Genomic DNA, 115,343 nt, shown 5'->3' on the forward strand with positions numbered 1-115,343 from the left:
TGATCGCGGGGTCTTTGCCGGTGTAGTCATACCACGCCAGCGTGCCGCACACGCCGAGCCCGTCGCTCACCCAGTTTGCGCCTTCCAGCCAGATCGCACCGTGATTGTGGGTGAGACGCGGCAGTTCGTGCTCCCACAACTCCTGACTGCTCAGGCCATCGCGCGCCCACAGGTCGTGATTGCCCGCGAGGATCAACCGTGGGCACGGCAGGCGGCTGAGCAGTGCCAGCATGGCGTCGAAGCCCATCAGCCGTTCACCCACGTCCCCCGCGGCGATCACGCAGTCCGGGTTCAGCGCGGCAATTTCGGTGACGGTCTTCTCTAAGAGCGTGCGGTACTGCGGCAAATAGTGAGTGTCGGATAGAACGACCACGCGCATCGGTTGACCTTTACGAGCTAGGTGAGGTATTCACCACCATCGACATTGAGCACAACGCCGTTGAGGTACGGTTCGCGTGCCAGATACGCCACCGCCCGCGCGACATCCTCGGCGGAACCGGGCTGCTGCAGGGGGGTGTCGGCGGCCAATGCCTGCCAGCGCGCGTCCGGCATGGCGTCCGGTTTGAGCACGAGGCCGGGGATGATCGCATGGGTGCGAATCGGCGGCGCGAGGCTGACCGCGCTCAACTGCGTGAGCGCCAGCAAGCCCGCCTTGCTGATGCCGTGCGCGGCAAAGTCCGGCCACGGTTCGAGCGAACCTTTATCGCAGATATTGATGATCACGCCGCCGGGAGGGTCATTTTGCAGCATGAGCCGGGCGGCGTGCTGCGTGAGCAGGAACGGCGCGGTCAGGTTGACCGCCAGCGTCGCGTTCCAGTCGTCGAGCGTCACGTCGAGCAGGCGGCGGCGCAGGAAGTTCGACGCGCTGTTGACCAGCACATTCAGGCGCCCATAGTGCGCACGCACCGCATCGATCAGGTGGGAGGAGTTATCCGCGTGGCTGAGGTCGGCTTGAATAGGAAAGGCTTGGACGCCGAGCGCTTCAATCTCGCGGCGGGTTTGGTCAACCACCTTCGCGGGGGAACTGCCGTAGTGCAGGGCGATGTCCGTGCCGTGCCGCGCCAACTCCAACGCAATGGCTTTGCCCACGCGCTGCGCCGACCCCGTCACCAACGCCACCTTGCCCGCTAAATTATTCATGGTCAGAGAAAGAGAAAAATAAAGACTCAACGCAAAGGCGCAAAGACACAAAGGCGCAAAGCAGATTGATCTACTTCCTTTGCGTCTTCGCGCCTTCGCGCCTTTGCGTTAGGCATTTTCTTTGTTAGTAGCCCGTGATCGGGACGGAGAGCAGGAAGAGCGCCGACACCAGCGCGATCAGCAGCGGCAAAATGAGCGTGAACGCGAAAATGCGGCTGTCCTCTTTGAGGTGCATGTAGAACATCACGACCATCACGGCCTTCGCCAGCGAGAGCACGACCAGCGGGATCGTCTTGAACAGCCCTTCCGGGAAGACTTCAGCGATCACCACTTCGATAATCGTGATCACGCCGAGCGTGAAGAAGACCACGGTGTAGAGCGGGTACGGGATGACGCGCCCGAAGATGTGCGTTTCGCTGCGATTGTGCGCCGGCGCCAGCGACTCGGCGGGCGTCTGCGGCTTGGTCGCGCGATCCAGTTGATTCGCCGCGTCTTCAATCGCCTCGACGGGCTTATTCAGCACGGCTTCGACCTGCGCCTGAGCGGGATCGTCGACCGGGGTTTCGCGCAGTTCGCGCACCGACTTATCCGCCTGTTCCGCAATCGGCGCGGGCGGATTATTGGGATCAATGGGCGTGGGCTGTTCCTGCTTGATTTCGTCTGCCATTGGTTACGTTCTCCCCTTAGATCAGATAAATCAGCGTGAACAGGAAAATCCAGACCACGTCCACGAAGTGCCAGTACAAGCCGAAAATTTCCACGCCGAGGAACTTGCCGCTGTTATACGTGCCCTTCGACCCGCGCCACAGCACCCACAGCGCCCAGAGCACGCCGATGATGACGTGCGCGCCGTGCAGCGCGGTCGGCGCGTAGAAGCGCATGCCGAAGTTATCACTGTAGATGGTGATGCCTTCATGCGAGAGCGCAGTGTATTCGACGCCCTGCAGGATGACGAAGATCGTGCCGAGCAGCGCCGTCAGGCCGATCCAGCGGATCAAGCCGCGCTGATCATTACCCTGAATGGCGCGCAAGCCCATCACCATCGTCCAACTGCTGGAGAGCAGCAGGAAGGTGTTGAGCGTGACGAGCAGAATGCCCGCGGCCTCGTGAACTTCTTTCACGCGTTCCGGGAAATTCACGCGGAACAGGACGTAGCCGGCGATCATGACCGCGAACAGCACGACTTCCGAGGCGAGGAACAGCCACATCGCAAACTTCATGTTGTCGATGTGTGTGGCCTCGGCCTGCGTGTGTGTATGCACTTGAGGGGTATCGATTCTCGCTTCGCTCATGGGTTACCTCTGGAACAGAACCGGGACACGGCGCAGCAGACGAGCTAACCAGCCCGCGATGCGACCGACAGTTTGCAGGAGAAGGGTGGGCCGCACCAGCAGGAAGGCGAACAGCGCCGCATTCACCGCCGACAGCACAAAGTTGATCACGTTCAGCGCGGGCATACCGAGGATCTCGGCATTGGGCGCCACAAACGCGGGCAGCGCCAACCCGATCAGCACCACGTAGAACAGGCCGAAGAGGATCACGAAGAGCACGAGAAACGTCGCGAGATGCACCGGACGAATGCGGCGTTCGTCGGGGATGATGACCGATCCACCGTCGCCCGTCGCCAGCGCGGCATTGAGCGGCGCATTCGGCGCAACCTTGACTTCGGCAATCGAGCGCGCGAGGTAGACGAACACCCAACCGATGGCGCCTGCTACCAAGCCCAGCGACAGGATCATCACGAGGATGAAGATCGCGAAGACGACCAGTTCGCTGACGAGGATATCCCGCCCGAACAGTTCGACCGGGAAGTAACCGACCGCGACCGTCGACGCCAGCGGATCCGCCGTGGTGATCAGGTTCAGACCGCCAAACACCGCTACGAACATGATCGGCACAAGCGCGACCAAGAGGTAGGTGAAGACCGTCCACACCGAACTGCTCAAGAGCGCCGCGGGCTTAGGTGCTTCTTCTTCGTGATGCTCTTCCGCGTGTTCGCCGTGGATGCTCATCTTCGGGTCGAACGCGCCCATGCCCCAGACGAAGAAGCCCGCGCTGGTGAACGCCGAAAGGACGAAACCCGGTCCCGGCGCCCACAATGGATCAAGTTGTTGCAAGCCGCGAATGATGATCACCACCAGCGACGCCAGCAAAAAGCCGATGACCGCCATCGGGATCGCCCGGTGCAGACCAGGTTGCATAGAAAGACTTCCCTTCGTTAAAAACGAGGACTGAGGACTGAGGACTGAGAATCCGTATTTCCCTCAGTCCTCAGTCCTTTTCCCTCAGTCCTTTAAATCACATAGAGCACAACGTAAAACAAGATCCACGCCACGACGACAAAATACCACAATTTTGCTGCGCCTTCCACATCCCAGTTATCCAGCGACGTGTAAGCGCCCGCCCGGCCTTTTTTCAGCGCATTGAACATCATATAGCCGATGACCAGCGCATGCAGCGCATGATACGCGGTCATGACCCGGAAGACATCGCTGTACTGCCCGCTGATCTTGACCGTGAACCATTCGAACGCCATCACGAGGATGAACGCCCCGCCCAACACCAGCGCCATCTGCCAGCTCGCGAGGAACGTCCCGCGGTCGTCTTTGCGCAGCGCGCTCAGACCGTGCCCCGCGAAGTACGCGCTCGCCAGCAGGCCAATCGTCGCCACCGTCGGCAGAATGCGATCCATGGGTTCGACGCCCGGCGGCGGCCACGTCGGGTAGCTGCTGCGGATTTGCAGGTTCACCACGATCAGGCACACGAACACCATGATCCACGAGACTTGAAACACGGTGACGGCCGTGCGCTTGTTCGCCAGCGCCTGCCGTTCCGCCCGTGTGAGCGACTGTTCCGCAACCCGTTGATTCGCCATAACAATAAACCTCAAACCCTTAAGGACTGAGGACTGAGGTCAAAGGACTGATGAAAAGGCCAGGCCAAGTGCGGGTTTCTGTCTGTCCTCAGTCCTCACGGCTCGGCCTTCGGCGCGAGCGTCGTCACATCGGTGTCGGGCACGCCCGACGGGCCAAAGCGTTGTTCGACCGCTTGGAGATACGCGTGCGCCGCCTGCGTCCCATAGCCATACGGATTCTTGAACGGCACCGGGTCGCCGACGAAGTTGTGCGCGGGCGGCGGCGAAGTCGTCGCCCATTCCAGCGTGAGCGCGCGCCACGGGTTCGCGCCAGCGACGCGACCGTTGCGGATGCTGATGAACATGTTGATGAGCAGCACGAAGGTCGAGATGCCGAGCACGAAGGCCGCGAGGCTGACGATCACATTCAGCGTCTGGAATTCCGGCGCGTAGACCGCCACACGGCGCGGCATCCCAAGAATGCCGAGCATGTTCTGCGGGAAGAAGGTGAAGAAGAACCCGACATACGTCAGCCAGAAGTGAATCTTGCCGAGGCGTTCATTCAGCATGCGCCCGCTCATCTTCGGGAACCAGTGATACAGCCCCGCGTAGATGCCGAACACCGAACCGCCATAGAGCACGAAGTGCAGGTGGCTGACCACAAAATAAGTGTCGTGCACGTGAATGTTGAACGGCACCGCCGCCAGCATCACACCGCCGATGCCGCCGATCACGAACATCGACAGGAAGCCGAGCGCGAACAGCATGGCGCTGGTGAAGCGGATTTTGCCGCCCCAGATCGTGCCGAGCCAGCTGAACACCTTGATGCCCGTGGGCACGGCGATGATCATCGAGGTGATCATGAACGGGATGCGCAGCGCGGGCGTCAGGCTGGTGAACATGTGATGCGCCCACACCGTGAACCCGACGAGCGCAATCGCCATGCTCGACAGCGCAATGGCGCGGTAGCCGAAGATCGGCTTGCGCGAATGCACCGACAGAATTTCCGAGAGCATGCCGAACGCGGGCAGCACCATGATGTACACGGCCGGGTGACTGTAGAACCAGAAGACGTTCTGCCAGAGCAGCACATCACCGCCCTGCGCCGGGTTGAAGAACGCCGTTCCCGCCACGCGATCCAGAATGAGCAGTGTCAAACCGCCCGCGAGGAAGGGGGTCGCCATGACGACGATGATCGAGGTGGCGAGGATCGCCCACACGAACAGCGGCATCTGGAAATAGCCCATCCCTTCGGGGCGCATGTTCTTGGCGGTCACGATGAAGTTGATCGCGCCGAGGATCGACGAAATGCCGAGCAGGTGAATCGCCAGCGCCCAGAGCGTTTGCCCATCACCGCTGAACAACGTACTGAGAGGTGGATAGCTCGTCCAGCCCGCTTCCGCCTGACCAGCGAAGTAACCGAGGAAGAACAGCACGCCTGCCGGAGGAATCAGCCAGAAGGCGAAGGCATTCAGCCACGGGAACGCCATGTCTTTCGCGCCGAGCATGAGCGGCACGAGGTAGTTGCCGAAGCCCGCCATCATCGGGATGATCCACAGGAAGATCATGAAGGTGGCGTGCATCGTGAACAGTCGATTGTATTCCGTGCCATCGGGCATGAGGTCGAGCGCCGGGGTGAGCAGTTCCCAGCGGACGAGCATCGCCAGCGCGCCGCCGATGATGAAGAAGAACAGTGCAGACGTCATGTACTGAACGCCGATGATCTTATGATCGACGCTCCAGCGGAGGTATTCACTAAACTGCGGACGCGGCACGTTCAGAGGAACGGCACCGGGTAACGGACGGGTGATAGTCGCCATATAATTCTCCTACTTGGTTCCTTTACTGCTAGCCCGCTTGCTGGGTCAATAAGTACGCGACAATTGCGTTGAGATGGTCGTCGGGCATGTAGTTCGTCAGTGCCGGGTCCGGGTTGAACTGCGGCATCAGATTGCCATAACCGGGCACGACATATTCACCGGGATGACGGATGGAGTTGGCCAGATATTCTTCCGCCGTGAAGCCGCCGCGCCGGGTGGCCGCGCGGTTGCCGATATCGTCAAGGTTCGGACCGACGTTCCCCTGCCAACCGAGATCGCTCAGCACGTGGCACGAAGCGCATGGATAGCTGCCCGCGGCGAGAATCTGCCGACCGAGCGCCACCGGATCTTCGGGCGGGAAGAGCACATTCTGCGCTTCGGGGCGGTAGAATTCGCGCATGTAGGTTTCTTCATCTTCATACACGATCAACCACGCGCCGCGCAGATTGCCGTTCGCGTCGACCGTCCCGGCCATGTCACCATGACCACTGCCGCACAGTTCCGCGCACACAATGCGGTACACACCGGCTTCGATGGGCGTGAAGCGGATGTCGGTCACGCGCCCCGCCAGCAAGTCCTGCTTGATGCGCATGCCGGGGATCCAGAAGGCATGGTTCACGTCCTGCGTATGCAGTTGGACGTGCACCGGCTTGCCGACCCACGTCGCCAACTGCGGATAGTTGAAGGTCAAGGCGCCGCCGTCGACGAAGGACGCGTTCACGTCTTCGCTCAACTGCTCCCGCGCCACCCCGAGATCGCCGAGGTCGGCTTCGGTGACATCATAGGTGAACGTCCACGCGAAGCGCTGCCCGGTGACATCCACCACCTGTTCGTTCGGCTTGACCGAGGTGATATTGTTCCAGACCGAGTAGGCGTAGAGCGTCAGCACGGTCACGATGATCGCAGGGATCAGCGTCCACACGAATTCCAGCGTGGTGTTGCCCTGAATGGGCGGGCCATCGCTGTAGTCGTTCGCGCGCGCGCGGAAGCGGATGATCGAGACAGCCAGCACACCGTTCACGAGCAGGAAGATCGCCGCGCCGATGACCAGCATGAACCGGAACAATCCGTCAACCTGCTGGGCCTCGGCAGACCCTTCGACCGGCACAATGTTAGGCGTGAGGGTGCCGATGAAGAAACCGCCAGCGATGATGAGAATCCCACCAATGACGATTTGGACGAGACTGACTGAAGTTCCACTACGATTCGTATTACTTGGATTCATAGAGCATACATCCGTATCTGAAGAATGCGGGCGTATTTGACCGCAAGGCCAACGCCAAACCGTGATCCACTTGTTCCAATTTACACAAACTGCGCCCTTATTGTAACTGGTTCTCTTTAGAATCGCAAGCAAGTTCGTGGTAGAATAGCCCCGATTCCGTCGCATGGGAGGAGAAGATAGAGATGAAGGCTTATTGGTGGATTCTGATCGCCCTACTCGCGTTCACAGGGCTGATGATGGCGCTGTTCGGTGTCGTCGGCGGGCTGGTGATCGGGGTGGCGATCTTCAGCGTCGTCGGCGTGATGTACATCGTTCTGCAGGAAAAGCACGACCATGAGGAACACTACATCGTGCCGCCGCCTTCGGAGCAGAACAACCCGCAGTAATCGATCGTGACACCAACAACCAACCGCGGAGCACGCCGAGAGCGCAGAGAGTCCAACCAGAATTCCTCTGCGGTCTTTGCGTCCTCGGCGGTTTTTCTTTTTCTCCTCTTGGCGCTCACGCTCATCTTTTTCTACCCGCTGGCATTCACTGATCACATTCTGGCGCGCGGGGACACCTACGCTTATCACTATCCCTACTGGGCGGCGCGCAATGCCGCGATCCTGAACGGACATCTGCCGCTCTGGTCGCCGGATCTGTTTATGGGCGTGCCGCTGCTCGCCAACAGCCAGATCGGCACGTTCTACCCGCCGAACTGGCTGGTCGCGCCGCTCTCGCCGCCGGAAGGTCTGCGCGTGAGTGTGCTGCTGCATGTCGCGTGGACGGCTATCGGCTCCTATGCGCTGGCCCGCCGCACGCTGACCGTCGCGCGCCCGGCGGCGCTGGCCGCCGCGGCGATCTTCGCCTTTGGCGGCTACTTCGGCGCGCACATCGAGCAGATCAACCAACTGCAGGGGCTCGCGTGGCTGCCATGGCTGCTGCTCATCTTCGACTGGACGATTCGTAATCCAGCAGTTGTAGGGACGAGACATGTCTCGTCCTCAACATCTGAAAATCAAGGACGAGGCATGCCTCGTCCCTACGAAAAACCAGTTCGCGCCTCCGGCGTGCTCCTCTTGGGCGTGGCGATTGCGCTCCAGTTCTTCACCGGGCACACGCAGACCGTGTTCATGTCGCTGGTGGCGCTGGGCATCTATGCGCTGCTGACCCGCCCCATCCGCGGCTTGATCGTGCTGGCGGTGAGCGGCGTCCTCGCGCTGATCCTCAGCCTGCCGCAGCTCCTGCCCACGCTCCAGCTCATGGAACTCTCGAATCGGCGCGGCGGCTTCAACCTGAATCAGGCGACCGCCTTCTCGTTCAGCCCGTTCATCTTCGGGCGCGGACTGCTCCCCTCCTACGACGGCCTCATTTTCAGCGAATACATCGCCTACATCGGCGTGATCGGCTTCGCCCTCGCGCTCTTTGGGATAAAGAAACTGCCTAACGCAAAGACGCAAAGACACGAAGACGCAAAGAAGATTAGTCAATCACTTCGCGCCTTTGCGCCTTGGCGTCTTTGCGTTGATCTTTGGTCCTTGCTTTCTTTTCATCCTTTTCTTCTTCTCGCTGTCGTCGGGTTATTTCTGGCATTGGGCGCGTTCAACCCGCTTTACTGGCTGCTGGCGGGTTTGCCCGGCTTCAACCTGTTCCGCGTGCCCGCGCGCTGGCTGGCGCTGTTCGCGCTCGGATCGGCGCTGCTAGCTGCCCGCGGACTCCAGCGCCTGTTGGACGGTGAACGCCCGTCGCGCCGACTGTGGCTCGCCACGCTGCTTCTGATCGGCGGGCTGGCGCTCAGCACCGCGCTGACGGGTCGCCTTGACGATGGCACGCCCGCGCCACCGCCCACACTCATCAGCGTCGTCGGGTGGATCATCGCCGGGGTGGTGTTTGTTGTCCTGAGCCTCACCCCAAATCAACCTCACCCCCCGTCCCCCTCTCCCAAGGGCGAGGGGGTGACAACCACATCCCGAATTCCCCCTCTCCGCTCGGAGAGGGGGCTAGGGGGTGAGGCTAGCCCCTCAGTCCTCAGTCCTCAGTCCTATCTTCTACTCTTTGCCCTCCTGCTCGAACTCTTCCTCGCCGGGCGCGTACTGCCCGCGCAGAACCTCGTCCCGCCGGAGACCTTCGAGCAGCAGCGCTTCACCGTGAGCCAACTGCTCGCGCTCAACGAAGGGCAGAATCCGCCGGGGCGTGTATTGAGCATCAGCGACGGGCTGTTCGACCCCGGCGACCGCGCTGCGCTCGAAACCCGCTGGTTCGACCTGTCGCCGGAAGCCCTGCAAACGGCCTTCGTGACCGTCAAGCAGCGCGAACTGCTCGCGCCAAATCTGCCGCTGCTGTACGGCATCCCGAGCGTCGACGGCTTCGACGGCGGTCTGCTGCCGACCAGCTACTACACCGCGTTCACCTCGCTGATGCTGCCGGATGGCGAACTCCGCACCATCGACGGGCGCTTGCGCGAAGTGCTGGCATCAGAGGCGTGTCGCGGGGCGTGCATCCCCGATCAACGCTGGCTGACCCTGACGAATACGCGCTGGCTTGTCCTCGACAAAGTCTACGATCTGGTGCACGACGGGATTTTCTACGATAGGGCCATCCCGCAGCAGCTTGCCGCAGGAGAACAGAGTTACTACAGGGCAAATACCCTCTTCGAGGCAACAGAAGTCCGCATTGTTTATCGCTGCACAACCGCGACCTGTCTACCTCCGTATTTGGACAGCCGCACGTCCTTCCAAGCAATAGCCACTTTGGAAAACGACTATCATCTAGCGAACATTACCTTACCCGAAGTGCAAAACTTATTCGACGTGCATGTGCGCGCAAATTCGCCTATTCTCCTCGACGCAGTAACGCTGGTTGATACACGTACCGGCGACTTTCAGCAGTTAACGCCTCTTCCCTGGCGCTCAATTCTGTCCAGCGATGTGAGAATCTATGAGAACTCAGCTTGGTGGTCACGCGCATTCATGACGGATAACGTCATCTGGACGCCGGACTCCGCTGAAGGGACGGAACTGGCGCTCGATATAATGCGCGATCCCGTCTTCGATCCGCACACGACGATCGTATTGGCGGGTGAAGAGCATTCGACGCAAAGCTGAAGCTGGTCAAACCCGTGTCAGAATTGCCGACTACACCGCCGAGCGCGTGGTGATCGACGTGGAGACAGATTTTGACGGCTACCTCTTCCTGTCTGACGCCTACTACCCCGGCTGGCACGCGACCATCGACGGTGCACCGACCACCATCTACCGCGCCGATGTCATGTTCCGCGCGGTGTTCGTCCCTGCGGGCGTGCACGAAATTGTGTACACCTACGATCCCTTTGCACAATGAGTTCCACGAATTTACGAACTTCACGAAAAATACATAAATTCTCAAAGCATGCCCAACTAAGTATGGTTTAAGATTTATTCCAATCGTCATCTGATAATTTATCTTGGCCACCCGGCGATTGTGCAGGGGCGCAGGCTGCCCGCTGTGGTTTTATCGTTCCTAACGTTCAGAGAGTGCTTTAGCGTACTTATCAACGCCGGGAGGCTTTTATGACCAATCATGTGCTCGTCCTCGAAGACGACCCGCAGCTCTCCCACCTCTACACGCGGATTTTGAGCCGGGCGGGTTACCGTGTTGATATCGCGCAGTCGCTGGAAGGCGCGCAGCGGCTGATCAGCGAGAACGATTACGCCATCTTCGTGTGTGATTTGCATGTCGAAGCGGGGAGTTCCAGCAGTTTGCTGCGTTGCGCGTGGGATCGCCTCAAGCAGCACGGGACGAAGGTCTTTCTCGTCTCCGGGCAGGAGCAGTACCGGTTGGATGCCGCGGAACTGGACATTGAGTATTTCTTCTCTAAGCCCGTCACCATGCCGGATATCATCCAATACGTGAATCGGCTGGCGCGCTGCTGAGCGTGTTCAGTCTTTTATCTCACTCATCCCCATAAAGACGTCGGGGCGCACAACTGTGCGCCCCGACGAATGTTCTCTAGCTTGTCACGCCCGTCATTGTATGACCGGCACGGTTCCGAAGTCGCCGTCGATGATCTCCACGAACCCGGACGATACCCATCCAACTGTGCCGCGGAACACGACCTGATACCAATCGCCGCCGGCCGTGCGCCCGATCACCGGGAGGATTTCGCCCCACGGGATGCGTCCGGTCTGCGTGGAGTCGGTCGTTGGCGCGGCGCGCAGACGCAGCGTCGCATTCGACTGCCCGACGACATTGGTCCGGTTCGCCGGATCGCCCGCGGTCGCAAAGCCGCCCACAATCGGCGCATTGAATTCATTGCCATTGACGAACAGGTAGTAGCCCCACACCCAGCCCTGCATGCCGTACAACTGAATGAGGAACCAGCGCGCGGTTTCGTCACGCCCCACAACGGCGTAAGTCTGGCCGCGCAGCACGCGGTTGACCACCGGCGCGCCGAGGAACGGCTGACCACGCACCAGCAGCACGTTCGCGCGGATGACGGTGCCCGTCAGCGCGCCCGGCGGAATTGCCGGCAGCGCGGTCGGCGGAATGCGCGACGCGGTCACGGTGGGGCCAGCGGTCGGCTGGACGACTCCCGGAGTCACGCCGACGCCCGGCGTTGTACCCACGGCGTTCACCTGAAAATACTGGAACTGTACGGCGGCTTGATCCACCAGTTCGAGGTATTCCACGATCAGCGAGTGCGACCCCGCCGTCAGGTTGAGCTGGAAGCGGTCGGTCGTCAGCACGCGCCCGATGAAGCGATCCCATACCAGCGCGCCGTCGATGTAGACACGCACGCCGTCATCAGACGACACGACGAATTCGTAGGTGCCCTGATTGAACAACTGCGTCGAGGTGAAGCGCGCCGTGAAATTGTCAACGGGGACGGCTGCATTCGGGCTGCCCGCGCCCCAGTTCACGTTGATGCCGGTCGGAAGCGATTCGGTGTACACGGGCGAGCCTTGCAGCGTAGCATTGGCGTAATACTGCGCTGTCCAGTTCGTCCCGAATTCTTGATTCCCGCTAGCGCTGATGACGGCGACGGACAAGATGCCGAGAGCGAGCGTCAGCAGAATCAGCCAGAGTGTGCGTTTACTCATCGCGTTCCTTCCCTGTGAAAACCAATTTCTCAAAAGTATACATCTCGACCGAGCTAGGACAACCCGCCCATAGGACTATTTCACCCGTAAGGCCGCCGCATCCCCACGGGAACAACGCTTCGCTGCTCGGCCGTCCGCGTTTCTGAACGCCCGGCTCCGGGCTGCAGCGAATACGACTGGCCCGGATCGAGCACGATGGGCTGGGCGTCGGTTTCGCTGCTCACGCGGTTCGCCCAGATGCCCGCCTGCTGCTGAATCGGCGGGAACGTGTTGTAATGCATGGGCAGCACCAACCGCGGACGAATGAGCGTCACCGCGCGCACCGCATCGTCGACGCCCATCGTGAAGTAGTCGCCAATCGGCAGGAATGCGAGGTCGATGCCCTCGTCGCCGATCAGCGCCATATCGCCGAACAGCGCCGTATCGCCCGCGAAATACAGACGATAACCGCCGCCCGTGATGATGAAACCATTCGGCATGCCGCCATACGAGCCATCCGGCAGCGACGAGCTGTGGAAAGCCTGCGTGAACTTCACCGTCATGAAGCCGTAATCCGCACAGCCGCCCGTGTTCTGACCGTGCGCGTTCTTCACGCCGTGATGCCGCAGCCACCCGCTGATTTCGACGTTGCTGATCGTGGCCGCGCCCGTGCGCGCCACAATATCCACCGTATCGCCCACATGGTCGCCGTGACCGTGCGAGACCAGAATGTATTCCGGGTACAAATCATCGACGGGATACGGCGCGAGCGGATTCCCGGTGACAAAGGGGTCGATCAGAATTGAATGACCATCAATTTCAAGTGCGAACGCTGAATGAGCCAGCCAAGTGATCTTTATCGCCATCAGATTTCACCCTTTCGTAGCTTACTGTGCGAGAGGTAGTGCTAAGGTAAACGTCGTGCCCAGGTTCAAGCCGGGACTGGTGGCCCAAATCCGCCCGCCGTGGGCTTCGACCAGGGCTTTGGCGATGCTCAGCCCGATCCCCATCCCGCCCTGGCGGCGCGTCATGTGATCTTCAACCTGATAGAAACGCTCGAAGATTTTCTCCAACTGCGCGGGCTCCAGCCCGACGCCGTTGTCGTTGACGCTGATCCAGACCTCCGGACCGCGAATCTCCACGCTCAAAATGATGCGTCCGGCATCCGGCGTAAAGCGCACCGCGTTGTTGAGGATATTCGTGATCGCCATGCCCATGCGAATGCGATCGATCCGCACATGCACATTATCATCTGGAGCGTTGTATAAAAAGCGATGACGTTTTGCCTCAGCCAGCGCGAAAGCCTCCTGCGCGATCTCTTTGAGGAAGCTGGCGAGTGGAACCTCCTCAAAATTCATCTCCGCCGAGCTCTGGTCGATGAAGCGCAGATTGGTCAGGTCTTCGATGATACGCCGGAGCTGCATGGCGCTGGAAACCACTTTCGAGGCATGCGCCCGTACTTCCGGGTCTTCCGCATCCTGGATAAAACTGGCATATCCCAAAATGACGCCCAATGGGGTGCGCAGTTCGTGCGACGCGATGGAAATGAAATCGCTTTTGAGCTTGTCTAAATGGCTGAGTTCTTCGTTGGCCTGACGCAGCGCCGCGACGAGCTGCGCGCTTTCGATCGCTACGGCCGCCTGCGAGGCCAGCGTGCTCAAATAGGTCACGTCGTCCTGCGACCATGGCAAATTGCGCTTGTTGATGGCTTCCAGCACGCCGATGATGCGGCTCTTGGAATGCATCGGTACACCCAGAATGGAGCGCGTCCGGAACTCAAAGTCTTTGTCGACCTTGGCGTAGTGGCGCGGGTCATGTTCCGCGTCTTCGACGATCACCACGCGATTTTCGCGCAGCACCGTGCCCGCGATGCTGCCTTCCAGCGGCACCGACGAACCGATAATCGACTGATTGTTATTGGTGGTGGTGGTGGATGCGAAGCGCAGTTCATTGGTCTTCGTATCCCAAAGGAGGACGGACGCCGCTTCCGCGTCGGCCATTTCCGCCGCCGCTTCCATGATCAGCCCCAACAGCGGTTTGAGTTTGAGGTTGGAGTTGAGCGACGTGCTGATTTCGGTCAGCCGGCCCAGGATGGCGATTTTTTTCTCGTAAGCCTGTTTTTCTTGTTCAGTCATAGTGGGGCAAACCATTGTGATCATTGAGTCTTGTTGCATTATAGCGCAGCATAGCATTCCGCGGGGGCTTCTACTCATTGAGAATTTCCCTACGGAGTCACTAAATATATTTTTAGTCGTAGTAGTAGAGCCTGTTCAAACTGTTCATAACTTTTAGGCCGATTCCCCACCCGCGCGCTTTATCGCAAGATATATCCCATAACACCCAAATTAATCACCAGCGTTACCCAAAACTTGCGATATAGTCGCACTTGTGTTCTAAAAACTTTGAACAGGCTGCCTGTTCATAACTCGGCGACTTATGAACAGTTTCGACAGGCATCTGTCGAAAACTACCCGCTGAAACCCCGATCGCCTGCATATTGCGATCTCTATATCCCAAGCTGTCGAAAGTTTTGAACAGGTTTTGAACAGGTTGACGCGGAGATCTGTTCATAACTCCGCCGAGTTATGAACAGTTTTAGAACAGGAGTCCAAGAATGTTCAAAGTTGTGAACAGGTTAACTTAGTTCACCGGCGCTTAAAACTTCGATCTTGGGATAGACTTGGGAAACGAAGGATCAAGGCGGACGCTGACGGATCAGCCTCGCTTAAGCCTTTTACGCGCTCCCCATCTCCATCAAGCCGCAGACCGCGCCGCCTGGATCCTGAATCACGCAGAAGCGAAAGCCGCCGCCGCCGCGCACGGGCGTGATCACCTTGCCGCCGTTCTGCTCCACCGCTTTGATGCTGTCATCGAGATTGGCCACGCTGAAGTAATTGATCCACTGCGGGGGCTGCGTGGCGTTCTCGCCCAGCGCATGGCACACACCGACGATGCCATCACCGGTGGCGGGGTCGGTCATGGTGAAATCGTGGTGGTCGTCCACCTCGACATTTTCCACGCCCCAGCCGAAGACCTGCGCGTAGAAATCGCGAACTTGCGGCGCGTTGGGGATCGTGAGATCCGTCCACACAATGCGACCCATCCCTGATTGTGGCATGTGCACCCCCTGTCTGTTTAGCTCGGATGTTCTATACTATAGGGATATTCGTCTGCTTGTCAAACTGACTACAACTTCAGCCCGCGTTTCCCCGTAGAATCACATGCATATGAAATCGTCGAAAGCGCCGCTCATGCTCAGCTTCGCCCGCTTCAAACAATGGATGTATCGTGGTAACCGTCCGCACCGTCTCGCCCGGATCGCGAATCGCCTCTATGCGTGGGTCGGCTCGCTGGGCATCACGCCGAACTATATGGAAACGCTCGAAGTGATCGGGCGCAAATCCGGCAAGATCGTCTCCTTCCCGGTGGTGATCACCGTGATCGACGGCGAGCGCTACCTCGTATCGATGCTCGGCACTCAGGCGCAGTGGGTGCTCAATGTGCAGGCGGCGCACGGCAAGGCGTATCTGCGCAGCGGACGCCGCCATGAGGTGCATCTCGAAGATGTGCCCGTGGCGCAGCGCGCCTCGATTTTGCTGGCCTACATCAAACGCGCGCCGGGAGCGCGACCGCACATGCTGCCGCTCACGCCGCAGTCGCCGCTGGCCGATTTCGAACGTTCCGCCGCCGAGTACCCGGTCTTCCGCATTGTCAACGGAGGCTGACAATCCGCGCGTCCGATGTGCAGTACAGTGATGGAAGTTTAGCTGTCACTGTTGGGGAGAAAACCACATGGCGCGCATGGGCGAAGTTGATCTCGAAGAATACGGTGCATTGCGGATGCGGGTGAAGGAACTGGAAGATCAGGTCGCGTTCCTGATGCGGCATCTGAATGTGCAGTATGTGCCGCTGGGCGGTGAGTTTGAAGCGCAGGTGAAGCAGTTGGCGCTGCAGGGCAAGGTCCTGGAGGCGATCAAGCTGTACCGCGAAAAGACCGGCGCCTCGCTCGAAGAAGCGAAGAATTACCTGGGCATGTTCAGCAAGCGGTAGGTCGTGAGTGACAGAATCAAAACCGCCCCCATCATCTGACGGGGGCGGTTTACGTTGAGTGTCTTCTGGCTTAGAAGCTGGTGACGCGGTGGCAGGCCACCCAGTGACCGGGCGTGACTTCTTCCAGAACCGGATCGGGTTCTTCGTAGCAGATGCCCGCAATCGAGACGGGGCAGCGCGTATTGAAGTTGCAGCCGATCGGCGGGCGCGCCGGGCTGGGGACGTCGCCGGGCAGCAGAATGCGCTGGCGATTGCGTTCCTTCAGCGGGTCCGGCACGGGCACGGCGGAGAGCAGCGCCTGCGTGTACGGGTGCAGCGGATTGTCGTAGACATCATCCGTCGAGCCAATTTCCACAATCTTGCCGAGGTACATCACCGCGACGCGGTCGCAGATGTGGCGCACCATGCTCAGGTCGTGGGCGATGAACAGATACGTCAGCTTGAGCTCGTCCTGCAGTTCTTCGAGCAGGTTGACGACCTGCGCCTGAATCGACACGTCGAGCGCGGAGATCGGTTCGTCGGCGACGATGAACGACGGGCGCAGCGCGAGCGCGCGGGCGATGCCGATACGCTGACGCTGACCGCCAGAGAATTCGTGCGGGTAGCGGTTGATGAAGTAGGGGTTGAGACCCACGCGCACCAGCAGTTGTTCGACGTATTCCTGTAGTTCGGCCTTGTTCTGAATCACGTTGTGGATGCGCAGCGGTTCGCCGACGATGTTCCCGACCGACATACGCGGGTTCAGCGAGGCAAACGGATCCTGGAAGATCATCTGCATACGGCGGCGCATCTGGCGCAGTTCGCTGGAAGGCAGCGTCGTCAGTTCCTTGCCTTCGAAGACGACCGAGCCTTCGGTCGGCTTGTAGAGCTGGAGGACGGTACGACCGGTGGTCGACTTGCCGCAGCCGGATTCGCCGACGAGACCGAGCGTTTCGCCCTTGAACACGTCAAAGCTGACATCGTCGACGGCTTTCACTGCGCCGACCTGTCGCTGGAAGATCAAACCAGCGCTGATCGGGAAATGCTTCTTCAGGTTGCGCACCTGCAAGAGAACTTCTTTGCCGCCCTTCGCGGATGAAGGCGCGGGAGCAACTGCCTGATTATACATGTTGAGCAACTCCTTGATCGGGCAGCGGCTGACCGTTACGGACATCCACCCAGCAGGCTTTCAAGTGATCGGCTTTGGCTTCGGGTCCCGGAATCAGCGGCGGCATGACTTCGTCGCACTTCCCGGGGATGCGGTAGGTGCAGCGCGCGAAGAACGGGCAGCCCTTCGGCGGAATACGCATATCCGGCGGCGCGCCTTCGATCTGCGTGAGCTTTTCGCCGCCCGCGCGCGCATCGTGGCGCGGCAGCGACTTGAGCAGACCGAGCGTGTACGGGTGGCGCGTGTCCATGAACACTTCGGTGACCGGGCCGCGTTCGACGATTTGACCGCCGTACATGACCTGCACCGTGTCCGACAGACCCGCCACCACGCCGAGGTCGTGGCTGATCCAGATCATCGCCATGCCCAACTTTTCTTTCAGACCCTTCACCAGTTCGATGATTTGAGCCTGAATGGTCACGTCGAGCGCGGTCGTCGGTTCGTCGGCAATCAACAGCTTGGGATTGCACGACAGCGCCATCGCGATCATCACGCGCTGACGCATACCACCCGAAAACTGATGCGGGTAGGCGCCCAAGCGGCGCGACGCATCCGGAATGCCGACCATCGTCAGCAGTTCGGCGGCGCGTTCATTCGCCTGCTTGTCGTTCATACCCATATGCAGCTTCAACGCTTCGGTGATTTGCGTGCCAATGGTCAGAACGGGGTTGAGCGAGGTCATGGGGTCTTGGAAGATCATGGCGATCTCGGCACCACGCACCAGTCGCATCTGGTCGTTCGGGATTTTCAGCAAATCGCGGCCTTGAAAGATGACTTCGCCGTTTTCGATTTTGCCGGGAGGGGATGGGATCAGACGCATAATCGACAATGCATGCACGCTCTTGCCGGAACCGCTTTCCCCGACGACGCCCAACGTTTCGCCTTCATTCAGCTTATACGAAACGTTATTGACGGCGTATACCACCCCTTCTTGCGTGTAGAATCGGGTTACGAGGTTTTTGACCTCCATTAAGACACCCAACGGTAATTCCTCCTCTAAAAGCTTTTGAGTCTGGAGAATAACAGACTTTTCTGAAAGTTGTTATGCAAAGTTTGTCTGATCCCTATGGGGATGTCAAGGTATCCGACGAATACCACGTAATTACGCCGATCTTCGTTGAATGGTTCAATGAAGTGACAGCTTTCACAAGGTGCCTGATTATACCGCTCCTACAGGGGGACGCACTAGAGGAATGTCACAATCTACGGGGGCGGACGTTGGTAAGTTTCGCTCCGAGGGTGGGTTAAATAGAAATTGTAGGGACGCCCAACGGGGCGTCCGCTAGATTGGCAGTCGATGTTGGCTCCCCTCTCCTTTAGGAGAGGGGGGTGAGGTTGGATTAATCTACGCCTTCTCGACGGGGTACTGTACTTCGGTCGCGGACTCGCTGTAATCGTCCGGGTTGTGCTTGATGTAGACCTCGCGGTACGGCCCGACAATCTGATAGCCGTTGCTCTCGATCCACTGGAGAATCGCTGTGTGGAGCTGCGTGAACCCCTCAAAGTCGCCGTAATGCACGGCCGCCGCGACCTGTGTGGGCGGTAGCTCGTAGACCTGCACGCGATCCGTGCCCGGCACGGCTTGTTCAATGGGGAGCGCGGCCTCGGCGACTTCGTTGGCGAGCACCTCGGCGGGCTGGTGCCAGATCGCGAGGTTCGGGCCGGTCGGCTTAAGGTTGTGCGCGCCGACAAACTCCCACACCTCGCCGAACGCCGGGTTGAGGTACTGCGGCACTTCATCGTTGGTGGGGATGGTGACGCGCCGCGAGACGATGGTGGTGGCCGGGACGGTCTTGAGTACGACATCATACGTGGACATGCTATCCTCCAATTCTATTTGCCGCAGACGTGCCGCTATCCGCGCCAACCGCGCTTGCTCATCCGTGATCTCGCGTTCCAGCTCGGCGTGCTTGAGAGTCAGCATGCCGCGCAGTTGATCGAGTGTGAGACCGCCGTTGAGCACCTTCTCAATCTGTTCCAGCGAAAACCCGAGGTCTTTGAGCGCCAGAATCCGATTGAGCCGGGGCAGTTGACCGACCGAGTAGTAGCGGTACCCTGTGAAGTTGTCCACCTTGACGGGCTTGAGCAAGCCGATTTCGTCGTAGTGGCGCAGCGTCACAATCGATACCTGTCCGAGACGGGCGAAGTCGCCAATTCTGATCATCGTTAGTCCTCTCTGCGCAGAGATATGCTGACTCTACAGTCTCAGGTTAGCTGAGAGTCAAGCGGTGAGTTTTCGCAGCCTCGCCCCCGGCTGCTCTCCGAGCGGAGAGTGGAGAAATGCACGCGAATCAGCCCCTCGCCCTTGGGATTGACAGAGGGACAGTTTTAACAATCGAGGGGATTGTAGGGACGCCCAACGGGGCGTCCGCCGATCACGGACGCGCAGAAGCGCGTCCCTACAAAATGGCTCCATTGTTAAAAGTGTCCTGTCCGCAATCCTTGGAAGAGGGGTTTGGGGTGAGGCGCATTGATCTCGTCTCGTTGTGTAGGGGCGCACGGCCGTGCGCCCCTACGAGGGAACTAGCGAAGATTGTGGCTCTAAAACCGTCCCGTCATCGAATCGGCGTACCCGGTCAATTCAGCGTACCCGTACCCCGTGATCTCCCCTTCGAGACGCACGGTGCCTTCCCAGTACGCGATCCCGCCGCCGTGCAGTTCCTGATCCGCGATCTGCGGTGTCGCTGTGAACGTGAACGGCTCACCCTCCGGCGGCGTCACGGTGATGCGCCAGCCCGCCGGATACGTCGCGCCCGTATGCGGACTCGTCCAGGTGGCCGTCGCTTCGATGGTGAAGGCGTCCGCCGGGAGATAGATCGTCGAGCCATCCGCGTTGACCAGCAGCCCGCCGAAATACGGATCGCGTCCGCCATCGGTCTGGCGGATCTGCCCGATCATCAGTTCGCGGTCGTCGGCAAACTGCAAGCCGAACCAGTCCCAACCGCGCGCATTCCCGCCGAGCGCGCTCGTGCTGAATTCATGATCTTTCCATGTCGTGCCGCTCACGGTGAAGGTTTCGCCGTCAATCGTCAGCGTGCCCGTGCTGATTAAGTCGGTCAGCGAGTAGTAGTGGCTGGCGTTGCCCGGTTCGGCGCTTTTGGCGCTCAGACCGCGGTCGCCTTGCAGCGCGGGTGGGTTGACTTGTTCCAGCGCCAGATCGAGCGCGACGTGCTCGGTCGCCGCCGTGATGCGCGTCTGCGTGGCGTCGGCGTTCGTGCCGATCACCTGCCAGCCTTCCAGCCACACACGATAAGTCGGGTCGCTTTCCGCGCCCGCTAAGCCCGCGCTGCCCCGGCTGAAGCGTTCATCATGATAAAAGCGTTCGCCTGCGACATCGGTCACGGCGAAGTGTGCCATATACAGTTGGTTTGAGCGCCACTCGGAACCGCCCTCAGCGCTGGTCGGCGTGATCGCCCGCCGGAAGATGGTGAACTGGTAGCCGAAGCGCCGCCCGCTCGCGTCGCTCAGGTTGCCCGTGTAGTACCACCATTCCGTTTGATAGTCGGGGTGCGCGCCGAAATCCCGCGGGAACTGCCAGTCGAGCGGCTCGAAGGCGCGCGCGTAGCCGCTGGTGTCGCCGCCCGTATCGACGATGAGCGCGCTCGCGCCGATTTCCGCCCCCGCGCTGGAATCGATCAGACTGAAGCCGAAGATCACCACGCCCAAAATGATCACGCCCGCAATAAACAGCCGCCACATGCTCAACTACTTTCTGATCCGCCAGTTTGCGTATTCTTTCACAGATGCCGCTTCATCATACTGTGCCTTCATAAATATTTGGTGAAACCCGCATTGGTGAACGGCGGATTTCATGGTTTGCTTGAAATGTTAGTTCGACAATCAGCCGTGGAGTACCTATGACGCAGCCCAACATTGAACCCACTCCCGAATTCAACGCCCGCTGCATGCACATCCTCGACCGTTGGGAGAGTGGCGAATTACCTTTTTAAGGATGCGGTCGATCAGATGAACGCATTAGGGCGAACCGCGGTCGAACGCGGGCATCTGGTCGATCACGGGCGGGTAGAACTGCTGCTCGGCACGCTGCAGGGCTACCGCGCCAATCTTGATGCCAGCATTGCCCATTTCGAGCACGCGCGCACCCTGTTTGAACAGGCGGGCAACCGCCCGCGTGCCATCGGTGCGCTCCTCAGTCTGGGCGAGACCTACCGCTGGAAAGGCGATTTCAAACGGGCGCGGCAGTTGTTTCGCGCGACTTATGATGGCGCCTGTGAACTCGGCTTGCTGGATGTGCGGGTGATCAGCGCGTACAACGAGGCATTGATGCTGCTCAGCTTGGGGCACGTCGAAAGCGCCAAAGCGCAGTTCGACAAGGCGCTGCTGCTGGCCAATGAGTTACCGCCGGATCAGTTCGACAAGCGCATTGAACTCACGACCGAGATTCAAGCCGCGCTGGTGGAAGTCTATCTCAGCCTGAATGATCCGTTCGCCGCGTGGGAGCAGGGCGTCATGGCGTATCACCTTGCATGGGAGCTCAAGCAACCACTGCAAACCGCGACCGTGCACCGCGCGCTCGGGCAGGTGATTTCCACGCTGTCTGCGCTCCCGGACGACGCGCCGCAGCACCTCTCCGCCGACCCGGACGAGCATTTCCGCTTGGCGACCGAAGCCTTTCAGGAGATCAAAGCGGATGGTGAAGTCGCGCGCACGATGTACGCGCACGGCGTCAGTTTGGCGCAGCGCGGGCGCACGATGGCCGCCTCGCGCAAGCTGCAGCAGTCCATGATCATCTTCACACGCCTCGGCATGGCGGATTACGCCGCCAAAGCCGCCCAGGCGCAAACCGAGGTCTTGTCTTATGCGAATATGCCGAACCCGCAGTAATCTGAGCAAATGCGGACTATAGTAAAAGGACATTGCGCTCGTTTTGCTCTCCTCCAAAGGAAGTTCGTCATGCGCTTCAAATGGATACTGCTGCTCGTTCTCCTGTGGACGGTTCCGGTAGCGGCCGCTCCTCCGGCCCAAACGGCCTGTCTGCCCACGCAGTTTCGTGGTGATGGCATGGAAAACGCCATCGTCACGCCCGGTGATCCAAACAATGTGCGGGAGTTCCCTTCGCGGAGCGCCGCGCTCGTCGGTCAACTTGCGCCGGGCACGGTGTTCAATATCGTCTATGATGACGCGGTCTGCGCGGAGTCGTTCCTGTGGCGGCATGTCGCCGCGCTCGGGATCAATGGCTGGACAGCGGAAGCCAACGCCACCACCTACTTCATCCTTCCCTACGAGTCACCCGCGCCTGCCGTCGTCGCCACCGCCCCGGCGCAAGGGAGTCTCATCGTCGACAGCGGCGGCGTGACGTTTACCGTGCCCGCCGCTTTAGGAATTACGGCGGTCATGCAGGAAGAACAGGTCGGCATCTTCGATCTGGACATGATGGGCGGCATGCCGAGTTCGGTGCGGTATACGCTCGTATCCGGCGTTGACGCGGCGCTGAATGGCACCATCGACCTCTACCACTACCACGACTCGGAAGCGGCCTATGCTTTCTTCGACTATGATGCCGCTGATCTCGAAGCGCTGCTCGACAACAAAGTCGATCTGCTGCAGGCGGCGCAGTCGCCCGGCGGCTTAACCAACATGCCCGTGCGGGCGGCGGGGGCGATCTTCTATGGGCTCCCACAGTACCAGCCGTTCGGGAATGGCAACGGTCTGCGCTACCTGACAGTGTTCGCGCAGAACTTCGTCGTCTTCAGCGCCGCTACGCCCTACGAATACTTCTATCGCGGCCTCAGCAGCGATGATCAGTTCCTGGTCGCGGCGCATTTCCCCGTGCAGGTGCCAGCGACGATCCTCCCGCCGGAAATCGATCCGTTTGCGAATGAAGTCGACTATACGGCGTATCTCGCGCAGTTTACGCAGGTCGTGGACGCTCAAGCTGCCAGCGCCTTCACGCCGAATCTCGGGTGGTATGACGCGCTGCTCGCCTCGCTGAGCATCACGGATACCGCCGCGCTCAGCGCGTCCATTCGGTAAACGTTACCGCGTCGCGCCTCTAGGTTGAGAGGAAAGTAGGGGAGGGGCTTGCCTAAAAGGGGTAGGTTTTTCATGTTTTCCAATGGGACAAGGATTCCTTCGCCAAAGAACCTGTAGGGACGAGGCCTTCTGTCCCTCAAATCCCTCCCCGCGGTGGGCGCGCAGGGAAGGGGCAGTTCCCTCCCTGGCTCAAATCCTGTCGAAAAGAGGAGAGGTCCTGAAAGCGTCCTCAAGCCCCTCTTAGGAGAGGGGGGATGAGGTTAATCTTCCGTGATCGGCAAGTCGGCGCAGGCCTGCGCAGGCGCAGATTGTTGGTGACGGTCGCCTGACAGATCACCACTTCCGTCGGCGTGAGCGTCGGTGCGAGTGTGCGCGTGCTGAACTGGAAGCGCGTCCGCGAGGGCGTCGGCGTGCGCGACGGAGGTGACGTTTCGGTCAGCGTGGGTGTGAGCGTCGCCGTAGCGGGCTGTGTCGCCGCGGGCGCGGTGAGCGTGACCGCGCGCGGCGTCCCGGTCGTCGGGTGCGGCGACACCATGCCGAAGATGCTCTCCGCGGTTTCACCGGGGGCGGGCGTTTCGCGCCCAAAGCGGTCGGCGAAGCGGTTGATGTCGCTGTTGACCGCCAGTCGCACGATGTTCTCCATCTGGCTGAGCAGCAGCGCGCCTTGCAGCGTGCCGATCTCGCCGATGGCGATGCCTTCGCGCACCCATGACTCCATCGCCACCGCAATTTCGTCGATCACGACCTCGATATCGCCGTCATACTGCTCGACGATCTGGCGCAGCGGCGTGCCCGCTTCCAGCGCGTCGGTGATCACCTGATCTTCGACCTGAATTTCGTGGCGGATGGCGTCGCGGATGGCGTAGAACAACTGCGCCCCGCGGCTGATTTCCGCTGTCGCTTCGGCGGTCGCCTCGTCCGTCGACACGCCTTGCGCGACCTGCGTCGGCGTGGGTTGGGTAGTTTGCAGCGCGAAATACGCGGCGACGAACGGCACGAGCAAGCCCGATGCCGCGATCAGCAGGCCGCTGAACAGGCCGAGCACCCCGCGCGAACCTTTCAGCCGCTGCGGGCGGAAGACTTCGATCAGCGCCACGATCAGACTGAGCGCAGCGAGCGCCCCGCCGAGCGTCAGCGCCCAGATGTCGAGCTGTGGATCAGGGGCATCCCCCCAGTAGTTGAGCAGCACGCCCGCCGCGCTCACCAGCGTGGCGAGGAAGGCGAGCAATAGATCCCCAAAGCCGATCGGGCTGCGGCGCAGCGTCTGGAACACGTTGTTGAGAAGGAAGAGCACGGCGAACAGCGCGCCCACCACCAGCAGTAATAAGCTCACACAAGGCCTCGACTCTCTTGCATACGGTAAGTGATAACCCTAGGCAAATGCCCGGGTGACGGTTATAGTCATAGGGTCTGCATACGAATGCAGCCTCCGCTCCCACTGTCCACTGGGGGTGTTAGCATCTCAATCTAATACGTAAAAGTGTAACGGTAGGTTGTCAAATCCGGCGCAACGGTGTGTTACAATCCTGCCGCAATGTGTATTTTTTGACGGGAGAAGAAACCGTGCCCTCCGATTTACAAACGCTTGCAATCAACACCATCCGCACGCTGGCCATTGACGCCATTCAGAAAGCCAACAGCGGTCATCCCGGTTTGCCCATGGGCGCTGCGCCGATGGCGTATGCTCTGTGGCAGAATCACCTGCGCCACAATCCGCGTAATCCGCACTGGGCGAACCGCGACCGCTTCATCCTCAGCGCCGGGCACGGTTCCATGGTCCTATACGCGCTGCTGCACCTGACGGGCTATGACCTGCCGCTGGACGAGGTCAAGAACTTCCGCCAGTGGGGCAGCATCACCCCCGGCCATCCCGAATATCATGTGACGCCCGGTGTCGAAACCACGACTGGCCCGCTCGGTCAGGGCGCGGCGAACGCGGTCGGCTTCGCGCTGGCGGAAGCGTTCCTCGCCTCGACCTTCAACCGCCCCGGCCATGAGATTGTCGATCACTACACCTACGCGCTGGTCGGCGATGGTGACCTGATGGAAGGTCTGTCCGGCGAAGCGGCCTCGATTGCGGGGACGTGGGGTCTCGGCAAGCTGATCATGCTGTACGACAGCAACGATATCACGCTGGACGGCCAGGCGAGCATGACCTTCACCGAAGATGTCGCCGCCCGCTACCGTGCCTACGGTTGGCACACGCTGACCGTGGCCGACGGCAACGATGTTGCCGCCCTCGATGAAGCGCTCAGCGCGGCCAAGGCCGTCACCGACCAGCCCACGCTCATCGTCGTCAAGACGACGATTGGCTACGGCAGCCCGAACAAGGGCGGCACGAGCGAAGCGCATGGGTCGCCGTTGGGCGCGGACGAGATCAAGCTGGTCAAGGAATTCTACGGTTGGCCGCAGGAAGACTTCTACATCCCCGGCGCGGCGCTGGAACATCTGCGCGAAGCGGTTGACCGCGGCGCGCAGCAGGAACAGGCGTGGACGCAGCAGTTGGTCGCTTACCGGGCGGCCTTCCCCGAACTCGCCGAGACGTTCGAACGCGCGCTGGCCGGTCAGCTCCCCGCGGGCTGGGACGCCGATATTCCGCGCTATACCGCCGACAAGAAGGTCGCCACGCGCAACGCCAGCGGCGCGGCGCTCAACGCGATTGCCAAGCACATCCCCACGATGATCGGCGGCGATGCCGACCTCGCGGGCAGCACCAAGACGCTCATCAAGGGCGCGGCGAACACCGGCCCGAACAGCACGGCGGGGCGCAACGTGCGCTTTGGCGTGCGTGAACACGCGATGGGCGCGATCGTCAACGGGCTGGCGCTGCACGGCGGCATCATCAAGCCCTACAGCGCGACCTTCCTCACCTTCAGCGATTACATGCGCCCGACGCTCCGCCTCGGCGCGCTCATGAAGATCCCGACGCTCTACGTCTTCACGCATGACAGCATTGGCGTGGGCGAAGACGGCCCGACGCATGAACCCGTCGAGCACGTCATGTCGCTGCGCCTGATCCCCGGCCTGTATACCTACCGCCCAGCGGACGCGCACGAAACGTCGGCGGCGTGGCAGCATGCCGTGGCGTCGGATAAGCCCGCGGTGCTGATTTTCACGCGGCAGGATCTGCCCGTGCTCATGGGCGACGGCATCGGCGGTGTGGATGCGGTCTTCGCGGGTGTCGGTCGCGGCGGCTATGTGCTGGCCGACTCCGACGGCACGCCGGAAGTGATTCTGCTGTCGAGCGGCAGCGAAGTGCACATTGCGCACGACGCCTACAAGACGTTGACCGCCAGCGGCATCAAGGCGCGCCTCGTCTCGCTGCCGTGCTGGGAACTGTTCAACGAGCAGCCCGAAGACTATAAGGAAAGCGTGCTGCCGAAGTCGGTGACCGCGCGCGTCAGCATCGAAGCGGGCGTGACGACGGGCTGGCAGAAGTATGTCGGCATCGGCGGCATCGCCATCGGCGTGGATCGCTTTGGCGCGTCCGCTCCCTACCAGAAGATTTACGAGGAATACGGCCTCGTCCCGCAGACGGTCGTCGACGCGGCCAAGTCGCTGCTCGGCAAGTAACCAAAGCGTAGTGCGAAACGTAGGGGCGCAGCATGAAGGTGTTTAAAAAGCATCCCTTAAAGCCTTTCCTTCGTCAGCGGACGCAATGAATTGCGTCCCTACGAAGACATATTCGGCTTGGCAGGCGCTGTTGGCTCCCCTCCCTGAATTCGGGGAGGGGCCGGGGGTGGGGTCGGAATCTGACCTTTTTCAACACGCTCATGCTGCGCCCCTACTGTATGCTACACTCAGGCATAGACCGGAAATTAGCGAGTCAGGGAATACATCAGCATGAAAATTGCGCTGGCAAGCGATCACGCGGGCTACCCGCTCAAGCAGCATCTCGTCGACTATCTGGCCAAGCAGGGTTATGAAGTGCTGGATCTCGGCGTGGATAACCCGAATGTTTCTGCCGACTATCCCGATGCCGCCCAAGCGGTCGGCGCGGCGGTGCTGGATGGCCGGGCAGAGCGGGGAATCGTCGCCTGTGGCAGCGGTGTCGGGGCATGCATTGCCGCGAACAAGATTCAAGGCATCTACGCCGCGCTGGTGCATGATGTGTACAGCGCGCATCAGGGCGTGGAACACGATCAGATGAACGTGATTTGCGTGGGGGCGCGCATCATTGGCACGGCGCTCGCTGAGGAGATCGCGACGACCTTCCTCAAGGCGCAGTTCAGCGGGGAAGAGCGCCATGCCCGCCGCTTTAACAAAATGCTGGCGCTGGAGTCGGCGGCGCACCGCCCAACCGGCAGCTAACCGCAGTTTAGGCCTCACCCCACGAACCTGATGGTTCGTTGCCCCTCTCCCACGGGAGAGGGGGCGGTTAAGCGCAGCGCAACGGGGTGAGGCGGTTTTAGCGTTTCTTAAACCGCCGCCTTACTTGGCGCTTTCAATCCATTCGCGGGCTTTGTCGAGATCGCTGAAGATGCTCACCCGCACGCCGAGATCGAAGAACGTTTCGACGATATCCTGCATGCTGGCGCGTCCGGCAATATCCGCCGGGACGACGAGCGCCCAGAACTTCCAGCCGCCTTTCGCGGCGCGCGGACCCCAATCGGTCACCGCGAACACCACGTCTTCTTGTTGGAAAGCGGCGTTCAAGCGATCATCCGACAGCCATTTGCTGCCCTTGTGCTCGATCAGGTAATCGAGCGCGGCATTCATGATGTTCCGGAACGGCGCGCCCGTCTGGGCTTTGTGGAAGGTGTGGTAGACGTACCCGAGCTTTGGCTCATAGCGGACGGTGGCAGATTCATTTTCAAGCACAATGTCGTAGGCCATTTTGATCCCTCAGATGCCTGCACCCCAAAAGGTTGCTGCTATCAACATATAATCTATGTTATCTAAAGATAGCGTTGAAATACTTGAGATTTCACTCCATATATTAATTATTGTTTGCGATAAACGGTGACTCGACAGGCTGTAGGTCGACAATTGTCACGAACTTACAGCATAAATGCCTGTCCTCTCGTACAATTGAAAGCAATCTGGTCTGATTAGGAGTGCGATCGATGGCTAATCCGCCTGTGGAAGTTCAGCAGTACGGACAAAGTATTTGGTACGACAACATCCGCCGCAGCTTGATCCAGCGCGGTGAATTGAAACGGATGATCGACGAGGATGGCGTGCTGGGCGTCACCTCTAACCCCACGATCTTCCAGAAGGCAATCGGTGATTCGGCGGATTACGACAGCGCGCTCGAAAGCCTGCTCGACCTTGACCCCTACACCATTTTCGAATCCCTCGCCGTCGAAGACATTCAGGCGGCGCTCGACCTGTTCCGCCCGGTCTACGACTCGACCAAGGGGCGCGACGGCTACGTAAGTTTAGAAGTCTCGCCGCTCGTCGCCAACGACACGCAGTCGACGATTGATGAAGCCAAGCGCCTGCACGCGCGGGTCAACCGTCCCAACCTGATGATCAAAATTCCGGCGACCGACGCGGGTATCCCGGCCATCGAAGAAGCGATTGCGTCCGGCATCAATGTCAACGTCACGCTGATCTTCAGCGTCGAGAACTACCTCGCGGTGATCGAAGCTTATGTGCGCGGGCTGGAACGGCGCGCAGCGGCGGGCGAGGACGTGTCGCAGATCGCGTCGGTGGCCAGCTTCTTCCTCAGCCGTATCGACACCATGGTCGACCGCATCCTCGACAACAACATCCGCGCCGCCCAACTGCGCGGCGACATCGGGCGCGTCAGCCTGAATAACCGCCTCAAGGGCAAAGCCGCGATTGCCAACGCCAAGCTCGCCTATAAGCGCTTCCTCGAATTGTTCTACAACGAACGCTTCGAAGCGCTGCGCGCTAAAGGGGCGCAGGTGCAGCGCCTGCTGTGGGCGTCCACCGGGACGAAGAACGCCGCCTATCCCGATACCATGTACCTCGACCTGCTGATCGGACCGGACACGGTCAACACCGTGCCGCCGGAGACGCTCAAGGCGTTCAAGGATCATGGCACGGCGGCGCGCACACTCGATCAGAACCTCGACGAAGCCGAGCAAACGCTCGACTGGCTGGCAGAAGTCGGCATCGATCTCGACCAGATCACGCGCCAACTGCAAGTCGATGGCGTCGACTCGTTCGTCGAATCCTTCCGCAATCTGCTCGATCAGGTGGATGCCAAGCGCAACGTGCTGCGCACGGGCGTGATGAAGCGGCAGGAAGTCGCCATTGGCGTGCACACCGACCGCGTGCAGCAGGCGATTGCCACGCTGGGCAAAGAGAAGATCAACGAGCGCATCTGGGCGCGGGACGGTTCCGTTTGGAAGAGCCACCCGGAAGTCGTCGGCAAGATCGCCCAGCGCCTCGGTTGGTTGGAGACGCGCCGCACGATTGACCTCAACCGCCTCAAGGCGCTGCAAGCCGCCACGCAGGATGGCGCATTCGAGTATGTCGTGCTGCTCGGCATGGGCGGCAGCAGCCTCGCGCCGGAAGTGCTGAGCAAGAGCTTTGGGTCACGCGTCGGTTTCCCGAAACTGCTCATGCTCGACAGCACGGACCCCGCGTACATCAAGCACATCGAAGACTCGATCAACGTGAGCAAGACGCTGTTCATCGTCGCCAGCAAGTCGGGCAGCACGATTGAAACGCATTGCTTCTATAAGTACTTCTTCGCCAAAGCGGGCGGCAATGCCCAGCAGTTCATCGCCATCACCGATCCCGGCAGCGAACTCGCCGCGACTGCCGAACAGCTTGGCTTCCGTGACATCTTCCTGAATCCGGCGGATATTGGTGGGCGTTACAGCGCATTGAGCTACTTCGGCCTCGTCCCGGCCGCGCTGATCGGCCTCGACCTCGACAAGCTGTGGGCGAACGCCGACCGCATGATGACCGCGTGCGGCGAAAACATCACCCCGAAGGATCACCCCGGCCTGTGGCTCGGCGCGATTCTCGGCACGCTGGCGGAAAGCGGCCAGACGAAAGTCACCATCCGCTGCTCCCCGTCGATCACCACGCTCGGCAATTGGATCGAACAACTCGTCGCCGAATCGACAGGCAAAGAGGGCAAGGGCCTCGTCCCGGTCGTCAATTCGACGGTCGGCATGCCGCACGACTACTCGACCGATCGCCTGTTCGTCTACATCCGCGTGGCGGGTGACGACAACGACTCGACCGACAACGGCTTCAAGACACTCCAGCAGGCCGGGCATCCGTGCGTGACCTTCCACCTCGACGACGCCTACGGCATCGCGGGCGAGTTCTTCCGCTGGGAATTTGCGACCGCGGTCGCCGGGAAGATCATGAACATCAACCCGTTCGATGAGCCGAACGTCACCGAGAGCAAGAACAACACCGCGCGCTTGCTCGAACACTACCAGCAGCACGGATCGCTGCCCAAAACCGAACCGATGCTCGTCGAGGGCGGCGTGAGCCTGTACGCGGACGCGCACATGTCCCACCTCATCGGCGAACTGTGCTATCAGCACCAGTACGCGCACAACACGCTCGGCGGCATGCTGGCCTCGCTGATCAACTCCTCGCAGGCGGGCGATTACTTCGCGCTGCTGGCCTATCTCCCGGCCTTCGAGAATGTCGACGAGGCGCTGGAAAATGTGCGGCGGCGGCTGCGTCACACCACCCGCCGCGCGGTGACCATCGGCTACGGGCCGCGCTTCCTGCACAGCACCGGGCAGCTCCACAAAGGCGGCGGTGACAACGGCGTGTTCTTCCAGATCACCTACGATGACCCGGCGGATCTCGCCATTCCGGATGCGCCGTACAGCTTCGGTGTGCTCAAGTCAGCGCAGGCCGCGGGTGACCTCGAAGCGCTGCAAAGTAAAAAGCGCCGCGCGCTCCGGTTGCACCTCAACGGCGACCTGATCGGCGGGCTGCACAAGCTCCTCGACGCGGTCGAAATGGCCGCCGAACGTCGGCGCTAGCGCATGAAGCATAACGGCGGGGAGAGCCTCTCCCCGCCGTCTTATTACAGTGAATCGCCCTGCGTACCTTCCTCGCTACTGCATGAGGACTCCCGCTGAAACACCGACACTATCGGAGACAAGATTCGTCGAGAAGGTCTCGATGCCGCCGGGCAGGAAGGTGATATCCCACCGAACAGCCTGCCCATCGCCGATATAATCCATCCAGATGCTAAATTCGGTGTCCGTATGCCACCTACCCTGGCTGCCCAGCGGTCCAACCGGGCTATCTTCCATGACGAGATCGCGCCCGTTCAAGCCGATGGGCAGCGTCCAAGTCTCGCCAGTACTAGAAATGAACGTCAGGTTCGCCTGCGTTTCGTCTAAAAAGTCAAAACGCAGCGCTGCCGGAGTCGCGGCGGCTTGATGGGCATTCATTACCCCGGCTGCGGGCAAGGTGAGCGGCGTCAGCAGACCAAAGGTCTGTCCGTTGATCTGCGCGGCGATGGCGGGCAACGGAACAGCGGCGACGGTTGCCGGAGTTGTAATCTGCGCAATCTGATTCTCAAGTTGGCTTAAGGCTGCCGCATTTTCGGGGAGCGCGCCCTCGGCTGCGGTCAGCCCTGAGGCCGCGTAATTGAGCGGATAGCCGTGAATATACGCGCGCAGCGATTCAGGAATCGTCCCCGTAGCTACGATCACTAGGTCTTTCGCCGGCACAAGCACAATATATTGGCCGCCCCGCCCCAGCGCCGCGTAGGTTCCGGGAGAGATCATATTCCACCACTGATAGCTGTAAGCGGTATCCGGCCAACCGGGGTCAACCTGAGCAGTGAGCGAAGCGGCAACGTAATCCGCCGGGATGATCTGTACGCCATCCCACAGGCCGCCATTCAAATACAGATACCCGATTTTCGCCATGTCGCGCGTCGTCAGATGCAGACCAGCGGCGCCAACCGCGATTCCCTGTGGGCTGGTTTCCCAGAACGAATCCGTGATACCCAGCGGCGCAAACAACTGCTCTGCCGCGAAATCCCCGGCGGATCTACCTGTTAACTCCGTCACGATGGCGGACAGGATGTAAGTATTGGCATTGCAGTAATGGAACTCCGTGCCCGGAGTAGAACCCATCGGCAGGTCAAGCGCGAACTGTAACCAATTCTCGCTGGTGAACATGGCGTCACCAGGGTCGCCGCCGGGGAAATACATATCACAGCTCAAGCCCGATGTCATGGTCAGCAAGTGCCGGACGGTCATCGCTTCTTTATTGGCGTCCACGTTCTGGAAAGTCATATTAGGGAACAGACTCAACACGGGTGTATCCACACTTTCCAGCAGCCCGTCACGCAGTAAAATGCCGATCAGCGCGCTCATGACGCTCTTGCTAGCCGACCACATTTCGTGCTTCATAGTTTGTTCAAACGGAGGCGCGTAAGCTTCGGCGACGATCACGCCGTTCCGCAGCACCAGCAAACTGTCGAGATTAAATTCATCTTGCGAAAAAGTGACGAAAAAGTTCGCGAGTTCAGCGGAGTCCATGCCTTGGGCTTCCGGGCTGGAGACGCGCCATTCCGTAGTTGGGAAGAAAACATCTTCTTGGGCGGTCACCGACGTAAAGGGCACTGCCAGCAGTAGACAGCAAGCGGCCAGCAGCAGAGATCGGGTGAGATGCATCGAACACTCTACCTTTCTTGAACAACCAGTCCGCGAAAATAAAACAGCGCTGCCCGGCGTTGCGGGAGCGCTGTTACAAGCTGCGAGTCTGTCGGTTGTGCTTAGTATGGCTGCGATGATTTGCAGCTTTGCCCGTAAGTCAACCAGTGAATCTATTCTACGCCCCAAAATTATATCTATCTAGTGACGGATGTCACTAGCGCGTGCCAGCCTTACCTGCCTTTTCGGATAGGTGTTCGATTAAAACGGGTCAGGCTGCTTGTATCGCGCTTGCGCTTTGGCTTACAATGAGATCAGTAACGCGGCATGTTATCTCCGATTATTCAGCTATGTGGGACAAAACAAGATGGCTAACGAAATTGGCGGGGTCAAGGATGCTCTGCGGACTCAGCAGTACATCGCCACGGATGAGATCGCTACGGTGATGTTCCTCGCTGAACGTTTGGGGAAACCAGTGTTGGCCGAAGGTCCAGCCGGCGTCGGCAAAACCGAGCTGGCGAAGGCGTGGGCCAAAATCAGCGGCCGCCCGCTGATTCGTCTGCAATGCTATGAAGGGTTGGACGAAAGCAAAGCGCTCTACGAGTGGGAATACGCCAAGCAGATGCTCTACACCCAGCTCCTGCGCGACAAGCTGAGCCAACTGCTCTCCGATGCGGAAACGCTCTCGGCGGCGGCAGATCGCCTCGCCAACGAAGAGGATGTGTTCTTCTCCGAACGTTTCTTGCTGGCGCGCCCGCTGCTCAAGGCGCTCACGTCTGATGAGCCGGTCGTGCTGCTGATCGACGAAATCGACCGCGCCGATGCTGAATTCGAAGCGTTTTTACTGGAAATCCTGAGCGATTTTCAGGTCTCCGTGCCGGAACTCGGCACGATCAGCGCCAAGCACCAGCCCGTCGTGCTGCTGACCAGCAACAATACGCGTGAACTGTCCGAGGCGCTCAAACGCCGCTGCCTGTACCTGTTCATCGACTACCCGAATCAGGAAACCGAAATGAACATCGTGCAGATGCGCGTGCCGCAGTTGAAAGCGAAACTGGCGGCGCAGGTCGTCGAAGTCGTGCAGAGCCTGCGCTCGATGGATTTGAAGAAGAATCCGAGCGTATCGGAGACGATTGACTGGGCGCGCGCGCTTGTCATGCTCAACGCCGACAGCCTCGACAAGCAGACGCTCGAAAACACGCTGACCGTGCTGCTCAAGCACGAGAGTGATGTGCAGAAGGCCAAGCGCTTGCTCACGGGCGGCAAGCCGCATCCGCTGGATCGCGGCGGCAATGATCCGCGTCAGCGTGGGAACCAGCGGCGTTGGGGCGAATGGAATAACTGAGCGCGAATCAATGCGCGTCCGCTGATTCTGACCCCACCCCCATCCCCTCCCCGAATTCAGGGAGGGGAGACAACATCGTTCGCCAAACCCAAATTGTTTACGTAGGGACGCGCTTCGGCGCGTCCGCCGTTTTTAACCTCACCTCTAAGTCCCCTCTCCAACCGGAGAGGGGACTTCAACACACCTGTCCGTCTCCCCTGTCCTTTAGGAGAGGGGCCGGGGGTGAGGTTGTTTTTACCCCACGCCCCACAAGCGCACGCGGACATCGCCCGCCGAGATCAGCAGCGTTCCCGCCTCGTTGAAGGCCAGATCGCGGATCAGCGTGTCATGCGCTGACCAGCGTGCCACTTCCGCGCCTGTCGCCGCGTCCAGCAGCACCAGCGTGAACTGTTCGCTGCCCGTCAATCCGCCGCTGAAGGGCACGCCGCCCGCCACCGCGATCAGCGATCCGTCCGGGCTGTAGGCCACCGCCGACACGATCTCACCACCGCTGAACACGGGGATGCGCGTCAATTCGGTCGGCGCACCCGTAATCTCCCACACATGCACGCTGCCATCGGGATAGCCCGCCGCCAACCGCGATCCATCCGCGTTGAGCGCCAGCGGCGTGCCGATGAAGTGTTCCGCCGCGCCCGTGTTGATCGTCCCAAGCGGCGTCATCGACCCCGCATCGAACAACATGATCGCCATCGACCCCGCCTCAACCGTATCCAGCGCGAAGCGCGTCCCATTGCGGCTGAAGGTGACCTGCACCGCGCTCCCCGGCAAGGTCAACTGCGCGCGGGGTTGATTCGCCGCGACATCGTAGGCGGGTGCGCTCACGCCTGCGCCGGGACTACCTGCCAGCGGCGCGATCACCAGCAGCGCGGGATCCGTGGGGCTGAAGGCAAAGCTGGACACGCCCGCTGCCGCGCCGCTGTTGTCTGCGGGCACAGTGAGCGCGCTGCCGTCTGCGCCCGTTGCCGCGTCGGTGATCTGCACGAAGGGCGGCGCGCTGAAATCTGCCGGGAAGGTGAGCAGCGCCAGAGAAGCCCCAGACGCGCTCAGGCTGATCGGGTAATCGGCCTGTCCCGTCCCGCTGATCGTCGTTGGCGTGAGCGTTGTCCCGCTCAGGTCATAGAGGTACACCTGATCGTTTCCGCGCACCGCCAGCCGATTGCCACTCATGGCCATGCGTCCCGATCCGGTGAGCAGCGTGCCCACATCGCGGATCGCCGCCGCATTGCCCGCATTGATCGGCGTGAGCGCGGGTAGAGTCGCCTGTAAGCTGAGCACGCAGCCCGCCAGCAGCGGATCACCCGCCTGCGCCGGGCAGACGTCAAACGTATCGACGGTGCCATCAGCATCACTATCCGGGCAGCCCCCGGTCAGCGCCGCGCCTGCTTCGGCGGGGCACTGATCAAACAGATCGGGCACGGTGTCGGCGTCGCCATCGGGCGGCGCGCTCCCCGCCGGACAGCCGAGATTCTCCTCAACGCCGGGCTGCGTTGGGCAGGCGTCCGCGAAATCGGCCACGGCATCGGCGTCCGCGTCAGGCGGGCAGCCATTGACCTCCGGGCTGTATTCGCGCGGGCATTGATCCTGCGCATCGGGCAGTCCGTCCGCGTCGTAGTCGGGGATCACGCCGTCGGGGCAGCCGTTATTGGCCGCTGATCCCGCGTCACTCGGGCACGAATCGAGCGGATCGGCGATGGTATCTTGATCGAAGTCGGGGAAGGTCTCCGGCGTGCAGCCGACCAGATCGGCGCTGCCGGGGAGCTGCGGGCAAAAATCCTGACTGTCGGCGATGCCGTCGCCGTCGGTATCACTCTCCTGCGCGGCGATCACCGTCGCCATGAGCAGCATTAGCATCAGCACGAGCATGCGGGTGTAGCGCATCGGTTTTTCTCCAGTCTGCGTAAACAACCGCCGCCACTATACGCGAAATGCGCGATCGCTACAACCTTCGTCCCCTCCTCGCATGCGAAGAGGGGACGCGGTCAGCTTTACAGAATGCGGTGCAGCTTGTCGTTGACATACAGCACTTTGATGGGCGTGCCGGACACCGGGACGGGGGCTTTCTTCAGGTCATTGCGCTTGACCGTGCGCGATCCTGTGATCGTGGTGCCGAGCGGCGACCGGAACTCGTAGCGGAAGGTCACGTTGAGCGTGCGGCGGTAGTACTGCCCGGCGGCGCTCAGCAGCGTGCCATTGAGAATCTGCCCTTGGCTCGACAGGCGGCGGTTGCGCACATCCCGAAACAGGAAGCCCGCCGCCGCCAGCAGCGCGACGAGCGTCAGCGAGCCGAGGATGAGCAGGGCGTTGCGGTATTCGGTATCGTCCGCAAATTCGCCGCCCAGTTCCGAAACGCCCGGGTTCGAGGGCAGGAACACAATCGTCACAGGCGATTGCAGGAACAGCTCTTCATACAGCGCCCCGTCGATATCCTGCCCGCCGGTGTAGGTTTGCCCGGCGATGGTGTAGCGATATTCGATGCGGTAGCGCTTGGACTCAATTACATAGAAATTGCGCGAGGTTTCCTCAAAACCGTCGGTGACGATGCCGCGTGTCTGCTTGCCTTCGGTGAGCAGGGCTTGATGTTGGGAATAGCGGGTGTAGAGGAAGTACCCCGCCACCACCGCGGCGAGGATGAAGATCAAGGCGATCAGAAACATGACGAAGCTGTTGCCGATACGCTTCTTTTCGCCGGTGAGCAGTTTGGCGTTGCTGGGTTCTGCTAAAAAGACCGATGTTGCTTGCATGATGTCCCCCGATGAGAGCGATTCGTGACCATTACAGCAAGTTCGCGGGGCAAATACCTCCGTCTTACGGCGGATTCCGCCGTCGGCCTTTGGCATGATGCTGCTCACGGAGGTTCTCGAAAGAAATCCAAGAACGATTGGAGGGCGCACCTATGAGGGTATTTGAAAAAAACTCACCCCCAACCCCTCTCCCACGCAAGTGAGGAGAGGGAGACGTGCGAGCGATGTTTGCTCCCCTCCCTGAATTCGGGGAGGGGCTGGGGGTGGGGTCGGTTGTTTGCTTTGCGGACAAGCCTTTCTGGCCATCCCTACAAGGTGTTGTTTGAGGGAAGATAGTCTCGAAATGTTAATACTGTCCTGCCGTGAACCAGAGGGCGAGGGTCAAGGGCACGGCGAGTCGTGTCCCTCTCCCCACGGAGAGGGACGGCTTGCGCAGCAAGCAGGGTGAGGTTGAAGATCTTTACCAATTATGAAAACATGCTGCTCATTCACTGGCGGAGGCCGACTGGCCGTGTAGTCACTCGTCGGTGTCGTCGTCGCGTTCGTGCTGCGTGCCGCTCAGGTAGCCGGACATCCACTTCAGCGCATCGACCGCGCCGTGCGGTTCCTGTTCGCCCGTCATCAACTGGCGATCCACATCCTCGCCGCGCCGGATCAACCCGGCTTTGCTGCGATATTCCGCCATCTCGCTGATGACCGCCGCCAGTTCCTTGAAGTGATTGGCGAGGAGCTGGCGTTCGTCCAGCGGCAGATCGGCGGCGCGGTCGTCAATCTCGGCGCGGATGGTTTGCGCGTCAAAGCTGATCTGTCGCCGGGGCGACGGATCGAACGATTCGGACAGGGCTTGCAGGACGCTGTAGGCCGTGCGCACATCGTCGGCAAATTCGCTCAGTGAGCGTTTGCCGAGCATGCGCCGGAACGAGATCACCGCGCCGAGAATTTCGCGCAGATCATCCAGCGGGCGTTTCGCGCCTTCGCCTAAGTGCTCCACCAGCGCTTTATCGAGCCGACCCAGGCGGGCGGGCGGCTGTTCGCGCGTGAAATCGCGCCACCAGGCGACCACCTGCTGCCGCGCCGGGGCGCTCCACGTCAGCAGATTGAACACATCGTTGATCGCATCGATCAGTTCGTTTTCGTCTTCAATCGCTTCCAGTTCGAGCATCAGGCGGCGCAGCGTGGCGCGGGTGATGGCTTCGTCGCGGGTTTCGGCAGCACTGGCGAGCAAGCGCCACAGCGTATCCGTGCTGACTTTGATCGACTGGCGGATGAGCTTGAAGAACACATCATCGCGTTGATCGCGCAGCGCCAGCGTGAGCAGCGTCTCCAGCGCCGTCTGGTTCAGCCACGCGGGCTGCTGATCGGTCAGCGCGGTGATCACGCGGTCGGGTTGGTAGGCGGCGGGGACATTGCAGGCCACACTGCCGACGAAATATTTCCAGATCTGCTCGATCACCGAGGGCGTGAACATCTCACCGTGCTTGTGGAGCGCCGCGCGCGCCAGCACCACGACGAAGGTCTCCGGGCCGTACTGCTGCAAGACCGCCAGTGGGTCGCCTTCCGCCTCACGGAGCGTGCGTCCCAACGTGTCGGGCAGCGCCTTGAGCAGGGCTTCGTCTTTGAGCAGCATTTCGAGCGCGGCGGCATCGCGGCAGATCGAGAGCGTGATCAGCGCCTTCGCCAGATCAGGATCGCGATGCGCGCGCTCCTGCGCGGCGAGGATGCCGTTGTGCAATACTTCCATGAGGCCATAAGTGGCGGGTTCGCGGGCGATCAGCTTGAGCCAGTTGGCGACCGTTTCGGCGTCCCCATCGAGGATGGCGACGCGCAGCGAGGCCAGCGCCGCCGCTTTGAGGCGAAACCGCCAGCGATCTTCCGGTTCGGCGGCGACGCGGGCGCGGACAAACGCATACACGCCGTCCGGTTGTAAGGCGAGTTCGCGGTTGAGCCGCGTCGCGAGCTGTTCGTCCAGCACCGGGTCGATATCCATCAGCCGCGTGACCAGCAGCGCCGCTTCAACGTCCCGTTGTTCAATGGCATAGCGCAGCAATTGGTCGGCGTAGGCGCGGCGCAGATCGCCGTCCGGCGGCACATCGCGTAGTACGGTCTTGAGCGCTTCGACGGGCAGCTTATCACCCGCCGTGATGCGCGCGTCGAGTTCGTGGCGCTGCGCGGCGGCGGCCAGCGTCGCCTGTAAGCTGCGGTCGGTGACCTGCAGTTCGAAGGCGTCCATCTGGTCGATGGCGGTGATCAACGCGCCGATGTCGCCTGTCCACAGCGAGAGGAGGCGTTTGACATACGGATGATTGAAGACTTCATCGCTGGGGATCGTGCGATCCGCCCAGTCAGAGATCCAGCGCATGGTGACGATGCCGCGCTTGGCGAACACGACGCGGGCGGGCGTCGCGATTTTGTCGTGGCGGTGCGTCGAAAACGTGAGATCGGGGCGGACGCTCGTCGGTAGCAGCGCCAGCATCCCCTTGATGAAGGCGAGGCGCGCCGCGGTATCGCCAGGGTAATCGGCGATCATCAGGCCGCGGTCGTGCAGCGCTGCGCCGAGCCAGCCCATCAAACGGCGGAAATCTTCGCGCGCCGCGTCGTGAAACAGCTTGTCAAGGTACACCCGCCGATCCCGCACCGACCATTGGCTCAACTGCGGCATGCGCACGGGGGGCAGCACGTCGCGGTCGCGCGGAATGGGCACTTCAAACAGGCTGATGAGCGGCGCGAGGTTGCCCGCCAGCGCCAGCAGCATGTCGCGCGGCACATCGACGTATTCGTAGACGATGCTGCCATCCGCGCCGTAGGCACACGTCATCAGAAACTGCTCGTGCGGGAGGGCGAACAGCCCATAGGCGCGCGCGCCATTCTCGGTGGGCTGAATCGACACCGACGTGCGCCATAGTTCGGCGTCGCCGGGGGTGATGTTCGCGCTCGTGATCAGACCATCATTCGCGTAGACGAATCGCTCTAAGGCCAGCGGTAACTGCACTAGCGCACCCTTCGAATAAAATCGACACTCTTCAACCGGCGTTCCAGGAGATAGGTGATATAGCCCTGCTGCACGCGCTCGACTTCCTCGTGGAGTTCGGGCGGCACGATCAGCGCCTGCGGGTATCCGCCGCGCTGGAGGTGCCGCAGCACCTTGAGCGCGCGCATCGAGATTTGTGTGGTAGCGGTGCCGCGCACCGCGTCTTTGGGACATACGACGCCGCCCTCGGCGTTGCTGAAGTACTGATCTTCCGCCTGAATCGTCTCCCCGCCGATCACGCAGCGCGCGAGTTCCGGGCGGTAGCCGACGATATCCAGCAGATGCAGTTCGTAGTAGCGCACCACCAAACGCGGATCGGTTTCGGCGCACAGGCGGGCAAGCGTCTCATCAAACAGCTTGAACAGCCGCGCCGCGCCATCGTCTTCACCCGACGACGTGAAGCGATCCAGCATCTCGGCGCAGTAATTGGCATACGCGCCGCGCATCAGGTCTTCGCGCAGGGGCAGGTAGGCGGCGGTCATCTCGCACTGATTCACCACGTCGAGTTCGCGCCCCCGGTTGAGCAGCATGTCCGCGCGCGTGAACAGCTCGACATGCCCGGTCTTGTGGCTGGTGAGCTTGCGCGCGCCTTTGGCGACGGCTTCCAGCTTGCCGTACTGCGGCGTGAGAATCGTCAGCAGACGATCCGCTTCGCCCAAGTCAAAGCGCTTGAGGATGATCGCCGGGGTGCGATACGAGCGTTCAGGACGCGGCATGATCCAGGTGGTTCGGAGTAAAACCGAGCGGCAGAAGTTGCGCGAGCGCATCATCGAACACGACATTGCCGTCCATGTCCGCGATGATGACGCGCATTTGTGGGGCAAATTCAAACAGCATCTGGCGGCACATGCCGCACGGCGACCCGGCGTTGCGCGTGACCACGGCAATCGCGCTGAAGTCGCGCACGCCTTCGCTCACCGCTTTGACCAGCGCGACCCGTTCCGCGCAGATCGTCACCGGGAAGGAGGCGTTTTCGACGTTGCAGCCCGTATATACCGTGCCATCGGCGGCGAGCAGGGCCGCGCCGACCGGATAGTTCGAATACGGGATATAGGCGTTTTTGGTGGCCGCGCACGCTTGTTGAATAAGCTCTTGAACGTCCAAGTCTCGTTCATTTCTGGCTGATGACAAGGACTGTATTATACCAAACTTTAGCCGCGCAAGGGATGAGTCAGCGCGCAGTGTCAGACGGCTTAAAGGGTGTCTAAAAAAGCGTACAGTTATCTGGATGAGAGAGGTTTTTATAGGGACAAGGCTTGAGGCTATTTCACAATTGGTGAAAATGCTCAACCTCACCCTGCTTGCTCCGCAAGCCGTCCCTCTCCGTGGGGAGAGGGACACCACCAACCCGCCTTGCCCTTGCCCCTCGCCCTTTGGAGAGGGGCGGTTGAGCGCAGCGAAACGGGGTGAGGTTAGACAAAGTGCCGATTCTGAAATGACTTCATGCCTTGTCCGCTCTATCCTTCTCTAAAAATTGGGACGAGGCATGCCTCGTCCCTACAGGTGATACCAGCGGGCTCCAGCATGACTTGCTCCAAACAAAAACGGGAGCTCCTTGCGGAACCCCCGTTTTCAATCAGCAGGTTAGCTGGTTACGCCTGAATTACATCGCTGGGGCAACGAGGTGCCACACGCCGCCGACGCCGTCACCGGTCGTGTCGCCGCGCGCCGCGTCGTCTTTCCAGTAGTACAGCGGCATGCCGTTGTAGGTCACCTGCAGCGTGCCGTCGGTGCGTTCGGTCGTGCCGAGTTCGCCCGTCGCGCCGGGGCCAGCGATGAGCTGATCCGCGCTGTCGACGAGGAGCGGCGGCCAGTTGGTCGCGCACTGATCGTAGCAAGCGCTGACGCCGTCGGTGTCATTGTCGAAGCTGTAGACGGTCAGACCATTCGCGCCGACGAGGAACGAACCGTGTTCTTCGCTGGTGCTGCCCGCCACGCTGTACGGCGGGATCACGTACCAGACTTCGCCGACGCCCTGACCGGTGGTCATGCCCGGAGCCCAGTCACGCCACCAGTAGTACAGGGGCATGCCGTTGTAGGTCACCTGGAAGGTGCCGGTCGTGCGTTCGGTGACGCCCAGCGTTCCGGGAACGCCTTCGCCCATCGTCAGTTCGGCATCCGCCGCGCCAACGAGTAGGGGCGGCCAGGCTTCCGCGCAGCGTTCGTAGCAGTTGGAGACATCCGCGCCATCACGGGTGAACAGGTACAGGGTGAAGCCGTTCTGGCCGATCAGCACGGGGCCGAGGTCAGACTCGCCAATGCTGACGAGCGGCGGCGGGGCGTCATCTTGCGCCATGACGGGCAGGGCGAAAATAGCAACACAAAGCAGAAGGACGAGCAAACGTACTTTAGACATGATCTCTCCTGGGTCAAGCAGTTATTCAAATGTTGAAGTTGAGACATCTTTCATAACGCTGGGGATTTGCGATCAGATTTCTGGCTCATCAATCTCTCATGAAATTGGCTATTTCGACCACTGTCGGACCAACAAGGCGGGTAGGTAAGTGTGCATAATAGCGTGAACATGCTTTTTGCGACTCAGGACGAGGCATGCCTCGTCCTGCTATCGGTCTCCCCTCCCTGAATTCGGTTGAGGACAGGACACTTTTAACAATCGAGAGGATTGTAGGGACGCCCAACGGGGCGTCCGCCAGATCGTGGGCAAAACGGACGCGCCGTTGCGCGTCCCTACGAAATCTGTTTCCCCTCAAACCGTGCCTTAATGGTTCCCAATGTTAAAACTGTCCCTCCGTCAGCTGAATTCGGGGAGGGGCTGGGGGTGGGGTCGGATGCGCAGAAGCGCGTCCCTACATGTTCGCGGTGCTTTGCCCCTCTCCCTTGGGAGAGGGGTTGGGGTGAGGCGGCTTACTGCCCAATCGGCGTGGCGGTCGCTGTGACCGAGAGCACATCTTCGGCGGTGCGCGTCGCGTCGATGATAATCTGCGTGGCGGTTGCCATCAACGGGAGCAGACCTTCCGCCGTGCTCGTCATCTCACTGATGATCTGCGTGGCCGTCGCCGCCAGCGGATCGAGCGGCGGGACCGTCGGCAGCGGCGTGGAGGTGATCGGTTCGGCGCGCATCTGCGGCGGGCGGTTCGACGGCACTTCGATGATCAAGGTCGCGCCCGGCGCGGGGAGCGCACGGCCATCGCCCAGATTGTTGAGTTCAATCAGGCGCGGCAGGTCGGCAACATCCAGATCGAACTGCACGGCAATCGAGAGCAGCGTGTCGCCCGGCTGAATGATGTACGTCACCTGCGCGACGCCCGCGTCTTCGCTGTAACTGTAGATGCACTCGCCATCAGTTACCAACGCGTTCGCCTGCAGCCAACCCTGCACCCGCCATAAACCAACGCCCACTTCACCGACGACGTAGTACCAGCCTTCCGTTTCTGCCTGATACGTGTCGACAACATTGAAGGGAGTATTGAAGGGCAGTAGCCGACGACTAGTCCTTGCTGTAAGGTAGGAAGTGATCTTAGTTCCATTCCGCTCATCGAACTTGTTTCACCGGTGCACATCACGGGCATTGCAACCCCACCAATAGCCGGATAAACATCATTCGGGCGAACCTGAGGGACAGAGTCCATAAGCGTGGGCGTGGGCGGCAGTGCCGTCGCCGGGAGCGGCGTCGAGGTTGGCACGAGCGTCGGCGCGGCGGTCGGCGTCTCCGTGCTTTGGGCGGCGGGTAGAATTGCGTTGACATCGTCATCCCCGGTGGGGCGGTTTGCGAACAGGAACGTCCCCAGCAAAGTTACTACTAGCACGGCGGCGGCCGACACGAATGCCAGGTTGAAACGCTGCGCCCGTGGTTTGGGGGCGGAATTTACGTACACACTCACGGTAGTTTCCCTTCTATGACCATTCAGACTGAAGGTAGGGACAGATTCCAGCGCGTATTCGGCGTCGAGTTCGGCGAGCTGACGGGCGAGCGCCGGATCGCGTTCGGCTTCCGCGAGAATAGCTGAGACCGTGGCGAAGTCGCCGCGCGCCAGTGCGCTGCTGTAGCGGAACAAGAGTTTTTCGCGCTGGTGTTTACGCATCTGCTTTCGCCTTTCCGTAGACCGACCGCAGGCGGATGAGCGCCCGATGCAGCCGCACCCGCGCCGCGCCCGGCGTGATGCCGAGTTCGCGCGCCAGCGAATCGCCGTCCATGTCCGCGAGAATCGCCAACCGGATCACGCGCTGATCGTCCGGCGTGAGCGTGCGCACCAACTCCGCGATCTCGTCGTCATGCTCATACGGGTCTTCGGCGAGCGCGCACAGGTGATCGAAGAGTTCATCGTCGCTGGCATCATCTGCGACTAAATCGCGGATCAGCGGTTCGCGCTGTTCGCGTTTGGCGCGGTCGCTCTGGCGGCGGCGGACGAGGTTGGCAGCAATGCCGAGCAGCCACGCGCGCGGCTCCCCAGTCGTCACAAACCGATCCTCATGGGCTAACGCCTCCACAACCACGTCGTTGAGCAAATCCTGCGCCGCCGCGTCCAGCGGCAGATCGCTCAAGCCGGCGCGCGCCACATACAGGCGCAGTGTCGCCGTCAACGCGCTCGATTCTGTTTCGATGAACGCCCGCAAGCGGGTAGTGCGCTTCATCGGCTCTCCGTGTGCTTGTCCCTACACAGTCTATTCAATTTTGCGCATGTTTTTGTTACAGGGGATCAAAGATTCGGCGGAGATATTTTTACGTAGGGATGCCATGAATTACATCCCCTGTTCCAACCCCACCCCCGACATTCAGGAGGGGAGCCAACAGCGCCCGCCAAGTCGAATCCGTCTTCGTAGGGACGCAATTATGCAGTTTAAGAACGGGACCCCCCCACCCCAGCAGGGGGAGGGAGAAAGCGCTTTCCCCCGGGGGCCGGGGGTGGGGGCGGTACTCCGCCTTCATAAGTTAAATTGCATCATTGCGTCCGCTGTTCCTATTTCAGATATCCAACCCCTCGCTTAGATGAGTTCACGGCAGGACAGTTTTAACATTGGGAATCATTAAGCCGCCGGTTTGAGGGAAAACAGATTTCGTAGGGACGAGGCATGCCTCGTCCGCAGTGCTACGCGAGACTAGAGGCGCGGGGAGACAAACGGAGTTTTTAGATCCCCTCTCCTCGTTTCGGAGAGGGGATAGAGGGGTGATGTCACACCTCAATAATTCGCCGGGCAGGCGGGATCGCGCCCGATATCGTAGATCGTGCGCTCGTTGGCCGTCAGGTCGCGGAAGATGTGCGCGCAGGCGTAGGTGATCAGGTTGTGAAAATCCGTGTCCCACAGGCGCAGCGTGGCGTCGGCGGAACCAGAGAGCACGCTTTGACTATCCGGACTGAACGTCAGCCCGTAGATCGGCGCGGTATGCCCCGCCAGCGACCGAACCGTCTCGTGCGTCGCCACGTTCCACACGCGGATCGTCGACGAGGTCGTGCCGGAAGCCACCAACTGCCCATCGGGACTGAAGGCGACGCGGTTGATGCCGGATGTGTGTCCCTTGAAGGTGTAGAGCGCGCGACCCGTGTTCACGTCCCACAGGATGAGCGTGGTGTCGTACGAGCCCGAGATCGCCGTTTGCCCATCGGGACTGAAGGCGACGCTCGTCACCATGCCGGAATGCCCCTTGAAGTCGCGGATCATCTCGCCCGTTTCCAAATCCCATAGGCGCAGCGAGCCATCCCACGACGCGGAGAGCGCCGTGCGCCCATCCGGGCTGAAGGCGACTTGCAGCACAGGTTCGGTGTGCCCGGTGAACGTGCGGATTGCTTCCCCGGTCGCCATGTCCCACAGGATCATGGTTTTGTCGGTTGAACCGGAGAGCGCTTGCGTGCCATCCGGGCTGACCGCCACGCTGACCACCCGTGAGGTATGCCCGCGGAACGTGCGGATCGTCGCGCCAGTCGCGATGTCCCACAACCGCAGCGTCGTGTCATACGAGCCGGAGAGCAGCGACTGTCCATCCGGCGTAAAGGCGACGCTGGTTACCCCGCCTGTGTGCCCGTAGAACGTGCGCAGTGACTGCCCGGTGGCAACATTCCACATCCGCAGCGTGTCATCCGTCGAAGCGGAGGCGGCAGTTTGCCCATCCGCGCTGAAGGCGACGCCCATCACCCACCCAGTATGTCCGGCAAACACGCGCGCCGACCCGCCGAGCGCGCCTTCCCACAGGCGGATGGTCGAATCGCGCGACCCCGACGCGATGATGCGGCCATCGGGACTGAAGGCCACGCCCGTCACCCACGCCGTATGCCCGGCAAACACGCGGATCGCCGCGCCCGTTTCCAGATTCCACAACTGGATCGTGCCGTCATAGGAGCCGGTCAGCGCTGTCCCCGCGTCAAAGCCAAAGCTCACGCTCGACACGCCCGCCGTATGCCCTGCCAGCGTCTTGAGTAGTTCGCCCGTCGCCACATCCCACAGGCGCACGGTGTAATCGTCCGAGCCCGACAGCGCCTGCGTGCCATCCGCGTTGAAGGCGACGCTGCGCACGGTGTTGTTGTGTCCGCTCAGGGTGCGAACCACCGCGCTCGTCTCCACGTCCCACACGATGACGAGATCATCCTGCCCACCGGAGATCACCTGCGTGCCATCCGCGCTGTAGGCGACGCTCATGATTGCGCCCGTATGCCCGGCATCGAAGGTGCGCGTGAGTTCGCCCGTGCTGGTGTTCCACTGACGCACCGTGCCATCCTGCCCGCCGGAGATCACCCAGCGCCCATTCGGGCTGAAGGCGACGCTGGTAACCCCGTCGCTGTGTCCGGTCAGCACATGGATGGTGCGCCCGGTCTCGACTTCCCACAGGCGCAGCGTGGCGTCATCCGATGCCGACACGATTACGGGCGCGGACGGACTGAAGGCGACCGCTTGCACCGGCCCGGTGTGACCGGGGAAGGTGCGCAGGCGCTGACCGGTCGCCACATCCCACAGCGAGACAAAGCCATCATACGAACCAGAGATCAGCGTTTGGCTGTCCGGACTGAACGCGACCGAGGTCACGGCACGTTGATGCCCACGCATGATGCGCAGTGTGTACAGGTCATCCACGGCTTTGATGAGCGCGGCATCGGCTGAGTCGGTGTAGGCCGAATTCAGCGCATAGATGGCCAGCAGCGCGGCGGTTTCGCTGTTGCCCGCCGGGTCGTTGAGCATTTCGCCCGCCGCATTTGCCAGCCGCAGCGAGTTGATGCGCCGCTGCCCGGCCTGAATCTGCCCGCTCACGGCGGTCAGTGTCGGCGGAATGGCTGTCAAGGCCGTGCGTGCCCCGGCGACTTCCCGCTCGGCTTCGTTGACCTGAGTGCTCGTGAAGGCGACCACGCCCACGATGATCAGCGTGCCGAGGATCGCCAGCGCATAGATGATGCGCCGCGCGAAGGTTGCCCGGCGGTGCGCGAGTTCGGCGCTGGCCTTAGCCGCTTGCGCCGCTTCTTCCGACCGCTGGCGGCTGGTCTCCAGTTCCAGCAGGCGGGCGGCGCGTTCGTCTTCGGCTTCCCGGCTGGCTTGGATGTAGGCGCGCTGATCGTCCGTCGGCGCGGGTTGTTTGACGCGGGTGTCGCCCATATCGATGCGGCACTGCAGATCGCCGTCCCAGTCCGACAGCCACTTTTCCGCGCCGATCAGGTCATCGCCGACGAGCAGATAGCTCGGGTTTTCCGCGTTGGCCTTCCAGTCGAGCGCGCGCACGAGGTAGCGGGTGTGGCCGCGGGTGTGCGTCAAATCGGTCTCGATAGCCTGCACCAGGCCCTGATATTCGCGCTCGAAGACCTCGGCGGCCAGCGAACCATCGGCCTCTTTGACGAAGAAAATCCAGTTGAGATGGCCGATCGCCTGCCAGTTGCCTTCGGCGATTTCTTTCCACGTCACGTTCGCCCACTGCGCCCGTACGTAGACTTCCGTCTCGCCGCTGATGTTCTCGTGGATGAGCGGCACGATACGCTTGCCCAGCTTGCGCGCATACGCGATCTCGTGGTTGCAGATCTCGCTGCACAGCGAATGGCGGCTGACGATCTGCACGACCGTATCGGCGCGTTCGATCCCCGCGTAAATCTCGTTGAGCCAGTCAGCAGCACGGGGGATGTCTTCCCAGTCGATCCACACATCCCGCCCGTCTTTCTCGAAGGCGTTGGTCAACTGCTTGGCAAAGAGGGAATCGCGCCGGGAATAGGAAATGAAGATATCAGCCATAAGCTCTTTTATCCGCGAAGTAATGGTTAGAAATTAGTATAAACCGAATTTCGTGCTGCCGACGGCGGATCCATAGAGATTGCGGCGGGGAACCTCACCCTGCTGGCTGCGCCAGCCGTCCCTCTCCACACGGAGAGGGGCGGTTGAGCGGAGCGAAACGGGGTGAGGTTGATTGTCACCGCGGGCAGGTGGGCGCGGGGTCGATGCTGTAGCGCGCGCGTTCGTCCGGCGTGAAGTCGCGCACGAGCTGGCGGCACACTTCCGCGACGAAATCGTGATAGTCGAAATCCCAGAGGCGCACCGTACCGTCAAACGACGCGGAGATCACGCGCCGACCGTCCGGGCTGAAGTCGACGCCGCGGACGACGCCAGTATGCCCGCTCAACACGCGGATCGTCTCGCCCGTCGCGACATCCCATAGGCGCAGCGTGTTATCCGCCGACGCGGTGACCAGCGTTCGTCCATCGGGGCTGTAAGCCAGCGCATAGATCACGTTGGTATGCCCGCGCAGCACGCGTTGGGCCGCGCCCGTTTCCAGACTGTCGATCTGCACGCTGTAATCCGGCGCGCCGACCGCGAACACGGGTTCGGTCGGGCTGAGCGCGATGTCAAAGACCTGCGTGTGATTCTGGAAGCTGACAAAGCTGCTGAAAATATCGTCGGCGCTCAGGTCGGTGATGAGAATTTCGCCGTCGTTGGCCGCTGAAATCAGCCGCTGACCGTCGCTGCTGAACGTGAGCGCCCACACGGAGTCGCTGTGCGGGAGCAGTTCGCGGACGAGCGCGCCCGTCTCCAGGTTGTATTGGCGCACCGTCCCCACCTGTGACCCGGTGATGACCGTTTGACCATCTGGCGCAAAGGCCGCGGTGAACAGCGGTTCGCCCGTGTTGAACACGCGCAGCGACTCCCCGGTGTTCACATTCCATAGACGTGCTGTGCCATCAAACGAGGCGGAGAGCGCCATTTGCCCGTCCGCGCTGAAAGCCACCTTGAAGATCGGCCCGCTGTGCCCTTCAAATGGGCGGATCAGGTCGCCCGTTGCCACATTCCACAAGCGCATGGTATCACTGCCGCCCGAGAGTGCCATTTGCCCGTCAGGACTGAAGGCGGCGGCGATCGCCGGGCCAAGATGACCAAGGAACACGCGGTTGCTGTGATTCGCGAGATCGAGATCCCACACCCGCATGGTGCCATCAATGGACACCGACACGGCTGTTTCCGCATTCGGGGTAAAGGCCACATCCAGCAGCGCGCCGGAATGCCCTTCGAGGATGCGCTCCATTTGCCCGCTGTCCACATCCCACAGGCGAATGCCGCTGCCCCCCGTGCCGATCAGCACGCGGCGGCCATCCGCGCTGAAAATGATCGGCGCGGCGACGCTGGTATCGTTGGTGAATTCCTGGACTACGCTGCCCGATTTCGCATTCCACAGGCGAATGTGCCCATCAATCGTCGAACCGGAGAGCACGTTGCGGCCATCGGGACTGAGCGCGACAATGTTGACGTTCGTCGTTTCGATTTCCCGCACCAACGCCCCCGTCGCAACGTTCCACAGGCGCGCGGTCGGCTCATTCGCGCTGGACACCACAAACTCGCCATCGGCGCTGAACGACAGGCTGAAGATTTCGCTGGTGTGCCCGGTGAAGCGCCGAATCAGGCTGCCGTCGTTGATGTTCCAGAGGTAGAGCACGCCGTTGCGCGCGCCGGAGATCACGCTTTGACCGTCCGGGCTGATCGCCAGTTCGCTGATGACATTGAAGGTCGGCGGCATAGTGGCGAGGACGTCGCCCGTGGCGGCATCCAGCACGAGCAGTGACTGATCGTTGAGCGCCACGACGAGCTTATTCCCATCGGCGGTGAGCGCCAGCGCATTGACGCTGTCGGGCTGCGGCGCGAGGTCGCGCACGCGCGCGCCCGTCTGGGTATCCCACACGGTGAGCGCGCCGCTGAAGCTGCCCGTAATCGCCTGCTGACCGTCCGCGCCGATCACCGCCGCGCTCAGGTCGTCGGACTCTGCCACGTCGAACACGCGCAGGGTGTGCAGGCGTTCGGACGCGGGCACGAGCACCGCGTCGGCAGTTTCGGTGTACAGGCTGTTGAGCGACCGAATGGCGAACAGCGCCGCGAGTTCGGCGTTGGGTTCTGAGCCTTCGAGGAACTGCTGCGCGTAGCTGGCCATACGCAGCGCGCGGATGCGTTCTTCCCCCGCGCGAATTTCAGCGGAGACGTAGGTCAGCGTTGGCGGAATGGCCGTGAGCACGGTGTTCGCGTTGGCGACGTTGGTCAGCGCCTCGTCCAGCACGACGCCGGAGCGCGTGAGCGTGACCGGGATCGGCGCGAGAGTCGCATTGGCGTTGGCCACCTGAATGACCGCTTCCTGCTGGCGCATTTGCGCGGTGGCGACGCGTTCGCCTGCACTCTGCACTTCCACCCCGGCTTCATAGACGCTGGTCGCGGCGCTGGCTTCGCGCGCGTTCGCCTCGCCGATTTGCAGATTGGTGAAGATGAACACTGCCATAATGATCAGCGTGCCGACCACGCCGAGCGTGATCAACGTGATGCGGGCGTTGCGCGCGTCCCGCTGCGCGCGTTTGGCGCTCTCTTCCGAGCGCTGCGCCGCTTCCTCCGACATTTTGCGGCTGGTTTCCAACTGCATGAGCCGGGCGGCGCGCTCGTTTTCAGCCTGACGACTGGCGGCGACGAACTGCCGCTGCAAGACGGTCGGCTCTGGCTGTTTGAGCTGCTGCTCCCCGCTGTCGATGCGGCGCTGCTTGTCGAGATCCCACCCCACGAGCCACTGCTCCGCGGCGGTCAGTTCGTCGCCATACAGCAGGTAGCTGGGGTTCTGCGCGTTGTTATCCCAGTCCAGCGACTGGACGAGATAGCGGGTATGCAGGCGGACATGCGTGAGGTCGGTTTCAATCGCCTGGATCAGGGCGGCGTATTCGCGGTCGAACACATCCTGGGCAACGTCGCCGTTTTCGCTCTTGGGGAAAAAGATCCAGTTGAGGTGGCGCACCGCCTCCCAGTTGGCGATTCCTGTGCTGCCCCACAGTTGGTTGCCCCAATGGGCGTTAATTTCGGCTTCGATGTCCGGCGTGATGTTTTCGTGAATCAGCGGGATGATGCGCTTGCCGTGCTTGCGGGCATACGCGATCTCCTGATTACACACTTCGCTGATCAACGAATTGCGGCTGACAACATTGACCACCGTCTCCGCGCGTTCGATGCCGTCAAAAATTTCGTTGAGCCAGTCGGCGGCGCGGGGGATATCCTGCCAGTCGATCCACACGTCGCGACCGGATTGTTCCAGCGCATTGGTCAACTGTTTGGCAAAGGCGGCATCGCGCCGGGAGTAGGAAATAAAAATATCGGCCATGATCTAAGTCCGCGACTGAACAGTAGAAAAACAGTATAGCGCGAATTGTTTGAAGTCGTGGACAATGGAAGCTGAAAATATGAGTAATCTAACTGCTTTGGCGCGGGATCAGACGGTGCCCTTCCGCGCATGTAGATCCGGATAGATCGAGTGAGGCTACGCCTGCATGGTGATTGAACCGTACCGCAGCGAACATCTCCCCGAACTGCAAATGCTCATCAACCAGCATGTGAGTGCCGTGCTGCCCGGTTGGGCGCTGCCCGCCGCCTATATCGAACAGCATTTAGCGCGCCATCCCCAACAGATCATCATCGATCCGTGGGTAGCCGAACGCAAAACACTGGTTGTCACGCAGCGCGGGCAAGCGCGGGCGGTCGCGCACCTGCTGCGGTACGCCGACGATGACGAGGTCGGGGTCGATTATCGCGGCGCGGGTGACATCGCGTGGCTGTTCGCTACCCCGCAGAATCAGGACGCGGCCTCGGCGCTGCTCGCTGCGGCGCAAGCCCAAATGCAGGTGTGGAAGGCGCCGCGCGTTTCCGCGTGGGACAGCGGGTTACCCAGCGGACCTATCAGGGGGATTCCCGATGTCTGGGCGCATCTGGCGGACGTCTTCACGCGCGGCGGTTTCTCTCCGAACCCGGAGCGGAACGAAGCGCTATTCGGCGGGTGGCTGGACGCGATTCCGCTGCCCGGCGACGCTCCCGTGGACGGTCTGACCATCCGCCGCAGCGTCGGCAATATCTGGGGGACACGCTTCACGGCGTGGCGCGGGGATGAGGTGCTCGGTTGGTGCGAATGCGTCGGCGATCTGAGCGAAGGTGGCGCGCTGCCGTCTTTGCGCGGGTGGGGCGAGCTGGCGGAACTGTACGTCGAGGAACCATGGCGGAATCGCGGCCTTGGCGCATGGTTGGTGCGGCATGCCGTCGAATGGCTGCGGCTGGCGGGGAGTACGCGCGTGGTGCTCACCGTGGCCGCCGACGATGAAGCAGCAGGCGCGGGGCGGTTCTATCGCCGCTTCGGTTGGGATGTGTTCACGCGGTTACAGGACGGGTGGGGGTTGTCAGGCAAGTAGTGATGCTGCTCGGAGTAAGTCGCATTAATTGCCGAATGAATAACTTGTCTGTATAATGATTTCTTGTACAAATGTTCGAACTGTGATCATAGGTTAAGCCGATGAATAAACAGAAAAACGGCAAGGGTGGCCGCGGGATTGAATGGTGTGATTACACCTGGAATCCGGTACGCGGTTGTCAACATGGCTGCCGTTGGGTGATGCCTGATGGTACAGTAGCGGAATGTTACGCGGAGACCGTCGCGGAACGAGTCGCTCAAAAAGCGTATCCCAATGGCTTCGAACATCACTACTGGAATCCCGAATTGCTCACCGAACCATTGAAACTCAAAACGCCGTCTAAGATTTTCCTCGACAGCATGAGCGACCTCATGGGGCATTGGGTTCCTGCTGAACAGGTTGAGGAAGTCCTACAGGTTTGTCGGGAAGCCGATCAGCACATTTTCCAACTGCTAACCAAGAATGCGCCGCGCTTGCAGGAATTTGAGTTCCCGCCGAATGTATGGGTAGGGGTGAGCGCGCCGCCGAGCATCATGTTTGGTAAGCCGTTGTCAATGACACAGCAAAGACGCATGGTCGAACGAACACTGAAAGCACTCAGAACCGTCGATGTGCCGGTGCGCTGGATGAGCCTTGAACCGCTGAGTTTTGACATCGCGCCGCTGCTGGTGGGCAGCGGGTTACAGTGGGCCGTGATCGGCGCAGCGACCAACGGTCGCCTCACCTATCAGCCTGAACCGGAGTGGGTGGCGAATGTGCTCGACGTACTCGACGTGCAGGGCACAAAGGTGTTTTTCAAGGGCAACCTCGAATGGTCGACTTGGCGTGAGGAATTTCCAAATGATGCGAGTACTACTAGGTCGAGCCTGATTACGGCCTTGCCAGAATATCTTCCACAATTTTAACTGCTGTCTTTGCCCCCTGCTTATTGGCAGCAGCAAAACAAAACAAAAACATAGGATTGTTCCGAGAGTTGTAAAGTAACCGAGGATTTTGAGCGACTCCAGGAAATATCGTTTCGAGTCTACGAACGAAATACCTACCTATGCTTTCAAAGTCACTGATCTTCAGTGTTTGTTTCTCCTCGCCAAATAAACCTTTCTCAACAGTTATTTGGTAGAAAGCATCAAACCAGCCCCTTTCTCCAAACGTCAAATCTAGCCTGTCTACCCACTTTTCGTGTATTTGCCCATCTTTCTTTAGAAGGCGATTCACACCTATTCCGATTGGAAACAAATACCACATATCAATCGCTTGAGTTCGCGCAATTGCTTCAACTGTTGTCCAAGGCACTTGCATCCCAAATGGATCAAGGAACAGTACGGCGCGATGTTGTGTCCAGTTCCGGTTAAGCAAATTGCCAAGATAAGCGTTGGCATCTGCATTCTCAATCTGAATTCGATCTTTTAGGTTTTCAAACTCAAGTTTTAGTTTCAAGAGTTCTTTATAGCGGGTTTCGTCCTTTTCGATAAATATGTACCTATCGAACGGAGGATCAACTTTGAGTGCAATACGAGCGGAACCATCTAGTGAAGCTTGTGGCGACTCGCCAAATTCAGGAAAAACTAGCTGTTCTGGATTTTCATCCTGTTTTAGTAGACGGTATCCCGTTCCCGCAAAGGCATCAATATAGGCGTAACGAAATTTCGCAGCATGTTTTTTCATAATCGTCGCGTAGGCGGGAAGGTACTGACGAAGGATTGCTAGTTTCTGTTCTGTCCAATCTCCACCAAATGAGAACTGTGTCATTGTTGCCCCATGATGTGCTAGCAGAATTAAGCTACTTTCTATAATTCTATGCCAATCTAATTTCGTGAGCAAATAAGGTTCTCGAATCAAAACGGGATGCTCCGCTTGAGCATCCCGTGTCGCATCCCGCTCCTATACCGCAGAAAGGACGACCGCCGTCCCCCCTGCGCCTAGCCTCTGGGGCTGTAGAAGGGGTTCTCCCGCACAATTAAAGCGGCCGCGTTGTCCGAACGCGAGTCGCTGATGTGGTCATACATAATACCGCGCACCCGGAAACCGTTTCGAATCTGCACGGAGAGCGTCGGGTCAAAGAGCTTGGCCTGATGCACCTGCAGAACATACTGCGCGATAGTCATTTGTTCCTTGTACTGCTCATAACCGGGGAACAGCGCTCCGGCCACTTCGCCGCGCAAATTCAGGCGGCGCACCAACTCACGACGCGCGTCATACAGCTTGCGTCCCAGCTTCAACCCGCGGTATTTCGGGTGGACGCTCATATCGGCGCCGTACAACCACTGTCCATGGGGCTCATGATTCGTCAGCCAGCCGTCGGCAATGGCTTCCATGAAGGTGTGATGATTGTTGATGAAGTCGAAATTCGTGCGGAACGTGCTCGTCGAACCGACCGCGATTTCGCGACCGTTTTCGCGGACGAGCGCCACGATTTGACCTTCGGGGAACAGATCGAGATGCTTGAGGTACTTCGGGACCGAAATCAGTTCGTCATCCACGAGCGTGGGGAAGGCCAACCGCTGGGCGTCCGCTAAGGCTTGGACGTGTTCCGGTCGGGTCTGCGTGATGATGACGTGGTGCGTGTGATGCTGCGGATGCGCAAGGTGGTTCGTGTGGGCGTGCGCGTGCGTATGCCCGTGATGGTGACCCGGCGGATGATCGGTGTGTTGATCGTGGTGCGCGGGTACGAGATTGGTACTCATAGTATCAAATGCCTCCCATATACACTGCCTTCACTTCCTGATACTCCAGCAAACCTTCCTCACCGCATTCCCGTCCCATGCCGCTCATCTTGACGCCGCCAAAGGGCATTTCCGGTGTGCTCGGAAGCCAGTCGTTAATCGCAACCATCCCAAACTCCAATCTCTCGTATAGGTGAGTAGCTGTCTTCAAATCGTTCGTTTGCACATACGCGGCGAGTCCGTATTCCAGACTATTCGCCTGCGCAATTGCCTCATCCACATCCCCAAACGGGATGATCGGCATGACCGGGCCAAACAGTTCGTCCCGGTACACCGGCATAGCGGTGGTCAGCCCCGTGATCACGGTCGGCTGGTAGAAGTAGCCGTGCGCCAGATGATCGGGGCGCTTGCCACCTGTGAGCACTTCCGCGCCGTTTTGCGCGGAGGTGGTAACCATCGTATTCAGACGTTCACGCTGCGTTGCGTTGATCATCGGCCCCATGTCGGTCGACATCTCCAGCCCGTTGCCGAGCGTGACCTCTTTGGCGAAGCGCGCCGTGTGTTCGATGAATTCTTCGGCGATGCGGCTGTGCACAAAGAAACGCTGCGGCGCGATGCAGACTTGCCCCGCATTGCGCAGTTTGGCGGTGACGGCCTGCTGCGCCACGACTTCGACGTTGACATCGGGGAAGATCAGCACCGGGGCGTTGCCGCCAAGTTCCAGCGACAACCGCGTGACGGTCTGCGATGCGCCGTCCATGAGCAGCTTGCCGACGCGCGTGCTGCCTGTGAAATGCAGCTTGCGCACGCGGGCATCTTTCAGGAAGACCTGTCCCATCGCCGCCGGGTCGCCGTTGATCACATTGACCACGCCCGCGGGAATACCCGCTTCGACGAAGGCTTGCGCGTACATCATCGCCGAGCGCGGCGTGTATTCGGAAGGCCGACCGACGACGGTGCAACCCGCTGCCAGTGCTGCTGCCCACGCGCGGGCGAGGTTGTAAACCGGGAAATTCCACGCGGTGATCGTCGCGACCACGCCAATCGGCTGGTGCACGACCAGCAAACGCCGATCCGCGCGCCGCGCCGGGACGACGCGCCCCGACGAATGCTTGGCTTCTTCGGCGAACCAATCGAGCAGGTTCGCGCCCGTCTGCCATTCAGCGGAGGATTCGCGTAAGGGCTTGCCGCATTCTTGCGTGGTGATGACTGCGAGTTCGTCAATGCGCCCGCGGACCCATTGGGCGGCACGGTGGAGGATATCAGCGCGTTCGTAAACGGTTTTGCTCGCCCAGGCCGGGAAAGCCGCCGCAGCCGCATCCACCCCCGCTTCCGCATCACGAGCGTTGCCGAAGGGGAGTAAGCCGAGCGTTTCTTCTGTCGCCGGGTTGATTAGCTGCCAGGTGCCTTGATCGATAGCATCGACCCAACCGCCGCCAATCAACTGCTTGAAGGTGAAGACCGTCATGTTATTCCATTGATTATATAGAATTGTGTCTTAAAGCCTATCTTAGCAGATGAACCCCTATTTTAGGGGGGATTTGCGAAGAAAATTCGGCGAGATGTACAAAAATTCTAACGTTATTTTGAGTAAAACGGTCGTATACTTCACAAGGTTGTTTTTTATTCAGCTTGTGAATAGTTTCGCGAAGGAGAAACCAGACGCCGATGAACACTGTCCGTATGGACGCCGTTTTAAACGACACCAATACCGTGACCCCTGCTCTTGTCGTAGATTTCGACATCATCCGCAATACGTACCACCGTTTCGAGAACGCCTTCCCCGGCGCACACATCGACTATGCAGTGAAAGCCAACGCCCACCCGCTGATCATGCGTGAAGTGGTGGAGCTCGGCGGCGGTTTGGAAATCGCGTCACTGGCTGAATTGAATCGAGCTCTCGAAGTCGGCGCGACGGGTCAACGGATTATTTGCAGCAACCCGATTAAAAACCCGACTTTTCTCGCTCGGATGCAGAATGCGGGAGTGTACGCCTGCGTGGTCGATTCGACGCACGAGGTAGAAAAAGTCGCCAAGTTTGCCCCCGGCAGCCGCGTTTACGTCCGGTTGGCCGTGGATAACACCGGGAGCGTCCTCCCGCTGGCGGGCAAATTCGGCGTGGACGGCCAAACGGCGCTCGCCCTGTTTGATCAGGCGCGGGAGCTCGGTTTGCAGCCGATCGGTGTGTCGTTCCATGTCGGTTCGCAGTGTCTCAAGGTCGCCAACTGGGTGAATGCGCTCAAGGCGTCCGGCGACGTCATGCGGCAGGCGGCGGAACGCGGTCATGACCTGTATTTCGTCGACATCGGCGGCGGTTTCCCGGCGGGCCACTGGCACAACGCGGAAATTCCCTCGGTCGAAGAGATCGGCGTGGCGGTCATGCAGGCGGTCGCGGATTACATCCCGGCGCACCCGAACCTCATGCTGATCCTCGAACCCGGTCGCGGTCTGGTCGGCGACAGCGGCAAGATGATGGCGGAAGTCGTCGGCATCGCCCAGCGCGGCACGGATACCTGGCTGTACCTCGACGCGGGCGTGTTCAATGGCCTGATGGAAACCTACGAAGGCTTCCCCCCGGTTGTCGGCGTGCTGAACGGCGAAGGCCGTCCGATGCGTAAGTACACGCTCGCTGGCCCGTCCTGCGACAGCTGCGACGTCGTTGCGCGGCACATCGAGCTGCCGGAAGTCGAAATTGGCGACCGTCTGGTCTTCGTGGATGCAGGCGCGTACACCAACGAATACGCGGCGGCGTTCAATGGTTTCCCCATTCCGGAATTCATTCCGCTGAATGTGGAGCAGATCATGTTCGAAGTGTACGTCGCGTAAATATATCAGCCTCACCCCCAACCCCTCTCCCTAGGGAGAGGGGTTGCGGGGCGGGGTGAGGCCAAAACGCCAAAATTGTAGAAGGCGATCCCACATGGGATCGCCTTTTTGTTTGCGCTCAATGACTGAGACGAGCAAACCCTTACGTTATTTCTAATACATGTATACTTACACTTTAACAACTCCAACTTAACAACTTCAATGAGGCCTTCGATGAGACGTTCGTTGTGCATTTTCACACTGCTGTCCGCGATGCTGTTGGTCAGTGTGATTGCGCCTGTATTTGGGCAGATCAGCACCACCGCGTTCACGGTAGATGCCACTACCAATCCCGTGACAGCGACGCAGCCGGATGGATCGAGTGCTGACATCGCCACCGACGAAACCGTCACGCTGCGCATCCAGTTTGTACTCCCGGAGTCCACGACCATTTCGATCAGGACCGATACGGTGCTGGGGGCCAGTTTCACCTATGTCAACAACTCGGCGCGGGTGTCGTATCTGGCTGGCACGCTGCCCAGCTTCAATGGGGACTTTGCCGGCATCCAAAACGAAACGGAACCGAGCTTCACATTTCCGGCGTCTCGCGTGACCGTGATTGGCAGCACCCTCTCCTTCGACTTCGGCAGCGCGATCAACAACGATGGTGATGGTGACGCCGAGAACCTCATCATCGAATACGACCTCATACCGGCGGTCGGCGCGGTGAGCGGGACGGCGGTCAACCTCACGTATGATCTCGTCCTCGACGAGGGCTTGCCGACGGAGGAGGTCACGACCTCCAGTCAGGTCACGCTGAACCTTGTCGATCCGCCGGGCGTTACCGTGACGCAGTCGGGTGGGGGCACGGCGGTGACCGAAGGCGGCGCGACGGATACGTTCACCTTCGTGCTGACCAGCCAACCCAGCGCGGATGTGACAGTTACGGTCACGCCGGATGCACAGGTGACGGTAGACAAGCCGACGCTCACGTTTACCTCCACGGACTGGAACACCGCGCAAACCGTCACCGTGACGGCGTTCAACGACAATGCGGCGGAGGGTAGCCCCCACAGCGGCGCGATCACCTTCGCCGCGGCGGGGGGCGGTTACACGGGGTTGAGCATCACGCCGGTGAGCGTCAGCATCACTGATAATGACAACACTGGGGTCACGATCACTGAAAGCAGCGGGGGCACGGCGGTGACCGAAGGCGGCGCAACCGATACGTTCACCGTCGTGCTGACCAGCCAGCCCAGCGCGGATGTGACGATCACGGTCACGCCGGATGCGCAGGTGAGCGTGGACCAGCCGACGCTCACGTTTACCTCCACGGACTGGAACACGGCGCAAACCGTCACCGTGACGGCGGTCGACGACAATGTGGCCGAAGGCAGCCCGCACAGCGGCGCGGTCACGTTTGCGGCGGCGGGGGGCGGCTACACGGGGGTGAGTATCGCGCCGGTGAGCGTGAGCATCACCGACAACGATAACGGCGGCCTCAGCCTCGCGCCGCTCGCGTTCCAACTCACCGAGGGCGTAACGAACAGCTACACGATCCGCCTGCTGTCCACGCCGACCGTCGCGCCTATCACCTTGCTGGTCGAATTCCCGACCGATCAGGTGAACGTCAACGGGAACACAGCGCCGTTTACGCTCACCTTCAGTGATACGACGCCGCAGACGATCCCCTTCACGGTGCTGGCGAATTCGGACAACAACTCGCCCCGCACGATCACGATTCAGCATACGATCACCAGCTCCGGCGCGGCGGAGTACCCGCCCGGCACGCAGGCGGTCGTCACGCTGACGATTGATGACGTGCCCCCGCCGCCACCCTCCCCGACCTGCGACAGCGAGAACTTCAGCGCGGACGGGGTCGTGCGCACGGGCGTGCCGGATGGGCTGGCGAACGCGATCAACTGCCGCGTGCTGTATCACAACGGCGGTGCGACCACGTGGTTGGGGAGTCCGCTGTATAGTGCGGCGCATCTGGGCGTGCCGGGGCTGCTCGATCTGGGCGTGCTGCAAGCGGTCGATATCTTCAGCCCGCCGCCCAGCAACTTGACCTATTTCCAGAATGGGATCGTCATGTGTCTGCGCGGCGAAGGGACGCTGATCTGGCTGGCGGCGAGCCATGCGCCGCGCACCGCGGAGATCATCGGCAGCTACACCGTGCCGGAGTTCCCGGGCTTCACCTGCGCGTCACTGTTCGAACCGGGGACGCTCATTCTCGTCAGCGTGGATCCACTCACGCGGTAAGCGATGCCACTTGCAGGTCGCGTAAAGCGCGCTGTGTAAAAATGAAGGCGATCCCAACCGGTATCGCCTTTTCATACTTATACTCAGAATTGCAGCTGCGGTAAGGGGGGGGCAATGCGCCGCAAACGTTGGTTCTTGCTCATCTCACTCGTTACAGTGATCTGCCTCGCTATAGTGACTGTCATCGTTTTGTATCTGCTATCTAATATGTCATTTCGTATGGTGTATCAAGATTGCGCGGGTGTCGCGTTTAACTTGCCAGGTCACGTCGTTGATGCAAGTGGGCAACCGATTGAGGCAGCAGCAATCCGGTTAACGGTTCTGATGAAGAGTCTTGGTGATGAGAACCTCATTGTAGAAACGCACTCGGACGCTCAAGGTGATTTTCAGGTCTCGGGTTACGCTTTCGCGTGCGCGTTGTTCACCATTGAGGTGAATGCCAGTGGCTATCAGACCGGAACTATTGGCGGCGATGTCTGGCAGACACTGCCACCAGAATCCCGCGAGTTTGTCATCACCTTGGAATCTGAATAGTTCTGCTAAATGCCGCTAAACAGCGATTTGACGGGCACGGCGAAACCGGGGAGCAGATCGACGGTCAGCGTGTCGTTCTCGTTGAGGAGTTCGCGATCATCGGGCGTAAGGACTTCGATGATGCGCTTGGGCGTGTAGATCAGCACCACGACGCGCACACCGTTGGCAAGGTAGAAATCGGCTTTATCGAGCATCTCTTTGCGACTGTCGTCGGGCGATTGAATCTCAACCGCGATGTCCGGCATATACGGGGCAGATCCCTGACGTGTAACTGGTCTTTCCATATCCAGTACCACGGAAATATCCGGTAAGCGGACATTGCGTTTGTCGGCTGTTGGTCGAAATGCGCCTTCAACGCCGGCGCGTCCAATTGGATTCTGTTCAAGATAGTTATACAGCTTGGCACCCAAGGCAAGCGCGACGATGGAATGTTCCTGCGTCACCATTTTCTCGACGATCTCCCCATGGATGAGCTCGAACAGGCGATCACGGTTGTCGCGCTGGAACGCCTCGAATTCTTCGACTGTGTAGAGTTTATTTTGGACAGCCATCGCTATCGTCCCCTATCCCCTGACCATATTCATTATACGAGACAATCAGGCAGTTTGAAGGCGGGCGCGCAGAAAGTGGACGAGCACGGTGATGTTGTCGATCTCCGCCAGCGGGATGGACGCCCAGACTGCGCCGTCGCGCTGCTTGAGGTGGAGCGCGCGCGCTTTGACCTCCCACCCGCCGAACTGATCCCACGGTAGATCGCGGCTGTCGGCGCGTAAACCGGTCGCGCTCAAGCGGATCTGCTCGCCGAAGGGGATGGTTTCGCCCGCGGTGAGTTTGCGCTCGAAGCGGGGGATGAGCACGCGATCCACGCGCTGGTTGAGCTGTTCGCCCAACTGCGCGACGCGGACATACAAGTTGGAGATGGTGAAGGTCTCGCCCGCCAGTGTGTGGACGGTGAAGCGGTAGATCGTGCGGCGCAGAAGCCCACCGAAGTAAGCGCGGCGTTCCGCGCGCATGCGCAGCGCATCGATCTCCTCATAGTGGAAGAAGATGGTCTGCGAGCCCTCACGATAGCTGAAACCGCGCTCAAACACGACGATTTCGCGATTCCAGATGTGCAGAATTGACCAGCCGACCGTGAGCACGATGATCGCGATGAGGATGATCGTCAGCGGCGGCGCCCACCACGTATCGAGCGTGGCGAGCGTCGCATTGAGCGTGAGATAGGCGATACCATCGATGAACCCACCGATGATCAGCGGGCGCAAGCGATTGCTCGGATGGTTCGAGATCACCGCGCCCAACACCGGATCGGGTGGGATAGGCGCTGCTTCGGGCGCGGCGTTGAGCGGTTGGGTCATCCGGCCACCGGCTGCGAGACGGTCAGATTATCAAACTGAATGATCGTGCCGAGACGATCCGCGGCGCTGGCGGCCAAGCCGACCTGCCCGTCGCGGTAGGTGTCATCGGTCGCTTCGCCGACGAACGTCCCGTTGACGTAGAACGCCAGATAATTGCCCACGCACACGGCGCGCAGCGTGTTGGTCTGCATGCCCTGCTTGATGGCGTCGCTCGCCGTCCAGTTGACCAGCGGCGTGAGGTTGCGCCCCCGCGCCCGCATGATCGAGAACTGGCCGCCGCCCTGAATCAGGAACAGGTAGCCGTCGCCTTCATTGCGCGGATCGGCGGGGAGGACTTCAGGTTCGGTGGTGGCTTCCGCAGTCGCGACGGCAGTCGCTTCGGCGGTGACTTCAGTAGTCGCTTCCACGGTGGCTTCCGCGGTTGGATCAGCGAGGATGGCCGCCAGTTCCGGATCAGCAGCGGCAGGCTGGCCGACCGTCCCGCGCACGCGGCACATCAGGCCGAAGGCGTTCTGATTCGGCTCGGTCATCTGCTGCACATCGGCCTCGACAATGACATCGGCGTAAGTCGCGCCCCATTGCCCCCACCACAGCGTGTTGTCGCCTTGCAGCACTTCGATGCGATACGCGCCGTCTTCGATCAGCAAATTCGCCGCGCCGGAGTAGATGCCTTCTTCAAACGTACCGGATTCGGCGAAGGGGTAGGCGGCGTATTCTTCGCCTTTGGTGAAGCTGCGGACAGCCTGCGCGCCACTGCACGCGGCCAGAGCGAACATCAGCATGAGCAAGAGAGCGAGAGCATTCTTCATTGTCGTTTTATCCCTGAATCCAGCATAACTGTAACACATTACCCGAATTGCCGCCGAAGCGTTCAGAAGAGCAGCGATTGGCGGTTAGCGGTCAGCCAAACGCTCGGTCACGCTGCGGCCTTTCAACTATATCGCCAATTGAAATGGGATCGGTTTTTCTATCTTGAAGTCCTAACCTCGGCGCGTGACCTTTTCCTCACCCCCGGCCCCTCTCCGAAAAGAGGAGAGGGGAGACCAGAGAGTGTTTAAATAGGTCAGATTCCGACCCCACCCCGAATTCCTAACAGGGGTAGGTTTTTAATTGTAGGGACGAGGCATGCCTCGTCCTCAGTAGAAAATCGCACCAGAACCACTCCGCGTAACGCCTCAATTCCCCTCACTTATGGAAATAGATGACGAGTGGGGCGCCCTCTCCAGAGAAGAACAGGACGAGGCATGCCTCGTCCCTACAGGTTCTTTGGCGCAGGAACCCCAGGTTCCATTGGGAATCATGAAAAACCTACCCCTGTCAGACCCCGAATTCGGAGAGGGAGCCAGCAAAACTGCTTTTCTCCCCTCACCCCGCTTGCGTGGGAGAGGGGTGTTTAGAAGCCATTTGAAAATTACGCCATTTTTGCTGGGTAGGGGCGCACGGCCGTGCGCCCCTACAAACGCGTTGGCAATGGCACCAGCAGACCGCTGAGGAGGCGTAGAGCAGGCGCAGTGTGGATATGTTAGAATCCGGTTCAATCAATAGTCGCGGAAGGATGGGAAATGTCCACCGAACAAGCATTTCAAGCACAAGCCCTCCATCAGGATACCCTGCTCGATAAGCAGAACGTCGTCGGCGTGGCCGTCGGCTACAAGAATGCGACCGGCGAAAACACGGGGGATGTGGCCGTGGTGGTGCTGGTCGAGCAGAAGAAACCCCTCGCCGCTCTGACCGCGCAGGATGTGATTCCCAAAGAGCTGGAAGGGATGAAGACGGATGTGGTTGAGGTGGGCTATCTGCGCGCGCAGCAGACCGCGCGTGACCGCTATCGCCCGGTGATCCCGGCGGGCGTGACCATCGGGCACTACAAGGTCACGGCGGGGACGCTCGGCGCAGTCGTCAAGGACCGCACGACGGGCGCCACCCTCCTTCTGAGCAACAATCATGTGCTGGCCAACAGCAACGACGCGCTGATCGGCGATGATATCTTGCAGCCCGCGGCGATGGATGGCGGGCATCTCCCCGCCGACGTGGTCGCCAAGCTGGAACGCTTCGTCAAACTGCGCTACACCGACGAGACGACCACGCCGCCCCCGGTCGTGACACCCCCGCCGACTCCGCCGCCCACCAATCCGCCCACGACCAACACGGGCTGCGATATCGTGTCGCTGGTCGTCACGGTCGCGAACGCGCTGGCGGCGCTGCTCGGCTCGTCGCAGCGCGTCACCACGACGACGCTCTCGGCCGGATCACAGACGGCAGGTGGGATCGCCGTGCCCGCGCCTGTCACCGGGACAGCGCTGGCCGTGCCAGAGAATCGCCTGGATGCGGCGCTCGCGCGGCCGCTGGATGCGAGCATGTTCTCATCGAATATCCAGACGATTGGCGTGGTTAGCGGCACGAAAGAACCCGTGCTCGGGATGCGTGTGCGCAAGTTCGGGCGCACTACGGAGTACACCGAAGGCAACATCACGCTGATCAACGCGACGGTGAATATCGCCTATAACACCGCGGCGGGCGCAAAGACCGCGCGCTTCGTCGGGCAAACGATCACCGAGGCGATGAGTCAGGGCGGCGATTCCGGCTCGCTGATCGTCGATGCGACCGAGAACAAGGCGGTCGGCCTGCTGTTCGCTGGCTCGACGCTGGCGACGATCTTCACGCCGATCACGGTGGTGCTGAGCGAGTTGAATATCGTGATCTAGCGCCGGACACGATTTTAGATCCTTTTGACCCCTCACCCCCAACCCCTCTCCCACGCAAGCGGGGAGAGGGGCAACGCGGCGTAACTGCTGGCTCCCCTCCCTGAATTCGGGGAGGGGCCGGGGGTGGGGTGGGGCTAGGTCACGGAGCAAAGAGCTAAAGGCTAATTGCTAACAGCTATCAGCTAACAGCTATCAGCGAAGGAGCGTAAACATGTCCCAGAACGATGTCAATCAGCAGCTGCAGCGCGCCGCCGACGCACAGCAGAAGTACAGCGACTATTTGATGGGGCTGCCGCACGTGATTGGCGTGGCGGTCGGGTACACCTCGCGTCATGGTCAGCGGGAAGCGGAGATCGGCCTGATCGTCATGGTGGACGAAAAGCTGCCCGTCGCCCAGCTTGCAGAGAGCGAGATCGTGCCGCGGCAGTTAGACGGCGTGCGCGTCGATGTGCAGGAGACAGGCGCGTTCAGCACGTTTTGATGAACCACACCCGAGGTCGGCTTTGGGCGAAAAGGTGGAAAGGCAAACCTCACCCCAACCCCTCTCCTCTAGGAGAGGGGAGACGTTGCGAGCGCTGTTGGCTCCCCTCCCTGAATTCGGGGTGGGGTCGGAATTTGACCTTTTTCAACACGCTCAAGCCTCGCTTCTACGGACTCATACCGAAATTGATGTCTCGCCTTCTTTGCTCTGGGCAAGGGGGGACAGGTAATCGAGACTGTGAACTGTGAACTGTCCACTGTAAACTTGCAGCGTTTCGAATCAAGGAGTTTTAGCCTATGAAGCGACAGATGCGGTTGGCTGCGTGTCTGCTTTTGCTGGTGGTTGGGCTGGCAGCCTGCAACCTGAATCAGTCGCAGGTGACCTCAACCACCGTCAGCGGCAATCCCGAAGTGCGGATCGTCTCGCCGCTGCCCAACGCGACGTATCTGGAAGGCGTTCCCGTCAACATTGTGGCGAATGTGAGCAACGCGGGCGCAGATATTGACCGCGTGGAAGTGCTGGTCGATGGGTCGATTGTGGCGACGCTTGCCCAGCCGAATGACAGCGGCGCTGTGTCATTCAGCGTGACGCATGGTTGGTCAGCGACGGGGGTGGGCGCGCACAGCATCGATGTGACCGCCTTCCGCGCCGATGGATCGAGCAGCGCGCCCGCCGCGGTAAACATCACGGTGGTGAACCGCAACGCACAGCCGACAGCGACGAACACGAATGATCCCGCGGCGCTGCCCACCGTGACGCCGCGCACCACGCTCCAAGCCGCGACCGTTTCCGGCAACCAGTCGACGCCCGCCACCCAAACGAGCGGCGGTGGCAGCGCGACCTCGTCGGTGCCGACCGTGAACATCACTCAGGGCGTGAATGTGCGCCGCGGTCCTGGCCTCGCGTTTGACCCGCCGATTGGCGCGTTTGCTCCCGGTCAGACTGCGGAAATCCTTGCGGTGAATACGGCGGGCGACTGGTACAAAGTCCGCTATGGCGGCGGCGAAGGCTGGGTCTATGCGCAGTTAGTACAGGCGACCGGCGACCTGAACAGTCTGCCGCGCGAAGCCGGACCTGCTGTGCCGACGGCCGCGCCGACCGCGATCCCGCTGCCGACCGCGACCACCGCGCCGCAGAGCACGGCGAATCTTGTGGCGGGCATCGTCGAACTGAGCCCGGCGCAGCCCACCTGCGCGCAGACCATCAACATCGGCTTTGACGTGGCGAACCTCGGCACGACGGCCAGCAGCGCGAGCAGCACGGTCTCGGTGCAGGATGTGCGCGTGGCCGATGGCTCGGTGCAGGGCACGACGGTCGGCGGCTTCCCGGTGATCCAGCCGGGGCAGACGTTCCGCGTCACAATGGCGCTCACCGTGAGCACGTGGTACAACGAGGATCATCGCCTGATTCTGATCATCGACCCGAACAACGAAATCCCGGAAAACAACGAAACGGACAACCGGCGCGAACACGTCTATCGACTTGAGCGCGGCAGCTGCCCATGAGTCAACCAGTCATTTTCTTCAACGTTCCCACGTCCGGGCATGTGAATCCCACGCTGCCCCTGACGCGGGAACTCGTTCGGCGCGGCGTGCCCGTCATCTACTATCTGACGGAAGCCTACCGCCAGAAGATCGAGGGGACGGGGGCGGAATTTCGCCCCTATCCCGCGACGGTGGACGATCACCTGTTTGATGGGTTGGACGGCAGCAATCCGCCGGAGACCGCGCGCCGTCTGGTCACCACGACCTACGCGCTGCTGCCGTGGTTAAAGACACTACTCGAACAGGAACAGCCCGCGCTTGTGCTCTACGACTCGATGTGCCCGTGGGGCTGGATCTCCGCGGAGGCGGCGCATTTACCGCACGTCTCATCAATGTCGCTGCTGCTGTTCACGCCCGCCATGCTCATCCGCAGCGGCATGCTGCCTGATCTGCTGCTGGTTGCGGCGCGGGGCTGGCGCTTGGCGCGGGAGTATCAGCGGACGGCCAACCAGATCACGCGGGAATACGGCGTGAAAGTACCTGACTTCGCCACGTTCCTGAACATGCGCGGCACGATTACGCTCAGTTACACCTCAGCGCTGTTTCAGCCCGCGGCGGCCAGCTTTGGGACGGGCATCAAATACGTCGGCCCGCAGCTCGAGGCGCGCCCGGATGCGCCCGCCTTCCCATTTGACCAACTGAGCGGCCAACCGCTGATCTATCTCTCGTTCGGCACGGTGATCAATCGCAACGTGGCGTTTTACCGCGCGGCCATGAACGCCTTCAGCGACGCGCCGTATCAGGTGGTCATGTCGATCGGGCAGCACACGCCGATCGGTGAACTGGGCGGGCTCCCGGCGAACTTCATCGTGCGCCCGTCCGTGCCGCAGCTCGATGTGCTCCAACGCGCCTCGGCCTTTATCACGCATGCCGGGATGAACAGCGTGCACGAAGGGCTGTACTACAACGTGCCGCTGATCCTCGCGCCGCAGCAGCAGGAGCAGACGTTCGTCGCCAACCGCGCCGCCGATCTCGGCGTGGGCGTGCGCATTGATCAGCATGATGCGGTCACGCTGCGTCGGGCGGTCGACAAGGTGTTGAATACGCCGAGCTACCGCGAACGGGCACAAGTGCTCGGTGAATCGCTGCGGGCGGCGGGGGGCGTGACGAGAGCAGCCGATGAAGTCGAAGCTTTGATGAAACGCTAAGACCCGCGAGGAAAGCGCATGGCCACAACCGTCCGTCTGAAACAACTTGCCCAGCAGATCATCAAGGCGCTGCCGGCCAAACATCCATTGTTGGCGCTGGCGGCGGGACTGCCGCCCGTGCTGCGCTCTGCCGCCCTAACACGGGTCTGGGCGTATCTGGCGGCGACGCTGCCGCAGACTATGCCGCTGCGCACGAACCTCGGTTTTAGTCGGCGCCACTACCGCTTTACCAGTGACCAAGCGCGCGCTGTGTTCGGCAAACCCGAACTTTACGCGGGGAACGCGGCGCGCTCGAACTGGCCAAAGCGCTGGCCCGGCATAGTCAGGGTTTTGTCGATATTGGCGCGCACCTCGGTTTTTCGCTTTTTACGTGCGCGAATATCTGGATGACCGCTGCCCCGTGAACGTGATCGCCGTGCGGCAGGCGGTCGGTCATGTGGATGGCACGCTCACGTTCTACAAGAACCCCGAGCATCCGGATATGGGGTCCATCACGACCGTGTTTGCCGAGCAGTACCAGACCACGCCGATCACGGTCGAAGCGGTGCGCTTCGACACGTTTGTCCACGCCCACCAGTTGCGGCAGATGTGCGTCAAAGTGGATGTCGAAAACGCCGAATTCGAGTTCGTCGAAGGAGCCAGCGGCGCGCTGGACGCCATCGACAGCCTGATCATGGAAGTGCTCGGTCCCGCACAGCAGAAACGCTTCGTGCAGCGCATGATCCGCAGTACGGCTTCCACGCCTACTACATCAACGACTACCAAGTGGAATATGCGCCCGACGGACAGTTTACCTATGTGCATCCGCAGTATAACTGGCTGTTCTGCAGGCTGCACCCGCCGCGCTGCGGGCGAAGCTGACCGGGTCAAAGCTTAAGGTGATTGAACCATTACCCTAAATTGATCTCTACCCGTTTATGTGGCGAAGGCAGGGGCAAACGCGATTACAGTAGAGGTATATAAAGATCAACCTCACCCCTGCCCCCTCTTCTAGGAGAGGGGAACGGTGGGGTATTTATTGAGGAGAGTCCCCTGATGACCACCCCCGCGGACATTTTAGGTTACGAATTCGAGCCGATTACCTATACCTATACCGAACGCGATGTGTCGCTGTACGCGCTGGGTATTGGCGCACCCGCCGACCCGCTTGACCAGAAAGAATTGCAGTTCGTCTATGAATTGAGCGGCGAAGGTTTTAAGGTGCTGCCGACGTTCGCCGTGTTGTTCCCCTCACGCATGATCGATGTGATGCTGACCGGATCGCTGGCAGGCGTGAGCTACAACCCGATGATGCTCCTGCACGGCGAACAATACCTGTCCGTGAGCGGGCCGCTGCCCATCCACGGGACGATCACCTGCAAGCCGAAGATCGCCGGGGTGTACGACAAAGGCAGCGGCGCGCTGATCGTCACCGATGTGCCGTGCTATGACGCGGCGGGCGCGGAAGTCGCCTTCGGGCAGTATTCGATGTTCATTCGCGGACTCGGCGGGTGGGGTGGTGAGCGCGGCGCAAGCGGCGCGGCCAATGAACCGCCCACGCGTGAGCCGGACGCCGTGATCAGCGAGCAAACGAGCGTCAAGCAGGCGCTGATCTACCGCTTGAGCGGGGATGTCAACCCGCTGCACGCCGATCCCATGATGGCGGCGTTCGGCAATTTTGAGAAGCCGATTCTGCACGGGCTGTGCTCGTTTGGGTACGCGGCGCGGGCGGTGCTGAAAGCGTTTGGCGATAATGACCCGGCGCGTTTCAAGAGCATCAAGGTGCGCTTCGCCAAGCACGTGTTCCCCGGCGAAACGCTGGTCACATCGATGTGGCGCGAGGGCGACCGCGTGATCTTCCAGACCAAGGTCGCGGAGCGGGACACGGTCGCGCTCAGTAATGCAGTGATTGAGCTGCGGTAGGACACCTCACCCCCGGCAAAACGGTCTTTTCTGCCTCCCCTCCCTGAATTCGGGGAGGGGATGGGGGGGTCAGAAAAAACGGACGCGCAGAAGCGCGTCCCTACGAAAATGCATTCGGTTTGGCAAGCGGTGTTGGCTCCCCTCCCTAAATTCGGGGAGGGGCCGGGGTGGGGTCGGACGCAGCGGACGCGCAGAAGCGCGTCCCTACGAAATGCATTCGGTTTGGCGAGCGGTGTTGGCTCCCCTCCCTGAATTCGGGTGGGGTCGGACGCGACTACAACAGATTGTGGATTACGCCTTCCAGTTCTGCTTCATCAACAGGTGCCCGGTGAATTCGGCGTAGCGGCTCATCGCGTAGATCAGCCGTTCACGCCATGAGGGCACGATCAGGAACTGGCGGGCAGCGATGCCGTGGACAATGGCTTTGGCCATCGCTTCCGGCTCATGCTGCGTGACGAAGATCGACTTCTGGTTGATGAAACTGGCGTCCTTGTTGTCCCCACCGATCATCGGCGTTTTGACGAAGTGCGGGCAGAATACGCCCACATGCACGCCCGCGTCTTCCAGTTCGATGCGCAGCGCCTGCGCGAAGCTCAACACGCCCGCCTTGCTTGCTGCGTAGGCAGCAAATTCCGGCGTGCCGTAGAAGGCTGCGACCGAGCCAAACAGCACCAGCGAACCGCGGGTTGGCTTCAGCGCGGGGATGACCGCATGAGCGACCACCGCCGACCCGCCGAGGTTGATCGTGATCATGCGCGCCTGACTCGCGGCGTCCAGCGTTTCGACCAGCCCCGTTTTCATGATCCCGGCAGCATGCAGCACCCCATCAACTTTGCCGAAGGCGGCTAAGGTGGCGCTCAACGCGCTGGCGACCGCGTCGGGCTGCGTCACATCGACGACGCTGCTGGTGCCCTCTAGTTCGGCGGCGCGGTCAGCGACGGACGGGTTCATATCCCACAGGGCGACGGTCGCGCCCAAGCTGTGCAGCAGCCGCGCGGAGGCCAAGCCCATCCCGCTGCCGCCGCCCGTGATGATCCAGTGTTTGCCCGAAAATGATCCCATCGCAGCCTCCTGCCCTCTCTGAAACGAACTTATGCGAGAGTATAACGCCGGGTACAAATGACACCGGAAAAGCATGAAAATCCGCGCGGCTGCAACGAATCCATAGGGGTTTGCGTATACAGTAAATGTGGTGACAAAACCTGCAACTTGTACCTGAATTCAAGGAGAAAATCACATGCGTAAAGGGTTGTTACTCATCCTGTTGGTGCTGTTGACCGTGAGCGGCGCGGCGCTGGCACAGGATACCCCGCCCGTGTTTTGTGGTGCTTTGAGCGAAGCGGATTGCGCGCTGTTGGAACAGTCGCAGACGGCCATGATGGGGCTGACGACCGCAGCGGCGGATTTCAATGTGGACGTGCTCATTGAAGGGGACGGCCAGTCGATCCCGATCACCTTGGCCGGCAGCGGGGCCTTCTCCGGTTTTGATCGCATGGATCATGAACTCGATCTCGGCGACATGACGGAACTGCCCGACATCACCCCGATGCTGGAAGCGCTGCGCGGTTTCAGCGGTGACCTCGCGCTCACGCTGACCGTGCCGGAAGATCTGGCCGAGGACATGCCCACGAACAGCGTCACGCTGGAACTGCTGCTGGTGGATGGCATCGGCTACATCAACTTTGAGCCGCTGAAGCCGTTCACGCAGGATGGCGACATGGAACTGGATGGTTGGGGCGGTCTCGACATTGCCAGCCTCATCGAAGAAGTCTACAAGCAGATCACCCCGGAAATGCTGGCGGATTTCGGCCAGTCCGGCGAGATGTTTGCCGTCCCCGTTGAAAGCATGGCGCAGTTTGAAGACCCGGCGTTCATCGAGCAGTACATCAGCATCACCCGCACGGATGATGGTTCGGGCGCGACCGCGACCTTCGAAACGACCGTTGATCTCGCGGGCCTGATGAAAGACCCGGCCATGCAGGACCTGATCCGCGAACAGATGGCCGCGCAGGCCGAAGCGCAGGGCGACGATGTCAGCGACTCCGAGGCGCAGATGGCGCTCGGGATGATGGGGATGGTGTTCGAAGATTCGAGCATTGTCTTCACCGAGGAAATTGACACGTCGAGCGCCTTGCTGGCGGGGGCGAACATGAGCATGACCTTAGACCTGAGCAATCTGGCGGAGATGGACGACAGCAACAGCGGCCCCGCCGTGATCAGCGTGAATGCGTCGGTCAGCTATACGTATGATGATCTGCCGGCCATCGTCGCGCCGGAAGATGCGAGCATTCTGCCCTACGAAATGCTCATCGGTATGCTGATCGGCATGAACATGGATCAGCAGTCGTCGTAACGGATTTCGATCCGTGGCGTCAAGCGGGGAGGGGCTTGCCCCTCCTCGACTCCTTATAGAACCGGTTCCCTGGCTCAATCTAGACTGTTGAGGTCGGTTTTTTGTTGCCTCATACATGAGAAACTCCGTAGATTCAGCCTTTAATTACGCCAGTAATAACTGATTCGGCGTACAATGAGCCCGCTTGTAAGCTCATGGAGTATAAGGCTATGCGTAAAGGGTTGCTTCTGGTTTTGCTGCTGCTCACGGTGGTGAGCGGTGCGGCGCTGGCGCAGACCACGACCGGTGAGGTGTACTGTGGTGATCTGAGCGCGGACGACTGCGCGATTCTCGAACAGTCGCAGACAGCCATGCAAAATCTGACGGCGGCATCGTTTGATTTGTTCGTGGACGTGCAGATTGAAGCTGAAGGCGAGCAGATGCCGATCAGTCTGGTGGGCAGCGGCGCGTATTCGGGTCTCGACCGGAACGCCGATCTGTCGCTGGACGGCATGGCGGCGCTCACGGCGCTGCGCGGCTTCAACGCCGAGCTGATGCTCACGGCCACGCTCCCGCAGTCGCTGGTGGAAGAGTCGGAGTCGCCCAACACGCTCACGCTGGAGCTGCGTCTGGTCGACGGTGTCGGCTACCCTCAATTTCGATCCGCTGCAGCCGCTCATCAAGGACCCGCAGTTCACGGGCTGGGGCGGTCTGGATCTCGCCGGGCTGATCGGCGCGCTCCTCGGCGACAATCCCGAGATTTTCAACGAACTCGGCTCGATGGCCGCTGGTTCGGGCGTCAACCCGAGATGTTCACGAACATGGACACGCAGGCGGTCGAGCAGTACCTGACGATCACCCGCACGGATGAAGGTTCTGGCGCGAATGCGACTTTCGAAACCACGGTCGACTTCGCCGGGCTGTTGGCGGATCCCGCTTTCCAGGACACGCTGCGCCAGCAGATGGACGCGAGCGGTCAGGGGACGACGGAAGCCGACCAGCAAGAGGCCTTCGATCAGGTGAGCAGCGCGTTCCAAGATGCGACCCTGCTCATCCGGCAGGAAGTCGATACGGCGAGCGGACGCACGGCCAGCCTGTCGGTGGAATTCGACGTGGCGGTGACGGATGCTGAAGATCCGAGTGAGAATGGCAGCGCTGCGGTGACCGCCATGATCGATTACGACTATGAGAACGTCCCGACGCTCACCGCACCGGAAAATGCCAGCGTGCTGCCCTACCAGCAGTTGCTCGGCATGGTCGGCGGCATGCTGGGCGATATGGGCGGCGCGCTCGGCGAGTCGAGCGGCAGCGATGCTGGCGGCACGTCGACCGATGGCAGCCTGAGCGGTCAGCCCGCCGTGACGCCGGAACCTACGGCAGCGGGGTAAGTCGCACCAGATTCTGTCGGGGCACGGCACGCCGTGCCCCGACGGTTTTCCCCAGAGTTGATTTCTCCTGATATTCTTAAAACTGTACTGTGGGATGCGCACACCCGCTATACTAGGGCGAAGACCCTGACCACGAGGTGCGCGCCGTATGCTCCGCAAACTGCTGATCTTGGTTTTGTTGTTCACCGCCGCTTGCGGAACGCCTACGCCGCAAGGTCTGCTGCCGACCGTGGCCGTGCTTCCCTCGCTCACGGCGACCTTGACCGATGTACCGACCGCGACTCCCTCGGCGACGCCGCTGCCGAGCGCTACGCCCAGCCCCTCCACTACGCCGAGTCCGTCGGTCACTCCTTCGCCCAGTCAATCGCCAACGCCCAGCCTCACGCCGACCGATACGCTCACACCGACACCCGTCTACGCGCAGTTAGGCGCGTATATTGGCGCGCTCGCTGGAGAAGTGAGCGGCGAATTCATCGCCAGCTTTGAGCGCCATGTGTATACGGTGGCGGGCAGCGCGGGCGAATGGCTCACTGTGGCCATGAACGGCGAAAATTCACCCGTTGATCCGGTGATCACCGTCTACGATCCGCTCGGCAATCCGCTGGCGCTGGATGACGACAGCGGCGGCAATGGCGCGGCGCTGCTCAATGGGGTGCGCCTCCCCACCACGGGCGAATACATTGTGCAGGTGGCGGGCGGCGTGAGCGGACGCTACACGCTGCGCCTGACCCGTTCAGCCAGCGCGCCTGTCGTCACGGCGATCCCGCTCTCCCCGACCGCGCTGCCGCCAGTCGGCACGGTCACGCCCGCGCCCGCCAGCGGTCACACGCTCCGCGATCACGTCCCGGTGACCGCCGTGCTCGAACCGCGGGGTATGGCGCGCTACTTCATTGAAGCGGAAGTGGGCGATTTTCTCACCATCGCCGCCCGCTCGATCTCACCCTCGGCGAATTTGCGGCTTGAAGTCTTCAACCCGGCGGGCGAGATCATGATCAGCCTGAACGCCAACGAATCCGCCGCTTTCGGGGATGTGCTCATTCCCGCGCTCGGCGTGCTCGAAGCGGGCACGTACACCGTCATCCTGCGCGATGACGCGCGCATCGGCGGAATGTACACGCTCAGCTATGGTCGCGGCAGTTCGCACAGCGATACGCTGCGCGGCGGCATTCCCGTCGATACGCCCGTGCGCGGCAATATTGAGCGGCGCGGCCTGCGCGATGTGTGGTCGGCGTACTGGGCACAGGGCGATCACGTTGCCGTCGAAGTGCTGGTCGATAACGCGAATTTTGCGGCGTCGTATCAGCTCATTGCGCCGGATGGCACGCTTGTCGCCGCCAGCGTCACCACGCCCGACGGCGCGCCGCTCATCGACATTCCCATTCCCGCCAGCGGCCTGTATCAGATCCGCGTCGAAGGCACCTTCGCGCGGACGTATGGCAGCTACACGCTCAGTTGGCGTTATGTGCAGCAGGGCGCAACGTCGACCCCCGTTGCGGGGCTCGTCCCGGTGATGCGTGTCGAGGATACGGTGCTGGCGCGCACGAGTCCGCTGTACCCGTTTCAGGGGCGCGCGGGCGATCACGTGCGCATTCGCGTACTCGGCGTCGATGGGTTCGATCCGCTGGTGCTGCTGCTCGCGCCCGATGGTGCGAGTCTCATCGGCTCGGATGATGTCGATGGTCTGAACCCGATCATCGATTATGTGCTCCCCGCCGATGGCACGTATTTCGTCGAGATCGGCGGGTACGGTGGCACAGGCGGCACCATGCAGTTGATCATCGAGCGGTGGGAGTAGGGAACCGCAAAAGCAACCTCACACCCCTCACCCCCAACCTCTCTCCTACGCAAGCGGGGAGAGGGGAGGAACAGTTTTCGTAGGGACGCGCAACGACGCGTCCGCCAGATTGCAGGCGAAACGGACGCCCCGTTGGGCGTCCCTACAATCCCTTGATTCCTCCGAGGGGATTTAGGGGTGAGGCCAGCAAACGTGAAATAGCCTCAGGCCTTGTCTTTCCCCACGCCTCTCCCCGCCGATTTTATCGGCGCAAATAGGTTGTGTTGCTCCCTCAAATCCGCTATAGTGAATCTATGGAATATTTTTCATAAGGTTAGGAGTTTAACGAGATGGTGCAGAGAGCCTTGCGTTTCTTCCTTGTGCTGGCGGTGATCGCCGCGTTTGTGCTGCCCGTGGCGGCACAGGATGCCACCCCAGAACCCGTTCAACCCGTCGAAATGGGCGCGGAACCGCTGTGCGACGCTCCGACTGGGCTGTCCGGCTCGATCAATATTGGCGTGGAATTCGCGCTGTCGGGCGCGGTGTCGGTCTACGGCTTGCCGCAGCGCGACGCCGTTCAGTTGGCGATTGACCAGATCAACGCGGCGGGCTATGTGGGTGAAGGCGTGACGCTCACTCCGATCTTCGAAGACTCGGCGGGCGACCGCGAACAGGCGATCTCCGCCATGACGCGCCTGCTCGATCAGGGCGTCGTCGCCGTGATCGGCCCCACGCTCTCGTCGGAAATGACGGCGGCGGGTCCCGTGGCGCAAGAGGCGGGCGTGCTCGTGCTCGGCGTCAGCAACACGGCGACTGGCCTCAAGGATGTCATCGGCGATTTCTACTTCCGCGCCAGCCTCCCCGAAGCCGCGGTGATCCCCGGCACGATTGCGCAGGCCACCGAAGCGCTCGGCCTGCAGAACGTCGGCCTGCTGTATGGCAACGACAATGAATTCACCGTCAGCGGCTACGAAGTCTTCGCGCAGGCGCTGGTCGATAACGGCGTAAGCGTGGTCGGCGAAGAAACCTTCGCGACCGGTGATGTCGACTTCAACGCGCAGTTGACCAACCTCATCAATCAGAGCCCGGACGCGATTGTCGTGTCGGCGCTGGCCGCGGAAGCCACGCAGATCATCCTGCAGGCGCGCGCGCTCGGCTACACGGGCACGATCATCGGCGGCAACGGCTTCAACTCGCCCGCCGTGCTCAACCAGACGGGCGCGGACTCCAACGGCCTGATCGTCGGCGGCGCGTGGAACTACTTCAACCCGAATCCGACGCCGGAAAGCGTCGCCTTCGTGAACGCCTTCACCGCAGCGTACGGCTATCAGCCGGATCAATTCGCGGCGCAGGCCTATACGGGCGCGTGGCTGGTGGCGACGGCGATCCGCTGCTCCGGTTCGACCGACTCGGCGGCGATCCGCGATGCGCTGGGCACGGTTGCCGACTTCCCGACGCCGCTCGGCGTGTTCAGCTTTGACGAGGCGGGCGAACCCGTCCACGCCCCGATCGCGCAGATCGTGCAGGACGGCGCGTTTGTGCCTCTCTCCACGGTCATCGCCGCGAACGGGTAGGTAACTCTCCACCTCGAGCCTCATTTCAACCCCTCTCCGAACGGAGAGGGGCGAAAGACAGCGTTTTCCAGTCCCCTCTCCCATGGGAGAGGGGATTTGAGGGGTGAGGCGGCATGGAAGATATGGACTCTTCATGAACGACATCAACTGGTTGCAGCAAATCGTCAATGCCGTGTGGCTCGGGGGCGTGTACAGCCTGTTCTCGCTCGGTTACTCGCTGGTCTTCAGCGTGCTGGGCGTGCTGAATCTGGCGCACAGCGCGATCTTCATGTGGGGCGCGTTCATCGGGCTGTGGTTCGTCCTGCAGTTGGGCTTGTCCGTGTGGCTGTCCATCCCGCTGGCGATGATCGGCTCGGCGCTCATCAGCGTGGCGCTGGAACGGATCGCGTTCGCCCCGCTGCGGCAGCGCAACGCCCCGCGCATCTCCCAGTTGATCAGCAGCATCGGCGCGTCGATTCTGCTGGTGAGCGTCGCGCAGTTGGTCTTCGGCACGCAGCCGCAGCGCTTCCCGCTCGGCAGCATTCCGACTGATGTCATCCCCGGTTTGCCGTTTCGCGTCACGCCCATTCAGGTGATCATCCTGCTCGTGGCGCTGGGCTTGGTGGCCGCGCTCAACCTGCTGATCACGCGCACCAAAACGGGACAGGCCATGCGCGCGGTCGCCTTCAATGAAAAAACCGCCAGCTTGTTGGGGATTCACGTCGGGCGCGTCTTCATGCTGACGTTCGCGCTGGCCGGCGCTTTGGCGGGCGCGGCAGGTGTGCTCTACGGCCTCGCCTACAATTCGATGACGCCGTTCATCGGCGAACAGGTCGCGCTCAAAGGCCTGACCGTGATTGTGTTGGGCGGTATGGGCAGCATTCAGGGCGCGGTGATCGGCGGGTTCGTCGTCGCCGGGCTGGAAGTGTTCAGCATCGCGCAGGGGGGCAGCAATTACCGCGATGCCATCGTGTTCGCGCTGCTGTTTGTGATTCTGCTGGTGCGACCGCAGGGCTTGGTCGGTCAGAAAGCCGCGACGAGGGCATAACCATGGACATTTTTCGCAGCATAGGCATCACCCCGATTGTCTTTCAGTTCATGCTCGTCAATGCCATCCTCGGCTTGAGCATTTATCTCACGCTGTCGACCGGGATGTTTTCGCTGGCGAACGCCGGGTTCATGGGCATCGGCGCGTATACCGGCGTGATCATGACGCAGAACTACGATCAGCCGCTGTGGCTCGCCTTGATCGCCGGGATGCTGCTCGCGGGTTTGATCGCGATTCCGATTGGTTTGCCCGTACTGCGCCTGCGCGATATTTACCTCGCCATTGCGACGATTGGTTTTGGCGAGGTGGTGCGAATATTTATCCTCAACTTCGACAAGATCGCCGAAGCGTTCGTCGGGGAGCGCGTGCAGTTGACGCGCGGCGCGCTCGGCATCAGCGGTATTCCCGTGCTCACCCAAACGTGGCATCTGCTGCTGTTTCTGGTGGTCGTCAGCTACGTGATCGTGCGCCTGTCACGCTCGCGCTTCGGGCGGTCGATGGCGGCTATCCGGCAGGATGAACAGGCCGCGGCCAACCTCGGCATCAACGTCGTGCTGACCAAGAACATCGTCTTCATCCTGAGTGCGATGTTGGCGGCCTCGGCGGGCGTGTTCAACGCGCATCTCGTGCGCACCATTCAACCGGGCGGCTACGGCTTCAATCAGGCGGTCGATATCCTCGCCTACGCGGTGTTGGGCGGCACGACCACGTTTGTCGGCCCCATCGTCGGCGGGCTGGCGCTGACCGCGCTCCCTGAATTGATGCGCGTCGCCGAGCAATTCCGCGGCGTGGTCAACGGCTTGATCCTCATGCTGGTGATCGTTTACCTGCCCGGCGGCCTTGCCGACCCGGCGCTCTGGCGGCGTCTCCTCCGCCGCAATCGCCGCCCCACGGAATCCGCCGCCGAACCCGGATGAAAACTTCATGCTCACGCTAACGAACGTTTCGCGCCAATTCGGGGGGCTGGCCGCCCTCACCAACGTCAACATGACTGTGCCGCAGGGCAAAATCACCGGGTTGATCGGCCCCAACGGTGCGGGCAAAACCACGCTGATCAACAACATCAGCGGCCTCGACCACCCGACGAGCGGCACGATTCAGTTTGCGGCTGCGGATATCAGCAAAGCGCCGCCGCATCGCATTGCGCAGATCGGCATCGCGCGCACCTACCAGAACATTCGCCTGTTCGGGGAGATGACCGCGCTCGAAAATCTGCTCATCAGCCAGCACAAGCGCGGCACGGCGACCGCTTTTGAAGCCATGATCTTCGCGCCGCGCTACCGCCGCGAAGAACGCCGCCTGCGCGAAACCGCCATGCACCTGCTCGACCGCTTCAACCTGACGCAGGTTGCGCACACGCGGGCGGGCGCGCTCCCCTACGGCGATCAGCGGCGCTTGGAGATGGCGCGCGCGCTCGGCACTGACCCCAAGCTGATTCTGCTCGACGAGCCGACGGCGGGCATGAATCCGGTCGAGACGCACGAACTTGGCGAGCAGATTCTGCGCCTGAACGCGGACGGCATCACCGTGCTGGTGATCGAGCACGACATGTCGCTCATCAGTCAGGTGTGCGAAGGCATCTATGTGCTGAATTTCGGGCAGATCATCGCGCACGGGCTGTACGCGCAGCTCCGCGAAGACCAGCGGGTGATCGAGGCGTATCTGGGAGAAGACGACGATGGCGCTGCTTGAAGTCCACGACATTCACACCAGCTACGGGGCGATCAAGGCGCTGCGCGGCGTGTCGCTCATGGTGGAGCATGGGCAGGTCGTCAGCCTGATCGGGGCGAATGGCGCGGGCAAATCGACCACGCTCAACACCATCAGCGGCATGCTCAAGCCGACGCAGGGGCGCATCGTGTTTGACGGCAAGGACATTACCGGGTGGCGGGCGGACCGCGTGACCGCGCTCGGCCTCGTGCAGGTGCCGGAAGGGCGGCAGATCATCGCGCCGATGACCGTGTACGAAAATCTGCAAATCGGCGCGCACCTGCGCAAGGATCGCGCCGCGGTGAGCGCCGACCTCGATAACATCTTCGCGCAGTTCCCGCGCCTGCACGAGCGCCGCGATCAACGCGCGGGGTCGCTGAGCGGCGGCGAACAGCAGATGCTGGCCGTGGGGCGCGCGTTGATGATGCGTCCGCGCCTGCTCATGCTGGACGAGCCGAGCATGGGACTTGCGCCGCTGCTGGTGAATCAGGTGTTTGAGATCATCAAGCGTATTCGTGAGCAGGACATCCCGATTTTGCTGGTGGAGCAGAACGCGCGCAAAGCCCTGCAAATCGCCGATCAAGCGTACGTGCTGGAACGTGGACAGATCGCGTATCAGGGTGAAGCGCACGCGCTGCGGCAGGACAGCGCGCTCATTTCGGCGTATCTGGGCTAATAGGCCTAATTTCTGAGGTGGCATTCGCTCCGGGCTGCGCTATGATGAACGTGGACATCTTGTCCCCGGCACCCCGCAGATAACCCATGAGCGATCAAGCGCAGACCCAGACTATTCTCCGTCCCAGTGGCGCGGAGACGTATCAGGAAATCCCTCTGCCCGCGGGCGGTACGGCCGTGCTGACCTATAACGATTTGTGGCTGATGATCGTGTGTCGCAATTCGATGGACGGCGATTGGACACGCACGCGCGCCGCCGCGCTGATGGTCACGGACCCGGCGAAAAAGCGTGCTCTGGCGGATCGGCTGTGGCGGCTGGATCAGCAGTTGGGCGGCTTGCCCGTTATCCCGGACAACGTGCTGCGGCTGAATCTGGCACGCGCTCACCTGTGGTTCAACGAGCGCATGGTGACCGACGCTAAAGCGGGCTAAGCGGTTGTCATGAGCGGCAGCGTTACCGTGAAGGTTGTGCCCACGCCCACCTGACTCTGCACGTCGATTTTCCCCTGATGCAGATCGACGATCTGTTTGACGATAGCCAAGCCCAAACCGCTTCCCGGCGTATCGTTGACGTTGGTGGCCCGGTAAAACGGCTCGAAGATGCGCGCGCAGTCCACATCGGGTATGCCGATTCCGAGATCTTTGACCCGCAAGACTGCCGTGCGATCCGCCTCCAGCGTCACGGTGATCGGGCTGCCTTCCGGCGAATACTTGATCGCGTTATAGATCAGGTTATTCACCACATGGCGCAGCAGTTTGCTATCGCCATTGATCCGCGCGGAATCACAGTTTAGCAAGAGGTTCAGCGTGTGCGTATCGCAAGCGCGCCGAATCTCCGTAATCTGATCTTCGCAGTACGGCACCAGGTCAAATTCAGTCGGCGCGAAATTCGGCATGGTCGGATCAGTGCTCAGCAGCAGCGACACCTCGCCCATCAGATCACGCAGATGCGTTACCTGTTCAGCGATATTGTCGAGCTTCTGCATGCGCTGTTCGGGCGACATGCGCTCGTTATACGATTTGAGCAGGTCATACGAGCTGTTGATAATCGTCAGCGGCGTGCGGAATTCATGCGAGATCATGCGCATGAAGCGGGTGCGAATCTCCTGCACGCGGCGTTCAGTCTCCAGCGCGACGGTGAGTTTTTCCTTCTCGAGTATTTCTTTTTCCAACCGCTTCTGATCGCTCACATCGCGGTTGACCGTCACCATGCCGATCGGTTTGCCGGTGTCATCGCGGAGATAACTCACATTGGCGACGATGTGCAGGGGGCGCCCGTCTTTGTGGTGCTGAATCAATTCGCCGATCCAGGTCTGTTTCTCTTGAAAGACCGCGCTGATCTCCTCGATCGTCATATCCGGGTACACAGGCCGAAGCATTTCGCGAATGGGCTTACCAATCACCTCGTCGGCACGCCAACCGTAGATCCGCTCCGCGCCGGGATTCCACGTCAGAATGTGGCGCTCCAGATCCACAGCGAAGATTGCATCGGAGACGTACTGCAAAATGTTCGCCTGATAGGCACTTTGCGCTTCGGTCTTGTGGCGTAGGCGGAGCTGGTAGCGGAGCACCAAGTAGAGCGCGACCGAGGTCACCAGCACGAACAGCGAGCCTTTCAACACCTCGGTGTTCACGAAGAAGTGATGTTCGACCTCGGCCTCGCGCCAGACAAGCCAATCCGAAAGGAGGATCCAGAGTTCAGCGCCGATCAGGTAAATGAGCGCGGTGCGGAGCGCAATGCGATTATGAGTGGGCATAGACATGCGTGGTGAACCTCCGACGTGCTATTCCTGCGAGGTTCTGCGGCGGTGCTTGACGCAGGCTAACTGTGATCATACGTCCTCATAGGACATACCGCAAGTTATGAATCACGTTATACGTAAATTTTGTGCCGCTTCGGGAAATCTGGGGAGAACGGGTCAGGCGGCATGGGTAATCTGGCTGCGCATGCCGCCGTGGTTACAGTGCTTACGGCAGTTTATTGCCCGCCGCGCGGTAGATCTCGTACCATTCCTGCCGGCTGAGGGTGATGTCGGAGGCGCGGCAAATATCCTGTACGCGCTGGACGTTGGTCGTGCCGATGATGGGCTGCATGTGCGCGGGATGCCGCAAAATCCACGCGATGGCAATGGCGGTGTTCGTCACGCCATAGGCCGCCGCCAGCTCGTCGATCTTCTGGTTGAGCTCGGGGAATTTCGGGTTATCGAGGAACACGCCTTCGAAGAACCCATACTGGAACGGCGACCACGGCTGAATCGTGATGTCGTGCAGGCGGCAGTAGTCCAGAATGCTGCCGTCGCGGTCAATCGAGGGATCGATCTCCATGTTGACGTTGATGCCCGCGTCGATTATGCCCGTGTTGGTGATGCTGAACTGGAGCTGATTGATGATCAGCGGCTGCCGGACGAATTTCTTCAGCAGTTCGATCTGCATCGGGTTCTGGTTGCTCACGCCGAAATACTTCACCTTGCCGCTGTCCTGCAAGATGGTGAAGGCGTCGGCGACTTCCTCCGGCTCGACCAGCGCGTCCGGGCGGTGCAGCAGCAGCACGTCGAGATAGTCGGTTTGCAGGCGCTTCAGGCTGCCATCAACCGCGGCGAGGATGTGCTCTTTGGAGAAGTCGAACATGCCTTTCCGGATGCCGCACTTGCTTTGCAGAATCATCCGGTCGCGGAGCTGCGGCGTCATGCCGAGCGCTTCTGCGAATTTCGCTTCCGATTGACCGCCGCCGTAGATATCGGCATGGTCGAAGAAATTGATCCCCGCGTCGAGCGCGGTGTGGATCAAGGTGACGATGTCGGGATTGGTCATTTGCGAAATGCGCATGCAGCCGAGCGAAATCTCGGACGCATCGAGGTCACAGTTGGCAATTTTCACTGATTTCATGGCACAACATTCCTGTTTAAGTTTATCCGTCACCGAGTATACCCGACAGCGCGGCAAAGCGTGGCGATCCAAGCGTGGCGTGCGTGAAGCGGTGGTTCGTAGGGATGCGGGCGGCGCGTAACCTCACCCCCAACCCCTCAGGGGTAGGTTTTTAATTGTAGGGACGAGGCATGCCTCGTCCTCCCTTACTCACACGGCCACCACATCCGTTTAAACACCTCTTTTGCTTGCACAGACAACCGATCTGTTGCCCAATCCAGAAGAAAAGCCAGGACGACGGCATGCCTCGTCCCTACTGGTTCTCGGCGAAGAAAACGGTGTTCGATGGGGAAGCATGAAATACCTACCCCTGTTAGCACCCCCATCCCCTCTCCTTTAGGAGAGGGGAGACGGAGACTCGGGGTCAATCTCAGTGATATTCGGGCAGCCAACTGCCGTGCGCGGCGATCAGATCGTCAACCAGATCGTGAATCTGATCGAGCGAGAGTTCGGCGGCGGTGTGCGGGTCGAGCATGGCCGCGTGATAGATGTGTTCACGCTTGCCCGTGAGCGCCGCTTCGACCACCAGCGACTGCACGTTGACGTTGGTCATATCGAGCGCGGCGAGCTGCGGCGGCAGCGAACCGATCTTGGTCGGCTGCAGGCCGTTCTTGTCGACCAGCACCGGGACTTCCACGCAGCAGCCCTGCGGCAGGTTGTCGATCAGTCCGTTGTTCGGCACGTTGCCATACACGACGCGCGGCGTGCCGGTTTCGAGGCTGTGAACGATGCCCGAACCGTATTCCACGCTGCGGCGGATTTCGATGCCTTCGCCGCGTTCGAGCGCGTCACGCTGCGCTTCCCACCCGGCGATCTGCACTTCGCAGCGGCGGATGTATTCATCCAGCGGAATGTTGAACTCTTCGATCAGTTCCGGACGGTCACGCTTGATGAACCACGGCACGTATTCGCTGAAGTGTTCGCTGCTTTCGGTCACAAAGTAGCCGAGGTGCTTGAAAGCTTCGTAGCGGACGCGGTTGGTCTCCGGCTGGCGGCCTTCTTCCAGCACCTGACGGATGAGCGGGTACAGGTCTTGGCCGTTGCGTTCAAACTTGAGGTAGAACGCCATGTGATTGATGCCCGCGACCACGTAGTTGATCTCTTCCAGCGGGATGCCGATGTCCTTCGAGAGTTCCCACGCGGTGTGCTGCACGCTGTGGCACAGGCCGACCGTCTTGATCTTCGAGGCGCGGCCAATCGCCCAGCAGTTCATCGCCATCGGGTTGACATACTGCAGGAAGGTCACATCCGGGCACAGTTCTTCCATGTCGCGGCACATATCCAGCAGCACGGGGATCGTGCGCAGGCCGCGCATGATGCCGCCGATGCCGAGCGTGTCGGCAATCGTCTGGCGCAGACCGTACTTCTTCGGGATTTCGAAGTCGACCACCGTGCCCGGCTTGTACCCCGCCACCTGAATCATGCAGATGGAGTAGTCCGCGCCTTCGAGCGCCTGCCGCCGGTCGGTCGTCGCACTGATCTTCGGGGTTGCGCCGAGGGCTTCCGCCACGCGATGTGCGACCACTTCCGACGTGCTCAAACGTTCGGCATCAATATCAAACAGGGCAATTTCTGAGTTGGCGAGTTCCGGGAAGCTCAGGATGTCGCCGAGCAGGTTTTTGGCAAAGACCGTGCTGCCTGCTCCGATAAACGTGATTTTAGCCATTGTTCTGTCCTCTTAAGAACTTGCGCCACACGACTGGCGCACAATCAACTGAGTAGCGAGGGAGACATGCCGCGTTTCCGGCACGCCGCCGTTAATCAACGTGAGCAGCAGATCGGCTGCTCGCCGCCCTTGCTCAATATCCGGTTCGTTGACGGTGGTGAGCGGCGGGTCGCTAAAGGCCGCCAGGCGCACATCGTCGAACCCGGCCACGGCTACATCGGCGGGCACGCGCCAGCCGCGCGCGCGAATTGCCCGCAGTGCGCCAAAGGCCATCATATCGTTCATGGCGAAGATCGCCGTGGGGCGCGGTGCCTGATCGAGCAGCGCGAGCGCCGCCCGGTAGCCCGTTTCGGGATCATACTCACCGGGCACGATCAGCCGTTCGTCGACGGGCAATCCCGCCGCCGCCAGCGTCTCGCGGTAGATCTGCACCCGCTTCGCCAGATACGGATTGCTGTGGATAGCCGCGTAGGGGATGCACGCGATGCGGCGATGTCCGAGCGCGATCAAATGCTGGACAATGCCGCGCACACCCGCAAACCGATCGACTTCCACGGAGTACACGTCGGGATGCAGGTAGTTGAGCGCCACCAGCGGCAGTCCCGCCGCCGTACAGTCGAGGATCGGCTGGAGTTCCGCCGCGCTCGTTTCGCCCATCGTGGTGATGATGCCCGCCGCCTCTTTGCTGCGCAGCAAACTGCTGTACACGCTGTGCATCTGATCAGCGCGCACCAGCTCCACCATGACGCGGAAGCCCTGCTGCTGCGTCACTTCGCTGACGCCGGTCAGGATTTTGGGGAGAAACTCGTCGATGAAGATCTGCCGATGGGGGCGCGCCAGAACCAACGCAATCGTGCTGCTGCGTCCGCGCACCAGCGCCTGCGCCGCGGTATCCGGCACATAGTTGAGCGTTCGCGCCGCGGCTATGACGCGCTGCCGCGTCTCTTCGCTGATGCCCGCGCTCTCGACGTTGTTCAATACAAACGAGACGGTCGTCTGGGAGACTCCGGCGAGGGATGCGACTTGGCGGCTGGTAACTTTGCGTGGGCGGCTCATCATCTAATACGCTTTACTAATGCGTATTAGATGTATAACATGAACTCAAAACCGTGTCAAGCAATTGAGCTGTCTGGGTATTCCACTCAGAAACGGGGCAGACTGCAACCCCCCGGCCCCTCCCCGAATTCAGCAAGAGAGGGGCAGTTTTTACTATCGAGGGAGGGACGCCCAACGGGGCGTCCGTCGACTTGGGAGCGAACCGGACGCGCCGTTGCGCGTCCCTACACAACCCGGTTGCTCGCGAACGAGCGTCTTGATGGTTCCCTAGGTTAGAACTGTCCTATCCTCAACCGAATTTAGGGAGGGGAGACAACCGCGCTCACCCCCAATCCCTCTCCCCGCTTGCGTGGGAGAGGGATGTGAAACTCGCCTTACTCCGTGACGAGCATGGGGCGCATCATCTCGTTGTCCTCATGTTCCAGGATGTGACAGTGCCACACATACAATCCCGCCATGTCGAAGTTAGCGATGATCCGCGTGACCATGCCGGGGTAAGCGATCACCGTGTCTTTCCAACCCATCTCCCAGCTCAGCGGATCATGGGCGCTACCGATGGCAAAATCCAGCGGATCCGGAGCTTCGAGCGGGGCATTGTTATCACCCCCATGCGGACCACGTCCACCGACGACCGCATCATGGAAGCGATCAACATCAAACGGGATGCGTTCGATCACCTGAAAATTCACGAGGTGGAGATGGATCGGATGAGCATCCCCGGTCAGATTGACGATATTCCAGATTTCCGTATCCCCGACCTGAATGCGTTCAGTGATTTCGTCACTCCAATCCAGCCCCAGATCTGTGTTTGTGCCAAGGAGCGCTTCGACGGGCACATCGGCGGGCATGAACATCTCTTCGTTGAGCGTCACGGTGCGCGCGGGTAATTCGGTTGTCAGGCGTTCAATCGGCGGTAAGCTGGCCGGAATTTCGCCGGGGTTGCCGTTGTCAGTCAATTCGACGACGCGGAACTGCATGACCTGTCCGGTCGTCTCGGGATTCGCCAGCGCTTCAGGTTCAATCGGCAGTTCGCCAAACGGTTCATCTGGCCCCAGATTAAGCAGCACAATCTCATCACCGGGTTGGAACTGGGAAAAGTCGACGATCACATCGGCGCGTTCTGCCGGTGCCAGCAAAATCTGATCGAGTTCCGGCGGCGCGCCGGGCAGCAGCCCGCCTTCCGTCCCGATTTGGTGGAACGCGAGTTCGGTATTGAACTTGAGCAGCAGGAAGCGAGAATTCGTGCCGTTGAGCAGGCGGAAGCGGTACAGGCGCGGCTCGACTTCGAGGTACGGCCACGTGCGCCCGTTGACCAGCATGGTATTGCCAAAGAATTTCGGATTCCAGATCGGCGGCACGGTGGTTTCGGGAATGAAGGGGCCGCTATAGCCGTCAAAGTACGACCGTTCGTCCGGATACCACAGTGATCCGTCTTCCGCGAAGGTGCGATCTTGAATGGCCAGCGGGATTTCGTAATAGCGGGTCCCCGGTTCATCACCCAACTGCGGAGCCGGTCCCGGGAGATTCAAGCCATCTTCCACATCATCGCGCAGTAACCAGAAACCTGCCATACCCGCATACACGTTCAAGCGCGTGATGCCGAGCGCATGATCGTGATACCACAGGGTTGTCGCGCGCTGGCTGTTGCTGTACTCAAACACCGCGCTCCCCGCTTCGGCGGGTTGGGCGCTGGCGTACAGGTTGCCCTGCGTGCGTAAATCTTCGGGGAGGTTGCTCGCGGCGGGCATAAACCACGCTTCGGGATACCCATCGCTTTCCGCAGCCACATGCGCCCCATGAACATGGGTCACGATCGGGACTGGCCCCATGTAGGGTTCGGGCGACATGCTCTCCATATCCATCCGCGCGGCCGGGTTGGCCCAGTGCAGCGTTTGATCAATGGCGAACAGATGCGGCAGATACTGTGCGTCCGGGTTGCCCGGATTATCGACGAGTTGATTCATCCACGTGACACGGATCGGCGCATTGCTGCGCGTTTCGATGGTAAAGGCCGGGTAGTTGAACGAAGACACAACGCCCGGCGCGGGACTGGGATCGTTGGCATTCCCGTAGCCCCAGACTGTTGTCTGAGGCAGACCGGTCGGCAGTACCTGTTGTTGGAACTGACGCACGGCAATCGCATATTCGGTGAAGCCGTCCGCAGCTTGGTTCATGGGCGGCATGGCCGGAGGAATCACGAGCGGATCAACAAACTTAGGGATCGTGAGGGGATCAAGAATCGGGGAATCCTGGGCAGCAATGGGGTAAGCCCCGAACAACCCAACCAGCAAAATAAGCCAATGAGTCTGAGAATGGTGGTTTCTGTTTGGTTATTCTGATTTAATTCTGGATATATGATTCGACAAATCAGTCGACGGTGTTATTTATTTATGGGGTTGTCCGCTACCAGACCGTTTGTGCCAAAGGAGGGGAGAAAGGGTAGGCGCTTGGACGGATTACCGGCCCTCCATGGGGCCCTTCCCCGGGGGAGAGGGGGGGTGAGGGGTAACGCGTTCAAACTGCCCTTCTAGGACGCATTCACCTGTCCCCACATGCACGGAGGCCTGCTGGTTTGTGGGTTGGGGCAGTCGGCGGGTGCGCCCCGTTCGTGGATTTGTTTCGGGAACCTACTTTAGCGGTTGACAGAATGCAGCCAGGGGCAGGCGACGATGGCCCGCCCGTCGTTGCTCATGGAAGAAGATATTTCAAGCAATACCGGAAAATCAGTTCTATGGAATCTGCGCCTCCGGGTGGACGAGGCTTTCGGCGTATTCACGGGCCTCTGCCAGTGAGGTGAACACCTTGGTGTGCCCCGGCTTGCCGAGCATGCCGATGGTGCGCGCGACAATGTTGACGCGCGGGCTGGTCGCCACTACGACTGCCAGCAGATTCGGCGTGAACGACGCCTGACTGAAAATGTCGCTGACCGCAATCGTGATCAGCCCGGCTTTGAGGGCGTCTACCAATGCGACGATGGGGAGGTCGCTGCTCTGCGCGTGGGCCTTAAGCTGATTCGTCCATTCGTCGGCATCCGCTTCGGTGATCACGCCCACTTCGCGCGCGAAGAAAATGCGATTTTGGAAACTGTAATCTTCAATCGGCATCGTTCGTGCTCCTGAGGTGAAATCCCAATTGCGTGGTTAGTGGTGGTGGCTGCGAGACTCGGCGTCTGCCAGCGCCTGCCAGCCTAACTATATTTTAATTGTAATATAACATCGATAAAGCGCAACGCATACAAATAAAAACGCCTCCGTGAAAACGGAGGCGTTAGGTGTCACGCGTTAGACGTGGACTTAGCTGTTGATGACGATGACGGCGCTGGCCTGCTTGCCCTTCTTACCGTCGGTGATGGTGAATTCCACCTTGTCACCTTCGTTGAGGGTGCGGAAGCCCTTGCTCTGAATTTCCGAATAGTGCACAAAAACATCAGCGCCGTTTTCGGGGGTGATGAAGCCGTAGCCCTTATCACCGTTAAACCACTTAACGACACCACGAGTACGATTATTCGACATTTTTTCTCTCTCCTAAAGAGTTACACTTTGCCCCGCTTTACCACATACATCACAGCTTCAGTTTTCTACACGTTGCTCTAGGAGTAGATGAGAAACTTCGTACCGCACACGAGAATGTCGACATGCGAATAGTGGATTTCTCGGTGAATATCAGTGGATGCTGTTTCAGCAGTATGGACTAGACACACTCTGTCTATAAATTCCATATGGCATGACAATTACTATATCAGTTTTTTTGCATTTTGTCTACGACTTTAGACTGATTTTGATGGTAAATTAACGCGACTATCCCGCTGGGAAAGGATACCCCACCAGTGAAGACCCTCAACTACTATGATCTGCTGGATGCATTCAAGCTGTCCGGTTGTCCGATCTGTCGTTTGCTCAAGAGCGATGCGCACCGTTTTCTCGATACGCTGCTCTACGAATTCGTCGTCGACCGCACCATTCAGGCGGAGTTCCGCAAGAGCCGCGGCTTATGCAACGTCCATGCCTGGCACCTGACCGAAATGCGCGGCGGCAACGTCGGCACGGCGATTCTGTGTCAGGTGGTGCTGGACGAAGTGAGTACGCTGCTCAGTTCCGCCAGCAAGAAGACGGCTTCCCCGCTCAACCGCTTGTTCGGGCAGCAGACCGAAGGTGCGCTGCTGGCCGAACGGCTCGAACCCGCGGAACACTGCATGTGCTGCGTGGCGGTCAACGCCAGCGAAAAGCGCTACCTGGAAACGCTGTCCGAATCGCTGGATGAGCCAAATGTGCGCACGGCGTTTACCGCGTCTGCGGGGTTCTGCCTGCCGCATTTTCGCATGCTGCTCAAAGAGTCGCAGCGCGATGAAGTCCGCGCGGTGTTGATCGAGGGGCAAGCGGCGATCTGGAAGGCGTTGATCGCCGAACTGGAACTGTTTCGCTATAAAGTCGATCCGCGCTGGGATGGCGATCCGATGGGGCCGGAGGGGAACAGTTGGGTGCGCGCGACCGAAATGATCGCCGGAGGGGAACGCGTCTTCCCGTCACAGCGGGAATGACCGGGTAGCGCCTAGACTTCCCAGACCGCGATTCCGCTGAGGATGCGGCGGAGCTGATCGGGAAACTGCTCGATACTCAAGGGTTTGCCGAGGAAGCCCTGAAAGCCCGCCGCCCGCACTTTGTCAACCTGACTGATGTGCACCGAATACGCGATGATCGGGATCGCGGCATAGCGCGGGTCGGAGCGCAGCAGTTTGAAGACGCTGAAGCCGTCGCCATAGGGAAATTCGAGATCCAGAAAGATCACGTCGACGTGCTCCAGTTGTTCGATGGTGCTGGCGACCTGCCGCGTCGAACGGACGTTGGTGCTGGCGACTCCCTGCAGTTCCAGCAGGATAGCCAGGACTTCGCTGTTGTTGCTGTTGTCTTCGATGATGAGTGCGTGCGGCGATCCCATGGTGGCACTCCTGTGCTTAACCAGCGTACCGGACAGTTCCCCCTCTGAGAACTGCCTCGAGCTGCTTGGGAAACAGGTTGATATCCAGCGGTTTCGCGATGAACCCATTGAATCCGCAAGCTCTGGCCTTCGGTATTTCCAGCGCGGCGTCCGCGGCGGAAACGGCGACGACCGGGATGTGCTTGAAGAGCGCCTGCTGCCGAATCACTTGCAGCAGACCGTAGCCGGTCTGTTGATGGGCAAAATTCAGATCCAGCAAGATGATCTGCGGGTGAAAACGGTGGAGTTTGTGCAGGATGATTTCTGGGAAGCCCCATTGTTCATAGTCGAAGACGCCGCCGTTCCGCTCCGTCAGCATGCGCACGACGGTGCGATTCCGCAGGTCATCTTCGACATAGAACACCCGTATTCCCTCTAAAGCCGGCATGATGGTTGTGTCTCCGCTGCGTGCTGCTTAGTCCGTCCGTGCTTCGAGCTGCTGCAAGGCCATGCGCGCATGTTTCGCGACGTGGCCGTTTTCATGATTGACGTAATTCCGAATGGTGTTGATCGCCTGCGGGCCGCCCAGCACGCCCAGCGTCCGGATGGTGGTGTAGAGCAGCACCTGCTGGTCAACCGAGGGCAGGAAGCGGAGCAGCGGCGGCACCGCGCGGCGGTCGCCGATGCGTTCCAGCGCGCCGATGATGGCGATCTGCGTGAGGTAGGTGCAGTTTGGCAGCGCGCCGATCAGCGTGTCGAGGTACTGCGGGCCGTAGGCTGTGAGCGCTTCCGCAGCCACCTGTCCCAACACCGGATGCCGCGAGGTGAGCATCTGGATCATCGCGCCAGTCGCGCGGTCGTCGCGCCGTTCCGTCAAAATGATCGCGGCTTCCCAGGAGCGCCTCCCCTGTTGTTCAAACATGATGCTGATCATCAGTTCGGTGATGTCACCGTCATAGCTAATTAGACTACGACGCGCAATCTGGCGAACGTTAATGTCTGCTTTATCGAGATCTTCCACCCAGCGCAAAATCTGCTCTTCCATCGTAAGTCCACCTAGGCTGTAGGCCATCTATCGTTCACCTTTGACCGCTGCAAGCGGTCAGACAACGGTCGGAAAATGTAACGGCGCGGTGACCACCCCGGGTTGCCCCGTCGGTATAAGCGCGATCACTCGGGTATAAGCTGCGTTGGGTCGATGCGGTCGCCGACATGCCGGCGATGGTCAGGTTTGGCTGAGCTTGTACACGTTTTTGGGCAATGCTGGCGGCGGTCATGATGTGGCCACCTCAGCCCGGTTAAGCATTTGGAGCAATTCGGGCGCGCGGACCGGCAGCCGCACATGGAAGGTCGCGCCCTGATTAGGCACACTTTCCACCCACAGTTGACCGTGATGCGCTTCGACCAACCGCAGCGAAATCGGCAGACCGAGCCCCGTCCCACCCGCATGTTGAATGCCGGTCACCGTCTGTTTGAACGGTTCGAAGATCAGGGTCTGGTCTTCCGGCGCGATGCCGGGGCCGGTATCGCTGACGCTGAACAGGATCGCGCTGCCTTCGTGCTTGACGCGCAGGCGGACGCTGCCGTCTTCGGTGAACTTGCAGGCATTCGCCAGCAAATTGAGCAGCACCTGCCGAATGCGGCGTTTGTCCGCGGTGATGCGCGGCAGGTTGGCCTCGACTTCGCTGATGAACTGCACCGACGATTTGTCTTTGAGCAGACTCTGCGCCGTCGCGACCCCACTGGCGACGATGTCCATGAAATCGATGTCTTCCTCGATGAACAGCGTCATCATCTTGGCCTCGATCTTGGTGATATCGAGCACATCGTTGATCAGCGTGAGCAGGTGGCGTCCGCTGTCGAGCGCTTTGGTCAGCGCGTCGTGCTGGCGCTCGTTGATCGGGCCGAGCATGCCCATGTTGACGAATTCGGTGAAATTCAGCACCGAATTGAGCGGGGTGCGCAGTTCGTGGCTCATACTGGCCAGAAACTGCGACTTCACGAGATCGGCCTGCTTCGCCGCTTCCCACGCCTGCGATAGTTCCACATTCTTCGCGGCGAGGTCCCGTGTGCGTTCTTCAACGCGCTGTTCGAGCGCGGCGTTGACCTGTTGGAGGCGGTCTTCGGATTGGCGCAGCTTGCGATTCGCTTCTTCCAGCTGCTGATGCCGCATCGTTTCGAGCGTCTGCTGGTGGTGCATAAAGGTGATGAGCAGACCGATGGCCAGCACAATCGCAAAGCTGGACGACGTGAAGATTACGCCGATGGTGGTGACATTGAGCAGCGTCGTGCTCAGCAGCACGAGCAGCCCGACGAGCACGACACTGCGCCCGGGGAAGAAGATCGCCGTGAGCAGCACCGGAACGAATGCTAAGCCCATGATTTGGGTCGCGGCGGTGGGCATGAAGGGCGCGAACGTGAACACTCCAAAGATCAGGCTGATGAGCCCCGCCACCGCCACATCGACGTGGCCCTGGCGGTTGATCGCGTACAGGATCAACCCGGTCAGGACGCCCACGAGCAGCACCAGCAGCTCCGGGTTATCGTCAACGCTGGGGTCGATCACCAGAAGGAAAGGGGTGACGATCAGCGCCGCGATGACGGAGAACAGGAGCATGCGCGCTAACAGGCGCGACCGCTGGCGGTCGGTTTCATCCGCCACGCTCAGGTGAGGTTGGGTCAGCCGGTCTAAGACCGGACCGATGGAGTCGACGAACGCGATCATGATTTACGCAGGGCTCACAGCGTCTAAAACGGACGATTGGATCGGCAGGGTGACAAAGAAGGCCGCGCCTTCACCGACCGCGCTTTCCACGGTCAGCGTGCCGCCGTGGGCCGTCACGATCCAGTGGGCGATGGCGAGGCTCAGGCCAGTTCCGGCGTTGTACACGCGGCTTTGATCCAGTTTCTGGAAGGGCTTGAAGATGCGCGCCTGTTCTTCGGGCGCAATGCCAACGCCCGTATCGCTGACGCACACCAGCAGTTGATCGCGGCGGTGCTTGACGCTCAGCGTGATCGTGCCTTTGAGCGTGAACTTGCAGGCATTCGCCAGCAGGATGTTGAGCGTTTGACTCAGGCGGCGGGCATCCCCGGCGACCAACGGCAGATTCTCGTCGAGATCGGTGACAAATTCGATATTCGGGCGGTCATGCAGCAGCGCCTGGGTGGTCGCGACGACTTCCGGCAGCAGCGCGTTGAGGTCGACCTGCGGTTCGGCGAACAAACGCATCGTCCCCGCTTCGATCTTGATGATGTCGAGCACGTTGTTGATCAGCCCGAGCAGTACGCGACTGCTGTCCAGCGACTTGCCGAGCGCGTCTTTCTGCTGCTCGCTGATCGGGCCGAGCATTTCCAGATGCACGAATTCGGTGAAATTCAGCATGGAATTGAGCGGCGTGCGCAGTTGATGGCTCAGGCTGCTGAGCGCCTGCATCTTCTTCTGTTCGTGCTGCCGGACGCGGGTGAGTTCAAACTCGGCCTGTTCTTTCGCCGAGCGCAGGTCGCGGGTGCGTTCCTCGACGCGGCGGTCGATTTCCGTTTCGGCGGCACACAGTTTCTGCTGCAGGTCTTCGATTTCGGCGCGCAGGTCGCGATCCAGGTTGTCACGGAAGTGAGCGGCGATGACCATGATCGCCCCCGTCAACAGCAGCACAACGACCGACGTGAAGGTGGTGAGCTCCGGCGCGGGCAAGTTGATGATCCCCGTGCTGCCCAGGATGGTCTGCACGGCGATGCTGAGCAGATACACCACCAGCGTGGCCTGCAGCGGCAGTAGGATGAGGGTGAAGATCATCATCATCGGCGTAAACAGCAGCCACCCCACATTGCCGGTGAACACCGGAATGCTGTGGAGCATCACGAAATTCAAGGCGATGAAACCGTAGGCACTCACCTGATAGTAACCAAAACGGTTGCTGATGTAGAGCAGCAGAACAACACTCACGCCGACCAGCACAGCGGGGGCGGAAGCTTGAGCGATTTCGATATTGCGGATGGACAGCACAGCCATCAGGAACAGGGCACTTCCGGCCAGCGTCAGCATGAGCACAGCCAGGACGCGGGCTTTGCGCCGTTGGTCGGCATTGGTAATGGTCGCGTGGGGTTCGACAAAAAGATCGGCGATGCGCGTTGTCGGCTGAAGATTCATGACGCTACCTCTGCAATGAGTACTACCATCACTATAGAAGAAAAGTGGAACCGGTATCACTGGCAAACGGGATAGGCTTGGGGCGCGGATCACCTGTCTAGTTAGACAGGGTGTGACGACAGGCTGACCGGAGGCGGGCTATTGTAGGGACGAGGCATGAGGGTGTTTAAAAAGGTTAGATTCCGACCCCACCCCCGGCCCCTCCCCGAATTCAGGGAGGGGAGCCAACACTGCTCGCCGAACCGAATTGGTTTTCGTAGGGACGCGATTTATCGCGTCCGCTGATGTTGACGTTACGCCAGCGGCGTTCGGGTTTGCGGTGGATAGTCGGCGGTCGGGATGCCTTGCTGACCGAGCACCAGATTCAACTGGGCGGTGTGCTCCTGCACATGGCGCAGGCTGTAGATTTGCAGTTCGTAGAAGCTGCATTCGCCCCAACTGAAGCTGCACTGCCGCGCCGCCGACTCGTCGGTGAGCGCCTGAATCGTCGCCCGGCAGCGTTGGCGGCAGCCGCGCAGATAGTCCAGCAGTTCGGCTTGGGTGTACGCGCGTTCGGGGATCGGACCGTGTTCATCCTGCTCGATCAGCAGGAACGGCGCGGGTGGCAAAAAGCCGTCTTCCGTCCCCGTCAAGTACAGGTCAAGCCAGAACAGCGCATGATAAGCGACATACCACACCTGCGACCGTTCTGGCGGCGCGTCGCCCGTCGGCCACATCGAGTACGTCCACAAATGCTCGGGGTAGGCCGTGAGCGCCCGTTCGAGATAGTCGATCACCGCGCCGAATTCCTGCCACAGACCAATTTTCAGATAGCTGTCCACATCCACATCTCCTTATAGTGTTACGTTCTGGATTGTACAAACGTTCTATTCTAAGCCCTCGTATCACTTTAGGGAAATCGCTGGAATTTGCTGCAATTTAGGGGGAGGAAACACCGCAAAAAACAAAACTTGCCCCCCCCCAGATTTGCCCTATAATAGCCCCTGTTTTCCTAGTTCGTACCCTAAGAATCGATTGGGGGCGTGATGGCGTTCAGTTTAGATTTCAGCCGTTCTTCCAGCCATTCGCCCAGAGAGAGGACCCAAGGCGCATCGCTTGCGCTGCCCGCTGTCCTTTGGCTGGGATTTTTCTTCGTTCTCCCCATTCTGATCGTGCTAGCCTACAGCGTGATGACGCGTGGCGAAGGCGCTTCAGTGGAACTCCCGCTGACGCTGGAGCACTATCAGCGTACGTTTGGCGGCGTGTACTTCCCGGTCATCCTCGACTCGATTTTCATCGCTTTCCTGACGACCGTCGTGTGTCTCATCATCGGCTATCCGCTGGCCTTCTTCATCGCCACGCGCACCAATAAGCGCGCCCAGCAGATCGCCCTGTTTCTCGTCATTCTGCCGTTCTGGACGAACTTCCTCGTCCGCACCTACGCGTGGCAGATCATCCTCGGCGAAGAAGGTACCATCAACACGCTGCTGATGAACCTCCGCCTCATTCAGGAACCGCTGCAGCTCCTCTATACCGATGGTGCGGTCATCCTCGGGCTGGTGTACGGGTATCTGCCGTTCATGGTGCTGCCGATCTACAGCTCGGTCGAGCAGTTCCAGTTCCGCCTGGTCGAAGCCGGGCACGACCTCGGCGCGAACGACCTCAAAGTCTTCCTGCGCGTGGTGCTGCCGCTGACGCTTCCCGGTGTGCTGGCAGGTTGTATTCTCGTCTTCATCCCGACGATCGGCGCGTTCGTCACCCCCGACTTGTTAGGCGGCACGCAGGGGCTGATGATCGGTAACCTGATCCAGCGGCAGTTCCGCGGGACGAGCGGCAACTTCCCGCTTGGCTCCGCCATCTCCGCGGTGATGATGGGCTTAGTGCTGTTCAGCCTGTACGTGCAGTCGGGCGGGCTGTCCAAGCTGCTCGCGCGCATCAATGCCTTCATCAAGGCGCGGCGTCCGGTGCCCGCTGCGGTCACGGCGAACCCAGCAGTTGCGGCGCGCACCTACCGCCAGATCACGACCACGCGCACGATCACCCTTGATCAAGGGCAAATCCAGCGGGACATGCTGGTGCGGCGCATCGGCAAGATCGGCCTGTGGGCGAACCCGGTGTTCAACTACTTCTTCCTGTGGGCACCGATTTTGCTGCTCGTACTGTTCTCGTTCAACGATTCGCGCTCGGTCTCGGTGTTTCAGGGCTTCACCCTGCGCTGGTATCAGAACATCTTCGCGGGCGCGGTCGGCGGTGACGCGACGTTCTCGACCGATCTGATGCTCACTTCACTGCGTAACAGCATCTTCATCGGCCTCGCCGCCACGACCATTGCGACCGTGCTCGGCACGATGGTCGCGCTCAGTCTCGTGCGTGGCAATTTTCGCGGCAAAGGCTTGATCGACAGCATTCTCTATCTGCCCGTCGTCATTCCGGAAATCACGCAGGCGATTTCGCTGCTGACGTTCTTCAGCCTGGTGTTCAACTTCATCAGCCGGGTGAGCGGCGGCGCGCTGCAGCCGTCGTTCGGCTTCGGCACGATCATCATCGGGCATGTGGTCTTCAACATCTCGTATGTGACCATCGTCGTGCGCGCCCGTCTCGCCGATATGAACCCCCGCCTCGAAGAAGCCGCCCGCGACCTCGGCGCGAACGAATGGCGCACCTTCTGGCGTGTCACCTTCCCGCTGATCCTACCGGGGATCATCTCGGGCGCGCTGCTGGCCTTCACGCTCTCGCTGGATGACTTTGTGGTGACGTTCTTCGTCAGCGGCCCCGGCACGACGGCGCTCCCGGTGTTCGTGTACGGCTTGCTGCGCTTGACGGTCACGCCGGAAATTAACGCCATTTCGACACTCATGCTCGTCGTCTCGACGCTGCTGATTTCGATTTCGATGCTCCTGCAGGGCCGTGACGCCGCGAAAGCATAGCCGCCTATTTGGAGGGGTACGGCACGCCGCGCCCCTCCCCGAATCGGTCACGACACAGTGAATGCTCACAAAACAAGACCCGAAAATTCGGGGGAACTTGTCGGTTGAGTGAGGGTCTAAACGGGTGTATAACTCCCGCTACGTATTGGTCTAAGGAGAGTGAATGATGCACAAGCACGTTTTATTGGTATTGGTTGCGTTGTTCGTCCTCGTCGCTCCGGTGTGGGCCCAAGATGCCACGCCTGAAGCGACCGCGGAACCCTGGGTTTGCCCGGAAGGCTTCGCGGGGCAAACGTTGAACATTTACAACTGGTCAACGTATGTTGCGGAAGATACGATCCCCAACTTTGAAGCTGCCTGCGGCGTCACGGTTGAATACTCAGTCTATGGCAGCAACGAAGAAATGCTGGCGCGTCTAAGCCAGGGGAACCCCGGCTTCGACATCGTCGTGCCGACCGGCTACATGATCGCGACGATGGTCGGACGCGATCTGCTTGAACCGCTGGATCTGTCGAAGATCCCGAACTCGGCGAACCTCCGCGAAGTGCTGCGCAACAGCGCCTACGACCCGGAACAGATGTACAGCCTCCCGTATCAGTGGGGCACGCTGGGTGTCGGCTACAACATCAACACCGTGGGCGAAGAGATCACCTCGTGGGATCAGGTCTTCGGCTATGCTGGCCCGGTCGCGTGGATCGACGACCCGCGCTTCATGTTCGGCGTGGCGCTGACCATCCTCGGCTTTGACGCGAACAGCGAAAACCCGGACGAAATCGCCGCGGCGCGTGACTTCCTCGTGGAAAACGGCGGCAACGTGGTCGCCATCGCGGCGGACGACGGTCAGGCGCTCCTGCAGCGCGGTGATGTCGATATCGCCATCGAATACAGCGGCGACATCTTCCAGATCGGCGTGGACTGCGAATGCGAAGACTTCCACTATGTGCTGCCGGAACCCGGTGGTCAGGTGTGGGTCGACAACCTCGCTATTCCGGTCGGCGCACCGAATCCCGAACTCGCGCACGTCTTCATGGACTACATCTATGATGCGCAGGTCGGCGCGGACATCAGCAACTACACCGCCTACGCCAGCCCGAATCAGGCCGCGATTGATGCCGAGCTGATTCTGCCGGAATACCTCGACAACCCGATTGTCTACCCGACCGAAGAAACGATCGCCAGTTCGTTTACGACGCTGGCCGTCTCCTCCGATGCGGAACAGGCTTACGGCGATGCGTGGGACGAAGTGAAGATCCTGCTCGGTCGCTAATTTCATCGATATCTTGTAAGGGCGCAGCACATGCGCCCTTACACTTTCGGGGGTGATCACGACTGATCGCCCCTGACATCTGTTTAGGGGGCGGTGGAGAGAAATGAGCCAGAAACAACAAGTCGCCATTGAACTAAAAAACATCATCAAAGAGTTTCCCGGTCGCGGTGGGGAAGCGGGCATGCGCGCCGTCGATAACGTCTCGATGGAGATCTACGAAGGCGAGTTCTTCGCCATGCTGGGGCCGAGCGGCTGCGGCAAGACCACGACTCTGCGCATGATTGCCGGTTTCGAAGAACCCTCCAGCGGCGAGATCCTCTTGCGCGGCAAGCCAGTGCAGGGCGTCCCCCCGTTCCACCGTCCTGTTAACACCGTATTTCAAGATTACGCGCTGTTCCCGCACATGACCGTGCTGCAAAACGTCATGTTCGGCCTCGAAATGGAAGGCGTGCCCCGCGCGGAAGCGGAAAAGCGCGCCAAAGAAGCGCTCGACCTTGTGCGCCTCACCCAGTTCGACCGCAAACCGCGCCAGCTTTCCGGCGGTCAGCAGCAGCGTGTGGCGCTCGCCCGCGCGCTCGTCAAGCGCCCCGCCGTGCTCCTGCTCGACGAACCGCTCGGCGCGCTCGACCTCAAGCTGCGTAAAGCCATGCAGTACGAGCTGATGAGCATGCAGCACCAGTTGGGCATCACCTTTGTGTACGTTACGCATGATCAGGAAGAAGCGCTGACGATGTGCGACCGCATCGCCGTCATGGATCACGGCGTGGTGCTGCAAGTCGGCTCGCCGGAAGAGATCTACGAGACGCCGCGCACGCGCTTCGTCGCGGACTTCATCGGCGAGACCAACTTTGTCGAAGGCCGCTACAGCACCTTCCGCGATCTGTGCGCGCTCGTGAACCTCGGCGCGGACACCGTGATCGAAGCCGTGCTCCCCGAAGGCGATCACCTGCAAGAAGGGCAGCAGGTGACGGTCGCCGTGCGCCCGGAGAAGATCAGCTTGCTCCCGGGCAACGGCAGCATGGAAGCGACCAGCGTCGAAGCCGCCGAAGTCCTGCAGGCGGTCAAGTCGGAAAAAGACAAGACGTTTGTCCCCGGCGTGATCACCTTCTCGAATTACATCGGCACGGACACGCGCTACACCGTCCGCATCGGCGAAAAGACCGACCTCGTCGTGCGTATCCAGAATTTCGGGTCGCGCTACGACACCCGTTTCGAAAACGGTGATAAAGTCATGGTCTTCTGGGCGACGGAAAACGCCCGCGTGCTGACCGAGTAAGCCCGCCGCCCCCCGAATTTGCTTGTGAACAGGACGAGGCCGCCCCTCGTCCTGTTTTTGCTGTCTCCGCTCCTTGAACTCGGGGAGGGACCGGGGGTGCTCTCAGGGGTAGGTTTTTAATTGTAGGGACGAGGCATGCCTCGTCCTCCTGTGCTCACACAACCACCCTATCCGTTAAACCACCTCTTTTGCTTTCACAGACAACCGATCTATTGCCTAATCCAGAGGAAAAACCGGACGAGGCATGCCTCGTCCCTACAGGTTCTCAGCGAAGAAAACCGTATTCGATGGGGAAGCATAAAAAACCTACCCCTGTTAGGGCCGGGGGTGGGGTCAGAAGCTGACCTGACCTTTTTCAACACCCTCGTGTGTGCGCCCAAAACCGGGCAGACACAGCAGTCTGCCCGAATTTCGAGAACCTACTTTAGTGCTCCGTCCGACAAGTCTTCGAAAATGACGATGTTTTTCCGTAGGGGCGCACCTGTGTGTGCGCCCTCAGTCGGGCAGACACATCGGTCTGCCCCTACGACTTGAATCATTTACGGGATGCAGCATTTAGAGCAATACATTTCCCTGCCTTACACCTTAGGTTCGGGGAAATGGATCTGCTGCGCGGGGTCAATCTGCTGCCGAATCTGTTCATAGGCGCGACGCTGGGCCGCAGGGATATCGATTTGTGATAAATCGGGCAGCGTACTATCAACCTCCTGTAAAAAGGCCAGCGCCGCCTCCATGTTATCCATGAAGCGGATACGAACCCCAAAGATTTGGAGCGTGGTCGAAACAAAAAACTTGAGCAAGCGATCATCTAAACCGATGACGACGACCCAACCGATTTTAGGATGACGCCCCGACTTCAGTTTCGACAAATCCTGAATGCGCGGCATCGTTTCGACTTCAGAGTAGTCGTGAATGCCGTGCAGGAGCGAACCGGACACCTGATCGATTGTGGCCAACACGCGTTCATCAAAATCGGGTAGTTCGTCTGCCCGCAGAGCGTGCCACCCCTTCGCCAGAATCAACTTCCCTTCAACCAACCAGGCTAATCCAACCGGCATTGTACTTTCTCCATGCAAGAGCTCGACGTTGGTTCTATCCTATGAGAAAAACATACTTTTAGAATCTTAAGATGAGGATTTTAGTGGTTACGAACTGCTCGGCTGAGGCGCTGCTGTAACCACATGATGCCCAGATAGATCACAGCCGCAGCAAACAGGAACAGCAGCGGATCGGTCGGGACGCGGTAGCGCGTGGACGGGTGGAAGATGAGGTAAATGAGCGTCATGCAGATCTGCACGAACCACAGCAGCGACACCTCGCGCCACTCCTTAAACGTGAGCACGATACCGATCAATGAAAGGAGCAGCAGCCCGCCGAAGTAGACCCGGTGCAGCACGCGTCCGATCTGGTCGAACAACGGCTGCTGATACTGGGTCACGGGGTCATCGCCCGTGATTTGGGCATTCGCATCGGGGATCACATTGCCCTGAGCGTCGAGGCTGGGCACGACCCCGGCCACCGGGTTCAGCCGGGGGAAGATGTCGATGCTCCAGTGCGTGAGGAACTTCACCCACAGGAGTTCGGGAACCACCGCGGGGTTTGCCTTGAGGTAGTCCCACGTGAGCGCATACCAACGGCGATCCCCCGCGGGCGTTTCGGGAATCTCCTCGGCGGGCGGTGTCACCCACTGCGTATCGTAGCCCGCGCGGTAAAACGGGATTGACTGCGGATTGTTGCCTTGATAGAAATTCGACCCGCCATTCACCGAAAACGTTCCGAACGAGCCGTACACGTGAGCATTGCGGATGAACCACGGGAGCACAACGAGCAGGCTGACGAGCGCCACCGGAATTAAACGGAGGATGCTGCTCAGCAAGGAGCGGCGGAATAAAAACCAGATCGCGATCAAGGCGGTGAGCGGCAAAACGTTCGGACGCGCCAGCGCCAGCACGCCGAGCAGGCCACCGCCACCGAGCGCGAGCAGCCACGCCGCGCGGTCCAAGTGGTCGCGGTCGCGCAGCGCGATTAGAGTGAGCAGAAAGGCGTAGAGCAGCGCCATGAAGAATGGCGTATCGATCAGCGTGAGGTTCTGGAAGATCAGATAGGGATAGACCGCGTACAGCCCGCCAGCAATCCAGCCGATCCACATCTGCCGGAACAAGCGCCGCCCAATTTCGACCAGCACGGCGATCGACAGTACATCCAGCGCGATATGGACCGCGCCCACGCTCAACGCGGAGCGCCCCAACAGGGCATACACGCCCGCGAGGAAATAGCTGTAGCCGGGCGGGAGAATCGCATCCGGCACGCCGGGGGTCAGACCGTAGACGCCCGTTTGCAGCAAATTGACCGCATACGTATCAAACGCGCCCGAACCGTGAATCGCGCCCGTCTGCTCGAAGGCGAACACGCCGGGGAACGCCAGCAGCACGATCAGGCGGATGATCGCCGCGCCGATCAACAGCAGCGGCACGCGATAACGTTGGAAACTAGCGCGCATACGTATCCAGAAAGGCTTTGAGCGGCGGATTAGTCGCCTCCGGATTCATCAGATTTGCCGCATGGGCGCCGCCGGGGATGCGTACCAGCCCCTTGACGTGGGGCAGCACCCGCACCAGCGTGCGTTCCGCCAGCGCCATCGGGATGCCCTGATCGCCTTCGCCGTGCATGACGAGCGTAGGCGCGGTTATCTGTCCGGCTTTCGCGCTCGGGATCTCGTCCCGGTCGATCAGCGTGTTCATCCCATGAAACACATTGGCCGCCGGCAGCGCCTGCCAGCGCGGAATCCAGTAAGCGCGCAGCGCCTGATGCGTGCCGAGGAATAATTGGGCGAACACGTTGATCACTTCCGCCTTCCCGTCCCCGGCGAAGCCATCACGCATCGAGCGATAGATCGCTTTGACCTCATCCGTGTCGATGCCGTTGTAGGTGCTGAGGAACACGGCGGCGGACACGCGTTCCGGGTAGCGCAGCGCAAGGCGGACTAACGTATAGCCACCCTGCGACATGCCGACGAAAGCGGCCTGTTGAATGCCCAGCTGATCGAGCAAACCGATGGCATCGGCAGCGGTGTCGTAAAGCGAGAATGGGCGGCCATCCCAGCGCGTTTGCCCGAGCGTGCGCGCGTCAAAGCGGATGCAGCGGTAATCGGCGCGCAAATACTCCACCTGCGGATCGAACATGGTCTGATCAAACAGGAAGCCATGCATAAACACGACCGCGGGGAGGTCGCCGCCGCTGTCCTCGTAGTACAGGCCTTGCCCGTTGATTTCGGCTGTTGCCATCGCCGTCCACTTTCGTTTGCGTTCCGATCACCGCTGATTGTAGCGCGGCAGGCCGTGATCGCTATGTACGCCTAAGACTTGAAGAAGCTCTTCGCGAAGAACCACAGATTCGCCGGACGCTCCGCGAGGCGGCGCATAAAGTATGGATACCACGCTTCGCCAAACGGGACGTACACCCGCACCGGGAAACCCGCCTGTGCCAGTTCGAGCTGGCGGGCGCTGCGGATGCCATACAACATCTGGAATTCGCTGCGGTTCTGCAGATTGCCCGCGCGGATCAGTCCTTCCGCCGTCTGGATGATGTTCTCGTCGTGCGTCGCCAACTGCAAATAGGCGGGCGGCGGCGCGGCGAGGTAGGCGCGCATCACCTCGACGTAGTTCTTATCCACGTCGGCTTTTTCGGGGAAGGCGACCGTGGGCGGTTCAAGGTAAGCGCCCTTGCACAGGCGAATGGTCGCGCCTTCAGTCGCCAGCGCGCGCATATCGTCCGCCGTGCGGAAGAGATAGGCTTGGATCACCGTACCGAGGTTGTCGAAGTCGTAATCCTGATGCATGGTGCGGAAGATTTGCAGCGTCTTCTCGGTGTAGGCGCTGCTCTCCATGTCGATGGTGACGGAGATAGCATGCGCCTTGGCGTCGGTGAGAATTGCCCGCAGGTTGAGCAGGCAGAGTTCTTCGCCGATATCCAGGCCGAGGTGCGTCAGCTTGAGCGAGACGCCCGCTTGTAGGCCACGTTCGTGAATCGACGCGAGCAGGCGGCGGTAGGTGCTGACGACGTCTTCGGTATCGGCGGCGCTCGCGACGCTTTCGCCGAGGTAGTCAAGCGAGACGAGCAAGCCCTGATCGTTCAACTGGCGGCTGACGGTCAGCGCCTCGTCGATGGTCTCACCCGCGATGAAACGCCGCGCCACGGTGCGCGCCACGCCCCAGCGCATGACGATTCCGCGCGCCCATTTCGCCGCCGATAAGTAAAGGAGTAACCGTCGCAGCATATGTCTCCGCCTTTCCACGCATTGTATTTGTTATCAGCTTGGTTGAATACGACCTGATTCAAAACGAAAAACCTGTAGGGACGAGGCATGCCTCGTCCTCAATCCTTATCAACCCAACGAAAGGACGAGATAATGCAGTTTAAGAAAACGATACGGATTACCCCTCTCCCACGTGGGAGAGAGGAGAAAAGTGGGACGCTGGCTCCCCTCCCCGAATTCGGGGAGGGGCCGGGGGTGGGGTCGGTACTCCGCCTTCATAAGTTAAACCGCATTATCTCGTCCCTACAAATGAAGAACCTATCCTTGATAGCAGCCTTTCGCCTTAGTCGAAGGGCGGAAGCTTATACGTCCATCGTCCCGCTGGTGTAGAAGAGAGGCCGGGCGTGAGGTCAGCCGATTTGCAGCAGGAAGCGCAGCCCCACGAACAGCAGGAAGATGCCGTACAGCCGCTTGACCGTTGTCGAGGGCAAGCCGAGCGCCAACCGCGCCCCGCCCAATGCGCCGACCACTAAACCAGCCGCGATTAACGCCGAATCCCGCACATTGAACATGTTCGCCTGATAGTAGGAGATCACGCCGCCCAAGCCGACCGGGAGCAGCAGCGCGCCCAATGACGTGCCGACCGCCAGCTTTTGGTCAAACTTGAGGAAGGCGACCAGCGCGGGCACAATCACGATGCCGCCGCCGACGCCGAACATGCCGGAGACCACGCCCGCGCCCAACCCGAGGATCAACAGGCTGATGAACGAGGCGCTCGTCTCGTGCCCGACGACTTCGACGGGCTTGGTGCCTGCGCGAATATCCGCCAGCCATTTGCGCGGCTCCATAAAGCGCCACGCCGCATAGAGCAAAAACGCGCCGTACAGCCGCTGCAGCGTGTCAACCGGGAGGTTGAGCGCCAACTGCGACCCGAACCACCCGCCGACGATCAAGCCGAGCGCGATGATCGCCGACACGCTGATTTTCATTTTCCCGGCGCGGTAGTATTCGATTACAGCGAAGATGCCGACCGGGAGCAAGAGCGCTCCGAGCGACGTCGCCACCGCGGGTTTGAGTTCATAGCTAAACAGGGTGACCAGAACGGGGACAATGACCACGCCCCCACCGATACCGAACATTCCCGAAAGTACCCCGGCTGCCAAGCCCAGAATGAGCAGGGGGATCGCCTGTTCCATGAGCGGACTCCATTGATGAGCAAAGTCTGACTAGTGTATCCTGACACCATGAGTCCATCTATGATAGGATGTAGGTATTGGACTGTGAGGGATGTCCTGATGAGCGACCGAACCGAACAACTGATCCTGATGCTGACGCCGGAAGAAAAAGCGCGGATTGAGCGACTAGCGCGGGCTACGCGGCAAACACCTGAAGACTATCTGCTCGATCTCTTCCATCGTCAAGCGAGCGATGATGATGCAGTGATCGATATCGAGACCAACCTCCGTCAGGCTGTCCGAGAAGTCAACGGGGGGAAGACAACCCCAATTACCAGCGTGTGGGATATTCTGGATCAACCTGACGAACAATGACTGATCCCAGCATCGAAGTTCGCGTAACGCCCAATTTTGAACGCTCACTCAAGCGTCTCAGCAAGAAATATCGCCGCATCGGTTACGATGTTGACCCGCTCATCCAGAAACTGCGCTCCGGCGAAACGCCCGGCGATCAGATTCCGGGCGCGGGTTTCACGGTCTACAAGGAACGCCTGCCGAACCGTGATGCGCAGGCGGGGAAAAGCGGCGGCTACCGCGTCATCTATTACATTCTCACCGAAAGCACGATCTATCTTCTCGAAATCTACGCCAAAACCGAACAAACCGACATCCCGCTGGAGCACATCCGACGCATCATCAGCGAAGAAATTACAGCGCCCCCAACGGCAGAGGACTAACATTTGCAAATCGGACCGGATATTTACCCCGATCACCATTTCTTGCTGATCGCCCCCAATCTCGGCTCGGAGTGGCTCTTCGACGCCGCGCGCCAATACTGGGAACGCTATCGCCCGACCGTGGTCAGCAGCACGCGCTTCATGGGTCTCGTGCCGCCCGACAAAACGGTCACGGTGACCGTCGTCGCGCGCCGCGACATTGAGCCGGATATCGCGCGGCAGATGATCGTCACCGCGCCCAACGCCTACTACGATCCCGTCGTTTTCGAGGCGTTCGACGACGCCAAAGCGGAACTCAACCGCCGCGCCGAACAGGGGCAGCCGTTCGGCATGCCGCTCTCGATCCCGACGCCGACCTACGACCCGAATATGCCGGTGGTCATCCCCACGGCGACGCATCCGCCGGGCTTCATCACGCAGACGCCTGATCCCGCGCTGCTCACACCCGAGTCCACCCGCCAGCAGATCAACCCGACGCCGGGTCCCATCACCGGAGGCTGAACCGATGCGCTTAAGCGATTATGTATGGTCGCGCAACCCGCGCGGCTTGCACGTCAGTAGCATTTACCAGACCCCGCTGGAAGTTTCGCGCTACGGGCAGATTCACGCCGGGTGGGCGAAGCTGATGGCGGCGGGCTACGAATACGTCGACGACGCGCAGGTGCTCATGAGCATGGGCATTACGCCCGTGGTACGTCTGTATCTGGGGCGCTACGGCGCAGGGCCGTTCGACCAGAATCTGCGCTCGATCATGGATGCGTTCATCGCCGTGGGCGTGAAGTGGTTCGAGTTCTACAATGAGCCGAATCTCGGCGTCGAATGGCCGGAGGGCTTTGACCCGAACTGGCAGGACGTCGACAACGTGATCCGCCCGCTGATGGATAACTGGCTGTTGTGGGCAGAATACACGGTCAGCCGTGGGTGCTACCCCGGTTTCATCCCGCTGGCGGAAAGCGACACGCCGCGTTACGCCGCCATCATGTGGATGGACGCTTTTCTCAACTACCTCGCGCAAAACCACTTTGACCGCTTCCGCAACGTGCTGGCGAACGGTTTATACGTGGCGACGCATCCGTACACGCTCAACCACTTCTATCAGGAAGCGCCGGGCGGTGGGGCACGGCCGCCATCGGCGCAGAACGCGCGCGAAGGCGGCTGGCACTTCGAATATCCGTATGATCCGATCTCGCAGGCCGCTGACCCCGGTCGTACGATCTACGGTGGCACGCCGCAAACGCCCTACGGCGATCCGGTCGGCTTGCTGGCGATGGGCATGATGTTCAACGAACGCGCCGCGCAGATGTTCGGCGCGCAGGTGGTCCCCGTGCTCGGCACGGAAGGCGGCATCTGGCCGTTTCGTGGCGGCTCCTTCCAGCAGGATCGGCGCTACCCGCCCTACGACGAGAACAGTCAGGCCGAGGCGACTGTCGCCATGTTCGAATGGATCGCGCGGCAAGCGCCGCCGTGGTTCTTCGGGGTGACGCTGTGGAAAGAAGATGAATACTACGTGCCAACCACCGCCCCGGCGATTGGTCGGCTGGCGGAGACGCCGCCGATCTTCAAAGAGGTGCCTGATACCGAGGTGATGAATCCGAATTTCGGCGGGCCAGTCCAGCCGGAGGATTTCGGGCCGGGACCGATTCACGGCGCGCCGGATTATCACATGATCATTCTTGGGCCGGGGTTGGAACCGCGCTGGTTCTTCGAGACGGCGCAGTCGTATTGGAACCTCTTCCGCCCGATCGTCACCGCGCACACGGAGCTGATCGACTATATTCCCAACACGCAGAGCCTGGCCGTCACGGTGATCACGCCGCCGGACACTGCCGAAGCGCTGCGCGTCGCCATCGCCGAGCGTTACCCGAATGTGCTGTTCGACCTCGTGCTGACGGACGACATCGAAAGCGTGCGCTTCCTCTTCAACGACCGCGTGCTGCTGAATAGAAGATTTGGGTGAGAGTCAACGTCACCCCCTAACCCCCTCTCCATGCGGAGAGGGGGCTGGGGGGTGAGGTAAGGTCACGGCGTGACCCACGCGAGGGGCTGCGCGCGGTTTGCCGGGTTGCCCGTGTACAGCGGTGACAGCACGCCATCGCCAAGCGTCACACCGACCAGATCGCTGTAGTAGGGTGCATCGCCCGCATACAACTGCGCGACGACACCGCTCCCGTCCGGCGTGACCAGCAGGCCATCCTGAAAATTGCCACGCAGCACACGCCGCGTCGTCCCGGCAGTGAGATCGAGCGCGTTGAGCGAGCCGTCGCCGTTCGCGTTGATCTCGGCGTAGACCACGTTGTTCGGTGCAAACGCAATCCCGCCGATGGTATCCAGAGCCAGGTCGAGGCGCACCGGCATCGACGGATCGTTCAATTCGATGACGGTCAAGCCGTTGCGGTTATTCCCCGGCGAAGTGATCGGCAGCGCCAGCCACGCGCCATCCGGCGACTGAACGCGCACGCGGCGTGGGTCTTCGTGATGCGGCAGCAGCACCTGGCGGTCGATCAGCGTCAGCACCGAGTAATCGGTCATGTTGACGAGCACCAGCGACGCCGTGCGCGAGGTCACGCCGTCCGGCACGGTGATATAGGCATACGTCCCATTCGGCGACAACCAAATGTTATTGGTACGCGCATAGGGTAAATACACGCCGCCTGTGTCCGCAGATGCCGCCAGCGTCCCCATGCGCTCGTTCAGGTCGACGGTATAGAGCTGCCAGTCCGTGCCCTGATTCGTGCAGCGCTGCCCCAGCACCACCGCGGCTTGATCGCCGTGCAGCGCCAGCGCCGCGCTGGTGAAGCGACACGTTTCCCCGGTTGGGGTGAGCGTGAGAATTTCGCGGTTATCGGTGCCATCCCACAGCAGAATCGCCGCTTCGACGGCTTCGCCGCGCGCGTTCTGGTAGAAGCGGACGAACACGGCGCGGTTGTCTTCGAGCACATAGGTGGTCACATCGTCAAACGAGGCGACCGCGCCGAGCGACGCGGTGTCCAGCACGTGCAGCACGCCATCGGCGTACTCTTTGGTGAAGGCGGACGGGTTGTAATCGAGATAGGCGAGGCGTGATCCATCCGGCGCGAACTGGAACGTGCCATCGTCAAAGCAGGCGAGGTTGTAGGTGGTGGCCAGCGGGGCGGAGATCTGCGTCCCGTTGAGCAGGTACAGGCTGCCCGACGCGCCGCCCGCGTAGACGGCGACAGTATCACCGGACTGGCCGCACGGCACAACGAGTGAATCGGTGGCGGCCAGCGGCAGCACCGGGCTGATCGTACCATCAGCCTCGATCAGCGCGATTTGCCCGCCGGTGTGAGCATCGCGCCCGCCCTGAATATCGACCCACGCGAGGAGCTGCGGCGGCGGCAGGGCTTCCGCGGTGACAGCTTGCGCCTGACTATCCTCGACAGTCGGCGTCACGGTGACCGATGCGCCCGCGCCCGCACAGGCCGAGAGCGCGATCAGCACGATCAACAGAAGGAAACGACGAATTGAGAACATGGTGCTTCCCACATAATTGTAAAGCTGCATGAATGCACCTGTAGTATAGCGCCAGACCGGTAATCGATAACTTGAGGCTCTATTAATCGAAGCTCGATCCGCCCCCACCGGAGTCACCCCCACCGCCCGAGTCGCCCCCGCCACCAGAGTCGCCCCCGCCGCTCCAGCTATCGCCGCCGGAACTCCAACTGCTGTCGCTGCCGCTGCTCCACGTGCTGGTGCTGCTCCCGGTGGAGATGGGCGCGGGATGGCTGGTCATGGCGGACGCCGCCGAGTTGAGCATCTCCGTCAAGCCGGTGCTGATCGAGGCGAGCGAGGCGCTCAACCCCTGCGACAGTGAATCGAGGCTCGCGCCGACATTCGGCAGCGGGATACCGTCGGCGCTTGGGGCAGAAGCGTTCTGGTCGAAATCGAAGGTATCACTCGGGTCGAAGCTGTACGGCAACGGGTGGAACGGGATATACCACGGCGGCGCGATCACATCCGGTTCGCGGCTCAAGCGCCGGATCCACGCCTGATCCAGCCCGAAGGCGATGGTATAGGGTAGATAGCGGCTGAAATTCGCCACACTCATGCCGAGCTGATCCTGCAACACGTCGGCTTTTTCAAGGTAGCGCCGGAAAGCCGACCACTTGGCGAAGGCTTCTTCGCCTTGGCGCGTGCGATTGGTGAAACGTCGGAGCAGCAGCCACGCGCTGAGGCCATCGACGATCATGACCACACCGATCAGGATGACCAGCCCGGTGAAATCGCTGCCCGGCAGCCCGCCGAAAACCGCGCCGATTTGCGCTGCGATGCGGTCGCGCCAATACACGATCACGCCGAGGCCGATCATGATCAGCCCGAGGCTGATGAACGAGACTGTCCCACGGCGGCTCGCGCCCCGCGGTCGAACGAGGCCTGCACCTTCGAGGTCGGCGCGAATCGACTGGGAGATTGTGCCGAGCACGGTATAGAAGCTGTTCTCCAGCGAACTGACCGTGCGCGCATCCAGACTGCTGAAGACTCTGCGCAAAATCTGGTGTTCGAACGGGCGCAGCATCTCGCCCACGGCGGGTTTCAACTGGCGGAAGAGATGATCATCCGCGAGCTGTTCCATTTGCAGATAGCCGCGATGCGCCAGATCGAAGAGGGTCGCCAGCACATGACGCGCCCCCACCGAGCGACTGTCCAGCAGCGCGGCGGCCAGCGCAGGCGGCAGATTATCCGGTGGTTCGGTCAGATATTCGGGCACGATGACACGCACCTGCTGTTGGCGCAGCAGCAGCGTGACGATGGTCAGCGGCACGCCCAAACCGAGGACAGCCGCCAGCGCCAGCGCCAGCACATTGATGAGCGGGAGCTGCTCCGCGCGGAAGGTTTCCTGTTCCAGCGCCGTGATCTGCCAGGCCGGGGTGCGCGCCTCCGGGTGGTGCGGGAACTGCACACGCACGCTGACAAACGTATTGGCCGCAATGCCGTCGAGGATGGTCACGCTGACCACGCCGTCTTCCACCTCGACCGTGCCTGTGCTGGCCGTGACCGGGTCAACTCCCGCGCGCGGCGCGTAGCCTTCGGGGAGCTGAAGCGTGATCAACGAGCGGCGGATCGGGTAGTCGTGGTCTTCGGGGATCGCCCGCCACTGAATCTGATCGCCGCCATCGTAGATGCGAATCGCGCCAATCAGGTCATATTCGAGCTTGATGCGCACGGTTTCATCGGTGACGGGCGCTGGAAACACATAGCGCACGCGCACCTCGTCGCCCCCGTTCGTGATGCACACATGCCCCGGTTGCTCGTCGCAGCCCTCGGTGAGCCGCAGGCCGTCCACGCTCACACGCAGGTTGGAGTAGCGTTCCAAATTGGCCAAGCTGAGCGTGCGCGTCCCCGCGCGGAACGTCCCGGTGAACGTCAAATCCTGCTGTTCAGTGACATGGAAGCTGTTCGCGACGGCATCGACCTCCGTGATCGCCACGTTCCAGCGTTCGCCGTAGACCGAGCGGTTGTCCTGCGCGTACACGCTGCCGCCGCTCACCAGCAGGATCAGTAGGATCAATAGCCATCGGCGCATCATCGTCTCTCCCTTGTAGTTCCAGCTTGATTTTACGGAAGAATGGCGAAGTTTGCGCTCTCAAATACATGAGCCAGTACTTATTTCGTAACAACCTTGCACGGAAAAGCCTGGCTAGTGTTACAATGGTACTTAGGTGAAGTAAGGCTGTTGGTGCAAGGAAGCTGCAATGCCGATACGCGTCATGCTCGTCGACGACCACGCGCACATTCACAAAATTGTCTCTACCATTCTGGAGGCAGCGACCGACATCACGCTGGTGGCGCAGTGCAGCAATGGCCAGGAAGCGCTGCTGCTGTGTGCCGAACACCAACCCGATATCATCCTCATGGACGTGATTATGCCCGTCATGGATGGCATCGAAGCCACCCAGCGCGTGCACCAGACCTTCCCGCACATCAAAATTCTTGTGCTCTCGGCCTTTCAGGACGACGACAGCGTGCATGCGATGCTGGCGGGCGGCGCCATCGGCTACATCCTCAAAACCTCACTGGTCACCGACCTCGTGCATACCATCCGCACGATCTCCGCGGGCAATACCGTGCTCTCGGCAGAAGTCGCGCGCGTACTGCTCGGCGGCGTGGGTCTGCAAGCGGACGCGGGGCAGGACTTCAAGCTGACGCAGCGCGAGCTGGAGATTTTGCGCGCGATGGCGGAAGGCCTGAACAACGGCGAGATCGCGGCGCGCTTCGTCATCAGCCAGTCAACGGTCAAGTTTCACATCGCCAACCTGCTCGACAAAATGGGCGTGCAAACCCGTTCCGAAGCCATTGTGCTGGCCGCCAAGAACAACCTCGTCTAGTTTCTAAAACGCTAACTTAACGTCAGTTAGGGATAACGCTTCGCTGACCCCACCCCCGGCCCCTGTCAGGGGTAGGTTTTTAATGCTTCCTAATGGAATGCGCGTTTCTTTCGCCAAAACCCCTGTAGGGACGAGGCATGCCTCGTCCTGTTTTTCTCTGGATTGGACGAAAAGCCTGCCATCCGTGAAAGCAAAAGAAGGTTTTAGCGAATAGGGTGACGGTTGTTTTGGCAAGAGGACGAGGCATGCCTCGTCCCTACAATTAAAAACCTACCCCTGAGAGCCCTCGGCCCCTCCCCGAATTCAGTTGACGGAGGGACACTTTTAACAATCGAGAGGATTGTAGGGACGCCCAACGGGGCGTCCGCCAGATCGTGCGCAAAACGGACGCGCCGTTGCGCGTCCCTACGAAATCTGTTTCCCCTCAAACTGGTGCCTTAATGGTTCCCAATGTTAAAACTGTCCCTCCGTCAGCCGAATTCAGGGAGGGGAGACAGCAAAAACCGGGTTCGTCTCCTCGCTCCCCGCTTGCGTGGGAGCGGGGTTGGGGGTGAGGGGGACGCACGCATGAGGCTTATCCCTAACGGACGCTAACTTAGTGCGCCTTCTGGCAAGTCCTCTCAATTGAGCAGGGTATTCCCGTAAGGGCGCACTTGTGTGTGCGCCCTCAGTTGGGCAGACACAGCGGTCTGCCCCTACAATCACACATCACGTCAACCAGATAACGGGCGCGCCAGCCACTCCCGCCACACGGCGAGCGCGGGACGTTCGCCGCCGTCCTCGTCGTACAGTCCCGTGTCGCGCCACGCGATTTCCAAGGTTTCGTTTGACCCTAACCAACGCCACACCGCGTCATAATCGCGCAGCACAAAGTTGACCACGAATTCAAAGTCGTGCTCCTGCGCGGAATTGAGCAGATAATCAATCCATGCCTGCTGCTTGGTCGAATCGGAGTTGAATTCAACGCGCAGATCGCCGATGTAAATAGCGAAATCCTGCGCGGGATACCCTGTTTCGGTCACGGCCTGCGGCTTATCGGTCAGCGCCGCCAGTTCATCAAAAAGTTCGGTCGGGATCGCGATGGTCATGTAATCGGTGAAATAGGGATAAACCGACCAACCGATGATGTCCGTGTAGTCGAGCAGGTCATTGAGCGCGCGCATCTGATTCGCGTGGTTCGCATCCGTATACCCCTCAGCCACATCGATCCCGGTCAGTGAGACGAACGCGGGCAAGTCGGGGTAACGTTCCTTGAGGTGCGCATAGACGGCGCGATGCAGCACCATGTAGGCCTCCCACTTCTCCGGCGCGAGCTTCATCAGCAGATTGACCTCAATGCCGAACATGAAGTAGTCCGGTTGGAAATACTCGATCATTGTGTCGCAGTACTGAATGTACGCGGCGATCACGTCCGGGTGATCGAAGGGGTAACTGGCAAACGGCGCGGGCAGCGGCATTTGATCGCCCGTACCGCGATACTCCGCCAAGCCGTCCCGTGTGAAGGCAATCGGTGTGGTTGTCAGCAGCAGTTGATGATCGCGCGGATTGAGCGCCCGCCGCCATGACATATCATCGAGCACGTGCTGGTTGTACGGCTCGTTGGCGAGCGCCTCCGTCCACGGCACGCCGTTATCGAAGTGCTGCACGATGAGATCCGCATCGTCAGCAATGCGATCATAGGTGTAGGTGACAGCCTCGACGCTAATATCATAGGGAAACGGCGTGAAACCCATGAGAAACGAGCGTGGGTCGGTATTTTGCGCGTGGACGGACGTAAATCCGGTCAGTACCACCAACATGAGCAGCAATTTTTTCATCATCACCTCGTGCGACGACTAGGTCTCACCTGGCGGGCGAGGTTTGCGTTATGCGCTATACGCAGCGGCGTACGGTTGGGATGCGGCTTATTCAGGTTTTCTGACAATTCGGACGCCGCGCACGGCCCACGCCCGCGCGATCAGATTGATGGAGCCATCCACCGCGGTTGGGAGCCGCTCGCGCAGATAGTCGCGCAGAGTCGCGCAGTTGATCGCGAGCCTTTGCGTCCAGCGCCTGCACATAGGTCGGCGCGGTGCCCTGCCCGCCGAGGAAGGGCGTCCAATAATCGTCGAAATCGCGGAACTGGGTTGGTATGTCGATGCTGCGCGTGCTGACCTGCTCGAGTCCCGCGCTGCGCCACAGCGCCGCCAGCGGTTCCGGCTGACAGATGGGAAAGCGGCGGCTTTCGTCC

Annotated in this window: 101 protein-coding genes (2 of these 101 running past the window's edge); 42 read left to right on the forward strand and 59 right to left on the reverse strand. The window is 60.5% G+C overall.

The features are described from left to right. The 8 genes from IPK17_RS07570 to IPK17_RS07605 all read right to left on the reverse strand — a co-directional run. On the reverse strand, positions 1-379 hold the 5' end (the start) of the coding sequence (locus IPK17_RS07570; protein ID WP_343417075.1) for a metallophosphoesterase. The gene continues 461 nt to the left of window position 1, outside the view; the window shows 379 of its 840 coding nt (coding positions 1-379); its start codon is at positions 377-379; its stop codon lies off the left edge, out of view. A gap of 17 nt (positions 380-396) precedes the next feature. Further along, the gene (locus IPK17_RS07575) at positions 397-1,140 is read right to left on the reverse strand and encodes an SDR family NAD(P)-dependent oxidoreductase (RefSeq protein WP_343417076.1); all 744 of its coding nucleotides are present in this window, start codon (positions 1,138-1,140) and stop codon (positions 397-399) included. Between the two features lie 124 nt (positions 1,141-1,264). Then, complete coding sequence (locus tag IPK17_RS07580; protein WP_343417077.1) at positions 1,265-1,807, reverse strand: cytochrome C oxidase subunit IV family protein; 543 nt, start codon at positions 1,805-1,807, stop codon at positions 1,265-1,267. Between the two features lie 16 nt (positions 1,808-1,823). Further along, positions 1,824-2,432 carry a cytochrome c oxidase subunit 3 gene (locus IPK17_RS07585; protein ID WP_343417078.1) on the reverse strand — a complete coding sequence of 203 codons (609 nt, stop codon included), beginning with the start codon at positions 2,430-2,432 and terminating at the stop codon, positions 1,824-1,826. A 3-nt stretch (positions 2,433-2,435) separates the two neighbouring features. Continuing rightward, positions 2,436-3,341 (reverse strand): hypothetical protein, encoded by a 906-nt coding sequence (locus IPK17_RS07590; protein ID WP_343417079.1) that lies wholly within the window; start codon positions 3,339-3,341, stop codon positions 2,436-2,438. Positions 3,342-3,433: 92 nt separating this feature from the next. Beyond that, positions 3,434-4,015, reverse strand: a complete 582-nt coding sequence (locus IPK17_RS07595; RefSeq protein ID WP_343417080.1) for a cytochrome c oxidase subunit 3 — start codon at positions 4,013-4,015, stop codon at positions 3,434-3,436. Between the two features lie 95 nt (positions 4,016-4,110). Continuing rightward, a complete protein-coding gene (gene ctaD, locus IPK17_RS07600; RefSeq protein ID WP_343417081.1) occupies positions 4,111-5,814 on the reverse strand; it encodes a cytochrome c oxidase subunit I in 1,704 nt (567 codons plus the stop codon). A gap of 28 nt (positions 5,815-5,842) precedes the next feature. Beyond that, entirely contained in the window at positions 5,843-7,039 is a 1,197-nt protein-coding gene (locus IPK17_RS07605; RefSeq protein WP_343417082.1) for a cytochrome c oxidase subunit II, read from the reverse strand. Positions 7,040-7,221: 182 nt separating this feature from the next. On the opposite strand from IPK17_RS07605, the gene IPK17_RS07610 reads away from it, so the two are divergent. The 4 genes from IPK17_RS07610 (at position 7,222) to IPK17_RS07625 (ending at position 10,932) form a co-directional block, all read left to right on the forward strand. Then, positions 7,222-7,425, forward strand: coding sequence for a hypothetical protein (locus tag IPK17_RS07610; RefSeq protein WP_343417083.1), 204 nt, complete (start codon positions 7,222-7,224; stop codon positions 7,423-7,425). A gap of 108 nt (positions 7,426-7,533) precedes the next feature. Beyond that, positions 7,534-10,125, forward strand: a complete 2,592-nt coding sequence (locus IPK17_RS07615; RefSeq protein ID WP_343417084.1) for a hypothetical protein — start codon at positions 7,534-7,536, stop codon at positions 10,123-10,125. Then, complete coding sequence (locus IPK17_RS07620; protein WP_343417085.1) at positions 10,100-10,360, forward strand: YfhO family protein; 261 nt, start codon at positions 10,100-10,102, stop codon at positions 10,358-10,360. Before IPK17_RS07615 ends, IPK17_RS07620 begins: the two co-directional genes overlap by 26 nt. Positions 10,361-10,569: 209 nt before the next feature. Beyond that, complete coding sequence (locus IPK17_RS07625; protein ID WP_343417086.1) at positions 10,570-10,932, forward strand: response regulator transcription factor; 363 nt, start codon at positions 10,570-10,572, stop codon at positions 10,930-10,932. A gap of 93 nt (positions 10,933-11,025) precedes the next feature. Here the strand turns inward: IPK17_RS07625 and IPK17_RS07630 are convergent, their stop codons facing one another. The 4 genes from IPK17_RS07630 to IPK17_RS07645 all read right to left on the reverse strand — a co-directional run bounded on the left by IPK17_RS07630 (position 11,026) and on the right by IPK17_RS07645 (position 15,196). Continuing rightward, on the reverse strand, positions 11,026-12,099 hold the full coding sequence (locus IPK17_RS07630; RefSeq protein ID WP_343417087.1) for an SH3 domain-containing protein: 1,074 nt from the start codon (positions 12,097-12,099) through the stop codon (positions 11,026-11,028). An 80-nt stretch (positions 12,100-12,179) separates the two neighbouring features. Then, the gene (locus tag IPK17_RS07635) at positions 12,180-12,944 is read right to left on the reverse strand and encodes a metal-dependent hydrolase (RefSeq protein WP_343417088.1); all 765 of its coding nucleotides are present in this window, start codon (positions 12,942-12,944) and stop codon (positions 12,180-12,182) included. A gap of 21 nt (positions 12,945-12,965) precedes the next feature. After that, positions 12,966-14,213 carry a GAF domain-containing sensor histidine kinase gene (locus IPK17_RS07640; RefSeq protein WP_343417089.1) on the reverse strand — a complete coding sequence of 416 codons (1,248 nt, stop codon included), beginning with the start codon at positions 14,211-14,213 and terminating at the stop codon, positions 12,966-12,968. Between the two features lie 599 nt (positions 14,214-14,812). Continuing rightward, the gene (locus tag IPK17_RS07645) at positions 14,813-15,196 is read right to left on the reverse strand and encodes a VOC family protein (RefSeq protein WP_343417090.1); all 384 of its coding nucleotides are present in this window, start codon (positions 15,194-15,196) and stop codon (positions 14,813-14,815) included. Positions 15,197-15,305: 109 nt separating this feature from the next. Here IPK17_RS07645 and IPK17_RS07650 point away from each other — a divergent pair, with 109 nt between their 5' ends. Together IPK17_RS07650 and IPK17_RS07655 are read left to right on the forward strand one after the other, a co-directional pair. After that, on the forward strand, positions 15,306-15,803 hold the full coding sequence (locus IPK17_RS07650) for a nitroreductase/quinone reductase family protein (RefSeq protein ID WP_343417091.1): 498 nt from the start codon (positions 15,306-15,308) through the stop codon (positions 15,801-15,803). A 67-nt stretch (positions 15,804-15,870) separates the two neighbouring features. Next, positions 15,871-16,128, forward strand: coding sequence for a 50S ribosomal protein L12 (locus IPK17_RS07655; RefSeq protein ID WP_343417092.1), 258 nt, complete (start codon positions 15,871-15,873; stop codon positions 16,126-16,128). Between the two features lie 70 nt (positions 16,129-16,198). Here IPK17_RS07655 and IPK17_RS07660 read toward each other — a convergent pair whose 3' ends face one another. The 4 genes from IPK17_RS07660 to IPK17_RS07675 form a co-directional block, all read right to left on the reverse strand. Continuing rightward, positions 16,199-17,236, reverse strand: coding sequence for an ABC transporter ATP-binding protein (locus IPK17_RS07660; protein WP_343417093.1), 1,038 nt, complete (start codon positions 17,234-17,236; stop codon positions 16,199-16,201). Next, positions 17,229-18,257, reverse strand: a complete 1,029-nt coding sequence (locus IPK17_RS07665; RefSeq protein ID WP_343417094.1) for an ABC transporter ATP-binding protein — start codon at positions 18,255-18,257, stop codon at positions 17,229-17,231. Before IPK17_RS07665 ends, IPK17_RS07660 begins: the two co-directional genes overlap by 8 nt. A 363-nt stretch (positions 18,258-18,620) precedes the next feature. Continuing rightward, the gene (locus tag IPK17_RS07670; protein WP_343417095.1) at positions 18,621-19,439 is read right to left on the reverse strand and encodes a MerR family transcriptional regulator; all 819 of its coding nucleotides are present in this window, start codon (positions 19,437-19,439) and stop codon (positions 18,621-18,623) included. Between the two features lie 377 nt (positions 19,440-19,816). Further along, positions 19,817-20,974, reverse strand: coding sequence for a lipocalin-like domain-containing protein (locus IPK17_RS07675; protein WP_343417096.1), 1,158 nt, complete (start codon positions 20,972-20,974; stop codon positions 19,817-19,819). Between the two features lie 267 nt (positions 20,975-21,241). Between IPK17_RS07675 and IPK17_RS07680 the strand changes: the two genes are divergently transcribed. Both IPK17_RS07680 and IPK17_RS07685 read left to right on the forward strand, forming a co-directional pair. Beyond that, the gene (locus IPK17_RS07680) at positions 21,242-22,120 is read left to right on the forward strand and encodes a tetratricopeptide repeat protein (protein WP_343417097.1); all 879 of its coding nucleotides are present in this window, start codon (positions 21,242-21,244) and stop codon (positions 22,118-22,120) included. 69 nt (positions 22,121-22,189) lie between these two features. After that, positions 22,190-23,269 (forward strand): hypothetical protein, encoded by a 1,080-nt coding sequence (locus tag IPK17_RS07685; RefSeq protein ID WP_343417098.1) that lies wholly within the window; start codon positions 22,190-22,192, stop codon positions 23,267-23,269. A gap of 229 nt (positions 23,270-23,498) precedes the next feature. On the opposite strand, the gene IPK17_RS07690 is transcribed toward IPK17_RS07685, so the two are convergent. After that, positions 23,499-24,602, reverse strand: coding sequence for a hypothetical protein (locus IPK17_RS07690; protein WP_343417099.1), 1,104 nt, complete (start codon positions 24,600-24,602; stop codon positions 23,499-23,501). Positions 24,603-24,832: 230 nt separating this feature from the next. Between IPK17_RS07690 and tkt the strand changes: the two genes are divergently transcribed. Together tkt and IPK17_RS07700 are read left to right on the forward strand one after the other, a co-directional pair. Then, positions 24,833-26,842, forward strand: a complete 2,010-nt coding sequence (gene tkt, locus IPK17_RS07695) for a transketolase (protein WP_343417100.1) — start codon at positions 24,833-24,835, stop codon at positions 26,840-26,842. 270 nt (positions 26,843-27,112) lie between these two features. Next, a complete protein-coding gene (locus IPK17_RS07700; RefSeq protein ID WP_343417101.1) occupies positions 27,113-27,580 on the forward strand; it encodes an RpiB/LacA/LacB family sugar-phosphate isomerase in 468 nt (155 codons plus the stop codon). 120 nt (positions 27,581-27,700) lie between these two features. Here the strand turns inward: IPK17_RS07700 and IPK17_RS07705 are convergent, their stop codons facing one another. Next, positions 27,701-28,105: a hypothetical protein gene (locus IPK17_RS07705; protein ID WP_343417102.1), complete on the reverse strand. Its 405-nt coding sequence runs from the start codon at positions 28,103-28,105 to the stop codon at positions 27,701-27,703. A 230-nt stretch (positions 28,106-28,335) separates the two neighbouring features. Here IPK17_RS07705 and IPK17_RS07710 point away from each other — a divergent pair, with 230 nt between their 5' ends. After that, complete coding sequence (locus tag IPK17_RS07710) at positions 28,336-31,203, forward strand: bifunctional transaldolase/phosoglucose isomerase (protein ID WP_343417103.1); 2,868 nt, start codon at positions 28,336-28,338, stop codon at positions 31,201-31,203. Positions 31,204-31,278: 75 nt separating this feature from the next. Here the strand turns inward: IPK17_RS07710 and IPK17_RS07715 are convergent, their stop codons facing one another. Beyond that, positions 31,279-32,856 (reverse strand): serine hydrolase domain-containing protein, encoded by a 1,578-nt coding sequence (locus IPK17_RS07715; RefSeq protein ID WP_343417104.1) that lies wholly within the window; start codon positions 32,854-32,856, stop codon positions 31,279-31,281. A gap of 346 nt (positions 32,857-33,202) precedes the next feature. On the opposite strand from IPK17_RS07715, the gene IPK17_RS07720 reads away from it, so the two are divergent. Then, positions 33,203-34,180, forward strand: coding sequence for an AAA family ATPase (locus tag IPK17_RS07720; RefSeq protein ID WP_343417105.1), 978 nt, complete (start codon positions 33,203-33,205; stop codon positions 34,178-34,180). Between the two features lie 234 nt (positions 34,181-34,414). Here the strand turns inward: IPK17_RS07720 and IPK17_RS07725 are convergent, their stop codons facing one another. From IPK17_RS07725 to IPK17_RS07775, 11 genes are all read right to left on the reverse strand, one after another. Then, entirely contained in the window at positions 34,415-36,058 is a 1,644-nt protein-coding gene (locus IPK17_RS07725; RefSeq protein WP_343417106.1) for a WD40 repeat domain-containing protein, read from the reverse strand. 107 nt (positions 36,059-36,165) lie between these two features. Continuing rightward, a complete protein-coding gene (locus tag IPK17_RS07730) occupies positions 36,166-36,921 on the reverse strand; it encodes a DUF3592 domain-containing protein (protein ID WP_343417107.1) in 756 nt (251 codons plus the stop codon). A gap of 517 nt (positions 36,922-37,438) precedes the next feature. Continuing rightward, a complete protein-coding gene (locus tag IPK17_RS07735; RefSeq protein ID WP_343417108.1) occupies positions 37,439-39,910 on the reverse strand; it encodes a hypothetical protein in 2,472 nt (823 codons plus the stop codon). Continuing rightward, positions 39,910-40,665: a DNA repair protein RecO gene (gene recO, locus IPK17_RS07740; RefSeq protein WP_343417109.1), complete on the reverse strand. Its 756-nt coding sequence runs from the start codon at positions 40,663-40,665 to the stop codon at positions 39,910-39,912. Before recO ends, IPK17_RS07735 begins: the two co-directional genes overlap by 1 nt. Beyond that, positions 40,652-41,080, reverse strand: coding sequence for a cytidine deaminase (gene cdd / locus IPK17_RS07745; protein WP_343417110.1), 429 nt, complete (start codon positions 41,078-41,080; stop codon positions 40,652-40,654). Before cdd ends, recO begins: the two co-directional genes overlap by 14 nt. A 472-nt stretch (positions 41,081-41,552) precedes the next feature. Further along, positions 41,553-42,305 carry a hypothetical protein gene (locus tag IPK17_RS07750; RefSeq protein WP_343417111.1) on the reverse strand — a complete coding sequence of 251 codons (753 nt, stop codon included), beginning with the start codon at positions 42,303-42,305 and terminating at the stop codon, positions 41,553-41,555. A gap of 509 nt (positions 42,306-42,814) precedes the next feature. Beyond that, positions 42,815-43,261: a LysM peptidoglycan-binding domain-containing protein gene (locus tag IPK17_RS07755; RefSeq protein ID WP_343417112.1), complete on the reverse strand. Its 447-nt coding sequence runs from the start codon at positions 43,259-43,261 to the stop codon at positions 42,815-42,817. Next, complete coding sequence (locus IPK17_RS07760; RefSeq protein WP_343417113.1) at positions 43,255-43,992, reverse strand: hypothetical protein; 738 nt, start codon at positions 43,990-43,992, stop codon at positions 43,255-43,257. The genes IPK17_RS07755 and IPK17_RS07760 overlap by 7 nt, the downstream gene beginning before the upstream one ends. Continuing rightward, positions 43,985-44,542, reverse strand: a complete 558-nt coding sequence (locus tag IPK17_RS07765) for an RNA polymerase sigma factor (RefSeq protein WP_343417114.1) — start codon at positions 44,540-44,542, stop codon at positions 43,985-43,987. The genes IPK17_RS07760 and IPK17_RS07765 overlap by 8 nt, the downstream gene beginning before the upstream one ends. Positions 44,543-45,088: 546 nt before the next feature. Next, the gene (locus IPK17_RS07770) at positions 45,089-48,109 is read right to left on the reverse strand and encodes a TIR domain-containing protein (RefSeq protein ID WP_343417115.1); all 3,021 of its coding nucleotides are present in this window, start codon (positions 48,107-48,109) and stop codon (positions 45,089-45,091) included. 175 nt (positions 48,110-48,284) lie between these two features. Continuing rightward, the gene (locus IPK17_RS07775; protein ID WP_343417116.1) at positions 48,285-51,488 is read right to left on the reverse strand and encodes a WD40 domain-containing protein; all 3,204 of its coding nucleotides are present in this window, start codon (positions 51,486-51,488) and stop codon (positions 48,285-48,287) included. A gap of 166 nt (positions 51,489-51,654) precedes the next feature. Here IPK17_RS07775 and IPK17_RS07780 point away from each other — a divergent pair, with 166 nt between their 5' ends. Both IPK17_RS07780 and IPK17_RS07785 read left to right on the forward strand, forming a co-directional pair. Next, positions 51,655-52,563: a GNAT family N-acetyltransferase gene (locus tag IPK17_RS07780; protein WP_343417117.1), complete on the forward strand. Its 909-nt coding sequence runs from the start codon at positions 51,655-51,657 to the stop codon at positions 52,561-52,563. 101 nt (positions 52,564-52,664) lie between these two features. Beyond that, a complete protein-coding gene (locus tag IPK17_RS07785) occupies positions 52,665-53,468 on the forward strand; it encodes a DUF5131 family protein (RefSeq protein ID WP_343417118.1) in 804 nt (267 codons plus the stop codon). Here the strand turns inward: IPK17_RS07785 and tcmP are convergent. From tcmP to IPK17_RS07800, 3 genes are all read right to left on the reverse strand, one after another. Continuing rightward, positions 53,434-54,402, reverse strand: coding sequence for a three-Cys-motif partner protein TcmP (gene tcmP / locus IPK17_RS07790; protein ID WP_343417119.1), 969 nt, complete (start codon positions 54,400-54,402; stop codon positions 53,434-53,436). The genes IPK17_RS07785 and tcmP overlap by 35 nt on opposite strands. 80 nt (positions 54,403-54,482) lie before the next feature. Next, positions 54,483-55,247, reverse strand: a complete 765-nt coding sequence (locus IPK17_RS07795) for a GNAT family N-acetyltransferase (protein ID WP_343417120.1) — start codon at positions 55,245-55,247, stop codon at positions 54,483-54,485. A 4-nt stretch (positions 55,248-55,251) separates the two neighbouring features. Next, entirely contained in the window at positions 55,252-56,694 is a 1,443-nt protein-coding gene (locus IPK17_RS07800; RefSeq protein WP_343417121.1) for an NAD-dependent succinate-semialdehyde dehydrogenase, read from the reverse strand. Between the two features lie 200 nt (positions 56,695-56,894). Here IPK17_RS07800 and IPK17_RS07805 point away from each other — a divergent pair, with 200 nt between their 5' ends. From IPK17_RS07805 to IPK17_RS07815, 3 genes are all read left to right on the forward strand, one after another. Next, positions 56,895-58,052: a type III PLP-dependent enzyme gene (locus tag IPK17_RS07805; RefSeq protein WP_343417122.1), complete on the forward strand. Its 1,158-nt coding sequence runs from the start codon at positions 56,895-56,897 to the stop codon at positions 58,050-58,052. Positions 58,053-58,265: 213 nt separating this feature from the next. Next, positions 58,266-60,293 (forward strand): hypothetical protein, encoded by a 2,028-nt coding sequence (locus tag IPK17_RS07810; RefSeq protein ID WP_343417123.1) that lies wholly within the window; start codon positions 58,266-58,268, stop codon positions 60,291-60,293. 114 nt (positions 60,294-60,407) lie between these two features. Beyond that, the gene (locus IPK17_RS07815) at positions 60,408-60,827 is read left to right on the forward strand and encodes a carboxypeptidase-like regulatory domain-containing protein (RefSeq protein WP_343417124.1); all 420 of its coding nucleotides are present in this window, start codon (positions 60,408-60,410) and stop codon (positions 60,825-60,827) included. A 5-nt stretch (positions 60,828-60,832) separates the two neighbouring features. Here the strand turns inward: IPK17_RS07815 and IPK17_RS07820 are convergent, their stop codons facing one another. From IPK17_RS07820 to IPK17_RS07830, 3 genes are read right to left on the reverse strand one after another with little or no spacing between them, the layout of a single operon-like run. Beyond that, positions 60,833-61,378: a Uma2 family endonuclease gene (locus IPK17_RS07820; RefSeq protein WP_343417125.1), complete on the reverse strand. Its 546-nt coding sequence runs from the start codon at positions 61,376-61,378 to the stop codon at positions 60,833-60,835. Between the two features lie 45 nt (positions 61,379-61,423). Next, positions 61,424-62,185, reverse strand: coding sequence for a DUF6585 family protein (locus IPK17_RS07825; RefSeq protein WP_343417126.1), 762 nt, complete (start codon positions 62,183-62,185; stop codon positions 61,424-61,426). Continuing rightward, positions 62,182-62,994: a hypothetical protein gene (locus tag IPK17_RS07830; protein ID WP_343417127.1), complete on the reverse strand. Its 813-nt coding sequence runs from the start codon at positions 62,992-62,994 to the stop codon at positions 62,182-62,184. Before IPK17_RS07830 ends, IPK17_RS07825 begins: the two co-directional genes overlap by 4 nt. A gap of 753 nt (positions 62,995-63,747) precedes the next feature. Here IPK17_RS07830 and IPK17_RS07835 point away from each other — a divergent pair. The 7 genes from IPK17_RS07835 (at position 63,748) to IPK17_RS07865 (ending at position 69,965) form a co-directional block, all read left to right on the forward strand. After that, positions 63,748-64,890, forward strand: a complete 1,143-nt coding sequence (locus IPK17_RS07835; protein ID WP_343417128.1) for a chymotrypsin family serine protease — start codon at positions 63,748-63,750, stop codon at positions 64,888-64,890. Between the two features lie 211 nt (positions 64,891-65,101). Beyond that, a complete protein-coding gene (locus IPK17_RS07840; RefSeq protein WP_343417129.1) occupies positions 65,102-65,371 on the forward strand; it encodes a hypothetical protein in 270 nt (89 codons plus the stop codon). Positions 65,372-65,667: 296 nt separating this feature from the next. Further along, entirely contained in the window at positions 65,668-66,876 is a 1,209-nt protein-coding gene (locus IPK17_RS07845) for a CARDB domain-containing protein (protein ID WP_343417130.1), read from the forward strand. Then, a complete protein-coding gene (locus tag IPK17_RS07850; RefSeq protein WP_343417131.1) occupies positions 66,873-68,063 on the forward strand; it encodes a macrolide family glycosyltransferase in 1,191 nt (396 codons plus the stop codon). Before IPK17_RS07845 ends, IPK17_RS07850 begins: the two co-directional genes overlap by 4 nt. Before the next feature lie 18 nt (positions 68,064-68,081). Further along, entirely contained in the window at positions 68,082-68,453 is a 372-nt protein-coding gene (locus tag IPK17_RS07855; RefSeq protein WP_343417132.1) for a hypothetical protein, read from the forward strand. Next, entirely contained in the window at positions 68,434-68,940 is a 507-nt protein-coding gene (locus tag IPK17_RS07860; protein ID WP_343417133.1) for an FkbM family methyltransferase, read from the forward strand. The genes IPK17_RS07855 and IPK17_RS07860 overlap by 20 nt, the downstream gene beginning before the upstream one ends. A gap of 158 nt (positions 68,941-69,098) precedes the next feature. Next, the gene (locus tag IPK17_RS07865; RefSeq protein ID WP_343417134.1) at positions 69,099-69,965 is read left to right on the forward strand and encodes a MaoC/PaaZ C-terminal domain-containing protein; all 867 of its coding nucleotides are present in this window, start codon (positions 69,099-69,101) and stop codon (positions 69,963-69,965) included. A gap of 291 nt (positions 69,966-70,256) precedes the next feature. Here the strand turns inward: IPK17_RS07865 and IPK17_RS07870 are convergent, their stop codons facing one another. Beyond that, the gene (locus tag IPK17_RS07870) at positions 70,257-71,027 is read right to left on the reverse strand and encodes an SDR family NAD(P)-dependent oxidoreductase (protein WP_343417135.1); all 771 of its coding nucleotides are present in this window, start codon (positions 71,025-71,027) and stop codon (positions 70,257-70,259) included. Positions 71,028-71,202: 175 nt separating this feature from the next. Between IPK17_RS07870 and IPK17_RS07875 the strand changes: the two genes are divergently transcribed. The 9 genes from IPK17_RS07875 to IPK17_RS07915 all read left to right on the forward strand — a co-directional run bounded on the left by IPK17_RS07875 (position 71,203) and on the right by IPK17_RS07915 (position 80,877). Beyond that, on the forward strand, positions 71,203-72,318 hold the full coding sequence (locus IPK17_RS07875; protein ID WP_343417136.1) for a hypothetical protein: 1,116 nt from the start codon (positions 71,203-71,205) through the stop codon (positions 72,316-72,318). A gap of 209 nt (positions 72,319-72,527) precedes the next feature. Then, complete coding sequence (locus IPK17_RS07880; protein WP_343417137.1) at positions 72,528-73,685, forward strand: hypothetical protein; 1,158 nt, start codon at positions 72,528-72,530, stop codon at positions 73,683-73,685. A 148-nt stretch (positions 73,686-73,833) separates the two neighbouring features. After that, positions 73,834-75,480 (forward strand): PPC domain-containing protein, encoded by a 1,647-nt coding sequence (locus IPK17_RS07885; protein ID WP_343417138.1) that lies wholly within the window; start codon positions 73,834-73,836, stop codon positions 75,478-75,480. Positions 75,481-75,809: 329 nt separating this feature from the next. After that, positions 75,810-77,033, forward strand: coding sequence for an ABC transporter substrate-binding protein (locus IPK17_RS07890; protein WP_343417139.1), 1,224 nt, complete (start codon positions 75,810-75,812; stop codon positions 77,031-77,033). 133 nt (positions 77,034-77,166) lie between these two features. Then, entirely contained in the window at positions 77,167-78,060 is an 894-nt protein-coding gene (locus tag IPK17_RS07895) for a branched-chain amino acid ABC transporter permease (protein ID WP_343417140.1), read from the forward strand. A gap of 2 nt (positions 78,061-78,062) precedes the next feature. Next, complete coding sequence (locus tag IPK17_RS07900) at positions 78,063-78,977, forward strand: branched-chain amino acid ABC transporter permease (RefSeq protein ID WP_343417141.1); 915 nt, start codon at positions 78,063-78,065, stop codon at positions 78,975-78,977. 7 nt (positions 78,978-78,984) lie between these two features. Next, positions 78,985-79,752, forward strand: coding sequence for an ABC transporter ATP-binding protein (locus IPK17_RS07905; protein WP_343417142.1), 768 nt, complete (start codon positions 78,985-78,987; stop codon positions 79,750-79,752). After that, positions 79,739-80,446: an ABC transporter ATP-binding protein gene (locus tag IPK17_RS07910; protein WP_343417143.1), complete on the forward strand. Its 708-nt coding sequence runs from the start codon at positions 79,739-79,741 to the stop codon at positions 80,444-80,446. The genes IPK17_RS07905 and IPK17_RS07910 overlap by 14 nt, the downstream gene beginning before the upstream one ends. Positions 80,447-80,532: 86 nt before the next feature. Next, positions 80,533-80,877 carry a hypothetical protein gene (locus IPK17_RS07915; protein ID WP_343417144.1) on the forward strand — a complete coding sequence of 115 codons (345 nt, stop codon included), beginning with the start codon at positions 80,533-80,535 and terminating at the stop codon, positions 80,875-80,877. On the opposite strand, the gene IPK17_RS07920 is transcribed toward IPK17_RS07915, so the two are convergent. From IPK17_RS07920 to IPK17_RS07950, 7 genes are all read right to left on the reverse strand, one after another. Then, positions 80,874-82,208, reverse strand: a complete 1,335-nt coding sequence (locus tag IPK17_RS07920) for a PAS domain-containing sensor histidine kinase (RefSeq protein ID WP_343417145.1) — start codon at positions 82,206-82,208, stop codon at positions 80,874-80,876. The genes IPK17_RS07915 and IPK17_RS07920 overlap by 4 nt on opposite strands. 205 nt (positions 82,209-82,413) lie before the next feature. Next, complete coding sequence (locus tag IPK17_RS07925) at positions 82,414-83,331, reverse strand: aldo/keto reductase (protein WP_343417146.1); 918 nt, start codon at positions 83,329-83,331, stop codon at positions 82,414-82,416. 409 nt (positions 83,332-83,740) lie between these two features. Next, positions 83,741-85,036 carry an alpha-glucosidase/alpha-galactosidase gene (locus IPK17_RS07930; RefSeq protein ID WP_343417147.1) on the reverse strand — a complete coding sequence of 432 codons (1,296 nt, stop codon included), beginning with the start codon at positions 85,034-85,036 and terminating at the stop codon, positions 83,741-83,743. A gap of 12 nt (positions 85,037-85,048) precedes the next feature. Beyond that, positions 85,049-86,095, reverse strand: a complete 1,047-nt coding sequence (locus IPK17_RS07935; protein WP_343417148.1) for a LacI family DNA-binding transcriptional regulator — start codon at positions 86,093-86,095, stop codon at positions 85,049-85,051. Between the two features lie 371 nt (positions 86,096-86,466). Further along, positions 86,467-88,266, reverse strand: coding sequence for a multicopper oxidase family protein (locus IPK17_RS07940; RefSeq protein WP_343417149.1), 1,800 nt, complete (start codon positions 88,264-88,266; stop codon positions 86,467-86,469). A 555-nt stretch (positions 88,267-88,821) separates the two neighbouring features. Beyond that, positions 88,822-89,196 (reverse strand): hypothetical protein, encoded by a 375-nt coding sequence (locus IPK17_RS07945; protein WP_343417150.1) that lies wholly within the window; start codon positions 89,194-89,196, stop codon positions 88,822-88,824. A gap of 189 nt (positions 89,197-89,385) precedes the next feature. Further along, positions 89,386-89,604 carry a cold-shock protein gene (locus IPK17_RS07950; RefSeq protein WP_343417151.1) on the reverse strand — a complete coding sequence of 73 codons (219 nt, stop codon included), beginning with the start codon at positions 89,602-89,604 and terminating at the stop codon, positions 89,386-89,388. 314 nt (positions 89,605-89,918) lie between these two features. Here IPK17_RS07950 and IPK17_RS07955 point away from each other — a divergent pair, with 314 nt between their 5' ends. Next, complete coding sequence (locus IPK17_RS07955; protein ID WP_343417152.1) at positions 89,919-90,629, forward strand: DUF6062 family protein; 711 nt, start codon at positions 89,919-89,921, stop codon at positions 90,627-90,629. A gap of 11 nt (positions 90,630-90,640) precedes the next feature. Here IPK17_RS07955 and IPK17_RS07960 read toward each other — a convergent pair whose 3' ends face one another. The 6 genes from IPK17_RS07960 to IPK17_RS07985 all read right to left on the reverse strand — a co-directional run bounded on the left by IPK17_RS07960 (position 90,641) and on the right by IPK17_RS07985 (position 95,974). After that, positions 90,641-91,027 (reverse strand): response regulator, encoded by a 387-nt coding sequence (locus IPK17_RS07960; protein ID WP_343417153.1) that lies wholly within the window; start codon positions 91,025-91,027, stop codon positions 90,641-90,643. Between the two features lie 16 nt (positions 91,028-91,043). Beyond that, positions 91,044-91,454, reverse strand: a complete 411-nt coding sequence (locus tag IPK17_RS07965; RefSeq protein WP_343417154.1) for a response regulator — start codon at positions 91,452-91,454, stop codon at positions 91,044-91,046. Between the two features lie 27 nt (positions 91,455-91,481). After that, on the reverse strand, positions 91,482-92,078 hold the full coding sequence (locus IPK17_RS07970; RefSeq protein ID WP_343417155.1) for a HEAT repeat domain-containing protein: 597 nt from the start codon (positions 92,076-92,078) through the stop codon (positions 91,482-91,484). Positions 92,079-92,279: 201 nt separating this feature from the next. Further along, complete coding sequence (locus IPK17_RS07975; protein WP_343417156.1) at positions 92,280-93,731, reverse strand: ATP-binding protein; 1,452 nt, start codon at positions 93,729-93,731, stop codon at positions 92,280-92,282. Between the two features lie 3 nt (positions 93,732-93,734). Then, the gene (locus IPK17_RS07980) at positions 93,735-95,153 is read right to left on the reverse strand and encodes a sensor histidine kinase (RefSeq protein ID WP_343417157.1); all 1,419 of its coding nucleotides are present in this window, start codon (positions 95,151-95,153) and stop codon (positions 93,735-93,737) included. Positions 95,154-95,446: 293 nt separating this feature from the next. Next, the gene (locus tag IPK17_RS07985) at positions 95,447-95,974 is read right to left on the reverse strand and encodes a DinB family protein (RefSeq protein WP_343417158.1); all 528 of its coding nucleotides are present in this window, start codon (positions 95,972-95,974) and stop codon (positions 95,447-95,449) included. Positions 95,975-96,346: 372 nt separating this feature from the next. Between IPK17_RS07985 and IPK17_RS07990 the strand changes: the two genes are divergently transcribed. The 3 genes from IPK17_RS07990 to IPK17_RS08000 all read left to right on the forward strand — a co-directional run bounded on the left by IPK17_RS07990 (position 96,347) and on the right by IPK17_RS08000 (position 100,602). After that, on the forward strand, positions 96,347-98,059 hold the full coding sequence (locus IPK17_RS07990; protein WP_343417159.1) for an ABC transporter permease subunit: 1,713 nt from the start codon (positions 96,347-96,349) through the stop codon (positions 98,057-98,059). A gap of 163 nt (positions 98,060-98,222) precedes the next feature. Then, on the forward strand, positions 98,223-99,326 hold the full coding sequence (locus IPK17_RS07995) for a polyamine ABC transporter substrate-binding protein (RefSeq protein WP_343417160.1): 1,104 nt from the start codon (positions 98,223-98,225) through the stop codon (positions 99,324-99,326). A gap of 103 nt (positions 99,327-99,429) precedes the next feature. Next, the gene (locus IPK17_RS08000) at positions 99,430-100,602 is read left to right on the forward strand and encodes an ABC transporter ATP-binding protein (protein ID WP_343417161.1); all 1,173 of its coding nucleotides are present in this window, start codon (positions 99,430-99,432) and stop codon (positions 100,600-100,602) included. 578 nt (positions 100,603-101,180) lie between these two features. Here the strand turns inward: IPK17_RS08000 and IPK17_RS08005 are convergent. The 5 genes from IPK17_RS08005 to IPK17_RS08025 form a co-directional block, all read right to left on the reverse strand. Continuing rightward, a complete protein-coding gene (locus IPK17_RS08005; protein ID WP_343417162.1) occupies positions 101,181-101,660 on the reverse strand; it encodes a hypothetical protein in 480 nt (159 codons plus the stop codon). Positions 101,661-101,740: 80 nt separating this feature from the next. After that, positions 101,741-103,102: a glycosyltransferase family 39 protein gene (locus IPK17_RS08010; protein ID WP_343417163.1), complete on the reverse strand. Its 1,362-nt coding sequence runs from the start codon at positions 103,100-103,102 to the stop codon at positions 101,741-101,743. Beyond that, complete coding sequence (locus IPK17_RS08015; RefSeq protein ID WP_343417164.1) at positions 103,092-103,886, reverse strand: alpha/beta fold hydrolase; 795 nt, start codon at positions 103,884-103,886, stop codon at positions 103,092-103,094. The genes IPK17_RS08010 and IPK17_RS08015 overlap by 11 nt, the downstream gene beginning before the upstream one ends. Positions 103,887-103,957: 71 nt before the next feature. Further along, positions 103,958-104,878 carry a proline dehydrogenase family protein gene (locus IPK17_RS08020; RefSeq protein WP_343417165.1) on the reverse strand — a complete coding sequence of 307 codons (921 nt, stop codon included), beginning with the start codon at positions 104,876-104,878 and terminating at the stop codon, positions 103,958-103,960. A gap of 389 nt (positions 104,879-105,267) precedes the next feature. Continuing rightward, a complete protein-coding gene (locus IPK17_RS08025; RefSeq protein WP_343417166.1) occupies positions 105,268-106,053 on the reverse strand; it encodes a sulfite exporter TauE/SafE family protein in 786 nt (261 codons plus the stop codon). Between the two features lie 99 nt (positions 106,054-106,152). On the opposite strand from IPK17_RS08025, the gene IPK17_RS08030 reads away from it, so the two are divergent. The 4 genes from IPK17_RS08030 to IPK17_RS08045 are packed head-to-tail and all read left to right on the forward strand — an operon-like array spanning position 106,153 to position 108,726. Then, entirely contained in the window at positions 106,153-106,407 is a 255-nt protein-coding gene (locus IPK17_RS08030) for a hypothetical protein (protein WP_343417167.1), read from the forward strand. Continuing rightward, positions 106,404-106,769: a type II toxin-antitoxin system RelE/ParE family toxin gene (locus IPK17_RS08035; RefSeq protein ID WP_343417168.1), complete on the forward strand. Its 366-nt coding sequence runs from the start codon at positions 106,404-106,406 to the stop codon at positions 106,767-106,769. Before IPK17_RS08030 ends, IPK17_RS08035 begins: the two co-directional genes overlap by 4 nt. Before the next feature lie 3 nt (positions 106,770-106,772). Continuing rightward, positions 106,773-107,270: a hypothetical protein gene (locus IPK17_RS08040; protein ID WP_343417169.1), complete on the forward strand. Its 498-nt coding sequence runs from the start codon at positions 106,773-106,775 to the stop codon at positions 107,268-107,270. A gap of 4 nt (positions 107,271-107,274) precedes the next feature. Further along, positions 107,275-108,726 (forward strand): hypothetical protein, encoded by a 1,452-nt coding sequence (locus IPK17_RS08045; RefSeq protein WP_343417170.1) that lies wholly within the window; start codon positions 107,275-107,277, stop codon positions 108,724-108,726. A 62-nt stretch (positions 108,727-108,788) separates the two neighbouring features. Here the strand turns inward: IPK17_RS08045 and IPK17_RS08050 are convergent, their stop codons facing one another. Both IPK17_RS08050 and IPK17_RS08055 read right to left on the reverse strand, forming a co-directional pair. Next, positions 108,789-110,291 carry a hypothetical protein gene (locus IPK17_RS08050; protein ID WP_343417171.1) on the reverse strand — a complete coding sequence of 501 codons (1,503 nt, stop codon included), beginning with the start codon at positions 110,289-110,291 and terminating at the stop codon, positions 108,789-108,791. 52 nt (positions 110,292-110,343) lie between these two features. Then, positions 110,344-112,314 carry a DUF2207 family protein gene (locus tag IPK17_RS08055; protein ID WP_343417172.1) on the reverse strand — a complete coding sequence of 657 codons (1,971 nt, stop codon included), beginning with the start codon at positions 112,312-112,314 and terminating at the stop codon, positions 110,344-110,346. Positions 112,315-112,480: 166 nt separating this feature from the next. On the opposite strand from IPK17_RS08055, the gene IPK17_RS08060 reads away from it, so the two are divergent. Continuing rightward, positions 112,481-113,113, forward strand: a complete 633-nt coding sequence (locus IPK17_RS08060; RefSeq protein ID WP_343417173.1) for a response regulator — start codon at positions 112,481-112,483, stop codon at positions 113,111-113,113. 713 nt (positions 113,114-113,826) lie between these two features. Here the strand turns inward: IPK17_RS08060 and IPK17_RS08065 are convergent. Next, positions 113,827-114,933: a hypothetical protein gene (locus IPK17_RS08065; RefSeq protein WP_343417174.1), complete on the reverse strand. Its 1,107-nt coding sequence runs from the start codon at positions 114,931-114,933 to the stop codon at positions 113,827-113,829. Between the two features lie 88 nt (positions 114,934-115,021). Then, on the reverse strand, positions 115,022-115,343 hold the final stretch of the coding sequence (locus IPK17_RS08070) for a class I SAM-dependent methyltransferase (protein WP_343417175.1). Its footprint extends 503 nt past the window's final position; only the last 322 of its 825 coding nucleotides appear in the window; its start codon lies beyond the right edge, outside the window; it ends in the stop codon at positions 115,022-115,024.

The sequence above is a fragment of the Candidatus Flexifilum breve genome (genome assembly GCF_016713355.1).

Coding starts and splice junctions, on each gene's coding strand:
- IPK17_RS07575 (WP_343417076.1), bottom strand. CDS start 1,140: ATGAATAATTTAGCGGGCAAGGTGGCGTTGGTGACGGGGTCGGCGCAG.
- IPK17_RS07580 (WP_343417077.1), bottom strand. CDS start 1,807: ATGGCAGACGAAATCAAGCAGGAACAGCCCACGCCCATTGATCCCAAT.
- IPK17_RS07585 (WP_343417078.1), bottom strand. CDS start 2,432: ATGAGCGAAGCGAGAATCGATACCCCTCAAGTGCATACACACACGCAG.
- IPK17_RS07590 (WP_343417079.1), bottom strand. CDS start 3,341: ATGCAACCTGGTCTGCACCGGGCGATCCCGATGGCGGTCATCGGCTTT.
- IPK17_RS07595 (WP_343417080.1), bottom strand. CDS start 4,015: ATGGCGAATCAACGGGTTGCGGAACAGTCGCTCACACGGGCGGAACGG.
- ctaD (WP_343417081.1), bottom strand. CDS start 5,814: ATGGCGACTATCACCCGTCCGTTACCCGGTGCCGTTCCTCTGAACGTG.
- IPK17_RS07605 (WP_343417082.1), bottom strand. CDS start 7,039: ATGAATCCAAGTAATACGAATCGTAGTGGAACTTCAGTCAGTCTCGTC.
- IPK17_RS07610 (WP_343417083.1), top strand. CDS start 7,222: ATGAAGGCTTATTGGTGGATTCTGATCGCCCTACTCGCGTTCACAGGG.
- IPK17_RS07625 (WP_343417086.1), top strand. CDS start 10,570: ATGACCAATCATGTGCTCGTCCTCGAAGACGACCCGCAGCTCTCCCAC.
- IPK17_RS07630 (WP_343417087.1), bottom strand. CDS start 12,099: ATGAGTAAACGCACACTCTGGCTGATTCTGCTGACGCTCGCTCTCGGC.
- IPK17_RS07635 (WP_343417088.1), bottom strand. CDS start 12,944: ATGGCGATAAAGATCACTTGGCTGGCTCATTCAGCGTTCGCACTTGAA.
- IPK17_RS07640 (WP_343417089.1), bottom strand. CDS start 14,213: ATGACTGAACAAGAAAAACAGGCTTACGAGAAAAAAATCGCCATCCTG.
- IPK17_RS07645 (WP_343417090.1), bottom strand. CDS start 15,196: ATGCCACAATCAGGGATGGGTCGCATTGTGTGGACGGATCTCACGATC.
- IPK17_RS07650 (WP_343417091.1), top strand. CDS start 15,306: ATGAAATCGTCGAAAGCGCCGCTCATGCTCAGCTTCGCCCGCTTCAAA.
- IPK17_RS07655 (WP_343417092.1), top strand. CDS start 15,871: ATGGCGCGCATGGGCGAAGTTGATCTCGAAGAATACGGTGCATTGCGG.
- IPK17_RS07660 (WP_343417093.1), bottom strand. CDS start 17,236: ATGTATAATCAGGCAGTTGCTCCCGCGCCTTCATCCGCGAAGGGCGGC.
- IPK17_RS07670 (WP_343417095.1), bottom strand. CDS start 19,439: ATGATCAGAATTGGCGACTTCGCCCGTCTCGGACAGGTATCGATTGTG.
- IPK17_RS07675 (WP_343417096.1), bottom strand. CDS start 20,974: ATGTGGCGGCTGTTTATTGCGGGCGTGATCATTTTGGGCGTGGTGATC.
- IPK17_RS07680 (WP_343417097.1), top strand. CDS start 21,242: ATGAACGCATTAGGGCGAACCGCGGTCGAACGCGGGCATCTGGTCGAT.
- IPK17_RS07685 (WP_343417098.1), top strand. CDS start 22,190: ATGCGCTTCAAATGGATACTGCTGCTCGTTCTCCTGTGGACGGTTCCG.
- IPK17_RS07700 (WP_343417101.1), top strand. CDS start 27,113: ATGAAAATTGCGCTGGCAAGCGATCACGCGGGCTACCCGCTCAAGCAG.
- IPK17_RS07705 (WP_343417102.1), bottom strand. CDS start 28,105: ATGGCCTACGACATTGTGCTTGAAAATGAATCTGCCACCGTCCGCTAT.
- IPK17_RS07710 (WP_343417103.1), top strand. CDS start 28,336: ATGGCTAATCCGCCTGTGGAAGTTCAGCAGTACGGACAAAGTATTTGG.
- IPK17_RS07715 (WP_343417104.1), bottom strand. CDS start 32,856: ATGCATCTCACCCGATCTCTGCTGCTGGCCGCTTGCTGTCTACTGCTG.
- IPK17_RS07720 (WP_343417105.1), top strand. CDS start 33,203: ATGGCTAACGAAATTGGCGGGGTCAAGGATGCTCTGCGGACTCAGCAG.
- IPK17_RS07725 (WP_343417106.1), bottom strand. CDS start 36,058: ATGCGCTACACCCGCATGCTCGTGCTGATGCTAATGCTGCTCATGGCG.
- IPK17_RS07730 (WP_343417107.1), bottom strand. CDS start 36,921: ATGCAAGCAACATCGGTCTTTTTAGCAGAACCCAGCAACGCCAAACTG.
- recO (WP_343417109.1), bottom strand. CDS start 40,665: ATGCCGCGTCCTGAACGCTCGTATCGCACCCCGGCGATCATCCTCAAG.
- IPK17_RS07750 (WP_343417111.1), bottom strand. CDS start 42,305: ATGTCTAAAGTACGTTTGCTCGTCCTTCTGCTTTGTGTTGCTATTTTC.
- IPK17_RS07760 (WP_343417113.1), bottom strand. CDS start 43,992: ATGCGTAAACACCAGCGCGAAAAACTCTTGTTCCGCTACAGCAGCGCA.
- IPK17_RS07765 (WP_343417114.1), bottom strand. CDS start 44,542: ATGAAGCGCACTACCCGCTTGCGGGCGTTCATCGAAACAGAATCGAGC.
- IPK17_RS07770 (WP_343417115.1), bottom strand. CDS start 48,109: ATGGCTGATATCTTCATTTCCTATTCCCGGCGCGATTCCCTCTTTGCC.
- IPK17_RS07775 (WP_343417116.1), bottom strand. CDS start 51,488: ATGGCCGATATTTTTATTTCCTACTCCCGGCGCGATGCCGCCTTTGCC.
- IPK17_RS07780 (WP_343417117.1), top strand. CDS start 51,655: ATGGTGATTGAACCGTACCGCAGCGAACATCTCCCCGAACTGCAAATG.
- IPK17_RS07785 (WP_343417118.1), top strand. CDS start 52,665: ATGAATAAACAGAAAAACGGCAAGGGTGGCCGCGGGATTGAATGGTGT.
- IPK17_RS07795 (WP_343417120.1), bottom strand. CDS start 55,247: ATGAGTACCAATCTCGTACCCGCGCACCACGATCAACACACCGATCAT.
- IPK17_RS07800 (WP_343417121.1), bottom strand. CDS start 56,694: ATGACGGTCTTCACCTTCAAGCAGTTGATTGGCGGCGGTTGGGTCGAT.
- IPK17_RS07805 (WP_343417122.1), top strand. CDS start 56,895: ATGAACACTGTCCGTATGGACGCCGTTTTAAACGACACCAATACCGTG.
- IPK17_RS07810 (WP_343417123.1), top strand. CDS start 58,266: ATGAGACGTTCGTTGTGCATTTTCACACTGCTGTCCGCGATGCTGTTG.
- IPK17_RS07815 (WP_343417124.1), top strand. CDS start 60,408: ATGCGCCGCAAACGTTGGTTCTTGCTCATCTCACTCGTTACAGTGATC.
- IPK17_RS07820 (WP_343417125.1), bottom strand. CDS start 61,378: ATGGCTGTCCAAAATAAACTCTACACAGTCGAAGAATTCGAGGCGTTC.
- IPK17_RS07825 (WP_343417126.1), bottom strand. CDS start 62,185: ATGACCCAACCGCTCAACGCCGCGCCCGAAGCAGCGCCTATCCCACCC.
- IPK17_RS07830 (WP_343417127.1), bottom strand. CDS start 62,994: ATGAAGAATGCTCTCGCTCTCTTGCTCATGCTGATGTTCGCTCTGGCC.
- IPK17_RS07835 (WP_343417128.1), top strand. CDS start 63,748: ATGTCCACCGAACAAGCATTTCAAGCACAAGCCCTCCATCAGGATACC.
- IPK17_RS07840 (WP_343417129.1), top strand. CDS start 65,102: ATGTCCCAGAACGATGTCAATCAGCAGCTGCAGCGCGCCGCCGACGCA.
- IPK17_RS07845 (WP_343417130.1), top strand. CDS start 65,668: ATGAAGCGACAGATGCGGTTGGCTGCGTGTCTGCTTTTGCTGGTGGTT.
- IPK17_RS07850 (WP_343417131.1), top strand. CDS start 66,873: ATGAGTCAACCAGTCATTTTCTTCAACGTTCCCACGTCCGGGCATGTG.
- IPK17_RS07855 (WP_343417132.1), top strand. CDS start 68,082: ATGGCCACAACCGTCCGTCTGAAACAACTTGCCCAGCAGATCATCAAG.
- IPK17_RS07865 (WP_343417134.1), top strand. CDS start 69,099: ATGACCACCCCCGCGGACATTTTAGGTTACGAATTCGAGCCGATTACC.
- IPK17_RS07870 (WP_343417135.1), bottom strand. CDS start 71,027: ATGGGATCATTTTCGGGCAAACACTGGATCATCACGGGCGGCGGCAGC.
- IPK17_RS07875 (WP_343417136.1), top strand. CDS start 71,203: ATGCGTAAAGGGTTGTTACTCATCCTGTTGGTGCTGTTGACCGTGAGC.
- IPK17_RS07880 (WP_343417137.1), top strand. CDS start 72,528: ATGCGTAAAGGGTTGCTTCTGGTTTTGCTGCTGCTCACGGTGGTGAGC.
- IPK17_RS07885 (WP_343417138.1), top strand. CDS start 73,834: ATGCTCCGCAAACTGCTGATCTTGGTTTTGTTGTTCACCGCCGCTTGC.
- IPK17_RS07890 (WP_343417139.1), top strand. CDS start 75,810: ATGGTGCAGAGAGCCTTGCGTTTCTTCCTTGTGCTGGCGGTGATCGCC.
- IPK17_RS07895 (WP_343417140.1), top strand. CDS start 77,167: ATGAACGACATCAACTGGTTGCAGCAAATCGTCAATGCCGTGTGGCTC.
- IPK17_RS07900 (WP_343417141.1), top strand. CDS start 78,063: ATGGACATTTTTCGCAGCATAGGCATCACCCCGATTGTCTTTCAGTTC.
- IPK17_RS07905 (WP_343417142.1), top strand. CDS start 78,985: ATGCTCACGCTAACGAACGTTTCGCGCCAATTCGGGGGGCTGGCCGCC.
- IPK17_RS07910 (WP_343417143.1), top strand. CDS start 79,739: ATGGCGCTGCTTGAAGTCCACGACATTCACACCAGCTACGGGGCGATC.
- IPK17_RS07915 (WP_343417144.1), top strand. CDS start 80,533: ATGAGCGATCAAGCGCAGACCCAGACTATTCTCCGTCCCAGTGGCGCG.
- IPK17_RS07920 (WP_343417145.1), bottom strand. CDS start 82,208: ATGTCTATGCCCACTCATAATCGCATTGCGCTCCGCACCGCGCTCATT.
- IPK17_RS07925 (WP_343417146.1), bottom strand. CDS start 83,331: ATGAAATCAGTGAAAATTGCCAACTGTGACCTCGATGCGTCCGAGATT.
- IPK17_RS07930 (WP_343417147.1), bottom strand. CDS start 85,036: ATGGCTAAAATCACGTTTATCGGAGCAGGCAGCACGGTCTTTGCCAAA.
- IPK17_RS07935 (WP_343417148.1), bottom strand. CDS start 86,095: ATGATGAGCCGCCCACGCAAAGTTACCAGCCGCCAAGTCGCATCCCTC.
- IPK17_RS07940 (WP_343417149.1), bottom strand. CDS start 88,266: ATGAACCAAGCTGCGGACGGCTTCACCGAATATGCGATTGCCGTGCGT.
- IPK17_RS07945 (WP_343417150.1), bottom strand. CDS start 89,196: ATGCCGATTGAAGATTACAGTTTCCAAAATCGCATTTTCTTCGCGCGC.
- IPK17_RS07950 (WP_343417151.1), bottom strand. CDS start 89,604: ATGTCGAATAATCGTACTCGTGGTGTCGTTAAGTGGTTTAACGGTGAT.
- IPK17_RS07960 (WP_343417153.1), bottom strand. CDS start 91,027: ATGGGATCGCCGCACGCACTCATCATCGAAGACAACAGCAACAACAGC.
- IPK17_RS07965 (WP_343417154.1), bottom strand. CDS start 91,454: ATGCCGGCTTTAGAGGGAATACGGGTGTTCTATGTCGAAGATGACCTG.
- IPK17_RS07970 (WP_343417155.1), bottom strand. CDS start 92,078: ATGGCCTACAGCCTAGGTGGACTTACGATGGAAGAGCAGATTTTGCGC.
- IPK17_RS07975 (WP_343417156.1), bottom strand. CDS start 93,731: ATGATCGCGTTCGTCGACTCCATCGGTCCGGTCTTAGACCGGCTGACC.
- IPK17_RS07980 (WP_343417157.1), bottom strand. CDS start 95,153: ATGAATCTTCAGCCGACAACGCGCATCGCCGATCTTTTTGTCGAACCC.
- IPK17_RS07995 (WP_343417160.1), top strand. CDS start 98,223: ATGATGCACAAGCACGTTTTATTGGTATTGGTTGCGTTGTTCGTCCTC.
- IPK17_RS08000 (WP_343417161.1), top strand. CDS start 99,430: ATGAGCCAGAAACAACAAGTCGCCATTGAACTAAAAAACATCATCAAA.
- IPK17_RS08005 (WP_343417162.1), bottom strand. CDS start 101,660: ATGCCGGTTGGATTAGCCTGGTTGGTTGAAGGGAAGTTGATTCTGGCG.
- IPK17_RS08010 (WP_343417163.1), bottom strand. CDS start 103,102: ATGCGCGCTAGTTTCCAACGTTATCGCGTGCCGCTGCTGTTGATCGGC.
- IPK17_RS08015 (WP_343417164.1), bottom strand. CDS start 103,886: ATGGCAACAGCCGAAATCAACGGGCAAGGCCTGTACTACGAGGACAGC.
- IPK17_RS08020 (WP_343417165.1), bottom strand. CDS start 104,878: ATGCTGCGACGGTTACTCCTTTACTTATCGGCGGCGAAATGGGCGCGC.
- IPK17_RS08025 (WP_343417166.1), bottom strand. CDS start 106,053: ATGGAACAGGCGATCCCCCTGCTCATTCTGGGCTTGGCAGCCGGGGTA.
- IPK17_RS08030 (WP_343417167.1), top strand. CDS start 106,153: ATGAGCGACCGAACCGAACAACTGATCCTGATGCTGACGCCGGAAGAA.
- IPK17_RS08035 (WP_343417168.1), top strand. CDS start 106,404: ATGACTGATCCCAGCATCGAAGTTCGCGTAACGCCCAATTTTGAACGC.
- IPK17_RS08045 (WP_343417170.1), top strand. CDS start 107,275: ATGCGCTTAAGCGATTATGTATGGTCGCGCAACCCGCGCGGCTTGCAC.
- IPK17_RS08050 (WP_343417171.1), bottom strand. CDS start 110,291: ATGCAGCTTTACAATTATGTGGGAAGCACCATGTTCTCAATTCGTCGT.
- IPK17_RS08055 (WP_343417172.1), bottom strand. CDS start 112,314: ATGATGCGCCGATGGCTATTGATCCTACTGATCCTGCTGGTGAGCGGC.
- IPK17_RS08060 (WP_343417173.1), top strand. CDS start 112,481: ATGCCGATACGCGTCATGCTCGTCGACGACCACGCGCACATTCACAAA.
- IPK17_RS08065 (WP_343417174.1), bottom strand. CDS start 114,933: ATGATGAAAAAATTGCTGCTCATGTTGGTGGTACTGACCGGATTTACG.